Source organism: Streptomyces sp. AMJ-169 (genome assembly GCF_055597585.1).
The window spans coordinates 113,611-227,607 of record NZ_JBVLTJ010000004.1; the positions used below are offsets into that span (position 1 = coordinate 113,611).

Here is a 113,997-nt window from a genome sequence, read left to right on the forward strand (position 1 = left end):
GTGGAGCCGGCCGGACCGCCGCCGGTCAGGACGTACACCTCGGTGAAGACGCGCAGGCCGCGGATGGCGGCGAGGGTGAGGACGATGCCGATGGCGGGGCGGATCGCGGGGAGCGTGATGTGCCGCAGCCGCTGCGTCAGGGAGACGCCGTCCATGGCGGCGGCCTCGTACAGGGAGCGGTCGACGCCCGCGAGGCCGGCGAGGATGATCACCATGTTGTAGGGGGCGCTCATCCAGACGGCCATGGCCATCGTGGACCACAGGGCGGTGCCGGGGTTGTCGAGGAACTGGGTGGGGCCGATGCCGAGGAAGCCGAGGGCGTTGTTGATGAGGCCGCCGGAGGTCGGGTAGTACATCAGCCGCCACAGCTCACCGACGACGGCGGTCGCGGTGACGACCGGCAGGAAGACGGCCGTGCGGATGACCTTCAGCGAGCGGGTCTGGCCTTCGAGGAGCAGGGCGAGGACGAAGCCGACGAGGATGCCGCCGAGGGACTGGCCTATGCCGAGGAGGAGGGTGTGGCCCACGGCGTCCTGGAAGCGGTGGTCGCCCAGGACGCGGGTGTAGTTGTCGACGCCGGCCCACTGGTCCCCGAGGAACGGGCGGACCTTGAAGAAGCTGAGCCAGATGCCCTTGGCCATGGGCCAGAACTTGAAGAGGAGGGCGAGGAGCAGTCCGGGCGCGAGAAACAGCCAGGGCAGGGCGCTTCTCTTGATCGACATCCGGGCGCGGTGCGCGGGGGCCGGCGTGGTCGCGGTCATTTCAGCAGGTCCTGGTCCTTGAGGTCACCGGCGAGGGTGTCGTTGAGTTCCTTCAGCGCGGAGCGCACGTCACTGCCGCAGTAGGTGAAGACCGAGTTCAGCGCGTCGGCGGTGTCCTGCCGGAACGGCGCCCAGTCCAGCGCGTTCGGAAACTGCACCGAGGCGGTCCGATAAGCCTTCTGCACAACGTCCCAGCGCGGGTCGCTGCGCACTTTCGCGGCGTCGAGGGTGCTGTTGACGGGGATGCGTACGACGGGCTGGTGGTCGCCGGTCATGGCGAGCGTCTGGCCCTGCGGGGAGATCAGGAACGCGGCGAGGGCCTGTTCCTGCTTGTCCTTGCCGGTCTTGGCGCCGAAGTAGACGTTCTCGCCGTCGGCTAGGACGTCGCTGTTTCCGGCGGGGCCCGCCGGGGCCTGGACGACCTCGTACTTGTCCTTGCCGAGCGCCTTGTCGAAGGTGGCGATGTTGTAGGGGCCGGTGAGGTACATGCCGGCGTTGCCGTCCTGGAAGTTGGAGGCGTTGCCGGTGATCGCGGTGATCGCGCCGGGCTGGACGACGTTCTTGTCCTTGCCGCAGAACAGGTTCTTCTTCAGCCAGGTGACGGCGTCGACGGCGGCGTCGGAGTCCATGACCGGCTGGTAGCCGCCGCCCTTGGTCGGCTCGATGATCCGGGCGCCGGCCTGCCAGAGGAAGCTCGCGCTCCACCAGGCGACGTACCCGCGCTGGGCGCTGGCGGGGACGACCATCCCGTACGTGTCCTTCTTGCCGTTCCCGTCGGGGTCGCGGCTCGCGAACGCCTTCGCGAGGGTCAGCAGGTCGGACCAGGTCTTCGGCTGGGGGAGGCCGAGTTTCTCGCGCCAGTCCTTGCGGATGAAGAGGGTGAAGGCCTGGCGGGAGTAGGGGATGCCGTAGTGCTTGCCGTCGAGGCCGACGGTGGTGGCCCAGGTCTTCGCGTCGATCTGGTCCGCCCCCGCGATCGTCGCCGGGTCGATCCGCTTCAGCAGGCCCTGGCTCTGGTAACTGCCCATCAGCGCCGTGTCGTTGATCATCACGTCCGGGAGGTCCTTGGTGGACGCGCGGGCCTGGAGCTGCTGGTCGAAGGTGACGACCGGCTGGTGGTCGACCTTGATGCCGGTCTTCTTCGTGAACGCGGCGAAGACCCTGTTGTAGGTGAGCGCCGATTCGGGGTCGCTGCGGGTCCAGACCTCCAGGGTGTTCGGGTCCCCGCCGCGCGCGCTGCCGGAGTCGCCGCCGCAGGCGGCCACGCCGAACAGCAGTGCCGCTGAGCCGAGGCCGGCGACCAGGCGTCGACTTCGTCGGCGATCCACCATGGACACTCTCCGTTCACATCCATGAACTTGCTTCACGAATCTAAATTGAGGGCTCAAGTTACGGAGGGTTTCGGGGGCATGTCAAGACATTGCAGGGGGGTTCCAGGGGGCCGGGCGGCGGAGCCGCACATCGATACAGCCCCGCGCCCCTGACTCAGCTCCGGCTCCCTCGGAAAACCTGTGCGCGGCATCCGGCCTCGCCGCCAAAATGAACCCCGTGCCCTATATCGCCTGTGACGAGTCCGGTGCCGACGGGGAGAATCTCGTCGGCGGGAACACCCTTTTCTTCGCGCACGCCGGCGTTCGGCTTCCCTTCGAGATCGCCGGCGCGCATCTCCACGAGATCAGGCACCGCATCCGCTCCCCCGCCGAGGAATACAAAGCGACCCACCTCCTCCGCGAAAAGCACCGGCCGGTCCTGGAATGGTTCCTCGCACCGGGCGGCCCCCTCCACGGCCACGCCCACGTGCACCTCGTCGAGAAGTCCCGCTTCCTCCTGGACCACCTCTGCGACCTGCTGCTCGACGACCGGGAAGCGGCCGGCGTGCTGTACGGCGAAGGGCCACGGACATTCACCGCACCGGAATGGCGTGCATTCCTGGTCTCCGCGAACAGGGTCATACGCGTACGTCCGGACGACGGCCCCCAGAATTCCGTCGACGCCTTCTTCCACCTCACCGAAACTCTCCGCAGGACGTATCCCGGAACACCCCCCGCCGCATTTCTCGCGCGCCTCAGCCGGGAAAGAGCCGTCGCCCACCGCACCCGGACTCCCCCACCCCTCATCCCCCTCCTCGACCCCCTCTTCCCGGCCGTCCTCCACACCGCCGCCCACTGGCACACCCCCGGCGAACCCCTGCACCTCATCCACGACCGCCAGAACGCCCTCACCCCGGACCGCGTCGAGTGGCTGCGGGCGACGGCGGCGGACCGGGACATCGGCCTCACGGAACTGACCCTCGCACCGGCCCGCCACGACCCCCGCGTCCAGCTCGCGGACTTCCTCGCCGGGATCGCGCGGAAGATCGCCGATGCCGGGGTGGAAGGCGACGGCGACCCGACGCTGCTGGAGCTGCTGCGCCCTTACACCGACCCGGTGCTGCTGGAATCGCTGCGCCCTTGCACCGACCCGGCGCTCCCGGAGCCGTCGCGCCCCCGCACCGACCCGGCGCTCCAAGAGCCGCCACCCCCGTACACCGCCCCAACCCCCCGAACACCCCAGCCCAGTTGAACACCCCCGCTCCCCCGCCCGTATGAACAGTGGGCGCTCCACGACCGGCGCCTCGCGGCGCGGCTGGCGTCGTGCGCGTTCGGGGTTCGGGAGCCATGGATGAGGCATGTACGACGACGGACCGTCCGGCGAGTGACGCGGCTGGCGGCCGTCGGCGGACTCCTCCTGGGAGGCGGCATGGTCGCACAGGCGGCCATGGCGAGCGAGACGCCCAACTCGTCCTCGCTGGTGCGCAGTTCGGCGGAAGAGGCGGGACAGACGGGGACCACGCTGACGCAGCGGCTGGGGTCGGCGCGGACGGCGGGCAGCTGGATCGGGGCCGACGGGAGGCCGGTGGTCGCGGTGACCGACGACGAGGCCGCCGAGACCGTCCGCGAGGCGGGCGCCCAGCCGAAGATGGTCGGGCACAATCTGAACGAACTCAAGGCGGCCACCGCGACGTTGAAGGCGGCACCGACGGTGCCGGGGACCGCGTGGTCGGTGGACTACCGCACCAACCAGGTGGTCGTACAGGCCGATTCGACGGTCTCGAAGGACGACTGGTCGAAGCTCACCCAAGTCGCCTCCGGCATCGGCGGGTTCGTGAAGATGGAGCGGACGAAGGGGGAGTTCACCACCCGGATCAACGGCGCGCTGCCCATCTTGTCGACGACGGGCCGCTGTTCGGCCGGTTTCAATGTCACCGACGGACAGAAGGACTACATCCTGACGGCCGGTCACTGCGGTCCCGTCGGTTCGATCTGGTTCTCCGACAACCAAGCGAGACAGCAGATCGGGGACACGGTCAACTCCTCGTTCCCGGGCGCCGATTACTCGCTGGTGGCGTACGCGAGCGGGGACGCCGGCGAGGGCGCGGACGTCGTCGCGATCGGCAACGGCAACGGGGTGCGGATCACCGGCGCGGCCGATCCGGTCGTAGGGCAGCGGGTGTTCCGCAGCGGGAGCACCAGCGGGCTGCGGGACGGGCAGGTCACGGGGCTGAACTCGACGGTCAACTACCCGGAGGGCACGGTCACGGGGCTGATCGAGACGAACGTGTGCGCCGAACCCGGGGACAGCGGCGGGTCGATGTTCTCCGAGGGCATCGCGCTCGGGATCACCTCGGGGGGCAGCGGGGACTGCACGTCGGGCGGGACGACGTTCTTCCAGCCGGTGACGCGGGCGTTGCAGGCGACGAACATGAAGCTGATCGTGGCCGCACAGACGGGGGCCGCGCAGCAGCCGGCGCCGGGTGCCTCGCCGACGCAGGCCGCGATCGCGCCGGGTGCGGCCTCGCCGGGGTCCACCAGCCCGGTGGGCGGCGGGACTTCGCTCGCGGCGCGGCTGTCCGATCCGAAGACGATCGGGCCCGGGCTGCTGATCCTCGCGGGGAGCATGGGGGCGCTGCTGGCGACGCGGTACCTCCGCGAGGAGCGGGACCGGCGGGCGTATCAGGACTATTACTCGGCGACTTGGGGCTGAGCGGTGGCCCCTCGGAAGGACGCGGGCATGAGGAAGGGCACCCACGTCGGTGGGTGCCCTGTGGCAGTGCGGCGGGCGGGAGTTCAGGCCGCGTGGGCCGCCGCGCGCTGAGTCGCTTCGGCCCACTCCGAGACCAGGCGCTGGTACTCCTCGCGCTGGGCTCCGGTCAATGTCCCGCCCGACCGGAACCACAGGGCCCGGATCTCCGCGTTGACCTCCGCGGCCGATCGCTCGGTAAGGGGTTCAACAGTGATGGACATGGTGTGAATCTTACGGGCTCCGGCGTGAAGACCACGTGAGTTAATAGGTTATATACCGGGCATTCCGGGCCGTGTTGTCGATCACGTGCTACCGGTCACATGCCGTGCGTCACGTCCCGGGCTTGCGCCCGTACACGAAGACGTCGTCCCCGTTCTTCAGCAGCGACCAGTACTTCTTCGCCGCCGTGGACGTCATGTTGACGCAGCCGTGCGAGCCCGGCGGGTTCCACATGCTGACGCCCACCGAGTGGAACGCCTGGCCGCCGTCGAAGAACTGGCTGTAGGGCATGGGGACGTGATAGATCGTCGACACGTGGTCGATGTGCCGCCAGTAGATCTTCTTCAGCCCGGTCCGGGTCGTGAACCCCGCCCGTCCGGTGCGCACCGGCACCGGCCCGTACACCAGCTTCTTGCCGTCCTGGATCCAGCTGAGCTGGAGCGTCAGGTTCACGCAGGCGATCCGGCCCTTGTTCGTGGGGCACTTGCCGTCCTTGTCGGGGTTGTTCCCCACGGCCTTCTGCTTGTTGATCAGATCCATCACGCCCCAGGTGACGGACCCCGCGTACCCGATGCTGGGCGTTATCCCGTGCGTGTTCTGGAACGCGCGTATGGCGTTGCAGTCGGCGGTGGACTGCTTCCCGTCCACCGGCCGCCCCAGGAACCTCTCCACCTGCCGCTGATACGGCCCTGTGGTGCTCGTACAACTCGCCGCCGCCTGCGCGCTTCCGGCGCCCAGCGCGAGGGTGAGCGGTGCCACAAGACCGCTCACCCCCAGCACCACGGCCGCGCGTCTGCGTATGTCCCCCATGCCGAACCTCCCTGTGGAACGTCTCACGCCTGCCTAGACCCGCCCTCGGACACGTCGGTTCTACCCCATGCCGGGCTGTGACAGAACGGTGAAGTTCCTCTCAGGTCAACTCAGGTCGACTCAGGTCGGCTCAGGTCAGCGATATCCGGTCACATCCGCCGGCCTTCCCTTGTCCTGGACCTCGACGAGGTAGCGGAAGGCGTCCGGGCGGCTGCCGTCGGTGTCGGTGAAGCCGTACTCCTGGGCCAGGGCGCCGCTGGAGAGCGAAGTGCCGTTGAAGCGGGCCACGTCGGGGTCGGTGGCCAGGGCCGCCACCGCGCGGCCGATGTAGCGGGGGGTCTCGGAGATCGCGAAGTGCGGCTCCTTCTCCAGCGCGTCGCGCCAGGTGGCCTCCGTCACGCCGAACAGCTCCAGCATCAGCTCCGAGCGCAGCCAGCCCGGGGTCAGGGCGACGGCCGTGGCGCCCCGGGGGGCCAGTTCGTGGCCCAGGGCGAACGCCATGCGCAGCACGGACGCCTTGGCGAGGTCGTAGAAGAAGTTCACGCGGTAGGTGTCCTGGTTGTACTCCGCCGTGCCGTCGGTGACCTCGATCACCAGGCCGCCGGGGTTGCGCAGGAGGAGCGGGAGGGCGTAGTGGCTGGTCACGGCGTGGGTCTCCACCGCCAGCCGCAGCAGCCGCAGCCCCTTGTCGAGGTCGTGCTCCCACAGCGGGGTGTCCCACTCGAAGAGGTTCTCGGCGCCCCAGATGTCGTTGACCAGCACGTCCAGGCGGCCCTGCGCGGCCTCGACGCGGTCGATCAGGCTCTTGACCTGGGCCGGTTCCAGGTGGTCGGCGGGTACGGCGATCCCGGTGCCGCCCGCCGCCGTGACCAGGTCGGCGGTGTCCTCGATGGTCTCGGGGCGGTCGTACTCGGAGCGGCGGGCGCGGGTGGTGCGGCCGGTGACGTAGACGGTGGCGCCGGCCGCGCCCAGCTCCACGGCGATCCCCCGGCCGGCGCCGCGCGTGGCTCCGGCGACGAGGGCTACTTTGCCGTGCAGGGCGGGGGGTGCGGGAGAGGTGTCCGGCTTCGTGTTTTCCATGGCTTCATGCTCACGAAGAAGCCGGACACCTTCTGTCGCCTTTTACAGCGAGTCTTCAGCGAGTCCTCGACTTTTACAGCGAACCTTCAGCGGACTCTCAGTGCCCCCGCTTGATCCACTCCCCCAGCTGCGGCGCCTCCGCCCCGATCGTCGTCTCGTCCCCGTGCCCCGTCAGCACCCGCGTCTGCGCCGGCAGCGTCAGCAGCCGGTCCCGGATCGAGTCGATGATCGTCGGGAAGTGCGAGTACGACCGTCCCGTGGCCCCCGGCCCGCCGTTGAACAGGGTGTCGCCGGTGAAGACGACGCCGAGCGCGGGGTCGTACAGGCAGACCGCGCCGGGCGCGTGCCCCGGGGTGTGCAGGACCCGCAGGTCCGCGCCGGCCGCCTCGATGACCTGGCCGTCGGTGAGGTGTTCGTCGGGGTCGCGGTCGGGGTGGGTGAGCTTCCACAGCGGAAGGTCGTCCGGGTGCAGCCAGATCCGCGCGCCGGTGCGGTCGGCGAGTTCGGCCGCCGCGTTGACGTGGTCGTTGTGGGCGTGGGTGCAGACGATCGCCTTCAGCCGCCGCTCCCCGACCGCGCGGGCGATGGCGTCGGCGTCGTGGGCGGCGTCGATGACGACGGCCTCATGGTCGTCGCCGACGATCCACACGTTGTTGTCGACGTCCCAGGTGCCCCCGTCGAGGGTGAACTGCCCCGAGGTGACGAGGTGTTCGATGCGCGCGGCCATCAGAAGACCACCACCGAGCGCAGCACGTCCCCGTGGTGCATCCGCTCGAACGCCTTCTCCACCTCGTCGAGTCGGATGGTCTCGGTGACGAACGCGTCGAGCGGCAGGCGCCCTTGGAGGTGCAGGTCGATCAGGAGCGGGAAGTCACGCGAGGGCAGGCAGTCCCCGTACCAGGACGCCTTCAGCGCCCCACCGCGCCCGAAGACGTCCCCGAGCGGGATCTCCAGCTTCATCTCGGGGGTGGGCACGCCGACGAGTACGACCGTCCCGGCCAAGTCCCGTGCGTAGAAAGCCTGCTTGTACGTCTCGGGGCGGCCGACGGCGTCGATGACGACGTCCGCGCCGAAGCCGCCGGTCAGCTCGCGGATCGCCTCGACGGCGTCCGTCTCCTTGGAGTTGACGCCGTGGGTGGCGCCGAGCTTCTTCGCGGTCGCCAGCTTGCGGTCGTCGATGTCGACGGCGATGATCCGCGCCGCGCCCGCGAGGTGGGCGCCGGCGATGGCCGCGTCACCGACGCCGCCACAGCCGATGACGGCGACGGTGTCACCGCGGCCGACGTTGCCGGTGTTGAGGGCGGCGCCGAGGCCGGCCATGACACCGCAGCCGAGGAGGCCCGCGACGGCCGGGGAGACCGCGGGGTCGACCTTGGTGCACTGTCCGGCGGCGACCAGCGTCTTCTCCGCGAACGCGCCGATGCCGAGCGCGGGCGAGAGCTCCTGCCCCGTCGAGGCGAGCGTCATCTTCTGCTTGGCGTTGTGGGTGTTGAAGCAGTACCACGGGCGCCCGCGCAGACAGGCCCGGCAATTCCCGCACACGGCACGCCAGTTGAGGATCACGAAGTCGCCGGGCGCGACGTCGGTGACGCCCTCGCCGACGGACTCGACGACACCGGCCGCCTCATGTCCGAGGAGGAAGGGGAACTCGTCGTTGATGCCGCCCTGCTTGTAGTGCAGGTCGGTGTGGCAGACGCCGCACGCCTGGATCTGGACGACGGCCTCGCCGGGCCCCGGGTCGGGGATGACGATCGTCTCCACGCGGACCGGCTCGTCCTTGCCCGGCGCGATGACACCGCGCACTTCCTGTGCCATGGGGCTGCCCCTTTCGTCGGCTGCTGCTGTCCGTCCCACCGCCGACCCTACGCGGAACTGATCATCGACTGCATGGCGAACACGTCTTCCGGCCACATAGCCTGGCCGGCGGACCGACCCTGAGGAGCCCCTGTGCAGCCCACCCCCGCCGCCGTCCCGCCCCCTTGGCGGCTGCTGGCCGGCTATGTCCGCCCGCACCGCTGGACACTGCTCGGCGGCGCGCTGCTGTCGCTGCTGACGGGGGTGACGGGACTGCTGCTGCCGCTGGTCGCGCGCGAGCTGATAGCCGACCTGTCCGCGGACCGCTCGATCGGCGGCGCGCTGCTGCTGATGTCGGTGCTGGTGCTCGCCAACGCCGTGCTGGGCGGGGTGGGTTCGTACGTGCTGCGGCGGACGGCGGAGTCGGTGGTGCTGCGGGCGCGGCGGGCGCTGTCGTCGTATCTGCTGCGGCTGCGGGTGGCGGCGGTGGACCGGACCGAGCCGGGGGATCTGATGGCGCGGATCACCTCCGACACGACGCTGCTGCGGGAGGTGACGACGGATTCGCTGGTGGGGTTCGGGACGGGCGGGCTGACGCTGGTGGCGACGGTGGCGCTGATGGCGTTCGTCGATCCGGTGCTGCTGGGGGTGACGCTGGCGGTGATCGCGGGGGCGGCGGTGGTGCTGGGGCTGATCGTGCCGCACATCAACCGGGCCGGCCGCAGGGCGCAGGACGCGGTCGGGGTGATGGGGGCGTCGCTGGAGCGGGTGCTGGGCGGGCTGCGGACGGTGAAGGCGGCGGGGGCGGAGCACCGGGAGGAACGGACGCTGCACGAGGCGGCCGAGGAGTCGTGGCGGCAGAGCGTGCACGCCGCCAAGTGGTCGGCGGCGGCCGGGAACACGGCCGGGCTCGCGATGCAGGTGGCGTTCATCACGGTGCTCGCGGCGGGCGGGGCGCGGGTGGCGACGGGAGCGATCAGTGTCGGGACGCTGGTGGCGTTCCTGCTGTACGTGTTCTATCTCATGTCGCCGATCCAGCAGTTGGTGGGCGCGATCACGCAGTACCAGACGGGCGCGGCGGCGCTGACCCGGATCCAGGAGGCCATGGCGCTGCCGGCCGAACCGGCCGCCGCCCCGGCCCCGTTGCCGTCGCCGGACGCCGAACCGGCCGCGCTCTCCTTCACCGACGTCCGCTTCCGGTACGCCGACGACCTGCCGTTCATCCATCACGGGGTGACGTTCGAGGTGCCGGCGCGCGGGATGACGGCGTTCGTGGGCCCGTCGGGCGCGGGCAAGACCACCGTCTTCTCGCTGATCGAGCGGTTCTACGACCCGTCGGCCGGCGTGATCACCCTGGACGGACTCCCGCTGGCGGACTGGGAGTTGACGAAGCTGCGGGCGGCGATCGGGTACGTCGAGCAGGACGCGCCGGTGCTGTCGGGCTCGCTGCTCGCGAACCTGCTGCTGGGGAATCCGGAGGCGGACGAGGACGCGGTGCGGCGAGTGGTGAAGACGACCCGGCTGGACGGGCTGGTCGAGCGGCTGCCGCAGGGACTTGAGACGCTGGTGGGGCACCGGGGGACGAAGCTGTCGGGCGGTGAGCGGCAACGGGTCGCCATCGCGCGGGCGTTGCTGCGCCGGCCCCGGCTGCTGCTGCTCGACGAGGCGACGTCGCAGCTGGACGCGGTGAACGAGGCGGCGCTGCGGGACACGGTCGCGGACGTGGCGCGGTCGACGACGGTCCTGGTGGTCGCGCACCGGCTGTCGACGGTGACGATGGCGGACCGGATCGTGGTGATGGACGCGGGGCGGGTGCGGGCGGTGGGTACGCACCGTGAACTCGCCGTGGGGGACGCGTTGTACGCGGAGCTGGCGGCGACGCAGTTCCTGCTCGCGGAACAGGCCGGGGGTTCGCTGGAGCACAGCAGTGAACCGAAGGTGAACTAGCCGATCCTGCGCAGCCGTTCGGCGTCCGAGGTGCGCGGGCAGGTGGAGCAGGCCTCGGCCGGGCGGACGGCGTAGAACATGCAGCAGCCGGTGCGGGTCCGGGTGGGGTGGCAAGTGCCGTCCGCCGCGCGGAACGTCGCGGAGCTGCTGGTGGCCCTCGCCGACCTGCACCCGTCCCTGGAGCCGGAGTTGTGGGCGCGGGTGCGGGCGGCGATCCAGAGCTACGCCGACCGCTCGGGCTGCCCGCCGAGGCTGGCGGCGCTGCTCGCCGGGGTGCCGCTGCCGGCGAAGGCGAACCTGCTGACCCGCTGGGAGCGCAAGGCGGACCGCGAGGCGGGCTACGTACGGCTGGCCTCGCCGCTGGCCGAGGAGATCCTGGCGGGTGTGCGATGAGCGGCGGAGACCTCGGCGCGCAGCCGATGAACGACCGGGTGCGCCGTACCGCACTGGAACTGACCGAACTCCCCACCTATGTCTATGACTTGGCCGCCCTGTGCAGCCACGCCGCTGCCGTACGCGCCGCGTTGCCGCAGCGGGCCGAGCTGTACTACGCGGCGAAGGCCAACCCGGAGGCGGAGATCCTGGCCGCGCTGGAGCCGTACGTCGACGGCTACGAGGTGTCGTCGGGCGGTGAACTCGCCCATGTCGCAAGGGCGGTGCCCGGCAGGCCGCTGGCGTTCGGCGGTCCCGGGAAGACGCCGGACGAGATCAGGGCCGCGCTCGATGCGGGGGTCGAGCGGTTCCATGTGGAGAGCGAGCACGAGCTGGGCATGCTGGCGGAGCTGGCGCGCGGGCGGCGGGTCGCGGTGCTGGTGCGGGTCAACCTGGCCGTGCCCGACGGCTCGTTGACGGGCAGTCAGCTCGCGATGGGCGGGCGGCCGACGCCGTTCGGTATGGACCCGGAGCGCGCGGCGGCCGTCGTACGCGGACTTGCCTCGGGGAGGCACGGGAGCCTTGAACTCCGGGGTGTGCACGCGCACTTGGCGAGTGGGCTGGAGGCCGACGCGCAGGTGGCGGTGGCCCGGGCCGTGGTGGAGTGGGCCGCCGGGCTCGGGGTGGCGCTCGCCGAGGTGAATGTGGGGGCGGGATGGGCGTCGACTACGCGGTGCCGGAGCGGCTGTTCGACTGGGCCGCTTACGGCGAGGGGCTCGCCGAACTCCTCGACGCGCACCCGGGGTTGACGTTGCGGATCGAGCCGGGGCGGGCGCTGACCGCGTACTGCGGCTGGTACGTCACCGAGGTGCTGGACGTGAAGCGCAGTCACGGCGAGGACTTCGCGGTCGTGCGCGGCGGGACCCATCACTTGCGGACACCGGCGACGAAGGGGCACGACCAGCCGTGTGCGGTGCTGCCCGTGGAGCGGTGGGAGCAGCCGTGGCCGCGTGCCGTCGCCGAGGGTGAACTCGTCACGCTGGCCGGGCAGTTGTGCACGCCGAAGGATGTACTCACGCGGCGGGTGCCGACGGCGGGGCTGCGGGCCGGGGACCGGGTGGCGTTCGCGATGGCGGGGGCGTACGCGTGGAACATCTCGCACCATGAGTTCCTGATGCATCCGCGGCCGGGGTTCAGGTTCCTGGGCTGAGCGGCGCGGATCTCGGGCCGGGCCGGGCCCGGCGGTTTCCCGGAGCCGAGCGGCACGGCAAGGCTCCCCGGCGCGGTCCCCGCAGGGAAAGGGGCCTCCCGGATGTTCTCCGGGAGGCCCCGTGCCCGTCCCCCTCGCGGCAGCCGCCGCTCAGGCCTCGACAGCCGGCAGCAGCCCCGTCACGGGCGCCGCGAGGTCGGTGAGCTGGTGCAGCTCGCTCAGCTGCTCCAGCTGGCTGACGTTCTTCACCTCACGCACCTGCTCGGTGATCTTCGGGTAGGCCGCCCGGTGCTCCGCCGGGATGTCGCTGAGGGCGAGGGTGTCCAGGGTGGCGATCGGGTTGAGCTTGCCGGCGTCCGGGTCGGTCGCGGGGGCGGCGCTCGCCAGCGGGGCGGCGAGGCCGGTGATACCGACGGCGAGGGTGACGGCGGCGAGCATACGTCGAGTGGAGATCATGCTTTCAGGAACGCGCCGGGAGGGGGTGCGGTCACGGGGGCTCACCCGATCGGTCAGTGCGGCGGGCGCTTTACGGCTCGCGCCGGTCAGCCCGAGCGGAGGTTCGCGACGCGCGCGGGTCAGTGCGGCGGTGCTCTGTGGCGCACGCCAGTCAGCGCGGCGGCGCTCGGTAGCCCACGCCGATCAGTGCAGCGGCACTCTGTAGCCCACGCCGATCAGCCGAACAACGCTCTGTGGCCCACGCCGATCAGCGCGGCGGCGCTCTGTAGCCCACGCCGGTCGGCCGAGCAACGCTCTGTAGCCCACGCCGGTCGGCCGAGCAACGCTCTGTAGCCCACGCCGATCAGTACAGCGGCGCTCGGTAGCCCACACCGGCCAGCCGAACAGCGCTCGCCGGTCAGCTCGGCGGCGCCGAAACCCTCGCCGTAGCCGTCGCATCGGCCGTCAGCGAAGGGACCGCGCACGGATTCCCCCCGGCGCAGAACCCGGCCCACCCCTCCAGCCGCAACCCCCGGCCGGAGACGGTCGCCGTCAACCGCACCCCCTCCTCGCCCACCTCGAATCCGCACGCGCCGGGGACGAGCACCGCGCAGACCGGCAGCCCATGGTCGGGCGTGACCGTCGCCGTCCGTCCGGGCCCGCCCGCCACCACGACCGTGAGGCGGACGTACGCCGACCCGCTCAGCCCCGCCGAGGCGGTGTGCCGTCCGGACACGACGGTCAAGTCACCCTCGGCGGCGCCGATCCGCGTCGGCCGGAAGCCGACGGAGACGGTGCACGCGGACCGGGCCGCCAACTCCGCCCCGCACGTCCCGCGCACGTATCTGAAACCGTCCCCGCCGACCCGCACACCGTCGATGCCGATCGCCCGGCCGTTGGGGTTGGTGACCGTGAAGTCCGCTTCCCGATAAGGGGGTTGGCCGGAGAGGCGGACGCGGCCGAAGGCCTCCCGGGCAGGCTCGACCAGGGGCGCCGCGAGGACGGCCGCGGAAGGCGAACTCTCAGCAGAGGATGAACTCCCGCCTCCCGCAGAGGGTGAACCCGCAGAAGGTGAACTCCCGCCCCGCGCAGCAGCCAGCCCCGCCCCGCCCCCACCCGTCAACTCCCCCACAGCCACCCCTATGACAACCACCGCGGCCACCGCGGCCCCAACCGCCACCCCCACCCGCCGCACACCGTCCCGCCGCCCCACCACCGGCACAGCCACCGCCCCGAGCAACGCCAAGTTGCCCCGAGCCACAGCCGCCCCCGCCAAATCCCCCTCCCCCAACCGAAGTTCAACCGCCCGCTCCAGGAACCGCCGCGCATGCTCCCCCCGGTCATGCAGAAAATGCACCACCCCTTGCTGATGCGCGAAGTACCCCTCGGCCGCCCGGTCCCCCACCTCCCGCGCCCCGGTGATCCCCTGCGCGAGCGCCCGCTGCCACGCCTGCCAGTGCCCTTGGACGAACAACACCCGCTCAACTGCGCTCACCAGCAGCACGACGGCCCGCCACTCCCGCCGCTCGGCGGCCACCCCCAGCAGACCGACGGCGGCCTCGACGGCCCCCCGCGCGTCGGCCCCGCCCGGATCGCAGGAGGCCAGCCACGCGGCGAGCGACCGCACGGCGGAGGCGAGCCCGGTCCACCGGTGCAGCAGCAGCCGCCGGTACAGCTCGGCCTTGCCCACCGGCAGCCCGAACCGGCCGTACCGCTCCTCGACGAGCCCGCGCGCGGCCAGCGTCTCGAACTGCCCGGCCACGTAAGCCACATCGGCCATCCGCGCCACCAACTCCCCCGGCAGCCAGGCACCGCCGAGGAGAGTGAGCACGCCCAGCACCTGCTTGAGCTCCAAGTCCAGCGCGGAGACGCACAGTTCGTCGAGCCGCCCCGAAGCCGCCGCGACCTCGTCGAACCCGTACCCGTCGAACCGCACGAGCGCGGCGGCCTGCCGCAGCTTCGACGGCTGCCCGCCGACAGCCGCCACCACCCGCTGGACGGCCCCCTCCTCACTGGCGAACAGCCGCCGCCCGAGGGCCCGTTCGACGACGGCGAAGGCGTCCGGAACGTCGAGCCCGGACAGTTCGTACCCCGCCCCCGACACCCCGCCCCCGGAGCCGATCACGAGCCCACAACCCCGCAACACCCGCCGCAGATAAGTGAGTTCGGCCGGAGTGCAGGTGACGTCGTCGAGGGCGACGACCCCTCTGACGTACCCGAGGGCCCGCGCGCACTCGTCGGTGCTGAAGCGGACTCCGCCGGGGCCCGGGCAGACGTAGAAGTGGCGCATCAACTCCTGGAGCAGATCCTCCAGTTCGAGGGAGCCGACGCGTACGTAGGCATCGGCCGTGTGGCGAAGGAGAGTTGTCTTTCCTGAGCCGCACTCGCCGGTGAACTCGACGGTTCCGCGCAGGCGTGCGGCCTCCCGTATCAGGTCCAACTCCCGTTGCCTGCCCGTGATCCAGGGCGGTGGTGGGGTCGGTCTGCCGTAGGGCAGGCGGATGGGGGGTGCGGCCGGGGTGCGGTGCGGGAGGCGGGTGAGGCGGGCGCCGTGGTGGTCCGGCAGGGTGACGCTGAGGGTTCCGAAGGTGACGCTGTTCATTCCACCCCTCGGCTCCGGAATGAACGGGCGCCTGGCGGACGCCGGTTCGTCCACCATGGGGAGCCGCTCGCGGGGGTGTCAAGGAAAGGGGCGCGCGGTCGGTCGTACGCGTGGCGGGTGGGGGCGGTGGGGGCCGCCGGGCGTCGGATGCCCGGCGGACCCAGTCAAGTCGCCGTGAGTCTCGCTCAGTCGGCTAGTTGCGGCTCCACTTCTGGTTGGCCTGGCCGTTGCAGGTCCACAGGACCAGCTGGGTGCCGTTCGCCGTCGCGGCGCCGTTCGCGTCGAGGCAGAGGCCGGCGTTGACGTTGGTGAGGGTGCCGTCGGTGTTGACGTTCCACTTCTGGTTGTTCTGGCCGTTGCAGTCCCAGATGACGACCTTGGTGCCGTTGGTGGTGCCGAGGTTGTAGGCGTCGAGGCACTTGTTGCCGTAAACGACCAGTTCCTTGCGGGAGTTGTAGGTCCAGGTCTGGTTCTGGCCGCCGTTGCAGTCCCAGAGCTGGGCCTGGGTGCCGTTGGTGATGGTGCTGTCGTCGAGGTCGAGGCAGCGGCCGGACTGGGTGCCGATGAGCTGGGTGCCGTCGGTGCCGGGCAGCGGTCGTACGGTGATGTCGGCCAGGGTGGGGGCGCCGGTGAAGGTGAGGGAGTTGGCGGTGCCCTTGGCGAGGGAGACCTGGACGCTGACCGTGCCCTGGGAGGCGCCGGTCGGCGGGAACGAAACGGCCGTGGTGTGCTGGCCGTTGACCTGGAGGGTGGCCGTGCGGGCGGCGGAGGTGTTGTTGGTGTAGGCGACGTCGACGGTCTTGACGCCACTCGACGCGGCGGCGACGTTCGTGAAGGAGGACGTGCCGGTGTACGTGCTCGACGCGGCCTCCGTGCCGCCGGTGACGGTCAGCATGACCGAGCCGCCCGCCGGGACGCTCGCGGTGTAACTGCCGCTGTAGGAACCGACATTGGCGCGGGTCCACAGGTCGCGGACGGTCGCGGAGGCGTCGGTGAGGCCGAGGTCGGCGAACCGGGCGGTGATGTTCGCGGCGGCGGAGGTGCGGTTGAGCAGGACGACCGCGCGGTTGCCGGTGCCGGCGAGGACCTTGCCGTAGACCTGGAGTCCGCTGGTGTCCTCGGCGACCTTTACGCCCTGGAGGCCGCGCGGGTCCTGGTCGACGGCGATGACCTCGGGGTTCTTGAGGATGGCGGCGGACTCGGCCGTCATCGTCGCGAGGTTGTTGCCGGCGAGGAGGGGGGCGCCGGAGACCGCCCAGAGGTTCATGTGGGTGCGGTTCTGGTCGGCGGTGAAGCCGTCCATGCCGACCATCAGCATGTCCGCGTCGTTGTAGTAGCCGGTGTGCTGCGCGGTGGGGTGCAGGTTGCGGTCGAAGTTGGTGAGCAGGTTCGGCATCGACGGCTTGTTGCCGTAGATGATGATGTCGTCGTTGGTGCGCCACATCGCGCCCTGTCCCGGCGCCCAGTTCCAGGGGTTCTTGCGGCCCCAGTTGCACAGCGACAGCGTCATCGGGCGACCGGTGGCGGCCGTCGCGCGGGCGATCGCGTCGCTGATGGACCGGTACGTCGTCGCCGGGTCGAGCCCTTCGGCGTCGCCGCCGCACCAGTCGACCTTCACGAAGTCGAAGCCCCACTTGGAGAACTGGAGCATGTCCTGGTCGTAGTGGCCCTCGCTGCCGGACCCGGGGGCGGCGGGGCGGCCGGTCGGGTAGTAGTACCCGCAGCCGTCCTTGCCGGCGTCGGTGTAGATGCCGGCCTTGAGCCCCTTGCTGTGGATGTAGTCGGCGATGGCGGCCATCCCGCCGGGCCATTCGCTCTCGTCCACGGTGATGTTGCCCGCGGTGTCGCGGGTGCCCTGCCACCAGCCCTCGTCGATGTTGACGTACTGGTATCCGGCCGCGGGCAGTCCGGCCGCGACGAACGCGTCGACCTGCTGCTTGATGACGCTGTAGTCGATCTTCGCGGCGAAGCTGTTCCAGGACGCCCAGCCCATCGGCGCGCTCGGCACCGCGATCTGCCGCGAGGTCGCCGCCTCGGCGGTGCCCGGCTGGACGAACAGGAGACCGGCCGCCGCGGTGGCGGTGACGGTCAGGGCACAGAGGCTGCGTCTGAGTCGGGAGAACATGCGGCTCCTTCGGCCGGCGGAGGCACCGGCTTGTACGGGATGTCGAACAACAGTCGATGAACCGAACACATCGCGCGCCGAAACTAGAACCGGCCGGTAGGTAAGTCAACGGCTGCGACAGGAGTGCTCCGGCCGGATCCGCGAAGTGGCCGTTTCCGTACGGTCCCTGGGCGCCCGCGCGCCGCCATACTGTGCCTCGTGCGAGTGGCGATCATGACGGCGGGTTCGCGAGGTGACGTGGCTCCCTTCACCGGGGTCGGGCAGGCGCTGGTGCGGGCGGGGCACGAGGTCACCCTCGTCACCCACGCCCGGTTCGCGCCGCTGGTCGCCGGCTCCGGGGTGGCCTTCCATCCCCTCCCGGTGGATCCGCTCGCCGAACTGGAGTCCGCGCGCGGCCGGGGGCTGCACCTCAGCGGCAGCGGCCCCGGCAAGCTGTTCCGCGTCGTCGCCCTCGCCCGCTCGCTCGTCGGCGAGCTCGCGGACGGGGTGATCGAGGCGGCCCGTACGAGTGACGCGCTCCTGCTGTCGGCGTCCCTCGCCCCGCTCGGCCACACGGTCGCCGAGGGCCTGCGCCTCCCCGCCCTGGACCTCCCCCTCCAACCCATCGCCCCCACAAGGGCGTTCGCCCCGCCCCTCCTCGGCAACGGCGATTTCGGCGCCCTCCCCAACCTCCTCACCGGCCACCTGGTCGACCGCTCCGTCCACCACGTCTACGCCCCCGCGCTCCCCCAAGTCCGAGCCCAGCTGGGCCTACGCCCGTCCCGCCGCCGCCCCCGCCGACGCTCCCAGCTCCACCTCCACGGCTTCAGCCCCTCAGTGGTCCCCCGCCCACCGGACTGGCGCCCGGAGCTGAGGGTCACGGGTTACTGGTGGCCGTACGACACCGCGTCCCAACTCCCTTCGGAGCTAAGGGACTTCTTGACGGCGGGCCCTCCCCCGGTGTTCGTGGGGCTGGGCAGCGCGACGGTCCCTGATCCGCAGGGGCTGAGCGCGGAGGTGGTGGGGGCGCTGCGGAGGGCGGGGTTGCGGGGGGTGATCCAGAGGGGGTGGGCTGGGTTGTCGTCGGAGGCGGGGGGTTCGGGGGTGGGGGGATTGGCGGCGGGGGGATTGGCGGCGGGGGCGGGAGGTTCGAGGGCGGACGCAGGAGGTTCGGCGGCGGGGGCGGGAGGTCCGGCGGCGAGGGCGGGAGGTCCGGCGGCGAGGGCGGGAGGTGCGGCGGCGGACGCGGAGGGCTCGCGGGCGGGCGCGGGAAGCTCGGCGGCGGACGCAGAAGGCTTGCTGGCGGGCGCGGGAAGCTCGGCGGCGAGGGCAGGAGGTCCGGCGGCGGACGCGGAAGGCTCGCGGGCGGGCGCGGAGGATTTGGCGGCAGGCGCGGAAAGCTCGACAGCCGGCGCCGACGACATCCTGACCATCGGCGAGGTCCCGCACTCCCTCCTCTTCCCGCACATGGCGGCGATCGTCCACCACTGCGGCGCCGGCACGACAGCGGCGGCCATCCGGGCGGGGGTTCCGTCAGTACCGGTACCGATCCAGTTCGACGAGGGCTTCTGGGCGGGGCGGTTGGTGGCGCTGGGGGTGGCGCCCGGGGTGCTGCCGCTGCGCAGACTGACGGCGGAGACGCTGGCGGAGGGGTTGAGGAGGGCGACGGGGACGGGCCGATTCGGGGAGCGGGCACGGGAGTTGGGGGAGAGGGTGCGGGGGGAGGATGGGATGAGGGAGGTGGTGGAGGAGGTGGGGAGGATGGGGGATTGACCGGCGGATCTGCGACTCCGCCGCGCGAGCGCAACCGCTGACCGGCTGCACAGCGCCGTCTCCAAGGACGCGTCGCCGCCGGATCGGCGCACAGCGCCGTCCTAGGGGCGCGGAGCTGTATCGATCTGCAACTCCGCCCCGCAAGCACAACCGCCGACCGGCGCGCAGCGCCGTCTACAGGGACACTGGGCGGTATCGATCTGCGACTCCGCCGCGCGGACGCGACCACCGACCGGCCGCGCAGCGCCGTTCCAAGGACGCGTGGCCGCCGGATCGGCGCGCAGCGCCGTCTACAGGGACGCGGAGCTGTATCGATCTACAACTCCACCGCGCAGACCCGACCACCGACCGGCTGCACAGCGCCGTCTCCAAGGACGCGTCGCCGCCGGATCGGCGCGCAGCGCCGTCCTAGGGGCGCGGGGAACTGCGCGACCAGCCACAGCTCACCCGCACCCGCCCCACATCAGAACCCCCCACCCCCTCTAGCTGAACTTCTGCCCCACCCAAGCCCCCAACTCAGCCCGAGCCGCCGCCAGCACCGAACTAGACGGCGAAGAAGCCCCATTGGTGACCAGCGCGTAGTGCAGAACCCCCGAATCCCCCGCGCTCAACAGCAACCGCCGGCTCCCACTCCCCCCAGGCTCGACAGCCGCCCCGATCTTCGTGGAGCCGCTGTACGCGGCAGGCCCGTACACCACCCCCAGGTCGGACACGACAGTCGTAGCAGCCGTCGGGAAAGATGCCGGAAGATGCAACTCGGTAGGCGCGGACCCCCCGTTGGACCGCCACACCAGCACCCCGTACTGCCCCGCCCCCACCAGCGAGGACACATTGGGCAGCGAACTCGGCACCGGGTTCCAGGTCAGGACGGTGGACCCGTCCCGGGACCGGTCCTCGTAGGTGAACGCCAGCGTCGTACCCGCCGTCGCGCTGGGATAGATCCGGTCGAGAAGCCGGGCATCCTGCCGGAGTACAGCGGTACCGGAGTCATCGAGCCGCACAGAAGAAAGATCCTCGTCGTTCCAGGCGTCCCCGGAGGTGAGCAGCTTGCTGGAGTTGCCGTTCATGTACTCGTGATGACGCCCGTTGTAGATGTCCCACTGCCATTGCTGACCGGACAGAACGGGCCCCGAACTCGCGGGAGCGGACCACCAGTTGGCGCCCTTGAGGCGGGAGTCGAGAGCTTGGTACATGGCTTTGACGACGGTCGGGGCCTTGCCGGCGACCATACCGGAGAGAGGATGCCCGAACTCACCGACGACGGCGGCGGTGCCGAGCGCGGCGGCCCGGTCACGGACGTTCCCGAAGTCCGTGGAGTACTGCCCGTCGGAGGCGTTGCCCCACATGAGGATGCCGGAGATGGCCTTCTGATCGTAGAAATGGGTGTTGAAGACGTACCGGCCGCCGAGGACACCGGCGTCGAGCAGCCCGCCCGTCTGATTGCTGACGTTGCCGTTCCAGAAGGGGTTCGGTTCGACGAGGGCGGGCTTGTCCTGCCAGCCGGCGGCGTCCATCCGGGCGCGGAACTTGACGTAGAACGGCAGCAGGACGTTCTGCTCCCAAGTGCGGCTGTTCTCACCGGAGTCGTAGCTTCCGGCGTACGGCTCGTTGAAGGGGTCGAAGCCGACGACGCCCGCGAACTGATCGGCGGACAGGTTCTGCTTGAGGTACGCCATCACCTTCTGCGAGGTGTCGAGGAAACTGTCCTGAAGGCCGTACCTGTTGTGCCAGAAGTCGTACTGGGCGGCCGTGACCGCGTTGTTCTGGGTGATGTTCTGGCCCCACATGAAGCAGATGCCGCACGACTCCTGCGGATAGTTCCCGAGGTCCACGGCCCATTTGGGGGCGCCGTCGCCGGTGTACCAGCTGCCGGTGTTGAAGAGGTACCGGGAGTAGAGGTCCTGGTGGAAGTCGGGGTAGACGCGGATGCCGGCGTCGAGGAAGGCGCCGATCTGGGCGGTCGCGGCGGAGAGGTACGCGGCGTCGAGCTGCCCGCGCACCGGTTCGGCGTACGCCCAGGACAGCAGGAACCGGACGGAGTTCCCGCCGCCGAGGGCGCGCAGCGCGGCGGCGGACTTCCTGGCGTCGGCGACGGAGGCGAAGGGCAGCCCCTTGTTCTCGTCGAGTTTGGTCTCGCCGGAGACGTTGTAGCCGCGCAGCACGACCTCGCGGCCTGTGCCGTCGACGAAGCGGCCGTTCGACACCGTGAGGGCGGTGCCGTCGAACGGCAGGGAGCCGGGGACGGAGGCGGCGGCGCCGGCGGGGGAGCCCAGCACCGTCAGGAATCCGCAGAGGACGACCAGCACGGCGAGCAGACGTGCCCGGAGTTTCGACATGTCCACTACAGTCAGACCCTTTCCGGACAGCGTCAATACTTCTGACTCACCGGTAAGTTCCTTCCCGGTATCCCCATTTGGCATGCGAAGATCCTTGACCTTTCCATGACGAACACGCATGGCACTTCCTCCGTCTCTTTGCCCAGCAGTGGCAGAGTTGTCCGGAAGGTTTCAGGAGGTGGTCATGGCGCTGACCGGTACGGCGTTCTTCGTCGCCCTCGTGGTGGCGACCGCGGTCGCGGTGGTGGGCACCATCGCCCTGTGGGCACGGGTGCGCGGACCCGGAGCGGTCCGCTGGGTCGTCCACGCGGTCATGATCGGTGTGTGCCAGCTCACGGCGATCTCCGTGGTGGCCGTGTGGATCAACAACAGTTACGGGCTGTACGCGTCCTGGGACGATCTGCTGGGGACGACCAACCCCAACGCGGTCGCGATGCCCGGGCCGCCGGTCGGCCGGGCCAAGTTCAACCACGGCACGCAGAACGACATCCTCGACACCTACTTCCGCGGCAAGTCCTCGATGCTGTCCGGCCAGGTCCTGGTCTGGACCCCGCCGCAGTACGACGAGGCCGCCTACCGCACCAAGAAGTTCCCGGTGCTGATGCTCCTGCACGGCGTGCCGGGCTCACCGCAGTCCTGGCTGGAGCACGGCAAGATGCCAGGCGCCTTCTCCGACCTGCTCGCGCAGGGCAAGACGCACCCGTTCATCCTGGTCATGCCGGTGGTGAACCCGGGCAGCGTCGACACCGATTGCAGCGACGTACCCGGCCACAAGGTCGCCACCTGGCTCGCGGACGACGTCCCGGCCCTGGTCCGCGCCAAGTTCCGCACCCTGCCGGGGCCCAGCGCGTGGGGCGTGTTCGGCTACTCGACCGGCGGTTTCTGCGCGGCCAAGCTGCCGCTCCAGTTCCCGAAGGTCTTCGGCGCCGGCGCCGCGCTCGACCCCGATCCGCTGACCGGCGACACCTCCGTCCTCACCGACCCGGCCGTACGCCGCCGCAACTCCCCGACCCACATGGTCCGCGGCAGCAAGGCCCACGTGAAGCTCTTCCTGGCCACCTCGCGCCAGGACCGGCTCAGCCCCGTCTCCTCCATCGAGCAGTTCCAGGCGGCGGCCTCCGGCACTCCGGTCGAGATCCGCTCCCTGCTGCTGGAGAGCGGCGGCCACAACTACAACACGTGGTCGGCGGAGTACCCGATGGCGTTCGGCCTGATGAGCCAGTGGCTGGAGGGGCCGCGCTGAACCGACGGGCGGGGTACGAGGGGGCGCGCGACGAACCCGTGCGCCCTCACCCCACCCCCACCTCGCACCACACCTGCTTCCCCCCGCTCACCGGCACCGTCCCCCACGCCTCCGAGACCGCCTCGACCAGCATGATCCCCCGGCCGCCGGTCGCCTCCCAGCCCAGGCCGGTCGGCTTGACCGGGGTGCGCGGGGAGTTGTCGGTCACCGCGAACCGCAGCCGGCCCGGCAGCAGCGTCAGGTCCAGGCGCACCGGGCCGTCCGTGTGGACGAGCGCGTTGGTGATCAGCTCGGTGACGACGAGCAGCGAGGTGTCCAGGGCCTCGCCGCCCACCCCCCAGCCGCGCAGCGTGCGCCGGGTGAAGCGGCGGGCGTGCCCCGCGGCCTCCGGTACCCGCCACACCGTCCACCCCTCCCGCAGCGGCCGTACGGCCATCCCGTCATAGCGCATGAGCAGCAGGGCCACGTCGTCGCCGCGGTGGGCGCCGGCCAGGAGGGCGTCGGCGACCTGGCCGAGGTGGGCGGGGTCGGCGGCGGCCAGGCCCGCGCAGAGGCGGGCGAAACCCTCGTCCATGGTGGAGTCGGCGGACTCGACGAGGCCGTCGGTGGTGAGGGCGAGGACCGTGCCGGGGGCGAGGCGCAGCGGGGTCAGCGGGAACTCGGCGCGTTCCATGACGCCGAGCGGGGGGCCGCCGTCGTCCTGGACGACCTCGGTGCCGCCGTCCGGGTGACGCAGCACGGCCGGCGGGTGGCCCGCGCGCACGCACCAGGCGGCGCCGGACTCCATGTCGACGTCGACATAGACGCAGGTCGCGAAGAGGTCGGTCTCCAGTTCCATGAGGAGGCGGTTGGCGTGGGCGACGACGACGTCGGGCGGGTGGCCCTCGGTGGAGTAGGCGCGCAGGGCGGTGCGCATCTGGCCCATGAGGGTGGCGGCGGCGGTGCTGTGGCCCTGGACGTCGCCGATGACGAGGGCGACGTGGTGGTCGGGCAGCGGGATCACGTCGTACCAGTCGCCGCCGACCTCAAGTCCGGCCGTCGCGGGCAGGTAGCGGGCGACGGCGACGCCGCCGGGCAGCCGGGGCAGGCGGCGGGGCAGGAGCTGGCGCTGGAGCATGCCGACGAGTTCGTGTTCGGCGTCGAAGGCGTGGGCGCGGGTGAGGGCCTGCCCGGCGAGGCCGGCTGAGGCGGTCAGCAGGGCGCGTTCGTCGGTGCCGAAGTCGTGCGGGGCGTCCCAGCCGATGAGGCAGACGCCGACCGCGCGTCCGGCGGCGGTCAGCGGCAGGACGGCGAGGCCGCCGGGGCCGACCTCGGCGAGGGTGGGTTCGAGGCCCGTGCCGGCCGACCAGGTGCGGGCGCGGCCCTCGCGCAGGGCGGCGGCGAGGGTGGGCATGGCGCGCAGCGGGGCGTCGGGCCACTCGCTGCGCCACTCGTCGCGCCACAGCTCGGGCCAGGCCTTGGGGGCGGGCGGGTCGAGGACGGTGACGACGAGCCGTTCGCCCTCCAGCTCGGCGACGGCGATCCGGTCGGCGCGCAGCGGCCCGCGCAGCGCGGTGACGACGGCCTGGCCGACCTCGCGTACGGTCCCGGCGGTGGACAGGGCGGCGGCGAGCCGCTGGACGCGGGCGACGTCGGCGACCTCGGGGCGCAGCGCGGCGGTGTCGGCGACGGTACCGACCAGGCGCGCGGGCTCGCCCTCGGCGACGGCCTCGACGCGGGCGCGCAGCCGCAGCCAGCGGGGCGGCCCGGCGGTGCGGACGCGGAACTCCAGCTCGCGCTCGCCGAACGACATGTGCCCGGCCTCGACGACCGACATCAGCGCGGGCAGGTCCTCGGGGACGGCCCGTCCGAGGAGGGTCTCGACGCGGCCGTCGAAGCGGTCGCGGGCCAGTCCGAACAGTTCCAGGAGCCGGTCCCCGGCCTCCAGGCGGCCGCTGCCGAGGGCGAGCGTGAACCCGTCGCCGGGCACCTCGTCGCGCGCCGTGGCGGCGCCGGGGCGCACCGCGAGGCTCTCGGCGACGAGGGTGAGGCAGGCGCGCGCCCCGTCGTCGAAGCCGTCCTCGCCGACGGCGAGGAGACAGCCGCCGGGCACGGGCAGCGCGCCCAGGGCGACGCCCTCGCGCAGGGTCGTCCACACGGGCTCGCCCGCGCGGTGCGCGAGGGCCGCGGGGGAGCCGCCGCCGGCCGGGTAGGCGTCGTCGAGGCCGTACCGGGTCCGGGGCACGCCGACCTCTTCGACCAGGCACAGCGCGTCCGGGCCCGCCACGTACGCGGCGGCGTGGAAGGCCGCTCCGAAGACCAGGGCCAGCTCCAGGATCCGCCGGGTGCGCTCGGGGGTGCCGGGGCCGTCCGTGATCTCCGTGATCGCCTTGCCCAGCGCCGTCCCGGCGCGCGACGGGCCCGCTCCGCGTCGACCGGCGCCCTCTCTGACCACGTCCGTCATTACAGCGCTTATATGACCGCACCGCAGCCCCTGTGCCGTCTCTGTGCCGCTGCTCGAACCCGCTCGAACAGGACTTTACGCGTGCGTTCCGCATGTCGATCTCATGACAGCCGTGACTGTCGGCGCCCCCGGCGCCCTGGAAGTCTCGTGGTCAGGCCACCGAGGGGGACGACGGGCATGGACAAGCGGTACGAGGTGTACGCCCTGGCGGACGCGCACTTCTACGAGACGCCGGACCGGCTGGGCGCCGGTGCGGACGCCTCGGCGGCGCTGTTCGCGACGGCGCGCAGGCCCGTGCCGCACGGGTGGGAGTCGGCGCGCACCGGCGACTGGCTGGCGCTGACCCCGGCGGGGGCGGAGGGTCCGAAGCAGGGCTGGAAGATCCACGCGTCGGCCACGCGGGCGAACGCGGACGAGATCGCCGGGATCGTCTGGGACTACTGCGTGCCGCGCGGCATCCCGTTCAAGTTCGTGCCGGGCCCGCATCTGCTGCACCTGCGCAACACCAAGTACGCGGGGCGCGACGGCAGCGGCAAGTTCGTCACCGTCTACCCGGCGGACGAGGATCAGCTGCACGAGGTGCTGCGGGAGCTGGGCGCCCTCCTGGAGGGCTTCGAGGGGCCGTACATCCTGACCGACCTGCGCTGGGGCGAGGGGCCGCTGTACGTGCGGTACGGGGCGTTCGCGCGGCGGTTCGTCGTCGACGAGCGGGGTTCGCTGGTGCCGGCGGTCGAGGACGGCTCGGGCACGCTGGTGCCGGACCGGCGGGCGCCGTCGTTCCAGGTCCCGGAGTGGGTGACGCTCCCGGAGTTCCTGCGGCCCGCGCTGGACGCCCGCAACACGACCACGGTCGGTGACCTGCCGTACAAGATCGAGAAGGCGTTGCACTTCTCCAACGGCGGCGGGGTCTACTCGGGGACGGACACGCGGACCGGCGAGAAGGTCGTGCTGAAGGAGGGCCGGCCGCACGCCGGGCTCGCCTCGGACGGGGCGGACGCGGTGACGCGGCTGGTGCGGGAGAAGGAGGCGCTGGAGGCGGTCGCGGGGACCGGGGTGGTGCCGGAGGTGCGGGACTGGTTCACGCTCGGCGGGCACCAGTTCCTCGTCATGGACTTCCTGGAGGGCCGGCCCCTCAACTCGTTCTTCGCGGAACGGCATCCGCTGCTGCTGCCCGACCCCGACCCGGAGGCGGTCGCCTCGTACACGGCGTGGGCGGTACGTATCCACGGCCTGGTGGAGCGGGCGGTCGGCGCGCTGCACGAGCGCGGGATCGTCTTCAACGACCTGCACGTCTTCAACATCATGGTCGCGCCCGACGAACTGTCCGTCTCCCTCCTGGACTTCGAGGCGGCGGCGCCCGCGAGCGAGAACGGCCGGCAGGTCGTCGCCCACCCGGGCTTCTTCGCCCCGCCGGACCGCAGGGGCGCGGACGTCGACCGGTACGCGCTGGCCTGTCTGCGGCTCGCCCTGTTCCTCCCGGTGACCTCGCTGTTCGTGGTCGACCGGGCGAAGGCGGCGCATCTCGCCGAGGTGATCCAGGGTCAATTCCCGGACGTGCCACCGCAGTTCCTGGCGGAGGCGGTCGCGGAGATCACCAAGGGGACGGTGCCCAAGGCGTCTTGGCCCGCCCCCAAGGACTGGCCGCACAGCCGCGACTCGATGGTCAAGGCGATCCTCGCCTCGGCGACCCCGGACCGCGCCGACCGGCTCTTCCCGGGCGACGTCGCCCAGTTCTCCGACGGCGGCGGCCTCGGCCTCGCGCACGGCGCGGCAGGTGTCCTGTACGCCCTGCGCGCGGCGGGCGCCGACCGCTACGAGGAGGGCGAACGCTGGCTGCTGGACCACACGGCCCCGCCCCCGCAGGGCACCCCGCTCGGCCTGTACGACGGACTCGCGGGCGTCGCCCACGTGCTGGCGCTGCTGGGCCACGAGGAACGGGCCCTCGAACTGGTCACCGGCATCCTCGGCGAACGCTGGCAGAACCTCTCCTCCGACCTCCAGGGCGGCCTGGCCGGACTCGGCCTGGTCCTGGGGGACTTGGCGGACCGGACGGGCGAACGGGAGCTGGCGGACCGGGCAGTCGAGGCGGCGGAGATCGTCGTGGCCCGGCTGACCGAGGCCGCCCCGGCCAAACGGCGGGCCGGACTCCTGCGGGGCGCCACCGGACCCGCGCTCTTCCTGCTGAGGCAGTACGAACGCACCGGCGAGGAACGGCTGTTGAAGGCCGCCGGGGTCGCGCTGCTGCGGGACCTGGAGAGCTGCACGGTCCGGGAGGGCGGCTCGCTGGAGGTCGACGAGGGCTGGCGGACGCTGCCGTACGCGGGTGACGGCAGCGCCGGGATCGGCCTCGTCCTGGACGACTACCTCGCCCACGGAGCCGACCCCGGCGGGGTGTTCGAGCAGGCCAGGGCGGGCGTGCTGGTGGCGGCGACGTGCCGCTTCTACGCCCAGCCGGGCCTCTTCCAGGGCCGCGCGGGGATGGTCCTGCACCTGGCCCGTACGACCGCGCCCGGCTTCACGCCCGCGCAACTGGACTCCCAAGTCGAGGCACTGGACTGGCTGGCGATGCCCTATCAGGGCCAACTCGCCTTCCCCGGCCATCAGATGATGCGCCTGTCCATGGACCTCGCGACCGGAACGGCCGGCTGTCTGCTGGCGCTCGCCGCGGCCCTCGACGAGGACGCCGCCGACGCCGCGACCCTGCCCTTCCTCGCGCCGCCGAAGAGGCGGCCCCACTGACGCGGTTCCCGTACTCGCGGAAGCCGTGAACCAACCCCCGTCCCCACGGGAACGACGGGCACTACGAAAGGAAACACCATGGCCCTTCTCGACCTTCAGACGCTGGAGTCCGAAGAGCACACGGACGGCGGCGGCGCGAGCACCGTCAGCCTCCTGTCCTGCATCAGCGCCGCGAGCATCCTGCTCTGTCTCTGAGCCGGACGAACCTCGCCCGCCGGCTCGGTGTCACCGATACCGCTTGTCGGTGACACCGGGTCCGCGCCGAGGAGCACCGCGCCGCCCGCGCGTCTGTGACGCGGGGCGCGCGCACCGCACCGCATGAAGCCCCGGGTGGCCGCCTTCCACGCAGGAGCGGCCCCCGGGGTGTGCGCGTGTGCGGCGTGCGGTCCTGGTACGTCTTGAGCTTGGTGTGTCTTGAGGAGAGACCCCGTATGCGAGAAGCGCCGGCCGATCAAGTGGCCCCGGCCGCGCGGCAGTTGCTGCGGGAGGCCGCGCGGCACAGCCGGCTGCGTACGGGGGCGCTGGTCGCCGTGAGTGTCGCCGGGACCGGGGTCGGGCTCGCGCTGCCCGCCGGGATGGGGCGGGCGCTGGATCTGCTGCTGGCGCGGGAGCCAGCCGGGCGGTGGGTGCTGTGGTGCGGTGTCCTGGTGCTGGTCGCGGTGGTGCTCGACGGGGTGCAGACCGTCCTGAGCGGCACCCTCGACGCCCGGACCGCCGCGTATCTGCGCCGTGGCAGCATCCGGCACGTCCTGTCGCTCGGCCCGCGGGCCGAAGACCGGTTCGGATCAGGTGACTTGGTGGCCCGGCTGGTCGGGAACGCCGCGCAGGCCGGTACGGCGCCCGGGGCGCGGGCGGCGCTGGTCGCGGCGCTCGCGGGGCCGGTCGGGGGGGTGGTGGCGCTGGGGCTGATCAACCCCTGGCTCGCGGTGGTCTTCCTCGCCGGAGCTCCGATTCTCGTACTGTTCCTGCGCGTTCTGGCCCGGGACACCTCGGCCTGTGTGACGCGCTACCAGGAGGTCCAGGGGAGGATCGCGGCGGCGCTGGCCGAGGCGGTCGAGGGGTTCCGGACGATCCGCGCGGGCGGGACGGCGGACCGGGACGCGGACCGGATCCTGCGGCCGTTGCCCGAACTCTCCGATGCCGGGCGGGAGATGTGGCGGGTGCAGGGGCGGGCCGCCGCGCAGGCCGTGGCCGTGGCGCCGCTGCTGCAACTGGGGGTGATCGCGGTGGCGGGACTGCTGCTGGCTGGGCGGCACGTGTCCGCTGGGGACTTGCTGGCGGCGTCGCGTTACGCGGTGCTGGCGACGGGGGTGGGTGTCCTGTCCGGCCAGCTGGCGGGCCTGGTCCGGGCCCGTACGGCGGCCCGGCGTCTCGGCGAGATCCGTGCTGAGGAACTCCCGGTGTACGGCACGGACCGCCTGCCCCAACAGGGTTTAGGGCGGCTGGAGTTGCGCGGGGTGACGGTCCGGCGGGACGGCCGTGCGGTGCTGGAGGACGTCGACCTGCTGGTGCCCGGTGGTACGACGCTGGCGGTGGTGGGGAGTTCCGGTGCGGGCAAGTCGCTGCTGGCGGCGCTGGCGGCGCGGCTCACGGACCCGGACGAGGGGGCGGTCCTGCTGGACGGGGTGCCGCTGACTTCCTTGTCCCGCAAGGAACTTCGGGGCGCGGTGGCGTGCGCGTTCGCACGTCCGGCGCTGCTGGGGGAGACCATCGAGGACACGATCGCGCTGGGCCTGCCCGGGAAGGAGGGGGTGCGGGCGGCGGCACGGACGGCCCACGCGGACACGTACATCGACCGCCTCCCGCAGACCTACGCGACCCCCTGCGCACAGGCCCCCCACTCAGGAGGCGAGGCCCAACGCCTGGGCCTGGCCCGCGCCTTCGCCCGCCCGAGCCGCCTCCTCGTCCTGGACGACGCCCTCTCCAGCCTCGACACGATCACCGAACACCACATCACCGAGGCCCTGTTGACCTCCCCGCACACCAACACCCGCCTCCTGATGGCCCATCGGGCGACGACAGCGGCCCGCGCGGACAGGGTCGCGTGGCTGGAGGGGGGACGGGTACGGGCGGTGGGGCGGCATGAGGAGCTGTGGGGGGCGGCGGGGTATCGGGAGCTGTTCGGGGAGGGGGGCGAGGGGAGCCGGGAGACCGGGACAGCTGAGCCGGCCGGCGCGCGGGGGGCGGGCGGCGGAGCGCGCCGGAGCGGCAGCACCGGCAGCGCCCCGGCCCAGCTCTCCGATCCCGCTGACCCGGTCCGGCTCTCCGATCACGCCACCCCGGCCCGGCTCCCCGATCACGCCACCCCGGCCCGGCTCCCCGATCGCGCCGACCCGCCCGGCGGCTCCGAGCCGCCCGGCGCCTTCACTTCCCGCGAGACCCCCGCATGACCCCTGACCTCGCCCTCGCCCCCTCCGAGGAAGCCCCCGTGCCCCCCACCCTCCCCCGCCAAGGCCTCCGCTTCCTCCTCTCCCGCCCCCGCGTCCTCCTCCGGCTCGCCCTCTGGTCCCTCCTCGAAGGCGGGCAGACCTTTCTGCTCGGGTATGCGCTCGCGCAAGCGCTCGACAAGGGGTTTCTCGCCGGGCGGGCCGGGGTCGGGGGGGCCTGGCTCGGGGTCGCCGCCGGTGGGGTCGTCGTGGGGGCCTATGGGACCGGGCGCGTCTATTACGCCGTCGCCGATCTCGTCGAACCCTTGCGGGACCGGCTCGTCGAGCGGGTCGTACGGCGAGGGGTGCGCGGCGGTGACCGCGGCGCGCTCTCCGGGCTGACCCAGCAGGTCGAGATCGCCCGCGACACCTTCGCCGGCCTCGTCATGGTCTCCCGTTCCTTCGTCGTCACCGCCGCCGGCGCCCTCGTCGGACTCTTCTCGCTCGCCCCGGCCCTCCTCCTGGTCGTCGTACCGCCGCTGCTCGCCGGAGTCGGCCTGTTCGCGGTCTCGCTGCGGCCCCTCAGCAGGCGGCAGGAGGCCTATCTCGCCGCCGACGAGGACCTCGCCGCCCAACTCGGCGCCGTCTGCCCGGGGTTGCGGGACATCACGGCGGCCGGGGCCGAGGAGCAGATCTACGCCGGCAGCGGGCGCCTCGTCGACGCCGAGCTGGACGCCGCCCGTTCGCTGGCCCGCTGGAGCGTCGTACGCGTCGCCGCGCTCGCCGTCGGGGGGCAGCTCCCTGTCGTGCTGCTGCTGGTGGGGGCGCCCTGGCTGCTCGGGCGCGGGGTCACGCCGGGGGGGCTGGTCGGGGCGTTCGCCTATCTCACACAGTCACTGCTGCCGGCGCTGCGCGCGCTCGTCCATGGGCTCGGGACCAGCGGGGCGCGGCTGACGGTCGTGCTGCGCAGGCTCACGGCGGAACAAGGCCGGCCCCAGCCCCGACCCCAGCCCCAGCCCCAGCCCCAGCCCCAGCCCCAGCTGAACGCCGGGAACGCCCAGCAGACACCGACGCTCCCGAGCCCCGCGGGCACCCCAAGTCCCCCGAGCCCCCCAAGACTCTCCAACCCCACCGACACCCCCCTCCCCAAAACACCCCCCGCCCTCTCCCTCACCTCCCTCACCTTCGCCTACGGCCCCGCCTCCACCCCCGTCCTCGACGACCTCTCCCTCTCCCTCGCCCCCGGCGCCCACCTGGCCGTCGTAGGCCCCAGCGGGATCGGTAAGTCGACGCTCACCGCGCTCGCCGCCGGGCTGCTCGCGCCGGGCAAGGGGCGCGTGCTCATCGACGGGCACCCCGTGCCCAGCGCCGAAGCCGCCCGCCGGCGGGTGCTCATCCCGCAGGAGGCGTACGTCTACAGCGGCACCCTCGCCGAGAATCTGAGCCATCTGCGGCCGGACCCCGTCCCCGAGGGCGAACTGCTCGCCGCCGCCGCGGAGATCGGCCTGCTGCCCTTGCTGGAGCGGCTCGGCGGACCGCGCGCGCTCCTCGTGCCCGGCGCGCTCTCCGCCGGTGAGCGGCAGCTGATCGCGCTCACCCGGGCCTACCTCTCCCCCGCCCCGCTCGCGCTGCTGGACGAGGCGAGCTGTCATCTCGACGCGGCGGCGGAGGAGCGGGCGGAGCGGGCGTTCGCCGCGCGGCCGGGCGGCACGCTGGTCGTCGTCGCGCACCGCATCGACTCCGCCCGCCGCGCAGGCCGCGTCCTGGTCATGGACGGGCCGCGGACCGCGTACGGCACGCACGAGGAGCTGCTGGAGCGCTCGGCCCTTTACCGCGACTTGGTGGGGCGCTGGGCACCGAACGGGGAAACTCCGCGAAAAAGTCCGGAAATCGCGCCGCATTCCCCCGATGCCACCGATACCCCGGAAATCCTGGAAACCCGGCCCGCGTAGGAATCCCTCATAACCACCCCTGCCCCTGGGAAATCCGGATCGCGTCGATCCGATTCCGCGCCCCCGTCTTCCGCGTGATCGCGGCCATGTAATTCCGTACCGTCCCGTGCGACAAGTGCAGCCGCCCGGCGATCTCCGCGACGGAGGCGCCCTCGGCGGCGAGTGTCAGCACACTCAGTTCACGGCGGGTGAGCGGCATCTCGGCGGCTTTGAGGAATCCGAAGCCGAGGGAGTCATTGATGAAACGTTCCCCCGCGGCCACCCGCCGGATGCCGTCGAGTAACTGCTCGGGCGGGCCCGCCTTGTCGACGTAGCCGAGCGCCCCGGCCTCCAGGGCCCGCTTGAGCAGGCCGGGGCGGTGCGCGCTGGCGAGGACGAGCAGCCGGGGGGCGACCCGGCCCGCGCCCGGTGCGCACAGTTCGCCCAGTGGCGGGATGCCGTAGCTGTCGTCGCAGTCGAGGTCGGCCGCGCAGACGAGGGGCTGGACAGAGCGGACGCGGGCTGGTGCGGCCCGCCATGACGTGTCGTGCACCCGCAGGTCGCTCTCCCGCCCCAGCCATCTCGCCAGAACCGTCCGCACCAGACCCTCGTCGTGCACCAGCAGTACCCGGATCACTCCCGCCCCTTCGGTTCTCTTCCGCGCTCTTGGTGATGTTCGTGCGTGGCCCATTCTTGGTGTCCTGGGCCGATTCGGGGCGCGGATAACCGGCCACAGCGATGCGCGGGGGCGCACGCGCGGCGCCCGGCCGCTGCCGCGCGCTCCGATCTACGCTCCGATTCGCGGCATTTCGGGGGTCTGCGCACCCTCGGACCGGGTATAAGCGCGCCCGCTCGCCGTGCGGCCGGCCCTGACTCGGGGGAGATTTGTTCCCGGGGTCGCGAGGAGGTGGTCGTGTGGGCGACGGGCGGGCTCCGGCCGGCGCGCCGCTGCTGTCGCTGGGGCTGACCTCGATGATGGAGGGCGTGGGGGCGCACTCCGGCGCGCTCTATCTGCTGGCCGCCGACGAGCCGGTGCTGGAGATGACCGTCACGGCGGGGCTGCCGCGCGCGTTCGCCGCGCCCTGGGAGCGGGTCGGGCTGAGCGCGCCGGTCCCGGTCGCCGAGGCGGTGCGCGAGCGGCGTCTGGTGTGGGTCGGGGGCGAGGAGGAGATGGCCCGCCGCTTCCCCCGGATCGCGGTCGTCCTGCCGTACCCCTTCGCGCTGGCCGCGCTGCCGGTGGCGACGCCGTCGACCGTGTACGGCGCGGTCTACGTGACCTGGCCCGGCGGGCACGCGCCGCAGCTGTCGGAGAAGGACCGGCGGCTGCTGACCGGGGCGTGCCGGCGGCTGGCGCTGCAACTGGAGCGGGCGGCGCGGGAGCACCGTACGGTCGCGGCGGAGCCGGACGCGGCGGAGGGCCGGCCGCCGGGCGAGGCGGAGGCGGCGCGGCTTGTGGCGCGGCTGCCGTACGGGCTGTGCTCGCTGGATCTGCACGGGCGGGTCGGTTTCGTGAACCAGGCGGCGGCCGGGCTGCTGGGGGTGCCGGTGCCCCGGCTGCTGGGGGCGCGGCTGTGGTCGTCGGTGGCGTGGCTGGACGATCCGATGTACGAGGAGCGGTACCGGGCGGCGCTGATCGCGCAGCGGCCGACGTCGTTCGTGGCGCTGCGCCCGCCGTCGGACTGGCTGTCGTTCCGGCTGTACCCGAGCATGAACGGGCTGAGCGTGCGGATCGGCCGGGCGCGGGCGGTCACCGAGGGGCGTTCGCCGCGGAGCGCGCCGGAGCAGCCGCAGCTGGTGACGCTCTCGCAGGCGCTGAGCATGTCGGGGGCGCTGACGGAGACGGTGTCGGTCGCGGACGTCGTCCGGCTGGTCGCGGAGGAGATCGCCCCGGCCGTGGGCAGCCAGGCGCTGGCGCTGCTGGGCTCGGAGGCGGGGCGGCTGCATGTGCTGGGGCAGCACGGCTATCCCGACCCGCACACCGTGGAGCGCTGGGACGGGCTGCCGCTGACCGACCGCACGCCAGGCACCCACGCGCTGGCCACGGGCGTGCCGGCGTTCTTCGGCTCACGGCGCCAGCTGGAGCACCTCTACCCGGCCCGGCACGCTACCCCCGACGGCTTCGCGGCCTGGGCCTACCTCCCCCTGATCGCCTCCGGCCGCCCGATCGGCACCTGCGTCCTCGCCTACGCCGAGCCGCACGCCTTCCCCACCCACGAACGCGCGGTCCTGACCAGCCTCGCGGGCCTGATCGCCCAGGCCCTGGACCGCGCGCTGCTGTACGACGCCAAGAACCGCCTCGCCCACGGCCTCCAGGCCGCCCTCCTCCCCCACTCGCTGCCCGAGCTGCCGGGCCTGCGCGCGACCGCCCGCTATCTGCCGGCGACCCGGGGCATGGACATCGGCGGCGACTTCTACGACCTCGTCCCCTCGCAGCCGCTCGCGGCGGCCGTGATCGGGGACGTGCAGGGGCACAACGTGACGGCGGCCGGCCTGATGGGCCAGCTGCGCACGGCGGTACGGGCGTACACGGCCGTCGGGCAGGAGCCGGCGGAGGTCATGCGCAGCACCAACCGGCTGCTGCTCGACCTCGGGGCCGAGCTGTTCGCGAGCTGTCTGTATCTGCGGCTCGACCCGGCGCGGGGGCGCGCGGTGATGGCGCGGGCCGGGCATCCGCCGCCGTTGCTGCGGCGGCCGGACGGGAAGGTGCGGGTGCTGGATCTCGCCGGGGGGCCGCTGCTCGGGATCGACGCGGGGGCGGTGTATCCGACGACCGAGGTGGAGCTGGCGCCGGGGTCGGTGCTGGCGCTGTACACGGACGGGCTGGTGGAGACGCCGGGGGCGGACATCGAGGAGGCGATCGCGGGGTTGGCGCGGCGGCTGGCGGAGAACGGGGGGAGGCCGCTGGAGGAGGTGGCCGACGCGTTGGTGCGGGAGCATGCGGGGGCGGTGGATCGGCTGGACGATGTGGCGTTGTTGCTGTTGGGGGCGGAGGGGTGAGGGCTCTTGAGGGCTCTTTTGGGGCGGGGCTTGCTGGAGGGCGTTCGCTGAAGGGAGGCCGGCTGAGGGGGGGCGGCTGAGGGGGTCGGCTTTGTGCAACGCGACGGTCCGGCCCTCTTTCTGAGAGAGCCGGACCGTGGTGCTGCTGCTGTCGGTCAGTGCTTGGAGCTGGAGGCACCGGAGGAGTTGGAGGAGCTGGAGCCCGAGCCGCTGGAGTTCATGCCGGAGCCGCCCTCCATCCCGTTGCCCGTGCCGTTGTTGTTGCCGTTGCCGGTCTGGTCGTCGGCCGCGCCGGAGCCGTTGTTCCCGGCGCCGTTACCGGCTTCCTGACCGTTGCCGTTCTGCTGGTCCTGGCCGTTGCCGGCCTCCTGGCCCTGCTGGTCCTGGCCATTGCCGTTCTGGTCCTGGCCCTGCTGGTCCTGGCCGTTGCCCGCCTGGTCGCCCGCGCCTGCGCCCGCGCCGTTGCCGGCGCCGAGGGTCGCGCCCGTGGCCTCGAGGGCGGTGGTGACGGGCTGGAAGAAGGTCTCGCCGCCGACCTTGCAGTCACCGCTGCCGCCGGAGGTCAGGCCGATCGCGCTGCCGTCCCGGGTGAACGCCGAGCCGCCGCTGTCGCCGGGCTCGGCGCAGACGCTGGTCTGGATGAGACCGGTGACGGTGCCCTCGGGGTAGTTGACGGTGGCGTCGAGGCCGGTGATCTGGCCGTCGTTGAGGCCCGTGGTGGAGCCCATGCGGAACAGCTCGGTGCCCACGGTCGCGTCGGCGGCCTGGAGGATCTGGACGGTCTGGCCGCCGCCGATGTTGACGTCGCTGGGCGCCTGCGTGGTCGCGTCGTCGTACTTGACCAGCGCGAAGTCACCGGCGCCGGGGAAGGTGGCCTGGTCGACGGTGGCGATGGGCTGGCCGTTCGCCGAGTCGGACCACTGCTGCTCCGCGACACCGCAGTGCCCGGCGGTCAGGAAGGCGGGGGAGCCGTCGCTCGCGGTGACGTTGAAGCCGAGGGAGCAGCGGGCGTTGCCGCCGAAGATGGCGTCGCCGCCGGAGACGAAGGTCTTGAAGGTGCCGGCCGACTTCTTCACGGTCGCCACGTTCGCGCCGAGGGAGTTGACGGTCGTCTCCAGCTTGTCCCACTTGGTGCCGGTGACCGTCGCGTCGGCGGTGACGATGACCTTGTTCGTTCTGGGGTCGACGGCCCACGCGGTGCCGGCGATGGTCGCGTCCGCCTTCAGCGTCTGCGCGGCCTGCTTCAGCTTCGCGGCGCTGTTGGCGACCTCGCGGATCTTCGCGCCGGCCTTCTTCGCCTGGACGAGGACGTTGTTCTTGTCGCCCGAGACGTTCACGACGTTGACGACGAGCTGCTTGGCGTCGGTGTCGTAGTAGGAGCCCGCGTAGGTGTCACCGAGCAGGTTGGACAGCTGGGTGGCGAGGCTGGAGACGTCCGAGGACTTCAGCGCCTTGGGCGCGGCGGCCTCCGTGTTGCCGTCCTGCGAGGCGTTGGCGTTGGGGAGCAGGAGGGCCGCCGCTCCGAGCGCAGCCACACCGCCTACTGCTATAGCGGCCTTGCGCTTCGGAATTCGCTTGTGACTCAACTTCTCGACCTCCTGAGGGAACGGGGTCTCGCTGCCGTGTGGCAGCTCCGTACAGCGGCGCCTGGTTGGCCTTGAGTACGCGGCGGTCGGCGGGTGTGTTCAATTCCGTTTTCGCGACGGTGAGTTGTGGCGGGGAATCGGCAGCCGCTGTCCAGTTCCCGACGTTCCCTGAGGTAACCCGTCCTGAATTGACCTGTTCCGGCCGCGATATGGCCGCACCATAGCCGCTGAGCAGTCAACCGGTCACGCTCCGTGGAGAATTCGCCCGCGGATCTTCGCTGCGAGGAATCTGCACATCGATTGCCCATCGGGGTCACCGCAGTCCCCTCTCCTGCACAACTCGGCAATAGGGCGGCAGCGTTTGGCGGCGGTGTGCCGGATTTCGCCGTGAGCGCGCCGCGCGCTCATCGGAGCGGTCAAGTGGGCTGCTGTGGAGAAGTCGGCGGCGCGATGTGCGCACGCCTGCACGGTTCGGTGCCGATGGGGCCCAAGTCGGCCTCGGTGACAGCTCGTTGATTGGAAGCGGCTGCTCGGGAACTGCTTTGATCCAGTCGTCCCCCCGAGGGGGCCCGCTCCCCCGGACTCGGGCGGATCAACCACGTCCCCTCAAGTACAGCCAGAGGAAGGGAAGTTCATCATGGACTCCATCCAGACCGTTGAGATCTCCGACGCCGAGCTCGACAACGTCTCCGGCGGCCTGTCCCTCAACGCCCTCAACACCGTGACCGGCGCTGTCAACGGCATCGTCCCGGTCAGCGGCCTGGTCGGCACCGTCGTCGGCACCGTCGAGGGTGTCACCGGCCTGAACGTCGCCCCCATCACGGGCCTGGTCGCCGGTCTCTGATCGCCGATCCTCTGAAGTCCCGGAGCCGCGACCCGGCTCCGGGGCTTTCGGCTGCCCAAGCACCCCGTCCACCCGAGTACCCCGTCTGCCCAAGTACCCCTTCTGTCCAGGGACATCGAATGCAGTTCCGCCAACAGGCCCTGAGCAAGCTCCAGTCGCCGGAGGATCTCGCGCTGCCGGTGCGGCTGGCGCGGCCGCAGGGCTGGCTGGTACTGGCCGTGACGGTGGCCGCGCTGGCGGCGGCGTCCGTGTGGGCGGTGACCGGTTCGGTCGCGTCCACGGTGAGCGCCCCGGCCGTCCTCACCCACGGCGAGGGCAGCTACATCCTCCAGAGCCCGGCGGCCGGCCAGGTCACCGCCGTCCTCGCCCAGGAGGGCCAGCAACTCCCGGCGGACTCCCCCCTGTTGAAGGTGCGTACGGCCGAGGGTGACGCCGTGGTGCGTACGGTCGCCGCCGGCCGGGTCACCGCGCTGGCCGCGACGATCGGGCAGATCATCGCGACCGGCGCGAACGTGGCGGCCGTGGAGAAGGTCGCGAGCGCGGCCGACCCCTTGTACGCGACCGTGTACGTCCCCGCCGAGAGCGCGGCCACGATTCCCCCGAACGCCTCCGTCGACCTGACCGTCCAGACGGTCCCGGCCCAGCGGTACGGCGTGCTGCGCGGCCACGTGAAGTCGGTGGACCGCGCGGCCCAGTCGGCGCAGGCGATCTCCGCGTTCCTCGGCGACAGCCAGCTCGGCGAGCAGTTCACCCGCAAGGGGCGGCCGGTCGCGGTGCTGGTGAGGCTGGACAAGTCGGCGGCCACGAAGAGCGGTTACCGCTGGTCGTCCGCCGACGGACCGCCGTACGGGCTGAGTTCGATGACTCTCGCGACCGGTGCGATCAAGCTGACCGACCAGCGGCCCGTCGACTGGCTGCTGCCGTGAGCAGGCGGCGGCAGGAAGCCGCGACCAAGCCCAGGCCCAAGGCGGTTGGCCGTGCCGTGCGCACGCCGACCACGCTCCAGATGGAGGCCGTCGAGTGCGGCGCCGCCTCGCTGTCGATGGTGCTCGGGCACTACGGCCGCCATGTCCCCCTGGAGGAGCTGCGCATCGCGTGCGGCGTCTCCCGGGACGGCTCCCGCGCGAGCAACCTCCTCAAGGCGGCCCGGAGTTACGGTCTGACGGCCAAGGGCATGCAGATGGACCTGGCGGCCCTCGCGGGGGTGAAGGCACCGGCGATCCTGTTCTGGGAGTTCAACCATTACGTCGTCTACGACGGCCTCGGCCGCCGGTTCGGGCGGCGCGGCGTGTTCGTCAACGACCCCGCCAAGGGGCGCCGGTTCGTGCCGATGGAGGACTTCGACGGCAGCTTCACCGGGGTCGTCCTGGTCCTGGAGCCCGGCGCGGACTTCGAGCGCGGCGGACGCAAACCCGGTGTCCTGGGGGCGATGCCGGCGCGGCTGCGGGGTACGGCGGGCACGCTCCCGGCGGCCGTCCTCGCGAGCATGCTGCTCGTCCTGGTCGGCGCGGCGGTCCCCGCGCTGAGCCGGACCTACATCGACCTCTTCCTCATCGGCGGCCAGACCTCTTTGCTGGGCGTGCTGTTCACGTCGATGGCGGCCTGCATCGCGCTGACGGTCGCGCTGACCTGGCTCCAGCAGGCCAACCTGCACCACGGCCGGATCATCTCCTCGACCCTGTCCAGCGCCCGCTTCCTGCGCCATCTGCTGCGGCTGCCGGTGCCGTTCTTCTCCCAGCGCAGCCCGGCCGACCTGGTGCAGCGCCTCCAGTCGAACGACGCCGTCGCCGAGACCCTCGCGCGCGACCTGGCGTCGGCGGGCGTGGACGCGGTGGTCGTCGTCCTGTACGCGGTGCTCCTCTACACCTACGACCCCCAACTCACCTTCGTAGGCATCGGCGTTGCCCTCCTGAACATCGTCGCGATGCGGGTCGTGATCCGGCTGCGCGCGACGCGGACGGCCAAACTCCGCGCGGACACCGCCCGGTTGACGAACACCTCTTATACGGGGCTTCAGTTGATCGAGACGATGAAGGCGACCGGCGGGGAGGACGGCTACTTCCGCAAGTGGGCGGGGCAGCACGCGACGACGCTGGAGGAGCAGCAGCGGCTCGGGGTGCCGAGCGCCTGGCTGGGCGTGGTCGCCCCGACGCTGGCGACTCTGAACAGCGCGCTGATCCTGTGGATCGGCGGTATGCGGGCGGTCGAGGGCCACATCTCGGTGGGCCTGCTGGTGGCCTTCCAGGCGCTGGTGGCCCGCTTCACGGCCCCGCTGACCCGCCTGAACGGCGTCGCGGGCCGCATCCAGGACTTCGCGGCGGACGTGGCGCGCCTGAAGGACGTGGAGAACTTCCGCGCCGACCCGCTGTACGACCGCCCGGGCGGCGGGGACACGCGGCGGCTGCACGGGCACATCGCGCTGGAGGACGTCACGTTCGGCTACAGCCCCCTGGACAAGCCCCTGTTGACGGGGTTCGACCTGACGGTCGGCCCGGGTCAGCAGGTCGCGCTGGTCGGCGGTTCGGGCAGCGGCAAGTCGACGGTGTCCCGGCTGATCTCGGGCCTCTACTCCCCCTGGGAGGGCGTGATCCGCATCGACGGGCAGCGCCTGGAGGACATCCCGCGCGGGGCGCTCGCGGCGTCGGTGTCGTTCGTCGACCAGGAGGTGTTCCTGTTCGAGGGCTCGGTGCGGGACAACATCGCGCTGTGGGACCCGTCGGTCCCAGACGACGCGGTCGTCGAGGCGCTGAAGGACGCGGCCCTGTACGACGTCGTCCTGCGCCGGCCGGGCGGTATCCACAGCAAGGTCGAGCAGGACGGGCGCAACTTCTCCGGCGGGCAGCGGCAACGGCTGGAGATCGCGCGGGCGTTGGTGCGGCGGCCGAGCGTTCTGGTGCTCGACGAGGTGACGAGCGCGCTGGACGCGGAGACCGAGCTGGTCGTGATGGACAACCTGCGGCGGCGCGGCTGCGCCTGTGTGGTGATCGCGCACCGGCTGAGCACGGTCCGCGACAGCGACGAGATCGTCGTACTGCACCACGGCGCGATCGTGGAGCGCGGGCGGCACGCGGAGCTGGTGGGGCGCGGGGGCGCGTACGCGGCGCTGGTGAGGGAGCGATGACGGCGGTGGAGGAGGGCGACCTGGTCCTGGGCGCGCTCGGGCGGTCGGGGGCGCGGCTGGACTGTGCGGGGCTCGCGCGGCTGGACCTGGAGGGTCCGCAGGTGCTGTGGCTGGTGGCGGCGGGCGCGCTGGACCTGTTCGCGGTGGACGCCGGTCAGCAGGGCCACTGGCATCACCTGGGCCGCCTGGAGCCGGGCTCACTGCTGCTGGGCCCGGTGGCGGGCGCTCAGCACACGTTGGTGGCGCGCCCGGTGCGCGACTGCGTGGTGCACCGGATCGGCCTGCGCGAGCTGTACCAGCCGGCCCCGACGGAGACCTGGTCGTACGACGCGTACGGCAACCCCCAGTACGTGCCCCCGCAGACGAGCCCCCTGGAGTACGCCCTCGCCCTGGGCGTCGGCCGCAGCCTGACGCTCCTCTTCCAGGCGCCCATGGGGGCGGCCGAGGTCGCGGACGACGACGTGTTCTGGATGCAGGTCCCGCCCGGGAGCGTGCGGTACGGCGTGCTGTACGGGCAGGAGGCGGCGGCCGACCTGCTGATGGACCCGGCGGTGTGGCAGAGCATGGTCGACCAGCAGTTCCGGCTGCTGACCACGCTGGACCGCTGGATCGAGCAGCTGGAGCGGACCCACGAGACGCGCGCGGCGGCCGGTATCCGCGCGGGCGAGGCGGTGCGCGCGCAGGCCGACCGGACGCTGCTCGCGTCGATCGGCAAGCCGTCCGCGCGCAGGGCGACCCCGGCGGACGCGGACGCCACGTTCGCCGCGTGCCGGATGGTCGCGCGGGCCGCCGGGATCGCCCTGGTGGAGCCGGCCCGGACGGGCGCCGCGAGCGACCGCCTCGACCCGGTCGAACAGGTCGCCCTGGCCTCCCGGGTACGGGTGCGGGCCGTACGGCTGGACGGGCGCTGGTGGCGGGAGGACGTCGGCCCGATGGTCGGGCACCGGGCGCTGTCGGGGGCGCCGGTCGCGCTGCTGTGGCGGCGGGGCGGGTATGTCGCCGTGCACCCCGGGACCGGGCGGGAGACGCCGGTCGAGAAGGCGAACGCGGGGGAGTTCGAGGCGCGCGCGGTGATGTTCTACCGGCCGCTGCCGGATAGGCCGTTGGGCCCGCTCGGGCTGCTGCGGTTCAGTATGCGCGGCACCCGGGGCGATCTGGCGGGGCTGCTGCTGAGCGGTCTGGTGACGGTCGCGATCGGCGCGCTGGTGCCGGTCGCGACGGGCAAGGTGCTCGGCGAGTTCGTGCCGCGCGCGCAGGAGGGGCTGATCGTCCAGGTGTGCCTGGCGGTGATGCTCTCCAGCGTCGTCGCGGCGGCCTTCCTGCTGCTCCAGAACATGACGATCCTGCGGCTTGAGGGCCGGATCGAGGCGACGCTCCAGCCGGCCGTCTGGGACCGGCTGCTGCGGCTGCCGACGAAGTTCTTCACGTCCCGCTCGACCGGTGAGCTGGCCAGTGCCGCGATGGGTGTCAGCGCGATCCGGAGGCTGCTGGCGGGCATCGGGCCGTCGGTGGCGCAGTCGGTGACCGTCGGGGCGATGAACCTGGGGCTGCTGCTCTGGTACAGCGTGCCGATGGCCCTGGCCGCGATCGGGATGCTCGTCGTCATCGCGTCGGTGTTCCTCGGGCTCGGCCTGTGGCAGGTGCGCTGGCAGCGGCGCCTGGTGACGCTCTCCAACAAGCTGAACAACCAGGCCTTCCAGACCCTGCGCGGGCTGCCCAAGCTGCGGGTGGCGGCGGCCGAGAACTACGCGTACGCGGCCTGGGCGGCGGAGTTCGCCCGCAGCCGGCAGCTCCAGCAGCGGCTCGGCCGGATCAAGAACCTCAACGCGGTGCTGGGTTCGGTGTATCTGCCGCTGTGCACCCTGCTGATGTTCATGCTGCTGGCCGGTCCCGCGCGCGGGACGCTGTCGGCGGCGGACTTCCTCACCTTCAACACGTCGGTGACGATGCTGCTGACCTCGGTGACGTCCCTGACCGGCGCGTTCGTGTCGGCGGTCGCGGCGCTGCCCTTGTTCGAGGAGATCCGCCCGGTCCTGGAGGCCGCCCCCGAGGTGCGCTCCGCCGCGGCCCGCCCCGGCCCGCTGACCGGCGCCCTGGAGGCCCGCCGGCTCTCCTTCCGCTACTCCGAGGACGGCCCGCTGGTCCTGGACGACGTCAGCTTCGACGTCCGCGCGGGCGAGTTCGTGGCGATCGTGGGCCCGTCGGGCTGCGGCAAGTCCACCTTGCTGCGCCTCCTGATCGGCTTCGACCCCCCGGCCTCCGGCAGCGTCCTGTACGACGGCCAGGACCTCGCCGCCCTGGATCAGTCGGCGGTGCGCCGCCAGTGCGGAGTCGTCCTCCAGCACGCCCAGCCGTTCACCGGCTCCCTCATGGACGTCATCTGCGGCACCGAGGCGTACTCCCCCGAGGAGGCGATGGCGGCGGCCGAACTCGCGGGGCTGGCCGAGGACATCAAGCGGATGCCGATGGGCCTGCACACCATCGTCGCGGGCAGCGGCGCCATCTCCGGCGGCCAGCGCCAGCGCCTGATGATCGCCCAGGCCCTGATCCGCCGCCCGCGCATCCTGTTCTTCGACGAGGCGACGAGCGCCCTCGACAACGAGACCCAGCGCGTCGTCATCGACTCCACCCGCAAACTCGACGCGACCCGCATAGTGATCGCCCACCGCCTGTCGACGGTCATGGACGCGGACCGGGTGATCGTCATGGAGAACGGGAAGGTGGCGGAGGTCGGCGCACCGGCGGAGCTGCTGGCGAACACGTCCGGCCGCCTGCACGAACTGGTACGCCGCCAGCTGACCTGACCCTCACGCACCGCCCACGACCGGAATGGGTGTCGTCCCCCATGGCCTCCCGTACCGCCACCGGGTGATCATGCGCGCATGCGTGGCTTCTGCCTGAGGGTTCTTTGCTGGACCTTGTTGTCCTGCGGCATCGGTGTCGCGCTGCTGTTGCTTCTGATCGGGGCGGGTGTTGTTCCGGAGGACTTCGGATACAAGGGGGCCGTCGTCTTCGTCTGTGCTCTCGCGGGCGCGATGATCAGCGCGCGGAGGCGCCGGGAGTAAGTCAATGAGCCAGGAAGGAATTCACCAGGTCGAGTGAACCAGATCTTGTGGCCCGCCATGCAGGGATGGTCCCGGCCGTGCCGGGGTAGCTACCGGAACCGAACGAGCACCCTGCCGAGGTGGAACGACCGATGAAGCCACCGGCCAACGCCCATGCCCGCACCCGGAGCCGAGGCCCGTTCACCGTGATCGAGGTGACCGGGGAGATCGACCTGGCGACGGCGGACTCCCTGGCCGAGCACCTGGACGCGGCGACCGCCGTGACCGCCCCGGACATCCTGGTGGACCTGCGCCGCGTGGAGTTCTTCGACTGCTCCGGCCTGCGCGTGCTGTGCAGGGCGGAGGCGCGGGCCCGCGAACGCGGCGGCCGGCTGCGGGTGGTGGCCGACGGGACGGCCGTACGCCGGCTGCTGCGCGCCGCCCGGCTGTGGGACCGCTTCCCGCCGTTGCCCGCCGTCCCCGGCGAACCGGGGTGAGCCGCAGCGAGCCGCGGCGAGCCGCATGAAAATGCCCGGGGACCGGACGGCGGCCCCACTCCGCCTGTCCGGTCCCCGGGTCAGGGACCGCGGACCTTCCGTGTCCAGGACTCGCACTCCCCAGTAACGAGCCTCTCGTGGCGTCCACAGGGGACCCGCGATCCCAGCTTTTAAAGCGCTTTAAGCCGACCGGCGGCCCCTAGGGCCTGCCCCGGCAGCCCTAGAAGGCGAAGACGCTGGAGCGGTCGGCGGCCCGTACGCAGTCGTTGGCGAAAACGCGCTCATAGGAGACGCGCTGCCCCTGCCACACACCGTCGACGGTGATGAGGACCGGGTCGTACTGCCGGGTGCAGGCCCTGCCGTCCGGCGCCCCGAGGGCGGCGAAGTCCCCGCCGGCGGCCCGCAGTTCGGCGCAGGCGAGGGCGGCGGCCGGATGGCTTCCGGAGGCCGTGGGGGCGCAGGTCAGAGTGACGGCGCGGGCCGGGGTGACGGCTGCCGCGACGTCCCCCTTGCCCACCGTCAGCACCAGGGCCGACGGGGCGTAGAGGCCGGTCTGACCTGCGGACGGGGCGGCGAGCGCGGACCCGGTGAGGGGTCCGCAGAGGGTGGCGGCCATGAGGCCGACGGTCGCTGCCCAGCGCGCGGTGTTCCGCATCGTGTGCTTCCTTCCGCTCGGATGAGGGTGCCGCCCCGCACGCCGGTGGGCGTCGGACGGCGGACGTCACTCTGCCGAGTCCGGCGCCGGAACTCACATCGACCCCACAGGTTTCAGTAACCTTGCGTGTTCAATCAGTGGCGTGAAGCGACAGGATTCGCCTCCCATAACGCCGCAAGCAAGCGCTTCATGATCCGCTCGCCCGCCCGGATGGCCTGATTCCGTACGCCGGTTAATCGACCTGAAACATTCCACGGACTGTTGATGGGCGAAGCGTCCAGTCAGGGCGGCCGGGATGGACGAATCACCCTCTGTCGGTGACCGCGCGCGGCGCCGTACCGTCGGCGCACCTCCCGAGAGCGAGCCCGCGCCGCACACCCCGGCCACGCGGGCGGCCGTTCCCCGTCCCGCGCGCCACCCCGCGCTCCCGCCGCCGCCCGTTGGAGCCCTCCGTGTCCCCACTGTCCCCGCAGCCGCCCGCCGCCCCGCCGTCCGTCACCGAGGTAGAGCCGTACGGCGTGGAGCGCATCCCCGACGCCGACCGCAGCGCGCGCCCCCTGGATCTCTTCCGGCTCGCGTTCGGCGGCGCCAACACCTTCTCCACCTGCGTCCTGGGCGCGTTCCCGATCCTGTTCGGCCTGTCGTTCTGGCAGGGCCTGGCCGCGACGCTCCTAGGGGTCGTCGCCGGCGCGCTGATCCTGTGCCCGATGGCCGTGTTCGGCCCGGTCAACGGCACCAACAACGCGGTGTCGTCGTCCGCGCACCTGGGGGTGCACGGCAGGGTCGTCGGCTCCTTCCTCTCGCTGCTGACGGCGGTCGCGTTCTTCTCCCTGTCGGTGTGGAGCAGCGGTGACGCCCTGGTGGGCGGCGCGCACCGGCTGTTCGGCCTCCCGCGCGCGGGAGCGTCGTACGCCCTCGCGTACGCGCTGTTCGCGGCGCTGGTGCTCGCGGTGTGCGTGTACGGGTTCCGGTTCATGCTGCTCGTCAACAAGGTGGCCGTGCCGACCGCGACGGCGCTGTTCCTGGTGGGCGCGTTCGCGTTCGCCGGGGACTTCGACCCGTCGTACGCGGGCTCCTTCTCCGGTACGGGGGACAGCGCGTTCTGGCCGGCGTTCATCGGGGCGGCGCTGATCGTGCTGTCCAACCCGGTGTCCTTCGGGGCGTTCCTCGGTGACTGGGCGCGGTACATCCCGGCGGACACCCCGCGCGTGCGCGTGGTCGGCGCCGCGTTCCTGTCGCAGCTCGCGACCCTGCTGCCGTTCCTGTTCGGCCTGGCGACGGCGAGCGTCATCGCCGCGAAAGCCCCCCAGTACGTCGACCCGGCCGCCCCGGACTACGTCGGCGGCCTGCTGGCGATCTCCCCGGGCTGGTTCTTCCTCCCGGTCTGCCTGCTCGCCCTGATCGGCGGCATGGCGACGGGCACGACCGCCCTGTACGGCACCGGCCTCGACTTCTCCTCGGTGTTCCCGAAGCTCAGCCGCGTCCAGGCGACGCTGCTGGTGGGGGCGCTGTCGATCGCGTTCATCTTCGTCGGCCGGTTCGCGCTGGACGTGGTGCAGTCGATCTCGACGTTCGCGACGATGATCATCACCTGTACGACGCCCTGGATGGTCGTGATGATGCTGGGCTTCTGGACCCGGCGCGGCTGGTACGACCCCGACGCGCTCCAGGTCTTCAACCGCCGTCAGCGCGGCGGGCGTTACTGGTTCGCGCACGGCTGGAACTGGCGCGGGATGACCGCGTGGTGGGTAGCGGCGGTGGTCGGGGTGCTGTTCACGAACATCCCCGGGCAGTTCGTCGGGCCGCTGGGCGGTCTGGCGAACGGCGTCGACATCAGCCTGCCGCTGTCGCTGGCGGTGGCGGCCGTGCTGTTCCTGTCGCTGCTGCGGCTGTTCCCCGAGCCGAGGGCGGTGTACGGGCCTGCGGGGGCGCGGCTGGCGCGGACCGTGGAGGTGGCGGTGCCGCCGATCGTCGGGGCGGGGGCCGAGGAGGGGGCTGGGCGGGATGCCGAACCCGTCGCCGGGAGGGGTGCCTGACGGTCGTCGGGAGGGGTGTCTGACCGGCCGCCGGGCCGGGTCGGGCGGGTGTCATGCCTGGTCAGGACGGATTGTCAGACCCGTCCGCTAGCTTTCGGGCATGACGGATTTCGTGCTGGTGGCGGGGGCTTGGCTCGGGGCGTGGGCGTGGGACGAGGTGGCGGCCGAGCTGCCCGGGGCCCGTCCACTGACGCTGTCGGGGCTCGCCGGGAGACGGGGGGTCCCGGCGGACCTGGAGACGCATGTGCGGGACGTGGTGGAGGAGGTCGAGCGGCTGGACCTGCGGGACGTGGTGCTGGTGGGGCACAGCTACTCGGGCATCCCGGTCGGCCAGGCGGCCCTGCGGATCGGGGACCGGCTGCGGCGGCTGGTCCTGGTCGACGCGGGCGTGCCGGTGGACGGGCTGTCGTTCCTCGACGGCTGGGACAGCGACGGGGTGCGCCGGGAGATCGAGGCGAACGGCGGGTCCTGGCCGCCGCCGCCCGCCGGGGAGTTCGCGGGCCAGGGGCTGACGGACGAGCAGATCGCGCGGATCCTCGCGGACGCCACCGCGCACCCGGGCGCGACGCTCACCGGACCGGCCGCCCTGCCCGGTTCCCTCGCCGCCCTCCCGACGACGTACGTCAAGTGCCTGCTGGACGGCGCGGACCCGCCGCCTCCGGTCGCCGAACTCCTGAAGAGCCCGGAATGGGAGCTGGTACGGATGGACACGGGGCACTGGCCGATGTTCTCTCGACCCCGTGAACTGGCCGCGCTCCTGAGGGAGACGGCCGACCACGGCTGAGAGAGGGTGAGCGTATGACGCGGCGCTGGGCGGACTTCCAGTACGAGATCTACCTCAACGGCATGAAGAGGGTGGTGCCCCGGCTGCCCACCGATCTGACCCGCCTCGAGGAGATGGCCGAACGGCGGCTCGGGGCGGGCCCCGTCGGCTATGTCGCGGGCAGCGCCGGTGACGGCAGCACCGCGCGGGCCAACCGGGCGGCGCTGGCGCGGCGCCGGATCGTGCCGCGCATGCTGCGGGACGTCGCCGAGCGGGAGCTGTCCGTCGAGGTGCTGGGGCGGACGCTGCCCGCGCCGGTCGCGCTCGCGCCCATCGGGGTGCTGTCGATCATGCACCCCGATGCCGAACCGGCGGCGGCCCGCGCGGCTGCCGCCCAGGGCGTGCCCTACATCCTGTCCTCCGCGTCGAGCACACCCATGGAGCAGGTCGCGCAGGCGATGGGGGACGCCGAGCGCTGGTTCCAGCTGTACTGGTCGAAGGACCGCGAGGTCACCCGCAGTTTCCTGGGCCGGGCGGAGGCGGCCGGGTTCTCCGTCCTCGTCGTCACGCTCGACACGCCTCTGCTGGCCTGGCGCCCGCGCGATCTCGACCAGGCGTATCTGCCGTTCCTGCACGGCGTGGGCACCGCCAACCACTTCTCCGACCCGGCGTTCCGCGCGGGCCTCGCGAAGCCGCCGGAGGAGGACATGGACGCGGCGGTGCTGCACTTCGTGGACATCTTCGCCGACGCCTCCAAGACCTGGCCGGACCTGGCGTTCCTGCGGGAGCACTGGGACGGGCCGATCGTCCTCAAGGGCATCCTCCACCCCGACGACGCCCGGCTCGCCGCCGACGCCGGTATGGACGGGGTCGTGGTCTCCAACCACGGCGGCCGTCAGGTCGCGGGCTCGATCGGCGCCGCCGACGCCCTCCCGGAGGTCGCGGCGGCCGTGGGCGACCGCTTGACGGTCCTCTTCGACAGCGGCGTCCGCACCGGCGACGACGTCTTCAAGGCCCTGGCCCTGGGCGCCGACGCGGTCCTCCTGGGCCGCCCGTACGCCTACGGCCTCGGCCTCGACGGGCAGTCAGGCGTCGAACACGTCATCCGCTGCCTGCTGGCCGAGTTCGACCTGACGCTGGCGCTGTCGGGGCATACGCGGCCGGGGGAGATCGGGGGCGGGGATCTGGTGGAGGGGGTGGTGTAGGGGGCTGATCAGCCGGCAGGGGGAGCCGCGCGTCGGCAGGTGGGAGCCGCATATCGGCCGGCGCGCCCAGGGGTCACGCCGACCGGCAGAAGCAGTCGCCCGCCGAACTCCGGTACGACAACAGCAACGCCTCCCCCGGCCCCCGTCCCCCTCACCCCGTAGCGGCCCCGCCGCCCCCGGTCGACAGCGCCCCCGGGGAGGTGGTCGTGCGGTCGGTCAGCCAGCGCTGGCCCGCGGAGCCGTCGCGGGTTCTGAGCACGACCTCGGCGCCGGGTTCGCGCCCCGCCGCGGCCAGCGGGAGGCGCTGGTTCCAGCGGGGCAGCAACTCGCCCTGGACGGTGAGGTCGTAGCGGACGTCGTCGGCGCGCAGGGTGTCCTTCCCGGCGCACGGGTTGGCGATCACCACCCCCGCGTCGGAGCGCGAGTCGGCGCACAGCGCGGGTTCGGCCACGCTGCGCAGCTGCCCGTCGTCCTCGTACGACCACTGCTGGCTCCAGTCCGAGGAGCAGACGTTCAGCACGAGGGAGGTGCCCGCGCGGGCGCCGGCCGGGATGTCCAGGCAGAGGTCGGCGCCGGCGTTGCGCAGCCGGGTCTGCCGGGGTCCTGTGGGCAGGCCCGTGCTGCCCTGTGTGGCGGTGGACGGCGTCGGACCGGCCGGGTCGGCTCCGGGGAGCGCGCCCCGGCTGCCGGTGGACGCGGCCGGATCGGCGCCGTCGCCCGACCACATCCCGGCCGCGAGGAACGTCGTCAGCAGCCCGGCGGAGACGAGTCCGACCCCGGTGACCAGCCCCTTGGCCGGCAGCCCTCCCCCACCCTTGCGCAGCGCCCGGCTCCCCTGCCCGCCCCGCAACAGCCGGGCCCGCCCGACGGCACGCCGCATCCGGGACTTCCCCACGGCCCGCCGGGCCCGGGACTTCCCGGCCCGCCGGGAGCCGCCGGCTTCCGTGTCCCCGCCGGACGTGCCGTACTCCCACTCCCGACGAAAGCCGTCCGTCCCGGCAGAACTCCTCGCACCGGCCACCGCATCCGACTCCCCCGCCCCACGAACGGCACGCGCCCCCACCGCCCCGCCGGCCCCGGCCCCCCTCCGCTGCCCCGGTATCCGGTCCAGCAGCCGCCGCCCCGAACCCCCGCCCGTGCCACGGGACTTGCCGCGCAGTTTCCCGGTCGGGAGGCCGGCGCTCCCCGGGCGGGTCTCCAGGTAGCGGCGTGCGCCCCAGCCCAGTACCGCCTCGGCGATCAGCAGGCCGGGGGCGTTGTCGAAGAGGCCCAGTTGGGCGGCGGCGGAGCGGCAGTAGCGGCAGTCGTCCATGTGGCGCCGGACGTCCGCGAGCAGATCGGCGCCCCGGCGCAGGGGGACGTCGAGGAGCCGGTTGTAGTACCGGCACTCCTTGTCCGGCGCGAGTTCCCGGTGCGCGCGGACCATGCCCTCGCGGAAGCGGTCGCGGGCGCCTTCGAGGATGGACCCGGCGGTGGCGGTGTCCATGCCGAGCAACGCGGCGGGGACGGCGACGGGTTCGGCCTCGACCTGGGTGTGCCAGATGAGGCAGCGTTCGACGGCGGGCAGCCCGTGGTAGGCGTGCTCGGCGAGGACCCGGCTGTCGGAGGCCGTCCCCTTCGCCGCCCGCATCCCGCGCGCCCCGGCCGGCTTGCGCAGCTCGGGCAGCACGTCCGCGATGCGGTCGGTGGCGGCCCACAGCCGGATCGTCTCGCGGACGGCGAGCAGCAGCCGGGGCCGCAGATCACCGCCGGGCTCACCGAGCCCCAGCCGGTCGAGGACGAGGTGGAAGGCGTTGCTGGTGGCCATCGCCGGCAGCTGCCCGGAGGCGGCCAGGCAGATCACCGCGTACTCGTACACCGGCCGCCAGTGCCGGGCGGTCAGCAGCGCGGTGGCCTCGGCGACCTCCCCGTCCGTGCCGCCGCGCACCCCGAGGGCGAGCGCCTCGTCGGACTCGGCGGGGCTCCCGCCGGCCGGCGGGTAGGGAGGGCGCGGAGGACGGGCGTGGGGCACTGAGGGAGTTCCTTCGGTACGGAAACCTGCGCGGGCGGCCTGGTCTGCGAACCGCACGTTTGTTCACCATTGCACAACTGAGTCGCGCACAACAAGGCGGACGACGCGGCCGTCCGCAGTCCGGAACGCCGGCCCAACTCACGCACGCCGCAAGGGGTTTCCGCACGTCACGGACGCTTCATCGACAAAGCGACCGAGACCGACGACGACCGGCGACCGTGCCGCCGCACCCCGTTCCGCACCCCGTGTGAACCCCACGCACACACCACCCCGCCACGCACGCTCCCCCGAACCCCCCACTAGCGGTCCACTGAGAACGGCCCTCCTCGGGGCCTCGTGCGGAACGGCGGCCCTCCCGCACGAGAACGGCCGCCGGCCCGAGCTCCTCCCGCCCACGGCCGGCGGCCCACAATCCTTCAGTAACCCCCTATATCTGCCAGGACCGCAACCGATCCGCGGCCTTGTACACATCCGCCTTCTCGGACAGCAGATCCCGCGCGAGATCGACCAGCGCGCCGTAGGGCGGATCGATGCCCGCCCCGCTCACGAACATGTAGGACACGGCGGTCGCGCAGGCGAACCGCGCGTTGGCCGAGGGCAGTGGCTTGAGCATGACCAGGGTGTGCAGGAGGGCGGCGGCCCGCCAGGCGGGGTCGGAGTCGACGCCGAGCCGGGGCGGATCGACGCGGTGCCGCGCGACGGCGGCGACCAGGGCGGAGAAGTCGTCGACGGTGGGCTGGTCCGGCAGCACTTCCTCGTGGCGCTGGAGCAGCCAGGGCACATCGATATGGATGACGTTCGTCATCGGTCAGGCGACCCGCCCCTCGCTCCGGGCGGGTGTCTCGTCGTCGGGGAAGGCCGCCGCGAACTCGTCGGCGTGGGCGGCGAAGAAGGTGCGGAACGCCTCCGCGCCTTCCTGTAGGGCGCGATGTCGCTTGATGTCGGCCGCGGCGGCCTCCCGGACGAGCGCTTTCATCGACGTCCCGCGCTCCTTCGCGATCTGCCGCAGGTCCTCCAGCTCGCGTTCGCTGAATTCCACATTGAGGGCTGGCATGCCTTCACGGTACCGCCCGGGTACTTGACCGTAAATATCCCCAGGTCACGCAAGTGTGCGAGCGGTACCGCGCACGGGGGCACGCTAGGACTGGTCGGCGATGAAAGCGGCGAGGCGGGTGAGGGCCGCGTTCCAGTTGACGGCTGTCTCGTTCGTCGACCACGACTGGATGTCGTCGACATAGCAGAACTGCCCGACACAGCCCTGGAGCACGCTCTGCGCGTACGGGTCCTGGATCGAGGAGTTCGGCCCGCCCGCGAGCGTCCCGGCGGGCGGCGACGGCAGACTCGGGTCGAGCTGCCGGGCGTACCAACGGCTGTGCTGGTGCTGGGAGTTGACCTCACCATAGCCGGTGACGTACGAGATGTTCAGCGCGTTGCGCCCGAGCACGTAGTCCATGCTCTGCACGGCCCCGTCCCGGTACTTCGCGGCCCCGGTGAGGTCATAGGCACTGGCCAGCACCACCCCGTTGTTGAGCACCTGATGCGCGGACCCCCAGTCGTACACGTTGCCGGGCGGCGCGTAGGGCATGCCGTACGGCTGGCCCGTCAGTGTCGCGAGATAGGTGTCGGCGCCGCGTACGACCGACTCGCGCACCTTGTCGCGGCCGGGCAGCCTGTTCGGGACCAGCGCGAGGTCGAGGCGGCCGGCGGCGGCGGTGTGGCCCCAGTCGAAGCCGTAGGGGCCGAAGAGGTCGGCGGTGTGCAGCGGGGAGTCGAGGACGTGGTCCGCGAACTGCCGTTCGCCGGTGGTGAGATACAGCTCCGCCGCCGCCCAGTAGAACTCGTCGGTCACGTCGTCGTCGTTGTAGGCGCCGCCGCCGACGCCGTCGTCGGCGCTCGCGTACATCGCCGGGTGGGCGAGCGCGGCGGTCCACGCCGTGCGGGCGGCCTTCAGGGCTTTCGCGGCGAACCGCGCGTCGTACGGCTTGTAGAGGCGGGCCGCCTGGGCGGCGGTCGCGGCCAGGTTGAGGGTCGCGGCGGTGGACGGGCGGTGCAGTTCGCGGGGCTGGGGGTCGTCGGAGGGGAGCAGCGGGAGGCCGGTCCACTGGGCGTCGTGGATCTTGTGATGGGCCATCCCGGCGAGCGGCCGGCCGGCCGGGACCTGCATCTTCAGCAGGAACTCCAGCTCCCAGCGGGCCTCGTCGAGAACGTCCGGCACGCCGTTGCCGCTCTCGGGCAGCGCCAGCGTGCCGTCGCCGAGCCGGGCGGGGGTGCCGGTGCGGGCGTGCAGGGAGCGTTCGTACGTCGACAGCACCTCCCAGACCGCGATGCCGCCGTTGACGACGTACTTGCCGTGGTCGCCGGCGTCGTACCAGCCGCCGCTGACGTCCGACGCGTAGTCGCAGCCGCCGGGTTGGCACGGCACGGACCGGTCTCCGAGGTTGGGCGCGACCCCGGTGTGCCCGGCCGGCCTGCCGTAGCCGGGCCGCAGGTCGTCGCGGATCTCGATGCCGCTGCGCTGGGTGTAGTAGTACTTCACGGCGTCCCGGCTCAACCGCTCATAGCCGGCGGCCCCGATGGCGAACGGCCGGCTTCTCTCGCCGTCGGCGGTGAGCGTGTAGCCCGCGCCGGGCTTGCGGTACGACCCGAAGTCCACGGTGTGCACGCGCTGCCCGGAGGAGGCGTCGAGCCCGCGCGGTACGGTCCAGCCGCGCGCGACGGTCGTACCGGCCGCGTTCCTCAGCGTCCACGGCAGCCGGGCGCCCGCGTCGGTCACCACCGTCGCGTTCTTCGGCCCGGCGGGGAGGTAGCCGACCTGGTTGACCCGCACCCGGGGTCCGGTGTCGGGCGCGTACGCCTTCGGGGCCGCCCCGGCCGGCCCGGCGGGCAGTCCGGTGAGCGCGGCGCCCAGCAGCGCGGCCAGGGTCAGCAGGCTCGTCCTGCGTCGTCGTTTCACGTCATGCCTCCTCGGGCGGAGCCACCCCAACTGATGGGAGCGCTCCCAAAGTTGACGGACGAGCCGCCCATGCTTCTTGGAGGCATGACACCCCGTCAACGGTCCGGACGGGCAACATCCTTAAGGGCAGCGGAAGTTGGCGCGAAGCCGCGCCCGCCCGGACCGCCGGTCACACGTCGAGCCTGCTGACCCGCACGGCCCCGCGCGCCTGCCCCGGATAGCCGCTGACGAACGTCAACCTCACCCGGGAGCCCCGCAGTTGACCGAAGGTGACGACCGAGGGCGCGTCGGAGGCGGCCGCCCAGGAGACGGAGACACCCTTCGCCGCCACGTACTTGGCGCCGTCCCACACCGCGACCTCGACCGCCTCGGGCAGGCTGTGCGCCGCGTCGACGGTGAAGGAGACCGCGGCCCGCCCGACGGTCTTGGCGCGCCCGAAGTCGACGGTGACCCAGTCCTTGGCGCGGGCCCCGCTGAACGCGGGCAGGAGTGCGGTGGCCGCCTTGCTGAAGCCGTTGGACCAGCCGGTGGCCGGGTCGCCGTCCAGCATGGCGGCCGGGAGGGTGTCGGGGCGGCCGGAGTAACTGGCGTCAGCGTGCGGGTAGTTGGGGGCGGCCTGGGTCTCAGGCTTGAACTTCGGCGCCGGGGTGGTCGCGCGGGCGGCGGCCCGGGTGGTCCCTACCGTGACGGTCCCCGCGCTGAGCCCCGCCGCCCTCGCCGTCACCTTCAGCGGACCGGCCGCCGTACCCGACCGGATCATGGCAATTGCCTTGCCATGGAAGGCCGTTCGGGTCGTCGCCTGGTACCGCTCGGCGCTCTCCTGCCGCCCGTTGTCGAGCCCGGCGACCGAGCCGCCCTGGACGGCGAAGGTCAGCAGGTGCTCGGCGTCGGGCACGACGACCCCTTGCGCGTCGACGACCTCGGCGGTGACGAAGACCAGTGAACGCCCGTCGGCGGCAAGGGACTTGCGGTCGGCGGTGAGGCGGACGGCGTGCGGGGCGCCGGCGGTGCGCAGGACGTCGGTCGCGACGGTCTTGCCGCCGCGCCGGGCCACCGCCTTCAACTCCCCGGGCTGGTAAGGGACTTTCCACGTCAGATGGAGTTTGCCCGCGCTGCCGTTGGGGCTGGTGTAGCTGCCGGGGTAAGGGCCGTCGGTGAACGTCTTGTCGTCACCGGTCGCCTCGGTGGTCTCCAGATAGCTCCGGCCGTCCACGGTCTGCTTCACATCGAACGTCCGGGTCCCCAACGACTTGCCGTTCAGCAGGAGTTCGACGCTCTCGACGTTGGAGTACGCCCACACCTCGACGGTGTCCCCGGCCTCGTGGTTCCAGCTCATCGGCAGCAGATGGACCATCGGCTCGCTGGTCCACTGGCTCTGGAAGAGGTAGTACATGTCCTTGGGGAACCCGGCGGTGTCGACGGCCCCGAAGAAGGACGCCTTGACGGGGAAGACGCCGTACGGGGTCGGTTCGCCGATGTAGTCGATGCCGGACCACAGGAACTGGCCCGCGAACCATGTGCGGTCCCGGTCCTTCTTGTGCCCGTACTCGCCGCTCATCGTCCAGGAGGCGAGGTTGTTGTCGTACGAGGAGGTGGCCCGCTTGCCCGGGGTGTGGTTCTCGCCGGTGTTGAGGTGTTCGGGCTCCTGGTAGGCGCCGCGGGTCGAGGTCTCCGAGGAGGACTCGGACTCGAAGAGGAACAAGTGCGGGTAGGCGGCGTGGAGTTCGTCGACCGACTTGGCGGTGTTGTAGTTGAGGCCGAGGCCGTCGAGCTTGGCCAGCATCAGGTCGGCGGCCGAGCCCTTGGCGGGGGCGCGGTGGTATTTGTCGGAGCCGATGACGAGGGGGCGGGTGCCGTCGGCGGCACGGATGGCGGTGATGATGCGGTCGGCCATGCCGAGTCCGGCCGTCGAGGTGGAGTCGGGGATCTCGTTGCCGATGGACCACATCACGACCGCCGGGGAGTTGCGGGCGGCGAGCACCATCTCGGTGGCGTCCTTCTCGACCCAGGTGTCGAAGAAGCGGCCGTAGTCGTAGCGGGTCTTGCCGGTGTGCCAGCAGTCGAAGGCCTCGACCAGCATGACGATGCCCAACTCCTCGCAGAGCGCGATGATTTCGGGCGAGGGCGGGTTGTGGGAGGTGCGGAAGGCGTTGACGCCCATGGACTTCATGATGGTGAGCTGGCGGCGGATGGCGTCGGTGCTGACGGCGGTGCCGAGCGCGCCCTGGTCGTGGTGGAGGTCGACGCCCTTCAACTTGGCGTGCGCGCCGTTGAGATGGAAGCCCTCGTCGGGGTCGATACGGACCGTGCGGATGCCGAAGACCGTGCGGTAGGTGTCGACCGCCTTGCCCGCGACGCGGAGTTCGGTGACGAGGGTGTAGCGGTTCGGGGTGGTGAAGTCCCACAACTGGGGTTCGGGGACGGCGAGTTGGTGGGTCTCGGTGGCGGTGGCGGCGACGTGGGCCATGGTCGTCGCCTGGGCGACCGTGCGGCCTCCGGGGGCGACGGCCCGGGAGGTGATCTCGACGTCGGCGGGGGCGCCGGTGTTGCGGATCGTGGTGCGGACCTCGACGGTGGCGCGGGCGGCGGTGACGTCGGGGGTGGTGACGTAGGTGCCCCAGCGGTCGACGTGGACGGGGGCGGTGAGGACGAGGCGGGCCTCGCGGTAGATGCCGCTGCCGGAGTACCAACGGCTGCTGGGGAGCTGGTTGCGGACGCGGACGGCGAGGACGTTCTGGGTGGCGCCGTCGGTGTGCACCAGGCCGGTGAGGTCGTAGGCGAAGCCGGTGTAGCCGTAGGGGTGGGTGCCGAGTTCGGTGCCGTTGCAGTAGACGGTGGAGTCCATGTAGACGCCGTCGAACTCGACGGAGATCCGCTGTCCGGTGTGGGCGGCGGGCAGGGTGAAGGCGAGGCGGTACCAGCCGAGGCCGCCGGGGAGGAAGCCGGTGCCGCCGTTGGTGCCGTGGTCGGTGGTGGGGGTCTGCTCGATGGACCAGTCGTGCGGGACGGCGACCGCGCGCCAGCCGGAGTCGTCGTAGCCGGGCTCGGCCGCGCGGTCGTAGGCTCCGGTGGGGTCGGTGATGCCGCCGGGGTTGACCAGGGCGAAGCGCCAGCCGTCGCGCAGCGGGAGGATCTCGCGGCCGGTGGCCGGGGCGGCGGCGTGGGCGGCCGAGCCGGAGAGGAGGGCGCCCGCGGCGGGGGCGGCGGCGGAGGCGAGCAGGACCGATCTGCGCGTGACTGTCATCGTGGGCGGCTCTCCCTAGCAGAAGTCAGGAACCAGAACTAATCACAGCTGATCGCCGAACAACAGAATGTGACGTCCAGGTGTTCGGTCCCGTCAAGAGTGGGGGGCATGCACACGCCACTCGGGCCGTGGGAGGCTCACGGAAGGCTCCGGGGGGACGCCTGCCCGGATGTCGGTGGGTGGGTCTACGCTGGGACAGAAGTGGCTGCACTGTTCACTGTGAGTGTCCGCGATGGGTGGTGAGGATGAGCCCGGTCTATCCGTTCGACGACGCCGACACGGCCCGGGTGGTGGTCGGCGACGACGGCCTCCTCGTCGAGTGGAACGCCGGTGCCCGTGAGCTGCTGGGCTGGGCGGCGGCCGAGGTCGTGGGCCGTCCGGCGGCGGAGCTGACCGCCCAAGGCGCGCTGCCGGAGGCGACGGCGGCCCGCTGGGACGGCGTGGTGGGCCTGCGGCACCGGGACGGCCGTACGGTCGAGGTGTGGCTGCTGGCGCACCACCGGCGGGCGACCGAGGAGCGGGCCGGGTACTGGCTGGTGGTGACCCCGCTGGGCGGCGGCGGGCCGCGCGACCCGGAGGACCCGCTGGTGCAGGCGGCGCTCGATCACTCCCCGTGCGCGCTGGCCGTCTATGACGACCGGCTGCGGCTGTGCCTGGTGAACGCGGCGATGGGCGCGGCCATAGGGCTGCCCGAGGAGCGGATGCGGGGCCTCAGGCTCGCGGAGATCGGCGGCCGGCAGCAGAGCGAGTTCCTGGAGGGGCACATGGCCGGGGTGCTCGCCGAGGGCCGCCCCAGGGACGTCCAGACGTACACCCGCACCGGCGGCGAGACCTACGCGCACGCGTGGCTGGCCCGGATGTCCCCGGTCCTCGCCGCCGACGGCAAGGTCCTCGGCGTCTGCCTCGCGGCCCACGACTTCACGGAGAACTACCTCGCGCGCGAGCGGCTGCAACTCCTCAACGAGGCGAGCGTCCGCATCGGTACGACCCTCGACGTCACCCGTACGGCGCAGGAGCTGGCCGATGTGTGCGTGCCCGCGCTGGCCGACTTCGTCAGCGTCGACCTGCTGGACCCGCAGGAGGGCGCCGAGCCCCCGGCCAGGTTCGTCACCCCGGTGCCGCTGCGCCGGGCCGCCCATCAGTCGGTGGCCCCGGGCAGCCCCGAGGCCGTGACGCAGCCCGGGGAGGTGCAGCGCTACCCGGACGGCTCGCCGCACGCCGACTCGCTGGCGGCGGGCCGCGCGATCGTCGCCACGGTGCCGGGCGGGGCGCTGGACCAGTGGCTGGCCTGGGACGCCGCGCGCGGGGAGCGGGTCCGGGAGATCGGCATCCACTCGATCATGTCGGTGCCGCTCCGCGCGCGCGGGGTGACGCTGGGGGTCGCGGTGCTGACCCGCTACCGCCGGCCCGACCCGTTCACGGCGGACGACGTGCTGCTCGCCGAGGAGGTCTCCGCGCGGGCCGCCGTCTGCGTCGACAACGCCCGCCGCTACTCCCGCGAGCGCGACACCGCCCTCGCCCTCCAGCGCAGCCTCCTCCCGCAGACCCTGCCGCGCACGGCCGCCGTCCACGCCGCCTCCCGCTATCTCCCGGCCGCCCGCGCGGGCGTCGGCGGCGACTGGTTCGACGTGATCCCGCTGTCGGGCCTGCGCATCGCGATGGTCGTCGGCGACGTCGTCGGACACGGCATCCAGGCCTCGGCGACCATGGGCCGGCTGCGGACGGCCGTGCGCACGCTCGCCGACATCGACCTCACCCCGGACGAGCTCCTCACCCACCTCGACGACCTCGTCGTCCGCCTCTCCGAGGAGGCCGGGGAACGCGGCAGTCCCGGGGAGGTGGGGGCGACGTGTCTGTACGCGGTGTACGACCCGGTGTCGCGGCGGTGCAGCATGGCGCGGGCCGGGCATCCGCCGCCCGTGCTGGTCCCGCCGGGCGGCCGGCCCCGCCGGGTCGACCTGCCGGCCGGGCCGCCGCTGGGGCTCGGCGGGCTGCCGTTCGAGTCGGCGGAGATCCAGCTCGCCGAGGGCAGCGTGCTCGCGCTGTACACGGACGGTCTGATCGAGTCCCGCGAGCGGGACGTGGACGCCGGTTTCCGGGCGCTGTGCGCGGCCCTGGCGCCGGCCACGGGTTCGCTGGACGAGACGTGCGACCGGGTCCTGCGCGCGCTGCTCCCGCCCGGCGGCGCCTCCGACGACGTGGCCCTCCTCCTCGCCCGCACCCGCGCGCTGCCCGCCGACCGGATCGCGACCTGGGACGTCCCCGGCGATCCCGCCCTGGTCGCGCCGATCCGCAAGGAGGTCTGCGAGCAGCTGGACGCCTGGCAGCTGAGCGCGGTCTGCTTCACGGCGGAGCTGGTCGTCAGCGAACTGGTCACCAACGCCATCCGCTACGGCGCCCACCCCATCCGGCTGCGCCTCATCCATGACACGGCCACGCTGATCTGCGAGGTCTCCGACACCAGCCACACCGCCCCGCACCTGCGCCGCGCCAAGACCTGGGACGAGGGCGGACGCGGCCTCCTCCTGGTCGCCCAGCTCACCCAGCGCTGGGGCAGCCGGCACACGGCCGAGGGGAAGACGATCTGGGCGGAGATGGCGGTGGTGGAGGAGGAGTGAGGGGATCCCTTCCGCAGTGCCCGCGCCGCTGAAGGAGCCGCGCCGCGCCGCCGAGGCCCCCCTGCCCTCACCTCTCTTACCCCCGGCTGTTTGGATGGGCCGCGCTCTCCGCCCGTACGCCCGCCCCGAAGGAACCGCCCTGAACACCCCGCTCGCCGCCGCCCTGTCCGTCGCCCTGCTGGTCGCCTCGCTCGTGTGGGCGGTGGTACGGCCCGCCGGGCGGGCGGAGGTGCTGGTCGCGGGCCCCGCCGCGCTGATCGTGATGGCGACCGGGGCGCTCTCCCTGGACCACGCGCGCGAGGAGGCCGAACGGCTCGGACCGGTCGTCGGATTCCTGGCCGCCGTGCTGGTGCTGGCGCACTTCTGCGCCGTCGAGGGCCTGTTCAAGGCGTGCGGGGCGTGGCTCGCGCGGCGCGCGGCGGGCCGCCCGAGACGGCTACTGACCTCGGTGTTCGCGCTGGCGTCGGTGATCACGGCGGTGCTGAGCCTGGACGCGACGGTGGTGCTGCTGACGCCGGTCGTGTTCGCGACGGCGACCCGGCTGAAGGCGCCCGCGAAACCGCACGTCTACGCGTGCGCGCACCTGTCGAACACGGCGTCCCTGCTGCTGCCGGTGTCGAACCTGACGAACCTCCTGGCGTTCGAGGCGAGCGGCCTGTCGTTCACCCGGTTCGCGGCGCTGATGACGCTGCCGTGGCTGGTCGCGATCGGCGTCGAGTACCTGGTCTTCCGCCGGTTCTTCGCGGCCGAACTCCCGCTCAGCGAGCCCATGGTGGACACCGGCCCCGCCCCGAGGCTGCCGCTGTTCGCGCTGGTGACGGTCGCGGCGACGCTCGCGGGGTTCGTGGTGGCGTCGGCGGCCGGCTTCGAACCGGCGTGGGCGGCGGCGGCCGGCGCGCTGGTCATGGCCGCGCGGGCGGTCGTACGCGGCAAGGCGGGCGTCGGTGAGGTGGTGCGCTCGGCCTCGCCGGGGTTCCTGGTGTTCGTGCTGGCGCTCGGGCTCGTCGTCCGCGCGGTCGTCGACAACGGGCTCGCCGACGCGCTGGGGCATGTGCTGCCGGGCGGTTCGGGGCTGCTCGCGCTGCTGGGGCTGGCCGCGCTGGCCGCCGTGCTGGCCAATCTGATCAACAACCTGCCGGCGGTGCTGGCGCTGGCGCCGCTGGCCGCCCCGGCGGGTCCCGGGGCGGTGCTCGCGGTGCTGCTCGGGGTGAACATCGGCCCGAACCTGACGTACGCCGGATCGCTGGCGACGCTGCTGTGGCGGCGGGTGGTGCACGGGCACGAGGAGCGGGTCGACGTCGGTGAGTTCACCCGGCTGGGCGCGCTGACCGTGCCGGTGTCGCTGGGGGCGGCGGTGGTGGCGCTGTGGGGAGCGCTCCAGGTGGTGTGAGTCAGCGGGTGGTCTGACCGTAGGAGCCGTACGCGCCGTAGTATCCGGCGCCGTACCCGTAGCCGCCGTATCCGGAGCCGTAACCCCCGCTCCCGTAGCCCCCGTTGCCGTACCAGTCGCAGGCGTACGGGTTGTAGTACGAGCAGGTGCCCTTGCCCGGTGTGGACGGGGACGGGGTGGGTGTCGGGGTCGGGGGCTTCGGGGCGGTGGGGGGCTTCGCGGCCGGGGGCTTCGGGGCCGGTGCGGGAGCCGGGGGCGCCGCCTTCTTCGGGGTCGCCGGTTCGGGTGAGTTCGCCTTGTCCCAGTTGACGATCTGCATCTGGAGGTCGGGCTTGGAGGTGTCGATGACCCAGCGCTGGGCGGTGCCGTCGGCGCGGTCCTTCAGGACGAGCGCGCCGGAGCCGTCGGTGGCGGCGGGGGCCAGCGCGAGGTCCTGGCTCCAGCGCGGGACCAGGGTGCCCTGGAGGGTGAAGTCGTAGCGGATGTCGCGGGCGTCGCCGCCGGTGCAGGCGTCGAGGCGGACCGAGTAGCCGAGCCGGGAGTCGAGGCAGAGCGCGGGGGCCGCGACGTTGCGCAGCAGGCCGTCCGGCTCGTAGGACCACTGCTGGACGGGTGAGGCCGAGCAGGTGGCGAGTTCGGCCTCGGCGTCCTGGACGGCCTTGCCGCCGGCGATGCCGAGGCAGAGCCCGGAGAAGACGTTGTGGAGCCGGCCGCGCAGGGCGCCCTGGGCGGTGTCGCCCGCGCTGACCCAGGAGGGCCCTTCGGCGGCGGGACCGGGCGCCGGGGTCGCCCCCGCGTCGCCCGCCTGCGCGCCACTGTCGCCGTGCCCGACGGCCGTCCACAGGACGAGGGGGAGGACGACGAGGCTGCTGACGGTGAGGACGGCGGCGGTGAGATTGCGGCGCCGCCGGCGGGCGGCCTTGCGCAGGGCGCGGGCGGAGGCGGGGGCGTAGGGGACGGGGACGAGGGCGGTGCCCGGGGCTGCTTCAGGATGCGTGGCCGCGAGAACGCCCGGCGCCTCGAAAGCGTCCGGCGACCCGGAAGCCCCTGTCGCCCCAGAGGCCCCCGGAGCCCCAGAAGACCCCGGCGCCCCGAAGCCCCCCGCCGCCCCGAAGTCCTCCCCCGGCAGCCCCCCTTGCTGCTCCGCCTCCTGCGCACCACCCCCCGCGCGGGCCTCCCGATAGGCATGTGCCGAGCGCCCCAGAATGCTCTCGGCCAGCGCCGCCCCCAGTGCCTGCCGCTCCTGGAAGCAGGCGAGTTGGTCGGCGGTGTGCGCGCAGTGGCGGCAGCGGCTCAGGTGGGCCTGGAGGTCGGGGTCGACGTCGCGGCCGTGCCGGGTGGTGACGTCGAGGAGGCGGTCGTAGCGGTGGCACTCCTCGTCGACGCAGAGTTCGCGGTGCGACTGGAGGAGTTCTTCGCGCAGCCGCTCGCGGGAGCGGCGCAGTTCGGCCAGGACCGTCTCGTCGTCGAGGCCGAGCAGCGCGCCGGGGACGTGCAGCGGCTCCGACTCGGCCTCGGCGTGCCACAGCACGCAGCGGGAGGCCTGGGGCAGCCGCTGGAAGGAGCGGGCGAGCAGCCGTCTGCCGACCGGGGGGAGTAACCGGGCCGCCGCGTCGGTGTGCAGCGCGGGGTGCACGAGTTCGCGGCGGCCGTCGGCTGCCCATTCGACGGCGATCCGGCGGACGGTGACCAGGAGATGCGGGCGCCAGGCGGCATCCGGCGCCTCCTGGCCGGCGTGCGCGCCGAACAGGCGGGTGAAGGCGGCGGTGGTGAGCATCCCGGCGGCGCGTTCGTCCGCCGTGCACAGCCGGGCGTAGGCGAAGGCGGCTTCCCAGTGCCGGTCGAGGAGTTCGCCGACGGGGTGGAGGGGCTGTTCCACCTGTTCCACCAGGGGAAAAGGCTGGGAATTCGACATGCCTGCGGCTGTCACGGCTGGATTCCTCCCGGGGGAGATATGGGACCGGCCACGGACAATCCATTCTCCGCGCCTCGACGGGCCCAACTTTTGCACAATCCAGCAAGCCCGAACAAGAGATCTCCCGTAACCTCCGACGTTTTAGGAGACGCCTCCTGAACTGCGGCTACGGCAATCCGTGGGCAAGGCCACCGCACATCCCGCGCACACCGGACAAAACCGGGACCCGAAATGCATTCTCACCCGCTGACGGCTTTTTGCCCGGATTCCTGGGCGACGGTCCGGTCCGCGCCCGTGTGGTTGAACAGCAGGTTGAGTACGAACGCGGCGAGCGTCGCGCTGGTGATGGCGCTGCCGCCGATGATCTGCACCCAGGTCGGAAAGGCGTGGTAGAAGGTCGGCGCGACGACGGGCAGCATGCCGACCCCTATGGCGACGGCCACGATCAGCAGGTTGCTGGTCCCCTCGAACTCCACTTTCCGCAGCGTGCCGATGCCGACGGAGGTGACGGTCGCGAACATGACCAGCCCGGCGCCGCCGATCACCGGCCCCGGCAGGGAGGCGACGACCTCGCCGAGCTTGGGGATCAGCGCGAGGACGACGAGGATCCCGCCGGCGACGGCGGCGACGTACCGGCTGCGTACCTTCGTCATCCCGACCAGCCCGACGTTCTGCGCGAACACCGTGTCCAGGAACCCGTTCATGACCCCGCCGAAGATCCCGGAGACCCCGTCGGCGGCGAGCCCGCGCGCGAGGTCCTTCCGCGTCAGCGGACGTCCGGTCATCTCCCCGACGGCGAGCATGTCGGCGGTCGACTCGGTGAACGTCACCAGCATCACCACGCACATCGAGATGACGGCGGCGACCGGGAAGTGCGGCGCCCCGAAGTGGAAGGGCGCGGCGAGCCCGAACCAGTCGGCGCCCCCGACCGAGGAGAAGTCGGTGAGCCCCATGGGCACGGCCACGAGCGTCCCCGCCAGCAGCCCGATCAGCACGCCGAGTTGCGAGAAGAACCCCTTGGTGAACCGGCTGACGAGGACGATCAGTACGACGATCCCGCCGGCCAGCGCGAGGTGCGAGGGCGCCGCGTACCCCTTCGCCGTGGGGTCGTTGCCGGCGATGAGCCCGGCGGCCACCCCGATCAGCGACAGCCCGATGACGGTGATGACGGACCCGCTGACCAGCGGCGGGAAGAACCGCACGGCCCGCGCGAACGGCACCGCGACCAGCACCCCGAACACCCCGGCCGCGATCATCGACCCGTACACGGCCTGCATGCCGTACTCGCCCGCGATGAGGATCATGGGCGTGACGGCGGTGAAGGTGGCGCCCGCGACGACCGGCAGCCGTACGCCGAGCACCTTGCCGACGCCGAGGGCCTGGAGCAGCGTGATGAATCCGGCGACCAGCAGATCGGCGTTGATCAGCAGCCCGATGGTGGAGGTGTCGAGCTTGGCCGCGGCCCCGAAGACCAGCGGGACGGTGACGCAGCCGGTGTACATCACCAGCACATGCTGGACGCCGAGCAGCCCGAGCCGCGCGGGCGGCAGGACTTCGTCGACGGGATGCCGGACGGATACGGGGGACGAGGACATCGCGGGGCCTCCGGAGCGGAACGAAGAATGCTCAACTTTTTGTTGAAACTGTTTCGCGGACATTGCCGCGACCGAACACCGAAGTTGCTTTTCGCAGACCCCGTTCCCGGCCTAGCGTGACCGTCCATGACGACCACAGGCATTCTGGAGCACTTCGAGAAGGACGGGTACGCCGTCGTCCCCGGACTCTTCTCCCCCGCTGAAGTCGACCGCGTCCGCGCGGAGTTCGCGGCGCTGCACGCGGCGGGGCGGGCCGTGCCGGGGCACTTCGAGCCGCGCGTCGGCGACGATCCGCTGCACACCTTCCCACGTGTCATGCAGCCGCATGAAATCAGCGCGGTGGCACGGGAGTTGCTGCTGGACGCGCGACTGAACGGCATCCTTGAGGTCCTGCTCGGGGAGCAGGTCCTGGCCGCGCAGAGCATGTTCTACTTCAAGCCGCCGGGGGCCCGGGGGCAGGCGCTGCACCAGGACAACTTCTATCTGCGGGTGGAGCCGGGGACGTGCGTGGCCGCGTGGGTGGCCTGCGACGGGATCGACCGGGAGAACGGCGGCCTCGAAGTCGTCCCCGGCACCCATCGATCGGAGGTGTTCTGCCCCGAACTCGCCGACGAGAGCGTGTCGTTCGCCCGCGAGTACGTGCCCCCGCCGCCGGGGCTCGCCGCCGTCCCCGTCGACATGGCCCCGGGTGACGTGCTGTTCTTCAACGGCTCCCTGGTCCACGGCTCCCGGCCCAACCGCAGCGCCGGCCGGTTCCGGCGCTCGTTCATCGGCCACTACGTCGGCCGGTCCGCCGAGCGGATCGGGGCGTACTACCGGACCCTGGAGATGACCGGCGAACGGGTCGCCCTCCCCGAGAGCGAGGGCGCGGGCCCCTGCGGCACGGAGTTCGCGGCGCAGGGACCGCACTAGAGCGCCGCGGGGACCCGGCCCGCGTACGAGCCTCAGTGCCCGGCGACCGGATGCGGCGCGTACGGCTGTTCCAGCTCCGTCAACTCCTTGTCGCTGAGCCGGAGTTCGACCGCCGCCACGGCGTCCTCCAGATGCCGGGGCTTGGTCGCGCCGACGATCGGGGCGGTCACCGCGTCCTGGTGGAGCAGCCAGGCGAGGGCGACCTGGGCGCGCGGGACGCCCCGGGACTCGGCGATGCGGCCGAGGGCGTCGGCGATCGCGCGGTCGCCGTCCTGGTAGAGGGTGCTGCCGAACTTGTCGGTGGTGCTGCGCTCGGTGACCGCGTCCCACTCCCGGGCGAGCCGGCCCCGGGCCAGCGGGCTCCAGGGGATGACGCCGACGCCCTGGTCGGCGCAGAGGGGGAGCATCTCGCGCTCCTCCTCGCGGTAGACCAGGTTGTAGTGGTTCTGCATGCTCACGAACCGCGTCCAGCCGTTGCGCTCGGCCACGTGCTGCATCTTCGCGAACTGCCAGGCGTACATGGACGAGGCGCCGATGTAGCGCGCCTTGCCCGCCTTGACGACGTCGTGCAGCGCCTCCATCGTCTCCTCGACCGGGGTGTGCGGGTCGAAGCGGTGGATCTGGTAGAGGTCGACGTAGTCGGTGCCGAGCCGGGCCAGGCTGCGGTCGATCTCGGTCATGACGACCTTGCGGGAGAGGCCGCCGCCGTTGGGGCCCTGGCGCATCGGCAGGTACACCTTGGTGGCGAGCACGATCTCGTCGCGGCGCGCGGACTCGCGCAGCACCCGGCCGGTGATCTCCTCGCTGGTGCCGTCGGAGTAGACGTTCGCGGTGTCGAAGAAGTTGATGCCGGCGTCCAGCGCCCGCAGGATCAGCGGGCGGGACGCCTCCTCGTCCAGCGTCCACTCGTGCGCGCCGCGGTCGGGAAGGCCGTAGGACATGCAGCCCAGGCAGATCCGGGAGACGTCCAGGCCCGTCGAACCGAGCTTCACATACTGCATAGTTGGCTGCTCCTGCGCTTTCGTGGCTGCGGTGTCGGTTGTCCTGGCCGAGCGTACGTGCCGGTCACCGGGGCGCGCCCGGGGATTCCTGCCCCCAGGTGACCGCCCGGCGTGGGAGCGGCCCGGTCCGGCGCGGCCCCCCGCATCCTCGGTGCGGACGACCGGCACCGGACCGGTCGCCGGGCTTCGCGGGAGGTCGCGGTGAAGGTACGTCGAGTGGTGGTGGCCGTGGGTGCGGTGCTGGTGGCGTGGGCGGGGGTGGCGCCGGCGGCGGACGGGGTGCCCGCGCTCGGAACCCCAGCGCAGACAGCGCCCGAAGCACAGGCCAAAGACGCGGCGCATTCTCAAGCCGGACCCGCGCCCGCAGCGACAACAGCGGCCACAGCCCAGGCCAAAGCCGCCCCCGAACCCCCCGCCACCCTGTGCGCCCCGGCCGGCGTCCTGCGTGGCCCCGACGGACAGTTCGCCCGGGTCAGCCTCTGTGCCGGTACCGGCACCCCCCTCCTCGCCGTCTCCGCCCCCGCCACCTGCCGCCGGCCGGGCACCGCCCCGGCCTGTCTGACCTCGGGCAGCTGGACCGCGACGCGGGACGGGGTGCGGGTCGCGGCGGGTGCGCTGCCGGGTTCGGCACCGTATCCGGGGCCCGGGACGTACGAGGTGACGGCGGACGTGCGGGTGCGTTCGGTGCCGGCCGGGGTGGAGCTGGCGGGGACGGTCCGCGCGCGGCTCACGCTGAGCGCGCCGAAGGCGGCTCCCTCGCACCGGATCGAGGTGGACCGCGAGGCGGTGGCGCCGGACTCCGTGACGACGCTGACGTACACGGTCGCGCGGGACGCCGACGCGGGGGACGGGAGCGGGCGGTTCGGGCTGATCGGGGAGGAGGCGTCCGGCGTAGAGCTGAGCACGGACGATCCCCGGTGCGTGAATCCGCTGGTGGGCCGGTACCCAGCGAAGAGGCGCAGCCCGCACGCCCTGGACTGCGCGCTCACCGAGCTCCAGCCGGGCCGGCCCGACACGGTCGTCGTACGGGTCGCGCTGAAGGGGACCTGTTCGACGGTCGTGTCGAAGCTCGGCTACTGGGTGCCGCGCGGGCAGGCGCTGTACACGGGCGGGATGCTGGAGGGGCCGACCGTGACGTGCGCCAGGTGAGCCTTTCAGCCGACGGTGATCGCTGACACCGGGCAGGCCCGGGCGGCCTCGCGGACCAGGGGGTCGTCCAGGTGCTCGGCGTAGTCGGACTGGAGGGTGGAGAAGCCGTCGTCGTCCTGGGTGAAGACCTTGGGTGCGGTCAGGGCGCACTGTCCGGCGCCGATGCAGACGTCCGTGTCGATGTCGATGTGCATGAGCGGAGCCTCTTACCAGGTCACGGGGAGTTCCAGCATCCCCTGGATCGTGTCGGCGGGCTTGAACGGGATCTCCTCGGGCGGCGCGGCCAGTCGCAGTCCGGGGAGCCGCTTGAGGAGGGTGCCGAGGGCGATCTCCAGTTCGGCGCGGGCCAGGTTCTGGCCGAGGCACTGGTGGATGCCGTAGCCGAAGGCGATGTGGTGGCGGGTGGGGCGGTGGAAGTCGAGGGCGTCGGGGTCGTCGTACCTGCTGGTGTCGCGGTTGGCGACGGCCGAGCCGATGAGGACTCCCTCGCCCGCCTTGATGGTGGTGCCGCCGGCGTCGATGTCCTCCAGGGCGACGCGCTGGAGGGACTCGACGATGGACAGCATCCGCATGAGCTCTTCGACGACCTCGGGCAACAGGCCCGGGTCCGCGCGGAGTTCGGCGAGGCGGTCGGGGTGCTGGAGGAGGGTGAAGGTGCCCAGGGAGATCATGTTGGCGGTGGTCTCGTGGCCCGCGACGAGCAGGATCAGGCCCATGTCGATCGCGGTCTCGCGGTCGACCTCGCCGCCTTCCATCCGGCGGTGGACGAGCAGGTCGAGGACGCCTTCGCCGGGCGGCTGCTCGCGCTTGCGGTCGATCAAGTCGCCGAGGTAGGCGCGGAGTCGGTCGCGGGCGTCGCGGACCTCGTCGTTGTCCCGGCCGCGCAGCAGCCGGCGGGACTGGAGCTCGAAGAACTCGTGGTCGGCGTAGGGGACGCCGAGCAGGGCGCAGATGACCATGGAGGGGACGGGCAGCGCGAAGGTGCTCACCAGGTCGGCGGGCGGCCCCTGTTGAAGCAGCGCGTCGAGGCGGCCGTCGACGATGCGCTGGATGTCGGGGCGCATCTCCTGGGCCCGGCGCAGGGTGAAGTCGGCCACCAGCATGCGGCGTTGGACGCGGTGCTCGGGGTCGTCGAGGGCGATCATGGAGAGTTTCCGGTCACGCAGGGCGACGATCCGGGACGCGACGGCCGGGAAGCCGGGGTGGGTGCGGTCGGAGGAGAGCCGGGGGTCGGCGAGCAGGGTGCGGGCGAGTTCGTGTCCGGTGACGATCCACGCGGTGCGGCCGTCGTAGAGGGTGACGCGGCTCAGCGGGCGTTCGGCCCGCAGGGGGTCGTAGCTGCTGGAGGGGTGATAGGGGCAGGTGCGGTCCTGCGGGTAGGCGACGGGGGTTTCGGTCAGTTCCGTCATGGCTGCCTCACAGAGGGTGTGTGCCGTCGTACCGCACGCCATTAGATGCCCAGGGCATCTATAAGAGTACGTCGCGTTCCGGCCAGATGGACCCGGTTCACCCATCTGGCCAGAACTCTCCGTCCCGGGCGGGGACGGCGGTGATCAAGTCGGTGAGGATGGGGCCGTGCGGGCCCGGATGATTTCGCGGGGTCCGCGCGTTGTCGAGTACCGCAGCTGTACGACGTGACGAAGAGGATGGACACCATGCCGCTCGAAGGCGAGTACGAGCCCAGCCCGACGCAGTGGGTGCGGGAGCAGGTGGAGCTGTACGAGAAGTCCGGGGGGACCGAGGGGACGACGCTGCTGGACACCGGGATGCCGGTGATCCTGCTGACGTCCCGGGGCGTGAAGAGCGGCAAGCTGCGCAAGACGCCGCTCATGCGGGTCGAGCACGACGGCCGGTACGCGGCGGTCGCCTCCCAGGGCGGCGCGCCGACGCACCCGGTCTGGTACCACAACCTGAAGGCCGATCCGCATGTCGAGCTCCAGGACGGGCCGCGGAAATGGGACTTGACGGCCCGTGAGGTGACCGGCGCGGAGCGGGCCGAGTGGTGGGAGCGGGCGGTCGCCGCGTTCCCGAACTACGCCGAGTACCAGACGAAGACGGAGCGGGAGATTCCGGTGTTCGTGCTGGAGCCGTAGCCCCACAGGACCCCGTCGCGCCTCTCTGTCGCGGCGGGGTTTCTTTCCGCGTGCTTCCTGGACACCTGTCCAGCTATAGTGGACACCTGTCCAAGAAATCGACCCGAAAGAGGCCGCAACGTCATGGAGACGGTCGCGAACGTGCTCGTGGGGCTCATCGCCGCCCTGCACGTCTACATCCTGGTGCTGGAGATGTTCCTGTGGCAGAAGCCGCCGGGCCGCCGCTTCCACGGCTTCGACCCGGAGTTCGCGCGGGCCACCGCCAAGCTCGCCGCCAACCAGGGCCTCTACAACGGCTTCCTCGCCGCCGGCCTGGTCTGGGGCCTGATCGCCGCCGGCCCGACCGGCTTCCGCGCCCAGGTCTTCTTCCTGTCCTGCGTGATCGTCGCCGGTGTGTACGGCGCGGTCACGGCGAACCGGCGCATCCTCTTCGCCCAGGCGCTGCCCGGCGCGCTCGCCCTCGCCGCCGTCCTGGCCGCCCATTGATCCGCCGGGCGGCCGAGGACCCGCGCGCCGCGCGCACCCGGGCGGACCTGCGCGCGGCGCTCCTCGCGGAGTGCGCCGAGCGCCCGCTGGAGGAGGTCAGCGTGGCCGCGCTGGTGCGGCGCGCGGGGGTGGGCCGGGCCACCTTCTACGTCCACTACACCGACCTGGAGGACCTCGCGGTCGACGCCTGCGCCGACGTCGTGCGCGAGGCCGTCGAGGCGCTGCACGCCTGGCAGGGCCGCCCGGACCCGGTGCGCGCGCCGGCCGCGCTGCCGGAGTTCTTCGCCTCCCTGACCCCGCACGCCGGCCTGTACCGGGCCCTGCTCACCCCCGGCGGGGGCGGCCCGCTCGGCCGGGTCCTGCACCGGGACCTGCGCGCGTACAGCCTGCGCGAGCGGGAGCGGGCGGGCGCGGCGGACGCCCCGCTGGTGGCGTCGGCGGTGGCGGCGACGTTCGCGGGGGTGCTGGCCGACTGGCTGCACGGGCTGCTGGAGGGGACGGCGGGCGAAATAGCGGACCAGGTATGGCAGTTGCTGGTGGCGCTGCACGCGAGCCGGTGAGGGCGGGGCGGCGGGAGAGGCTCGCCGCCCCGGCACCCCTGGTCAGAACACCAGCACCGGCTTGATCGTCTTGCCCGACTCCATGTCCCGCACGGCCTGTCCGATGTCGCCGAAGGGATACGTCCCGATCAGCCGCTCGACGGGGAACCGCCCGGACTTGACCAGCTCGACCAGCGCCGGGACGGACGTACGCGTCTCGGTGTCCCCGAGGGTGAGGCCGACGATCCGCTTGCCGGGGATCAACCCGTTGACGTCCAGGGCGACTTCGGTGCCGAAAGGCGGTGCGCCCACGACGACCAGGGTGCCGCGCGCCGCCAGCGCGTCCACGCCCGCGCGCAGGACTTTGGTGTTGCCGGTGGTCTCGACGACCCCGTCCGCGCCCTGCCCGCCGGTCAGTTCGGCGATCGCCTCCCCCACGTCGGCCGTTGCCGCGTCGATGGTGTGGGTGGCCCCCAACTCCCGTGCCAGTTCGAGGCGTTCGGCGACGCGGTCGACGGCCACGATCGCCGCCGCCGGGGTCTGCCGGGCGGCGATGACGGCGGAGAGCCCGACGGCCCCGGCGCCGAGCACCACCACCACGCTGCCCGCCTCGGGTTTCAGGACGTTCCAGACGGCGCCGACCCCGGTCTGGACCCCGCAGCCCAGCGGCGCGAGCGAGGTGAGCGGTACGTCGGGGTCGACCTTGACGAGACTGCGCTCGTCGACCAACGCCCGTTCGGCGAAGGAGGATTGGCCGAAGAAGTGCCCGCCTATGGGCTCCCCGTCCCGGGTGACGGTGGCGCTCCCGTCGGCGCGGCTGCCGCCGATGAGGTTGAGCGCCAGCCATTCGCCGCAGTAGGCGGGGTGCCCGCCCCGGCAGTTGCGGCACTCCCCGCAGGACGTGAACGACAGCACCACATGGTCCCCGGGCGCCACCCCGCGCACATCGGCCCCGACCGCCTCGACGACCCCCGCCCCCTCGTGCCCGAGCACCCCGGGCAGCGGGAACGGCATCCCGCCGCCCGCCACGCTGAGATCGGTGTGACAGAGCCCGGCCGCGACCAGCCGTACGACGGCCTCGCGCGGGCCGGGGTCGTCGAGGACGACGTCGGCGAAGGTGAAGGGGGCGCCGCCGGACTCGACGACGGCGGCTCGGGTGGTGATGGGCATGGCTGGACTCCCTTGAGGATGAGGTCAGTTGATTTCTGATGAACCGTCAGTCGAGGGACACCACCACGGACTTGACCTTCATGTACCCCTCCAGCGCCTCGGGCCCGTACTCCCGCCCGTAGCCGGACTCCTTGACCCCGCCGAAGGGCACCGCCGAGTCCAGCAGCGCCCAGTCGTTGATCCAGACGATGCCCGCCTGGAGCCGGTCGGCGACCCGGTGGGCGCGGGCCAGGTTGCGGGTCTGGACGCCCGAAGCCAGGCCGTACGGCGTGGAGTTGGCGAGGGCTATCGCCTCGTCCTCGGAGTCGAAGGGCTGGACGGTGAGGACGGGGCCGAAGACCTCCTCCTGGACGACGCGCGAGTCGTTGGGGAGGTCGGCGATGACGGTGGGCCGGTAGTAGTAGCCGCCGTCGAGTTCCAGCCGTTCCCCGCCGCAGACGATCCGGCCGCCCTCCTTGCGGGCGAGGTCGACGTACTCCTCGACCTTGCGCAGGTGCCGCTCCCCCGCCATCGGGCCGACGACGGTCCCGGGGTCGCGCGGGTCGCCGACGGGGACGGCGGGGACGGCGTCGGCGAGGATCCCCAGCAGGGTGGGCAGGACCGCGCGGGCGACCAGCAGCCGGGGGCCGCCCATGCAGAACTGGCCGCTGTTGAAGACGAACCCCTTGATGACGGCGGCGACGGCCTTCTCCAGGTCGGCGTCCTCGAAGACGAGGTGGGCCGCGTTGCCGCCGAGCTCCAGCGTGACCGGTTTGAGCGCCTGCCCGGCGATCCCGGCGGCGTGCCGGCCGACGGCGGTGGAGCCGGTGAAGGCGACCTTGTCGATGCCGGGGTGGCGCAGCAGGGCCTCTCCGGCGACCGGTCCGGTACCGGTGACGACGTTGAGGACGCCGTCGGGCAGGCCCGCGCGCTGGAGCAGCTCGGCCATGTAGAGGGCGCTGAGCGGGGTTTCGTCAGCGGGTTTGTGAACGACCGTGTTCCCGGCGGCGAGTGCGGGCGCGATCTTCGTACCGGCCAGGATCAGCGGGAAGTTGAAGGGGGTGATCGCGGCGACGACGCCCAGCGGGCCGCGCCGGGTGTAGGCGAGGGCGCCGGACTGGGTCTCGCGGGCGGCGCCGTCGAGGCGGAGGGCGAGGGAGGCGAAGTACTCGTAGTCGTTGGCGGAGTTGGTGACGTCGACGGCGTGCGCGAGGGTGATCGGCTTGCCGGCGTCCAGGCTCTCCAGTGCGGCGAGCTCGTCCTCGTTCTCACGCATCAACTGGGCGGCGCGGTGCAGGATCCGGCCCCGCTCGCGCCCGGTCATCTTCGCCCAGGGGCCGTTCTCGTAGGCCTCGCGGGCGGCGCGTACGGCGGCGTCGACGTCGGCGGGGCCCGCTTCGGCGACGGTGGTGAAGACCGTGCCCCGGGAGGGGTCGATCACCTCGGTGCGGGCCCCGTCGGCGGCTTCGCGCCACTGACCGTCGATGAACAGCTGCCCGGGGTCGGTCTGGAAGGCGGTCATCGCCCACTCCTCAGGTGTACGGCGCCCTCGGCCTCGTCGCCAAAGGTTCAACCATCAGGTTTCCTGATGGTCCGCAGTTTCATCACAGACAGGTTTCCTGTCAATGCTTTACGCTCCTCCCTATGGCCGGAAGTGATGCAGCCAAAACACCCCCCTCCCTGCTGTACATGGTCAAGCAGGTGGAGCTGGTCGTCCGCTCGCACCTGGACGAGCTGGTCAAGCCGTCCGGGATCACGGCTTTGCAGTACACGGCGCTGACGGTGCTGGAGCGCCATGACGGGCTGTCCGCCGCCCAGTTGGCCCGGGACTCCTTCGTCACCGCGCAGTCGATCGCCGACCTCGTCCGCTCGCTGGAGAACCGGGGGCTGGTGCTCCGCGAGCGCAATCCGGCCAGCCGGCGCGAGCTGCTGATCCGGCTCACGGCGGAGGGGCGCGCGCTGCTCGCCCGGCACGCGGGGCCGGTGCGGGAGCTGGAGGAGCGGATGAGCGGGGAGTTGACGGAGCGTCAGCGGGAGCAGTTCCGGCAGGCGTTGACGAAGGCGTGGCAGGCGTTGTCGTAGGGCGCGCGCGGGGTCGGTGTACCGGTCCGTCGTGAACACAGGCAGTCACGGCCGGATATGAGCCGTTCATTTTCGAAGACATATGTCAATCGAACATGCTGGAATTCATTCCATCGGGGGTAACTTGCTGGGGCAGGCTCCGCCGAGCGCTCCCCAGTGTCCGAAGAATCCGACCGCCGGCCCGTGCTGGAGGCAATGCCATGGTGCCTCAGGAACCCCTTGTCGACACCCCTCACCTGCGCGTCCGCGGTGAACAGGGGTATGTCGTGCTGGAGTTCCGCGGTGAGATCGACATCGTCGCGGCGCTGGAGATCCAGCCACATCTGGACGAGACGGTCACGGGCCCAGCCCCGCACGTCCTGATCGACCTCACGCCCGTCGAGTTCTTCGACTGCTCCGGGCTGCGGCTGCTGTACCGGGCCCGCACCCGGGTCCTGGAGCGCGGCGGGCAGCTGCGGCTGGTGTGCGTCCATCCGCTGACCCTGCGGGTGCTGCGGGCGACGGGCCTGTCCAAGCTGCTGCCGCCCGCCCCGACCGTCGAGGCGGCCCTGGCGGGGGCGGGGCCCGCCTAGCTGTCACAGGTCGTCAACAAGGCGGTGCGGAAACGCAGTTGGCGGGAACCCTACTGTGGAAGGAGGACCGCCATGACGACTCCCACCAAGCCCGCCGCGGCCCCCGAGGCACGCCCCGCCCGCCGCTTCCCCGGCTGGGCGAAAGTGCTCACCGGGATCGTGCTCGTGCTCGTCGTGATGTTCGCCGGGATCCGGCTGAGCCTGCTGCCGGGCCTGCGCGACTTCTTCGGCACCGAGAGCCACGACCGCACGGGCCCCGCCCTGCTGGAGTCCATCCAGGACATGAGCCGCTACGACGCGGCTTCCGGCAACTTCCAGGTCGTCGTCGATCTGGAGAAGGACGCCAAGTACCTCCCCAGCGCGATCCGCGGCACCCGCACCCTGTACGTCGGGGCGGGCACGGTGGACGCCTACGTCGACCTCGGCAAGGTCGCAGGCCAGGACGTGCAGGTCAACGGCGACCGTACGACGGCCGTGCTGAACCTCCCGCACGCCCAGCTCGCCGCCCCCGCCCTCGACCCCGACCGCTCCTACGCCGTCTCCAAGCAGCGCGGGCTGCTCGACCGCCTCGGCGACCTGTTCTCCGGCAACCCCAACAGCGAGCAGGCGGTGCAGAAACTGGCCGTGCAGCACATCGGGGACGCGGCGAAGCAGAGCGGGTTGACCGCCCGCGCGGAGACCAACACCACGGACATGCTCAAGGGGTTGCTGCGGTCCCTGGGGTTCAAGGAGGTGACCGTCTCGTACGGGACGTGAGCGGGCCCGCCCGGGGAACCGGCTCCGGCATCCTCGGGCGGCTTCGGGGTAACAGGGGTATGACGTACGGCAGTTGAAGCCTGGAGGACCGCAGATGTCCCGCGCAGCCTCACGTATACGTACGACGTTGACGAAAAGACCTCCGGTCGCCCCTCCTGAGAAACCCCGTAAAGTACCCCGCCCCCTCCCCCTCGTCCTGCGGCTCCCGATCATGCTCGTGGCGTTCGCCGTCATGGTCGGGTTCGCGGTGTTCCTCGCGCGGATGACGCTGGAGCCGTCGCCCGCCTCGGTGCCGTTCGTGCACTCCAACCTGCGGCCGGGGCACTCTCTGCGGGCCTATCTGGAGCAGCCCGCCGCGCGGGACGCGGTGAAGCAGATCGGCGGGAACCTGCTGCTGGGTGTGCCGTTCGGGGTGCTCGTGCCGGTGCTGGCGCCCAGGGCGCGCGGGGTGCTGAAGGTGCTGCTTCTCACCGGCATCGTGATGCTGCTGGTCGAGCTGGCCCAGGGCGCGCTGATCACCGGGCGGGCGTTCGACATCGACGACGTCATCCTCAACACGTCCGGCGCGCTGGTGGGTTACCTGCTCCTGGGCCGCCGGCTCGGCCGGGGCGTGCACGCCCGCACGTAGGCGGTCAGCGCGGCTTCCAGGTGTAGCGGTCGCCGCCGACCCAGCGGATCAGGTCGGGGTCGTCGAGGTCGTCGATCGGGGCGCCGAACGTGGCGGCGGTCTCCAGGACGTCGGCCATGGTGCGGGCCGCCCCGACGACCTGACCGTCGATTTCCACGATGCGGAAGGGAGGGGTGCCGGGCTGCACACCCAGCACCATGACCCGCGGATGGGAGATGTGGGGGCTCGCGATTTCGGTCATGCCATCGAGCGTAGAGCGCGTACGGCCGACCGCGACCTGACGGCGTCGGGCAGGCTCTGACCTGCGGTGACGACGGCCCCGCCGGACTCGGCGGGCGCCCGCGCCGCCCCCGCGCGACCCTGGTGGGGTGACCCCGGACCCCGTGGCGGCGCTGGAGCGGATCGCCTTCCTGCTGGAGCGGTCCCTGGCGCCGCCGTACCGGGTGAAGGCCTTCCGTACGGCGGCCCGGCTGCTCGCGGGGCTGCCGGCGGCGGAGGTCGCGCAGCGGGCCGGCGCCGGGACGCTGGAGTCGCTGAAGGGGATCGGCCCGAAGACGGCGCAGGTCGTACGGGAGACGCTGGCCGGGCGCACCCCCGGCTACCTGGCGAAACTGGAGACCGAGCCCTGGCCGCCGCCGGGCGGCGAGACCTTGCGCGCCCTGCTGCGCGGCGACTGCCATCTGCACTCGGACTGGTCCGACGGCGGCAGCCCGATCGAGGAGATGGGCCGTACGGCGATCGCGCTGGGCCATGAGTGGGCGGTGCTGACCGACCACTCGCCCCGGCTGACGGTCGCCCGGGGCCTGAGCCCCGACCGGCTGCGCCGCCAGCTGGAGGCCGTCGCGGAGCTGAACGCGGCCTGGGCGCCGTTCCGGCTGCTGACCGGCATCGAGTGCGACATCCTCGACGACGGCGGCCTGGACCAGGAGCCCGAGCTGCTGGCGCGGCTCGACCTGGTCGTCGTGTCGGTGCACTCCAAGCTGCGCATGGACGCCCGCGCGATGACCCGGCGGATGGTGGCCGCCGTGCGCAGCCCGTACGCGGACGTGCTGGGGCACTGCACGGGGCGGCTGATCTCGGGGCGGGAGCGGCCGGAGTCGGTGTTCGACGCGGCGGAGGTGTTCGCGGCGTGCGCGGAGGCGGGCACGGCGGTGGAGATCAACAGCCGGCCCGAGCGCCTCGACCCGCCCCGGCGGCTGCTGCGGCAGGCGGTGGCGGCGGGGACGCTGTTCTCGGTCGACACCGACGCGCACGCCCCGGGGCAGCTGGACTGGCAGGTGCTGGGGTGCGCGCGGGCGCAGGAGTGCGGGGTGCCGGCGGAGCGGGTGGTGAACACATGGCCGTACGACAAGCTGCTGGACTGGGCCCACGGGGCGTAGTGCGCGGCGCGCCATGAATGCGCTTGACTTCGAGAGCGCTCCAATTCGTAGCGTTTCCGGCATGACCAACGGCATCACCCCTCAGCACAAGATCGGTTCCGGTTTCGGCGCGCACAGCACCGCCGACGACGTCCTCGCGGGCCTCGACCTCACGGGCAGGCTGGCCCTCGTGACCGGCGGCTACTCGGGCCTCGGCCTGGAGACGACGCGGGCGCTGGCCAAGGCGGGCGCGCGGGTCGTCGTACCGGCCCGGCGGGTCGAGGCGGCGCGCGAGGCCGTCCAGGGCCTGCCCGGCGTCGAGGTGGACGAGCTGGACCTGGGCGATCTGGAGAGCGTGCGCGCCTTCGCCGACCGGTTCCTTAGCACCGGGCGCTCCCTCGACTTCGTCATCAACAGCGCGGGCGTCATGGCCTGCCCCGAGACCCGGGTCGGACCGGGCTGGGAGGCCCAGTTCGCCACCAACCACCTCGGGCACTTCGCCCTGGTCAACCGCCTCTGGCCGGCCCTCACGCCCGGCGGCGCCCGCGTCGTGTCCGTCTCCTCTCGCGGCCACCACTTCTCCCCCGTCCGCTGGGACGACATCGACTGGCGGCAGGGCTACGACAAGTGGGAGGCGTACGGTCAGGCGAAGACCGCGAATGTCCTCTTCACGGTCCAACTCGACGCGCTGGGCCAGGAGTTCGGCGTCCGCTCGTTCGCCCTGCACCCCGGCGGCATCCTCACCCCGCTCCAGCGGCACCTCGCCAAGGAGGAGATGGTCGAGCGGGGCTGGATCGACGAGAACGGCGTCCCGCTCAACCCGCAGGGCTTCAAGAGCCCGGAGGAGGGGGCGGCCACCCAGGTCTGGGCGGCGACCTCGCCGCAGCTGGACGGGATGGGCGGGGTCTATCTGGAGGACTGCGACATCGCCGAGGGCGCTGTGCAGGGCACTTCCGGGGTCAAGGACTGGGCGGTGGACCGGGAGCAGGCGGCGCGGCTGTGGGAGCTGTCGGCGGAGCGGACGGGTGTGGACGCGTTCGCCAAGTAGCCGTTTCGGCAACTGAGTTCGGGGCGCCGGCTGTACTGGGTCCGGGGCTTCGGCTGTACCGGGTCCGGGGCGTCGGCCGCTTCGGAGGGCTCTCTGTTCGGAGGGCTCCTACGGGGTCAGCGCCCCGATCTCGGCCAGCGCCGCGAGCAGTTCGGGCGCGACCGTCTCCTGGACCCACCGGACCTGCCCGGCGTCGGCCTTCCTCGGGACCGTCTCCGTCAGCATGATCAGGTAGAGGTAGGCGCGGTAGAGGGCGAGCCGGAGCCGGGCCGGGACGTCGAACTCCCCTTGCCCGTAGGCCTCCAGGAACACCTCGTCCTCGCGGATGTCGGAGAGCAGCGCGAGGGAGACGAGGTCGGCGAGCGGGTCGCCCCAGAACATCCGCTCGCCGTCGATGAGTCCGCCGACGCGGGGGCCTTCGGGGGTGCGTTCGACGAGGATGTTGCCGGGCCAGAGGTCGAAGTGGACCAGCCGGGGGACGGTGACCTCGTCGAGGGCGTCGTACGCGCGCGCCAGGGTCGCGGCGATCTCGCCTGCGGGGAGCGGGAGTTGGGGGCGGTAGCGTTCGGTGTCGCGCAGGACGGCGGCGAGCATTCCGGTGAACGCCGTGCGCCAGTCGGCGGCGAGCGGTCCGAGGGCGCCGGAGGGGTAGCCGTGGGCGGGTCCGGTGATCCGGTGCAGTGCGGCCACGTGGCGGCCCAACTCGGCGCGCAGGGTGGCGTGTTCGGCGGGGGTGAGGTCCGCTTCGGGCCAGGGGGTGCCGGGGACGGCGGTCATCAGGAGGCGGGGTGTGCCGCTGTCGTCGTCCAGGGTGAGGGTGCGCGGGGCGGGGACCGCGGCGCGGGCGGCGCCGTCGTAGAACTCCGCCTCGGCGACGAGCAGATCGCGTTCGTGGCTCAGGCCCTCGGTGGTGGGGGCCGTTTTGAGGACGTAGCGGGTGCCGTCGGTGAGGCGGAGTTCTTCGACCGTGTTGTAGGTGCCGCCGGTGAGGGGGGTCAGGGCCGCGAGGCGGTCCGGGGGCAGGCCCGCCGACTTCAGTGCCGTGCGGGCCTGTTCCCAGGCGTCGTTCATGTGTCTGCCCCCGTCGGGTGCGGTCAGCCAGCGTAGACGTCCTCGACGTACCTGCCGGTCAGGAAAAGTTCGCTGAGCCATTCTTCCGCTGCCGCCCCGTCCGCACCACTGTGTTCGCGGTACAGCTCGCGGAATGCCTCGCGGACGCCGGGGGCCATGCGGGAGCCGTCGCCGCAGACGTGGACGCGGGCGCCCTGGTTCAGCAGTGCCCAGATCTCGGCGCTGTCCTCGGCGATGCGGTGCTGGACGAACCGGGGGTTGTCGCCGGCGCTGAAGGCGGGCCGCAGGGAGACGGCGCCGGCCGCGTCGGCGGCCTGGAGCTCTTCGACGTGCAGGAAGTCGGCGTCGGGCGCGTCGCAGCCGAAGTAGCAGAGGGCGGGCGGGAGTTGGGTGGTCGCGGCGGCCGCGGTGCGGTCGGCTATGGCGCCGCGGAAGGGGGCGAGTCCGGTGCCGGCCGCGATCATGATGACCGGGGTATCGGGGGCGACGCGGAAGGCTTCGCGGCAGGGCTGGAGGCGGGCGTGGAGCGTGTCGCCGGGGGCGAGTCCGGCGAGGTGGTGCGAACCGGTGCCCTGGTAGCGGCCGTTGCCCGAGCGGGCGGGGGCGTCGAGGAGGGAGACCATCAGGTCGACGTGGGCGGGGTCGACGGCCGGCGCGGAGGAGACGGAGTAGTGGCGGGTGCGCAACGGCGGGAGCAGGCCGAGGAGTTGGGGCAGTTCCAGGGCTTCGCGCAGCGCCGGGTTGGCCTCGGTGAGTTCGACGAGGGTGCGCGGGTCGTCGTCGGCGAGGGCGAGGAGGGCGGCGCGCTCGGGCGGGCAGGGGTTGGCGGCGGCGAGTTCGGCGCGCTGGGCGGCGGTCGGGCGGTCCTGCAACTCGACGTAATGGGTGAGGAGTTGACGTACCGTCACCGGCCGGTCGACGGCGATGCCGCGGCGCGGGGCGCGGATGTCGAGGACGGCGTCGAGGTCCAGCCCGAAGGCGGCTGCGGCGCGTTCGACGAGCTGGGGCGCGTTGGCGGGGAGGACCGCGAGGTGGTCGGCGGTGCGGTAGGTGACGCCTTCGGGGAGGGCCACGCGCAAGAACCGCTTGCGGCGCGGGTAGTTGGGAGCGGTCAGGTCGCGGGCCTCGGTGACCGTCATCGGCAGCAGGTCGTGGCGGGCGGCGAGGGCTTCGACGGCGCCGCCGGTCAGGACGCGGACGGTGTAGCCGTCCTGGGGCGCCTGCGGGGCCTGCGCGGCGGCGTCGGGGTCGCCGTGCTCGGCGAGCAGGGCGGTGCGCAGCCTGGCCTTGAACTCCCCTACGGCGCCCAGGAGATCGCCGGAGGCGTCGGCGGCGGTGCGCTCGACGAGGCGGGTGGCGCCGAGTTCGGCGAGGCGGCTGTCGATGCGGGTGGGGACGTGCTGGTAGGTGGCGGCCCAGTTGCGGTCGCCGACACCGAGGACGGCGTAGGTGACGCCGGTGAGGTCGTGGTCGCCGTCCAGCCAGGCGGCGAAGGCGGTGGCGTCGTCGGTGGGGCGGCCGTTGTAGGAGGCGGCGGTGATGACGACGGGGCGGTCGGTGGGCAGGCCCTCGGCGAAGTCGTCGAGGGGGGCCGTCCGCGTCGTGCAGCCGAAGTCCTCGGCCTCTTCGGCGAGTTGGGCGGCGAATTCGCGGCAGGTGCCGTAGTTGCTGCCGTGCAGGAAGAGGGCGGCGGTGCCGGGGCGGACGCGGGCGGCGGAGGCGGGGCTGTCCGCGCGGGCGGCGACCTGCTGGGCGCGCTGGGGAGTCGGGGTGCGCCGGGCCAGGGTCAGGGTGAAGCCGACGGGCTTGAGGGTGAGGGTCTCCTTGACGCTGAGCCGGTAGTCGGCGTGGTCCTGGAGGCGGTAGCGGTGGACCAGCATGGCCAGCAGCATCGTCGCCTCGTGCAGCGCGAACTGCCGTCCGATACAGGCGCGTTCACCAGTGCCGAACGGCTTGAAGGCGTGCGGGGAGCGGGCCTGCTCGGCCTCGGCGGTGAAGCGGTCGGGGTCGAACAGCTCAAGGTTGTCGCCCCAGACCGGCTGCCGGTGCAGCATCGGCGTGACGACGGTCGCGAAGTCCCCGGCCCGCAACTGCACCCGGCCGCCGATGACGGTGTCCTCCAGGGCCTGGCGGCTGAACGCGGCGGCCGTGGGCCACAACCGCAGGGCCTCGTTGAGGACTTGGCGCGTGTAGGTGAGCCGGCCGACCTCGTCGTACGTCGGCTCGGGGTCCTTCTGGTCGCCCCACATCGCGTCCGCCTCCTGCTGCACCAGGCGCAGGGCGGTGGGGTTCTTGGCGAGGTAGTGCAGGGCGAAGGACATGGCGCCGGAGGTGGTCTCGTGACCGGCGATGAGGAAAGTGATGACCTGGTTGCGGATGTTGGCGTGGTCGAGGGTGGTGCCGTCGGCCGGGTGCGGGGCGCTCAGCATCAGGCCGAGGAGGTCGGTCGCGGCGGACTGGTCGGCGCCGGTGCGGGAAGCGATGACGTCGTCGACGACCTTGGCGAGATAGGTGGAGTTGTCCTGGAACGCGGCGTCGGCGGCCGAGTAGTCGCCGCCCGGGACGCGGGCCAGGCGGGTCATGCTCCACTCCAGGCAGCGCACCATCGCGTCGACAAAGGGATGCGGCTCGGCGCGCCCGAAGGAGCCGAAGTCGTAGCCGAATCCGGCGAGTCCGATGGTGTCGAGGGTCATCCGCGTCATGTCGTCGGAGATGTCGACCGGCGTTCCGGCGCGTTCGGCGCGGTCCCAGCTGTCAATAAGGCGACGTGCGACTTTCAGCATGACCGGGTGGTACGTCCGCATCGAGCCGAGCGCGAACGCGGGCATCAGGATGTCGTGCGCCTTGGCCCAGTTGGGCTCGTCGTTGTACGCGGTGAACAGGCCGTCGGCGGTGAACTCGCGGACGAACCTGAGACCGGGGTTGACGAACTTCGCGAACCGGGTCTCGTCCGCGAGGTCCTCCACCATGGCGAGGTCCGCGACGAGCAGCGCGTCGTGCCCGTGCAACCGTCGCACCAGCACCGGCCCGTGTTCCCGCATGAGCCCCATCACCCGCTGCATCGGGGAGTTGTCCAACCCGTCGCCGCTGACGTCGACGACGGGGATGTCGGTGGTGAGCGGTCGCAGTGCTGTGGCAGACATGACGCGCCAACTGCCTTTCCGGGAACGAGTGGACGTGCGGTAACGGTGCAGCCGTTCCAGCGTGATCCACTCCCGTGGGGGAGGAGGGCGGCGGGACTACACGATCCTGTAGTCAAAAGTTCGCCAAGGGGTTTGCGCGGGGCCGCGGGTAGGGTCGTTGCGAACGGGAAGCCGAGGGGAGAGGTGTGGCGGAGCGGGAGGCCGGGCGGGGCGATGGCGTGGCCTGGGAGACGGAGGCGGGGCGGCGCGATGCGGAGGCCGGGCGGCGTGATGCTGCCGCGCGGGAGGCGGTCATATGGCGCAACCGGGCGTTTCAGTTGTTCGACCGGGTGGCGATGCCGATCGCGGTGTGTGACGTGTACGGGGCGGTGCTGCTGGCGAATCCGGCGATGGCGGCGGAGTGCGGGGTGCCGCCGGGGCGGCTGCGGGGGCTGGCCGTCCTGGAGCTGTTCCAGCCGGTGAACGCGGTCCAGGTGGAGCGGATCGCCCAGGCGCTGCGGCTGCGGCACCGCTCGCGCTACCAGATCGCGGTGCGCTGGCGGCGGCCCGACGGGTCGACGCGGCACGGCGATCTGATGGCCGACCCGATCAGTGACAGCGTCGACATGACACCGGCCCTGCTGATCATGCTCCACATCGCGCACGAGGAGCCCGTCCCGGCGCCCCCCGCGGAATCGGTCACCCCGGCCGAGGCCCGCGTCCTCACCCTCCTCGCCGCCGGCGCCACCACCGCCCGGGCGGCCCGGGAGACCGGGCTCACGGTGGACGGCGTGAACTACCACCTGCGGCGCCTGTCGGCTCGCTGGGGGGCGGCGAACCGTACGGAGCTGGTGGCGCGGGCTTATGCGGTGGGGGTGCTGGCGGCGGGGGTGTGGCCGCCGGTGGCGGTGGGGGTGGGGGATGTCTGAGCGGGGGGTTGTGTCGGTGCCGGGGGTGTTTGGGCGGGGGGTGTCTGGACGGGGGCTCGCGTCGGCGTCGGGGGTGCCTGCGTCGGCGCCGAAGGCGTCTGAGAGCCCCGTGAAGGGGTCTGTGCGGCCGTTCCGGCGTCTTTCGGGGCTCCGTGGCGGGCGAGGGTGTGCCAGACCATTTTGAGGTCCTGGAGGGCGTACCGGCCGCTTCGGGCCGCGTCGCCGATGACGCGCGGGGTGATGATCCGGCCGGCCCCGGCGATCTCGGCGCCCAGGTCGGCGAACTCCCGGCCCCGGTAGTCGGCGTGGTCGTACAGGGCGTCGACGGTGATGCGGTAGCCGGGGTGCCAGTCGACCGGGCAGGGCAGCAGGCGGGCGTCGGCCTCCACCGCCGTGCCCCGGTAGCAGCTGTCCAGGACGAGGGCCTCGGCATCGCGCGCGAGGTCGACACCGCCGTGCACCTGGGTCTCGATGTAGTCGTCGAGGGCGTCACGGTCGTCGGCCTGTGCGAGGGCGATCAGCGAGGAGGCGGCGGCGACACCGAAGTCCGTGGGTCCGGCGGCGCTGTCGGGGTAGCAGAAGGTGGCGCGGTCGAGCACGCCCGGGTTCAGGCGGAAGTGGCAGGACCCGAAGCGGGGTGCCGCGCCGACGCTCTGGCGGCGGAAGTCGAGGGCGCCGTACACGGGCCGCTCGGCGGGCTCGGCGTCGTCGTAGCAGCCTCCGAAGATCCGGCTCTCCCAGTGCCAACGGTCCCCGCCGGGGTGGGCGGTGAGGCCGCCGTTGCTGGTGCCGGTGACGAACTGGGAGTGGTAGACGCCGTCCCGCGCGAGCGCGCGCAGGACGGGTACGCCGGCCGCGGTGCGGTCGGGGTGGAGGTTGAGGGTGATGCGGAGGTCCGGGGGGACGGGTGGGCCGGAGGCGTGGGAGGTGACGTGGGCGATCGCTCTGCGCGCGCGTGGGGAGTCCGGTGACATGACGTCCCGCGCGCGTGCTGGTGCCGTGGTCTCGAAATCCATTGGCTGCCCCCGTTGTCCGCTGCCTAACTTAGAGGCGAACCTAGAGCCCCTAGGTTTGAGAACTCCAATCCTTTTACCGGAGGTTAGCCATGCGCCCGTTGAGTGAGCAGGAGATCCGCGGGTCCTTCATCAACTGTTCAAAAGGCGAGGCCAAGCGGCTGGCTGTGCCGCGTGATCTGGATGAACGGCCTTGGGATGAGCTGGACTTCCTCGGGTGGCGTGATCCGGGGGCGCCCGACCGCAGCTATCTGGTGGCCGAACGGGACGGCCGGCCGGTCGGGGTGACGCTGCGCTTCCCGTCCACGCAGCGCGGCGCCCTGCACCGCAGCATGTGCTCGCTGTGCCTGACGACGCACCGGGGCGGCGGGGTCTGCCTGATGACCGCGCGCAAAGCGGGCGCGGCGGGCCGCGAGGGGAACTCGGTGGGCCTGTACATGTGCGCCGACCTTGCCTGTTCGCTCTACGTGCGCGGGCGCAAGGTGCCCGACGCGGGGAGCCGGATGGAGGAGAGCCTGACCGTGGAGGAGCAGATCGCGCGGACGACGGGCCATCTGTCGGCGTTCCTGGACAAGCTCTCCTCGTGACCCGGGGCTGTTGACCCCGGGGAGTCACTGATCGCGCAGCTGAGCCGCCGTCACCTGGTGGAGGTGGACCAGGACGTCGTGGGCGGCGGCGAGGGCGACCTCGTCGGGGCCGTCGTCCGGGTAGGCGGTGCCGATGCTGCGCGTGGGCCGCGCGGTGTGCAGCCACGCGCGCGCGGGTGCGCCGACGGTGCGCAGGTCCAGGAGGTAGTCCTGGTACCGCACGCGCCCCAGGGTCGCTTCGTTGCTCCCGCGCGCGGGCGGGCCCACCGTCCAGCGGCGGATCGTCCCGTCGGGCCCGGTGGCGTTGAACGATCCCTGCCCGAAGGTGACGCCGACGCTGAGATACCCGGCGCCGAGCCGGTCCCTGAGGAACGCGCCCTGCATCTTGGGGTAGTTGACGGTGTCCACGGGGACGTAGCCCACGTGCGCGTCGTGCGCCGACAGCAGCACCTTGGTGCCGGTGTGTCCGGCCCACCAGGCGACGTTGGCGGCCATGGCCTCGTCCCGGTATCCCATGGCGGCGACGACCCCTTGGGGGCGGTCGTAGTCGAAGGCGTACTGCCCCGCCGTACGGTCGATCGCGGTGGCGTTCTGCACCACCCGCGCGTGGTCCGGCCCGGCCGGCTGCTTCTCGAGCAGCCTGAGCGCCTCCGCGGTGCGCTCGGCGCGCTCCTTGCGGACGCCGTACGGCGTGTCCAGGTAGGCCTGGATGTAGGCGCCCGGGCGCTGGGTGGGCCGCAGTCCGTCGTACAGCTCGGCGAACCGCGCGCGCAGCCGCGGGTGGTGGCGGGCGACGTACGCCTCGACGTCGTCGTAGACCTCGGGTCCGGTCCAGGCGATGTCGTCGCCGAGGAAGCGGACGGGGTCGTCGGGGTGGGCGATGTTGTAGGCGCGCATCCATTGCACGAGGGCCAGGTAGTCGGTGTTGTTCCACCACAGGTAGTCCCGCTGGAACTCCTCCCGGAAGATCGCCTCGGGGTCGCCCTGGCCGTGCACGACGTACGCGTCGAGGCGCAGGCCGGTGCTCCAGGGGGCCTCCAGCGCGAAGGTGCGGAAGCCCTTCGCCTCCACGAGGTGGCGGAAGACGCGTGCCTTGAGGGCGAAGAACTCGTGGGAGCTGTGGGTGGCCTCGCCGAACCCGACGACCCTGGCTGCGCCGATCATGCGGTCCAGGGGGAGCAGCGTGGGTTCGGGGGTGCCCAGGGGGTGTGCGGCGCGGTCCAGGGCCGTGACGACCGTGTCCGTGCGGTCCGCCGCCAGGGCGGCCGGCGGGGTCGCGGCGGCGGTGAGGGCGAGGAGGGTCAGGGCGGCTGCCAGGCGGGCGCGTTTCATGATCCAAGGGTTCCTGGCGGGGTGGGCGTGAACCATCCGGTGGGCCTCCGTCGTGGGGGTGCGGTCAGCCGGAGCCGGGGGCGGGGGTTTGCCCCAGGGGGTGCTCGGAGGGCGGGGGTTGCCTTTGACGTGCGGGTCAGGGGTTAGCGTCTGCGCGCCTCGGGGTGCCCGGGGTGCGCACGCGCGCGGGGGTGTCGGTGGTCGGCTGCCTACGCGCGCGGGTGTTGTCGTCCGTCGCGCTGCGCTCGTACGCGCGCGGGGCAAGCCGTCCGCCTACGCGCGCGGGTTTCCCCGTTCGTCTCGTCCACGCGCGCGGGCTCATCGTCCGCGACTTCCCTGGAGGCCACCCATGACCGTCCCTCTGCCCCGCGCCGGCCGAGAGGTGCAGTTGACCGCCGTTCCCAAGGGGCTGCCCAAGGCTGCGGACTTCGCGGTCGTCGAGGCCGCCGTGCCCGCTCCCGCGCGGGGTCAAGTCCTGGTCCGCAACCGGCAGTCCCAGGTCTTCGGCGGGCTGCGCACCCTGCTCGGCGGGGCCGTGAAGGGCGCCCCGATGCCGGGGCTGCGGCCGGGCGACACGCTGCTCGGACCGGCGCTCGGCGAAGTGCTGCACGCCCCGGACGACAGCCCGTTGCGCCCCGGTGACCTGGTCACGCACATGCTCGGCTGGCGGGAGTACGCCCTGGTCCCCGCCGCGGAGTGCGTCCCGGTCGACCCGGCGCTGCCCGACCCGGCCGCCGCACTGTCCTCCGGGGCCGCCGCCTATGGCGCGCTGACCCGGCTGACCGGCGTCCGCGCGGGCGACACCGTCCTGGTCACCGGGGCGGCCGGCGGGGTCGGCACCCTGGCCGGCCAGATCGCGCGCCTCCTGGGCGCCGCCAGGGTCGTGGGCACCACAGGTTCCCCGCACAAGGCCGACCGCCTCGTGGCGGAGCTGGGGTACGACGCCGTCGTGACCGCCGGTTCCTGGCGCACCCCGGGCTCCGGCGGGGAGTTCGCGGCGCAGCTCGCCGAGGCGGCGCCGGACGGGATCGACGTCCTGGTCGACAACGTGGGCGGCGCCCAGCTGCGCGCGGCGGTGGACGCGGCCCGGCCCGGCGCCCGGTTCGCCCTGGTGGGCGCGTTGTCCGGACAGCTGAGGGCGGACGGCACGGGCGATGACGCGCCCGTGGAGTTCGACGCCTTCCCCCTGATCCTCAAGGGGGTGTCTCTCCAGGGATACGCCGGTACCGGTCACCCCGACGTGGCGGCCGAGTGGACCGCGCGGTTCGCCGGCTGGCTGCGGTCCGGCGAGATCCGCTTCCCCCTCACGCGCGTACCGGGCATCGAACGGGCTCCCCAAGCGTTGCAGGAACTGTTCGAGGGACAGCATTTCGGCACGGTCGTCGTCGAGTCGACAGGCACCCATGGCTGACGACCGCCGCCGGAACGGGCGGAAGGGTTCCACCATGCGGATCGGCGACGCGGCGGCGGCCGTGGGTACGACACCCAGGGCGCTGCGCTTCTACGAACAGCGCGGCCTCCTCCCGCCGCCGCCCCGCAGCGGCACCGGCCAGCGCGACTACGGCCCCGACGAACTCGCCCTCCTGCGCACCATCCGGCAACTGCTCGCCCTAGGGCTCACGGTCGAGGATCTGCACGCCCTCGCGGACCGGCTGCCGCTGCTCGTGACGGACCCGCCGCCCGGCGGATCGCCGGATCTCCAGCGGCAGGCGGGTGCGGGGACGGTGGTCGTGGAGCGGCGGATCGCCGCGCTGGACGCGGACATCGAGCGGCTCACGCGGTTGCGGGACGCTTTGCGGGAGCGGCTGGTCAGTTGCCGGGAGGAGGCGGGGGTGGACGCGGGGGTGGTGCACGCCGGGGTGAGGGGGCGCTGACGAGGGGGGCTCTCGTACCGACTTGTCTCTTTCGGTTCCCCCGCCGGAGGGTTTCACTCGAACGAGCGGTCGAGTGGAGGTGGGGAACTGGCCGGCGAGGACGGGGCGTTCTCGAAGCAGTGGCGGACGGCGCGGGCAGACGGGAAGAGGGGAGCGGGTCATGGCGGACAGCGGAGTGCGGATCGACGGGAACACGGTGAGGCTGCCGGGCGGGGCGGCCGTTCGTTTCGTGCGGACACTGCGGCTGCCGGAGAAGGGGACGCATCCGCTGCCGCCAGGGCTCGGTGAGTTCCCGGTCCGGCGGATCGCGGACTATCCGGACACCGCGCCCGGGCAGTGGCTGGCGCGGGGCGGGATCATGCTCCCGGTGTATCTGCGGGAGGCGATGTGGCTGAGCTTCGCCGGGACCCATGAGCCCGTCGCGCTCCAGGTCGGCGTCGGCAAGGTCTGCGCGGTCTCCGGCACACCTTGGAGCGACCGCCTCTCCCAGACCCCGCAGAACTACCTGCCCCTCCCCCGCCAGCCCTGGCTGGACGGCATCAACTCCGGCAAGGGCACGGTCCGCCAGTTCGTCGCCGTCCCCCTAGGCCTGGGCGCGACCGTAGAGGGCCAGCTCACCGGCGAGGAGATCTGGGGCGGCGTCCAGCTCCAGTCCTTCGCCCTGACCGAACAGAAGCAGGCCCTCTGGAGGGAGGCCCAGCGCAGGCTGAGGCGGGGGCCACGATTCGGCGGCGCGGGGCTGTCCGGGGCGGGGGCCGGGGTGCACGGCGGCTCCGGGGAGCACGGCGCATCCGAGGACTACGGCATGTCCGAGGGCTACGGCGGATCCGGGAGCCACAGCACGTCCGGAGGCCACAGCGGATACAGCGCCTCAGCAGCTCTGCCCGCCATGTCCACCCCCGCCGCCCCCGCCATGGGCCTGGGCGTAGGCGGCTCGATGCATCAGGAGGTCTACCAGGACGAGCGCTCTCTGGAGGACTGGTCCCCCACTCCAGCGGGCCGGGTCTTCGTCCACCTCGTCACCCCGCCCGACTGGCAGCGCATCACGGGCGAGTTGCCGCCCCCGTCCCCGGTCGACCGCGCCGCCTACACCCGCGCGGGCCTTCCGTGGTTCGACTACTACGACGAGGAGGCCCAGGACCTGCCCCCCACGGACGCCCTGCACGGGGTCCGCCCCGTGGGCGACTGGATCGGCGACGACCACGAACCCTGGGAACCCCCGACACCGGACCAGGTGACACCGCTGAAGGACGCGAAGGGGAGGGCAGTGGAGGACGGGGAGTGGTGAGGGGCGAGGGACGGACGAGGGGGATGCCGGAAGCGCAGACCGCACCCACCAGCTCCGGGCTCCGGGCTCCGGGCTCCGGGCTCCGGGCTCCGGGCTCCGGGCTCCGGGCTCCGGGCTCCGGGGACGGGTACCGACACGGACACCGGCCCCCAAACTCCACACTCAGCCTCCGCCCCCGCCCCGCCCCCGACACCCGGCACCCCTGCTCCCCCCACCCTGTGTCCCATCTCACGGACCAACCCGACCCTTCCCCCCGGAGCCCCCAGATCCCTCCCCCCAAACCCGCACAGCGCCGGGATTTGTCATGACAGGCCGGTGCCAGAAGGACACGGTCCCGCCGGAGGAAGCCGAAGGACAGGAGCCGGAGACTTTGCGTTCGGGCGGGGCCGCAAGCCATGGTGGCGAGGACGTCAGAGCCGGTCGAGGAAGGTGAGGTGGGTGCGCATGGCCAAGTCGATGAGCCGCCGCCGATTCGTCGGAGTGCTCGGCAGCGGTGTCGCCGGCGCCGTAGGCATCGCCGCAACCGGATGCTCCGCCCAGACCTCGGCACCCACCGCCCAGAACGAGGACTTCGCCCTCTCACCCAGCACCGGCACCGGCACCTCCCCCTCAGCCACCCCCACCCCCCAAACCCCCCGCCCCCTCTACATCGGCACCTACACCACCCCCACCGACGGCGGCCAGGGCATCCGCATCGCGACCTACTACCCGTCGACGGGCCGGATCACCCCCGTAGGCACCATCACCGGCGTCCCCGACCCCTCCTTCCTCGCCCCCCACCCCGACGGCCGCACCCTCTACGCGGTGAACGAACAGGAACAGGGCGCCGTGACCGCCGTACGCCTCGCGGACCGGGCCGTCCTGGGCAGCCGCAGGACCGGCGGGGCCCACCCCTGTCACCTCTCGGTGCATCCCAGCGGTCGCTGGCTGCTGAGCGCGGACTACGGTTCGGGGAGCATCGCCGTGCACCCCATCGACGCCTCGGGCGCCCTCGGCGAGCGGACCGACTCCGTCGTGCACTCCTCCCCCGCGCCGGGCCCGGGTCAACAGGGGCCGCACGCGCACCAGTTCGTGAGCGCGCCGGACGGGCGGCACGTGCTCGCCGTCGATCTCGGCACGGACTGTGTGTACAGCTACCGGCTCGACGACACCGCCGGCACCCTCACCGAGGTCTCCCGGGCGCAGACCCGCCCGGGCGCGGGGCCGCGGCAGCTGACGTTCCATCCGGGCGGGCGGTACGCGTATCTCGCGAACGAGGTGGACGACACGGTCGCCGTCTGCGTGTACGACGCGGAGTCCGGCCGGCTGACCATCGGCGAGCCCCAGTCCACGGGCTCGCGGAAGACCCCCAACTACCCGGCCCAGCTGGCCGTCACGCCCGACGGGGCCCACGCGTTCCTCGCCAACCGGGGTGACGACACGATCGCCCGGTACGCGATCGAGAACGCGGGCGCGAGGCTGCGGCTGCTGGACACCGTGTCCGTGGACGGCGCCTTCCCCCGTCACCTCGCCCTGTCCCCGGACGGCCGGCTCCTGTTCGCGTCCAACCAGCGGTCCGGTTCGGTCAGCGTGTTCCACGTGGCCGCGGCGAGCGGCGAACTCCGTTCGGCGGCCGAGCCGTTCACCTCACCGATGGCGGTCTGCACGGTACCGACGTAGGCATGGACAGCCCACACCGAAGCCCGAAGCCGAAGCCCCCGACCCCCAGCCCCGGCCCGACCCAGCCCGACCCAGCCCAGCCCGGCCCGGCCCGGCCCGCCCCCCAGCCTCCCCTACCCCTCCTCCCGCTGCCGCTGCAACGCCCGCGGGCAAGACGCCGCGCTCGCCTGGGTCAGCAGCACATGCATCCGCTCGGTGAGTTGAGCGACATCGTCCGCCGGAGTGTGGAAGAGCAGCCGCACGTCGCCCTGCGTACGCGCCCGCTCGATGCGCAGCGTCAGCCCGTGACGGTCGACGGCGAGCGGGTGGACGCGGACGGCGCCGTGGAGGCTGTCGCGGGCGACGAGGCGGGTGAGGCGTTCGACGGCGTCGGGGTGGGCGTCGGCGAGGTGGGTGAGGAGCTGGGCCTCGGCGCCGGCCAGCGGATCGGGCGCGGCGGTGGCATAGTCGTCGCGGTCGACGACGACCGCGCCGGTGGGCAGTTTCAGTACGATGCGCGTGGCGTGGAAGCCGAGGCCGCCGTCCTCGGGGGCGAACCAGCCGGCCAGCCAGAGCCGGGCGCGGATGCGGCCCCGGACGGCGACGGGCGCGACGTCGGCGAACTCCAGCACCGCGGAGGGCTCCCCGCGCGGCGCGCAGATCGCGGCCGTGAGCAGGGCACTGTCCTCGGGCACGCGCAGGACCACCCTGCCGTCGTCGGTGACGGTGTGGGCGCCGACGAACTCCTCGCGGCCGCCGTCCGCGGTGACCCCGCAGGACCACGCGGTGGCGAGGACCGACCGGGCGCGCTGCGCCGCCGTGGGGGCGGCCGTCCAGCTTTGGCCGTCGCCGACGCTGTCACCCATGCTGTCACCCATCAAAGACCTCCTTAGGTAAGCCTTGCCTAACCTACCGAAGATCGGGGTGCACGCCAACCACGCCCCTCCTCGAAGAGGCACGGCTCACACCGGACCCGCGCCCCCACTCACACCAGCACCCCCAACAACGCCCGCACACACAGCTCCCGCACCTGCTCCCGCCCCAACTCACCCCCGCGCAGCCACTCCAGGCACACGGCGGTCACGAACGCCAGCCACCCCCGCACCGCGAGCCGCACGTCCGCCCGCTCGCCGAAGAGCGGCCCGAACTCGGGATCGGCGGCGAGCGCGGCCAGTATCTGCCGCTCCTGCGCGGCGAGCGCCCGCTGATAGACGCGGCGCACCCCCTGGTCGCCGGCGGCGTCGGCGCGGTGGAAGGCCCGGAACCCATGGGCGTGCCGCTCGACGTACTCCAGGAACGCGTCGAGCCCGGCGGAGAGCTGGGAGCGCGCGGGCACGCCCGGGACCGCCGCCGTCAGCTGGAGCATGTGCGCGCTCTCGTACTCGACGACGGCCGCGAAGAACTCCCGTTTCGTCGGGAAGTAGTGGTACAGCAGCCCCCGCGAGACCCCGGCGATCTCCGCGACCCGCTCGATGCGGACCTCGTCGTAGGGGCGCTCGGAGAACAGCCGCGAGCCGACCGCGAGCAACTGCTCACGGCGCTCTTCGGGCCCCAGCCTGCGCCGGACCCGCTCCCCCTCCTCGGCGGCCATGCGGGCACCTTACTTGACTCGGGTTCAACGGCGGGACCAGACTGAAATCACGTTGTTGAACGCACGTACAACACGGCAGCGGCGGCGCGGGTCCGACGCCCCGGAGGGCAGCGGACCGACGGCCGAACGCACCGCGGGATCAAGGGAGATCGCGTCATGACGGGGACGACGGGAACCGGTCCGCCGAAGGGGTTCCGGGACGCCAGGGAAGGCTGGCCGGAGCTGGAGCGCATCCCGCATCCACCGCACCGGGTGCCGTTCCTCGGGGACGTCCTGGGCGTGAACCGGGAGACGCCGCTCCAGGACTCGCTGCGGTACGCCGGGGCGCTCGGGCCGATCTTCCGGCGCAAGGGGTTCGGCAAGGAGATCGTCTTCACCTGGGGCGCGAAGCTCGCGGTGGACCTCGCGGACGAGTCGAGGTTCGCCAAGCACGTGGGGCTCGGCATCGCCAACCTGCGGCCGATCGCCGGGGACGCGCTGTTCACGGCGTACAACCACGAGCCCAACTGGCAGCTCGCGCACGACGTGCTGGCGCCGGGGTTCAGCAAGGACGCGATGGCGGCGTACCACCCGATGATGCTGGACGTGGCGGCCCGGCTGACCGACCACTGGGACCGTACGACGGCGGCCGGCGGAAGCGTCGACGTGCCCGGCGACATGACCAAGCTGACGCTGGAGACGATCTCCCGCACCGGTTTCGGCCATGACTTCGGCTCCTTCGAGCGCCCCCGGCTGCACCCCTTCGTGACGGCGATGGTCGGCACCCTGACCTACGCCCAGCGCCTCAACTCCGTTCCCGCGCCCCTGATCCCGCTCCTCCTGCGCCGCGAGACCCGGCGCAACGAGTCCGACATGGCGTATCTGAACCGCACGGTCGACGCGCTGGTCCAGGAGCGGCGTGCGCAGGGGGGCGGCGAGGGCGACCTCCTCGACCGGATGCTGGACACGGCCCACCCGGAGACCGGTGAGCGCCTCTCCGTGGAGAACGTCCGCCGCCAGGTGATCACTTTCCTGGTCGCCGGCCACGAGACGACCTCCGGCGCCCTCTCCTTCGCCCTGCACTACCTCTCCCTGCACCCCGAGGTCGCGGCCCGCGCCCGCGCCGAGGTGGACCGCGTCTGGGGTCCGACGGACACCCCCGGTTACGACCAGATAGCCAAACTCCGTTACGTCCGCAGGGTGTTGGACGAGACCCTGCGCCTGTGGCCGACCGCCCCCGCCTTCGCCCGCGAGGCCCGCGAGGACACCGTCCTCGCCGGAGAGCACCCGATGCGCAAGGGCGCCTGGACCCTCGTCCTCTCGGCGATGCTCCATCGCGACCCCGAGGCCTGGGGCGAGAACGTGGACGCGTTCGACCCCGACCGCTTCGACCCGTCGGCGATCCGCACCCGCCCCGCCCACACCTACAAGCCCTTCGGCACCGGCGCCCGCGCCTGCATAGGCCGCCAATTCGCCCTGCACGAGTCCCTGTTGGTCCTGGGCCTCCTCCTGCGCCGCTACGACTTCCACCCCGACCCGGCCTACCAGCTGCGCGTGACGGAACGCCTGACCCTCATGCCGGCGGGCCTGCGCCTGAACCTGGAACGCCGCACACCGACACCAACGGCCGCCCAGCAGCCGCCCGTCGAGCCGGCCGATACCGACTCACCCCGCTGCCCAGTGCACCGGCCGGCCGGCTGACCCCGGCAGCCGCGTCCCCAAACTCCCCCGCGCGGAGCTGACTTGAGCCTGCGTCAGGAACAGCGCGTCCCGGAGGTCGGCGTCCGCGAGATCGGCGCCCCGCAGGTCCGCCCCGAGCAGATCCGCACCCCGCAGATCAGCGCCCTTGAGATCGGCCCCGATCAGAAAGGCCCCACGGAAGTCGGCCCCTCTCAGGTCGGCGCCCGCCATCCGAGCCCCCGTCAGATCCGCCCGCCGGTACGCCTTCCCGCGCCCCGGCCGCGCCAACTCGCTGACCTGTGAGAGGAGTTCACCGACCCGCCCGCGCAGCGCGCCGACGTCGAACACGACCAGTTCGTCGGCCGGCCGCCGGGTGACAGCCTCCACCTCGGCCGACATCCGCCGCACCACCCCGTGCACCGCCCGTGCCGCCCGCACCGAAAGAGCCTCGCCGAGACACCACGACAGCTCCTGCAACTGCCGCACCACGGAGAAGACTTCAGCCGTACGACGCCACTGCGGCGACCCCGGCGCGGGTATCTCGCCGCTAAGCACGGCCCGGGTCACCTTCTGTCCGGCGCCGAAACAGTCGTACACGGTACAGCCGTTGAAGCCCTTCTCCCTCAACTGGGCGTGGACACCGCAGCGGTGGTCCGCGCGCAGCTCGCGGCAAGGGGTGCCCGCCGGTTTGTCGACGGGGAAGTCCGCCGAGCGGGAGAAGGGCAGGAGCACGCAGCACAGGCCCAGGCAGTTCGCGCAGTCTCCCCGTAGGCCGTCCATGCTCACACCCCGTCCCGGGCGAGCGCCAGCAGCCGGTCCAGCACGCGCGGCCCGCTCGCCCGTACCCCGTCGTGCTCGAACTCGTCGGTCACCCACGTCCGCAGGCCCCGGATCGAGCGGGCCGTCTCCAGGGAGTGGGCCGTGTCGACGTACAGGTCGTCGTGGTAGATCGCGGCGGCGACCGGGACCTCGTTCGCCGCCAGGCGGGAGGGGTCGTACAGCGGGGTCCAGGAGGTCTCGGCGGCCAGGAGGTCGGCTGTCTCGCGGAGGGGGCGCAGGGACGGGTCGCAGTCGAACATCCAGGGGTGGATCGTTTCGCCCGTGAACAGCAGCGGTGTGTCGCCCGCCAGGGTCTTCGCCGCGTCGAACTGGGGGAACTCCGTGCGGACGCGGTCCGCGGACCAGGACGTGGGGCGGGTGTCCTGGGCGTAGATCGACTCGTGGACCAGGGCGTAGAGCGGGTTGCTCGCGTAGGAGAGGTGGCTTTGAAGGTTCTCCATGAAGGCGTCCGCCAGGGCCTCGCCGCGCGGGGTGGGGACGAAGGCGTCCTCCAGGAAGTGGTGGAGCCGGTGGCTGCCGTCGCCCCGGCCCAGCAGGATGCCCAGCGTCTGGAACGCCTCGACCGTCACCCGATAGCCGTTGGGAAGCGTCTGCGGATGGTCCGCGAGGTACTCGGCGACACGGCGGGCGCGCTCGGCGTCCTGCAGGTAACGGGCGTAGTGCGCGGCCACCTTGCGCTCCATGCGGGGATAGGCTGCGCGGTAGACGTCGTCGGCGTGCGCGTCGAGGGACGGCAGACCGCCGGTGATCAGCGCCCCCGCGAGCCCTTCCGGCGCCAGCGAGAGGTAACTGACCGTGCAGAAGCCGCCGTAGCTCTGGCCGAGGACCGTCCAGGGCGCGCCGCCGGTCAGTTCGCGGCGGATCAGTTCGCAGTCGCGGACGATCGAGTCGGCGCGGAAGTGCCTCAAGTACCGTGCCTGCGCCGCCGGTCCGCCGCGCAGCGGGAGCGTCTGGCGGTTCGCCGGCGTCGAGTGGCCGGTGCCGCGCTGGTCGAGGAGGAGGACGCGGAACTCCTGGAGCGCCCGCCCCAGCCAGCCGCCCCGCCCGACCGTGCGGTCCGCGCCGAACCCCGGCCCGCCCTGGAGGTACACCAGCCACGGCAGCCCCTGCCCGGCCTTCTCGCTCGCGACCACCTCCCGGGCGTACAGCCCGATCGTCTCCCCTCCAGGGTCGGAGTGATCCAGCGGCACGGTGAAGCGGTGGTCGGTCAGGACGACGCCGGGCTGGCGGTAGCGGACGACGGTCAAGGGTGCTCCAGGAACGGTCGATGCGGGCTCGCGTCCCAGTTCAGCACATGGACGACGGTCCTCGCGCCGCATATTCGATCATGCAAACCCTCAGCGCGCCGACAGACTCGACCTCCGCACCACCAGCTCCGGTTGCAGCACCACCCTCCGGTGCTCGTGCCCCCGCTTCCCCCCGCCCTCCTCGTCCGTCTCCTCCAGCAGCAGATCCGCCGCGAGCGCCCCCAGCGTCACCGCCGGCTGGCGCACCGACGTCAGCGGGACGGCAGCGGCGGCGGCGAACTCGATGTCGTCGTACCCGACGATCGCGAGGTCGTCGGGGACGTTCACGCCCGCCGAGTACATCGCCTGGAGCACCCCCAGCGCGAGGAGGTCGTTCGCGCAGAACACGGCCGTCGGCCGGTCCGCGAGCCCCAGCAGGCGCGCGCCCGCGTCCCGCCCGGCGGCCACGTCGAGCCGTTCCGTCGGCAGCTCCCGCAGGCTGTCCGGCGCGAGCCCCGCCTCGGCGAGCGCCTGGAGCGCGCCGGTGCGGCGGTCGCGGACCTGGGTGAAGCCGGGCGGTCCGCTGACGTAGGCGAGGGAGCGGTGGCCCGCGTCGATGAGGTGGCGCACGGCGAGGGCGCCGCCGGCGACGTCGTCGACGGAGACCGAGCACTCGGACGTGCCGTCGGCGACCCGGTCGACCAGCACGAACGGGATGCCGTGGCGGCGGAAGGAGTCGATGTTGCGGCCGGTCGCGTCGGCCGGGGTGAGCAGGACGCCGCGCACCCGCTGCTCGGCGAAGAGGGACAGGTACTCGGCCTCCTCGTCGGCGCTCTCGGCGCTGTTGCAGACCATCACGCCGAGCCCGGCGCCCCGGGCGGCCCGCTCGGCGCCCCGGGCGACGTCCACGAAGAAGGGGTTGCCCATGTCGAGGACGAGCAGCCCCATGATCCGGCTGCGGCCCGCGCGCAGCTGCCGCGCCGACTCGCTGCGGACGTAGCCGAGCCGGTCGATCGCGGACAGCACCCGCGCCCGGGTCTCGGCCGCGACCGTGTCCGGGCGGTTGATGACGTTGGAGACCGTGCCGACGGAGACTCCGGCGGCACGGGCCACGTCCTTGATCCCCACCGACTGGGCCATCGGACGGAAACCTCCAGGTGAGCGGTAGGACCTTCACATTACCGGCACGGAAAGACGCCGCTCAGCCGGGCAGCGCGAAGTCGACGACGCGCAGCGCCGAGGGCGTCGTACCGCTGGACTTCTCCTGGTACAGGAACGACAGGACGGCGTCGGCGGCGACGCGTGTCTCGTCGACGACGACCTCCCCGAACGCGTTGAGCCCCGAGCCGTCGAAGAGCAGCGCCCAGTCGGTGTACCCGGAGGCCTTGGAGGCGGCGGCGATGCGACCGAAGGGGAGGATCGCGTAGGCGTTGTCGTACCGGTCGAGGACGAGTTTCGTGCGCTGGCTGGAGTTCAGCGGGACCGGGATCTCGGTCTTCTGCCAGCTCCCGGAGGCGTTCTTGCGCAGGTGGAAGGCGCGGCCATGGGCGGTGCGGTCGCTGACGTAGTTGGTCGTGCACTGCCCGAAGCGGCCCGGGACGTAGGAGATGATCCCGTGCGGACGCCCGGCCGAGTCGGTGGTCTGGCTCTCCTGGTTCATCAGCGAGTGATCGGGGTTGAGCGCGTCCACGACCAGCCCGCTGTCGGTGACGGCCACCTTGTCCGTACCGCCGGCCGTCCCTACGACCGTCCCCGCGTCGTTGCGCCAGGTCCGGCCCCGGTCGTCGGAGTACACGTAACCAGTGTCGTGATTGCTGATGCCCCCGCCGGAGCACATCACCGCCGCGTTCTGCTCCCGCCACGTGAACAGCGCGTGCAGCCGCCCGTTGCGGTCGTAGTCGAGGCCGTGCAGATACATGTTCCGCAGCGTCGAGGTCCCGTGCTCGCTGCTGTACGACCCCGTCGCGCTGGTCCACTCCCCCAGCGCCGTCCACCCCGAACCGTCGTACTCCGCAAGGGCGTTGCGCCCGTTGCCGGAGACCGCGACCCGGTAGCTCAGCTGGAGCCTGCCTTCGGGGGTGGAGAGGAACTGGGGGTAGGTGAACTGGGTGGTGAGGGCGAGGCCGTCCATGCTGGTCTGGACGGCGCCGAAGACGGCCGAAGTCCACGCCGTCGAACCGGGGTTGTCCATCAGGCCCGCGACCGACTTGACGTAGAAGTAGCCGTCGCTGTGCGAGTCCATGTTGAGGTGGAGGCGGCCGTCCAGCTGGGAGACGCCCATGGAGATGACGTTGTGGGAGTCGCTGGCTTTCAGCTGGTGGGAGAGGGTGACCGTGGACCAGGCCGGGGCGCCCAACACCCGTCTCGCGACTACCGCGTTGCGGGTGACCGTGTACCAAGTGGCGTACTGGTAGCCCTTGTAGGTCAACAGGCCGTTCTTCTGGAAGGAGTTGTTGTTGACCAGGCCGTCGTAGGAGACGAAGTAGACCGCCTGGGCGTCGAGTTGGGCGTTCCCCTTGAGGGTGACGGAAGGGGTGGGGTCGGCTGCGCGGGCGGTTCCTGGGGTGGTCACGGCGGCAAGTATCGCTGTGCCGAGGACCGTTCGTCGTTTCATAGCGGCTCCCTGAAGAAGTGCTCAGGCGAGGTGGAAGACCTCGGTGAGCGGTGTCATCGCCTCGTCCGGGCGGGCGCCGTCCGGTGACTCGAAGAACGGCGCCATCTCGGCCTGCCAGCGGGCGTTGACGTCGGTGGCCGCCATCCCGGCCTGGGCGGCGGCGAAGTCGTCGGTCTCCAAGTAGCCGACGAGGAGGCCGTCTTCGCGCAGGAACAGGGAGTAGTTGTGCCAGCCGGTCGCGCTGAGCGCATCCAGCATCTCGGGCCACACCTTCTCGTGCCGCTCCCGGTACTCGTCAAGACGGTCCGCGCGGACCTTCAGGAGAAAGCAGACGCGCTGCATCAACGCCCCCCAAAACCCTAGAAGTTGAACTGGTCGATGTTCTTGGCGTCGAACACGGTCGGCTTGCCGAGGGTGATGACCCCGTTCGCGCCGATCGTGTAGGCGTTCGTACCGGCCTTGAAGGTCTCGCCCTCCTTGCCGGTGATCTGGCCCGAGGCGAGGGCGACGGCCGTCTGGGCGGCGAGGGCGCCGAGCTTGGCCGGGTCCCACAGCTCGAAGGCCTCGACGGTGCCGTTCTTGACGTACTTGCGCATGTCGTTGGGGGTGCCGAGGCCGGTGAGCTTGACGTTGCCCTTGTACTTGGAGCCGGAGAGGTACTGGGCGGCGGCCTTGATGCCGACGGTGGTCGGGGAGATGATCCCCTTGAGGTTCGGGTACTCCTGGAGGAGGCCCTGGGTCTGCTGGAAGGACGTCTGCGCGTCGTCGTTGCCGTACGCGATCTTGACGAGCTTCATGTCTTTGTACTTGGGGTCCTTGAGTTCCTGTTTCATGAACTCGATCCACGCGTTCTGGTTGGTCGCGGTCTGCGCGGCCGACAGGATCGCGATCTCGCCCTTGTAGCCGATCTGCTGGCCCAGCAGCTGGACTTCGGTGCGGCCCAGGTCCTCGCCGCTGGCCTGCGAGATGAACGCGTCGCGGCAGTCGGGGTTGGTGTCGGAGTCGTAGGTGACGACCTTGATGCCGTTGCTCATGGCCTGCTTCAGCGCGGTGCACAGCGCGCCGGGGTCCTGCGCGGACACGGCCATCGCGCTGACCTGCTGCTGGGTGAGCGTGTTGACGTAACTGACCTGCCCGGCGGTGTCGGTGGCGCTGGAGGGGCCGACTTCCTTGTAGCTGGAGCCGAGTTCCTTCAGCGCGGCCTCGCCGCCCTTGTCGGCGGAGGTGAAGTACGGGTTGTTGACCTGCTTGGGCAGGAAGCCGACGGTCAGGCCCTTCTTGGTGGGCGCGTTCGGGTCGGCCTTGCCGCCGGTGGAGGCGGCGGCGCTGCTCTCGTTCTTGACGTCGGACTTGGTGGTGCCGCCGCAGGCGGTGGCGGCTAGGGCGAGCGAGGAGACGGCGGCGAGGGCGGCGCAGGCCCGGCGCAGGGAGGTGGAGCGCATGAGGGGTCCTTTTTTTCCTGAGGTTGACGGCGGGCTGTCCTTTTCCGGCCTATCCAGCGGGACTTGGTGTCGAGGCGGCGCGTCGGCCCGCCCTCGCGGTCGCGATCTGACGGGCCACACGCGGTCCGAGGACCGAGATCACCAGCAGGACGCCGGTGACGACGATCTGGGACTGCGCGGAGACGTCCTTGAGGCTCATGACGTTCTGGGCGGTGCCGAGGAGGAAGACGCCGGCGACGGCGCCGCCGAGGGTCCCTCTGCCGCCGTCGAAGTCGATGCCGCCGAGCAGGACGGCCGCGATGACGGAGAGTTCGAGTCCGGTGGCGTTGTCGTAGCGGGCGCTGGCGTAGTGCAGGGCCCAGAAGACGCCGGTCAGGGAGGCCATGAGGCCGGTGAGGACGAACAGGATCAGCTTGTCGCGCTTGACCCGGACACCGGAGAACCGCGCGGCCTCCTCGGCGGCGCCGATCGCGAAGAGCGAGCGCCCGAAGGGGGTGGCGTGCAGGGTGACGACGGCGATGGCGAGCAGGACGACGAACGGCAGGAAGGCCTGCGGCAGGAAGCTGTTTCCGACGCGTCCGGCGGCGAAGTCGAGGTACTGCGAAGGGAAGTCGGTGACGGCGTTCGAGCCGAGGACGATCTGCGCGATGCCCCGGTAGGCGGCGAGGGTGCCGATGGTGACGGCCAGCGAGGGCAGTCCGAGCCGGGTGACGAGCAGCCCGTTGACGAGTCCGCAGGCCACGCCGAGCAGCAGACAGAGCGGGATGATCGTCTCGATCGCCATCCCCTCGTTCCACAGCCGGCCCATGACGGCCCCGGAGAGCCCGGCGGTGGAGGCGACGGACAGGTCGATCTCGCCGGAGACGACCAGGAGGGTCATCGGCAGCGCGATCAGGGCGATCGGCAGGGTGTTGCCGATGAGGAAGGACAGGTTCAGGGCGTTGCCGAAGCCGTCCACGAAGGTGAACGAGAACAGCAGCAACAGGATGAGGACGGCGCCGACGACGGTGTCCCAGCGGACGGCCCTGGTGAGCGACTCAGGCACGGGAGGCCCCCTTCGGCGGAACCTTCTTGAGCGCGGCCCCCACCCGCAGGGCGACGATCCGGTCGACCGCGATCGCCAGCAGCAGGAGGACGCCGTTGATGGCGAGGACCCACACCGAGCTGACGCCGAGCGCGGGCAGGACACTGTTGATGGACGTCAGCAGCAGCGCGCCGAGGGCCGCGCCGTAGACGCTGCCGGAGCCGCCGGTGAAGACGACACCGCCGACGACGACCGCGCTGACGACGGTCAGTTCGTAGCCGGTGCCGGTCCCGGAGTCGACGTTGCCGAACCGGGCGAGGTAGAGGGCGCCGGCGAGTCCGGCGAGGGCGCCGCAGAACGTGTACGCGGCGAGGATGCGCTTGCGCACGGGGATGCCGGCCAGCCGCGCGGCCTCGGGGTCGGAGCCGAGCGCGTACAGCTCACGCCCGGTGCGGAAGTGCTTGAGGTAGTAGGCGGTCGCGACCAGCACCACGAGGGCGATCAGCGCGAGGTACGGCACCGCCGTGATCCCGCCGGAGCCGAAGTCGACGAATCCGCCGGGCAGATCGGCGGCCGTGATCTGCCGGGAGCCGACCCAGATCGAGTCGACACCCCGGATGATGTAGAGGGTGCCGAGGGTGACGACGAGCGCGGGGACCTGGCCGAGGCTGACGAGCAGCCCGTTGAGCAGCCCGAAGCCGACGCCCACCAGGACCGCCAGCACGAGCGCGACGACGGTGCCGCCACCGCCGTGCAGATAGGTACCGGCGGCGAAGGCGCTGATACCGAGCGTGGAGCCGACGGACAGGTCGACGTTGCGGGTGATGACGACCAGGGACTGGCCGGTCGCGACCAGCACCAGGATCGTCGCGTTCAGCAGCAGGTCCTTGATGCCCTGCTCGGACAGGAACTCGCTGTTGCCGGCCTGCGTGACGGCGATCATCACCAGGAAGACGGCCAGGATGGCGAGTTCACGCATCTTGAAGACCCGGTCGACGAGCCGGGTCCCGCTGGAGGCGGGGGCGTCGGCGACGGGCCCGGGAGCCGTGACGGTCATCAGACGACCCTCCCGGCAAGGGAGTTGAGGCGGCTCACACGGCGCGCCTCTTTAAAAAGGCGGCTCATGCGGCGGCCCTCCCAGTAGCTGCGGCCATCACGCTCTCCTCGGTGGCTTCGGAGCGGGGGATCTCGGCGGCGAGCCGGCCCTCGTGCATGACGAGGACGCGGTCGGCCATGCCGAGGATCTCGGGCAGATCGGAGGAGATCATCAGGACGGCGACCCCGTCGGCGGCCAACTCGCCGAGCAGCCGGTGCACTTCGGCCTTGGTCCCGACGTCGATCCCGCGCGTCGGCTCGTCGACGATGAGCACCTGCGGCCCCGTCGCGAGCCACTTGGCGAGGACGACCTTCTGCTGGTTGCCGCCGGACAGGGTCCCCACGGCGTCGGCGAGCCGCGCGTACTTCACCTGGAGCCTGACGGCCCAGTCCAGCGCCCGGCTGCGCTCGGCCCCCCGGTCCATCAGCCCGGCCCTGACGGTCGTACGCAGCCCGGTCAGGCCGATGTTGCGTTCGATGGACATGTCCATCACCAGCCCCTGGGCCCGCCGGTCCTCGGGGACGAGGGCGAGGCCTGCGGCCATGGCGAGGGAGGGGGCGCCGCTGGTGAGTTTCCTGCCGACGACGGTGACCTCGCCGGCGTCCCAGCGGTCGATGCCGAAGACGGCGCGGGCGACCTCGGTGCGGCCGGCGCCGACGAGTCCCGCGAGGCCGACGATCTCACCCCGGCGGACCTCGAAGGAGACGTCGGTGAAGACGCCCTCCCGGGTCAACCGGCGTACGCTGAGCGCGACTTCGCCGGGGGTGAGCTGCTGCTTGGGGTAGAGGTCGGCGAGGTCGCGGCCGACCATGCGGCGGACCAGGTCGTCCTCGGTCATCCCGGCCAGCGGCTCGCTGGCGATCCAGGCGCCGTCGCGCAGGGTCGTCACCTTCTCGCAGATCTCGAAGATCTCCTCCAGCCGGTGCGAGATGAACAGGACGGCGGCGCCCTGGTCGCGCAGGGTGCGCACCACACCGAAGAGGCGGGCGACCTCGCTGCCGGTGAGGGCGGCGGTCGGCTCGTCCATGATCAGGACGCGGGCGTCGAAGGAGAGCGCCTTCGCGATCTCGACGATCTGCTGGTCCGCGATCGAAAGTCCGCGCGCGGGCCGGTCGGGGTCGAGGGCGACGCCGAGGCGGGCCATGAGCGCGGCGGTCCGGGCGCGGGTCGCCTTGTGGTCGATACGGCCGAGGGAGCGGCGCGGCTGGCGGCCCATGAAGATGTTCTCGGCGATCGACAGGTCGGGGAAGAGCGTGGGCTCCTGGTAGATCACGGCGATACCGGCGGCGCGGGCGTCGCCGGGGCCGTGGAAGACGACCGGTGCGCCGTCCAGCAGGACCTGTCCCGCGTCCGGCCGGTACACCCCGGCGAGGGTCTTGATCAGCGTCGACTTGCCCGCGCCGTTCTCCCCGGCGAGCGCGTGCACCTCGCCGGGAAGCAGCTCCAGGCGCACTCCGCGCAGGGCACGGACGGCGCCGAACGACTTGGCGACGTCCCGCAGCGCCAGCACCGGGGGCGGTCCCGCGTCGGACGGGTGGGTCATGGGGGCTCCTCGCCGGCGTCGCGAGGAGGTCGGGCCGCACTGGCCGGTTCCGCTCACGACGTCGTGAAAGGTTTCAACTGGATTGCCGGGACCGTAGGCATCAGCGGCTTGTCACGTCAATGGGTCCGTCTCGAAAAAATTTCGATAGCCGGAGGTCACACGACGATAACGGGAAAGGACCCGCACCGCAGGGGTTGACACTCCCCCGGCATGCTCATAGCTTCCCATTCTGAATCGTTTCATCGATGTCTGTGTCAGGAGCTCTAAGTGACCGACCTCGCCGCGGTGAAGGCCGCGCTGAAGACCCAGGCCGTCGAGACGCCGTCATGGGCGTACGGGAACTCGGGGACCCGGTTCAAGGTGTTCGCCCAGCCGGGCGTACCGCGTTCGCCGCAGGAGAAGCTGGACGACGCCGCGCAGGTCCACGCGGTCACCGGCGTGGCCCCGACCGTCGCGCTCCACATCCCCTGGGACAAGGTGGACGACTACGCGGCGCTCGCCAAGCACGCCGAGGAGCGGGGCGTGAAGCTCGGCACCGTCAACTCCAACACCTTCCAGGACGACGACTACAAGCTCGGCAGCGTCTGTCACCCCGACGCCGCCGTCCGCCGCAAAGCCGTCCGGCATCTCCTCGACTGCGTCGACATCATGGACGCGACCGGGTCCCGGGATCTGAAGCTCTGGTTCGCCGACGGGACGAACTATCCCGGGCAGGACGACGTGCGCTCGCGGCAGGAGCGGCTTTCCGAGGCGCTGGCCGAGGTGTACGAGCGGCTGGGTGAGGGGCAGCGGATGCTGCTGGAGTACAAGCTGTTCGAGCCCGCCTTTTATACGACCGACGTGCCCGACTGGGGGACCGCTTACGCGCACTGCCTGAAGCTCGGGCCCAAGGCGCAGGTCGTCGTCGACACCGGGCATCACGCGCCGGGTACCAACATCGAGTTCATCGTCGCGGTGCTGTTGCGGGAGGGGAAGCTCGGGGGGTTCGACTTCAACTCGCGGTTCTATGCCGACGACGACCTCATGGTGGGGGCCGCCGATCCGTTCCAGTTGTTCCGGATCATGTGTGAGGTGGTCCGGGGTGGGGGGTTCGGGGGTGAGGTGGCGTTCATGCTGGATCAGTGTCACAACATCGAGGCGAAGATTCCGGCGATCGTGCGGTCGGTGATGAATGTCCAGGAGGCCACGGCCAAGGCGTTGCTGGTGGATCGGGGGGCGTTGGGGGTGGCACAGGCTTCGGGGGATGTGCTGGAGGCGAACGCCGTGCTGATGGACGCGTACAACACGGATGTGCGGCCGTTGTTGCGGGAGGTGCGGGAGGAGATGGGGTTGGACGGGGATCCTGTGGGGGCGTATCGGAGGTCGGGGTGGGGTTCGAGGATCGCCGCTGAGCGGGTCGGAGGACAACAAGCAGGGTGGGGCGCCTGACCGTACGAGCGACTTCCCGCTGACGACCTCACCTACAAGGACACAGACATGCCTCCCCACCCCTCCGCCTCCTCCCTCCTCTCCCGTTCCCATCGGCTCGGTGCCGATGCCCGTAACACCAACTACGCCGGTGGCAACGCCTCCGCCAAAGGCAACGATGTCGACCCTGTGACCGGCGGGGCCGTCGAGCTGATGTGGGTCAAGGGGTCCGGTGGTGATCTCGGGACCCTCACCGAAGCCGGGCTCGCCGTGTTGCGGCTCGATCGGCTGCGGGCGCTCGTGGGGGTGTACCCGGGCGTCGAGCGCGAGGACGAGATGGTCGCCGCCTTCGACTACTGCCTGCACGGCAAGGGCGGCGCCGCCCCCTCCATCGACACCGCCATGCACGGCCTCGTCGACGCCGCGCACGTCGATCATCTGCACCCCGACTCCGGCATCGCCCTCGCCTGCGCGGCCGACGGCGAGAAGCTGACCGCCGAGTGCTTCGGGGACTCGGTCGCGTGGGTGCCGTGGCGGCGGCCGGGGTTCCAGCTCGGTCTGGACATCGCCGCCATCAAGGAGGCCAACCCGCAGGCGATCGGCGTGATCCTGGGCGGCCACGGGATCACGGCATGGGGCGACACCGCCGAGGAGTGCGAACGCAACTCGCTGCACATCATCCGCACCGCCGAGGAGTTCCTGACGGCACGCGGCAGGGCGGAGCCGTTCGGTCCGGTCCTCGCGGGGTACGACGCCCTGGGCCCGGCCGAGCGCCGGGAGCGGGCCGCCGCGCTCGCGCCGTACGTCCGCGCGCTCACCTCCGCCGACAAGCCGCAGGTGGGACACTTCGACGACTCCGACGTCGTCCTGGAGTTCCTGGCCCGCGCCGAGCATCCCCGGCTCGCGGCGCTGGGGACCTCCTGTCCGGATCACTTCCTGCGGACGAAGGTACGGCCGCTCGTGCTCGATCTGCCGGCCTCGGTGCCGGTGGAGGAAGCCGTGGCGCGGCTCAAGGAGTTGCATATCGCCTACCGGGAGGAGTACGCCGCCTATTACCAGCGGCACGCGCTGCCCGACTCGCCCGCGATGCGGGGGGCCGATCCGGCGATCGTGCTGATCCCTGGGGTGGGCATGTTCTCGTTCGGCAAGGACAAGCAGACCGCGCGGGTCGCCGGGGAGTTCTACGTCAACGCCATCAATGTGATGCGCGGGGCCGAGGCGGTGTCGTCGTACGCGCCGATCGAGGAGTCGGAGAAGTTCCGGATCGAGTACTGGGCGCTGGAGGAGGCCAAGCTCCAGCGGATGCCGAGGCCTAAGGCGCTGGCCACTCGGGTGGCGCTGGTCACCGGGGCGGGCAGCGGGATCGGGAAGGCCATCGCGCGGCGGCTGGCCGACGAGGGCGCCTGTGTCGTCGTCGCGGATCTGAACGGGGAGAACGCCGCCGCCGTCGCCAAGGAACTGGGCGGGTCCGACAAGGCGGTTGCCGTCACCGTCGACGTCACCTCCGAGGAGCAGATCGCGGCGGCGTTCAAGGCTGCCGTGCTCGCGTTCGGCGGGGTCGATCTGGTCGTGAACAACGCGGGGATCTCCATCTCCAAGCCGCTGCTGGAGACTTCGGCGAAGGACTGGGACCTCCAGCACGACATCATGGCGCGCGGGTCGTTCCTGGTGTCGCGGGAGGCGGCGCGGGTGATGATCGCGCAGGGGATCGGCGGGGACGTCGTCTACATCGCGTCCAAGAACTCCGTGTTCGCCGGGCCCAACAACATCGCGTACTCGGCGACGAAGGCCGATCAGGCGCATCAAGTGCGGCTGCTGGCGGCCGAGTTGGGTGAGCACGGGATCCGGGTCAACGGGGTCAATCCGGACGGGGTCGTGCGCGGGTCGGGGATCTTCGCCGGGGGGTGGGGGGCGCAGCGGGCGGCCACCTATGGGATCGAGGAGGAGAAGCTGGGCGAGTTCTACGCGCAGCGGACGATCCTGAAGCGGGAGGTGCTGCCCGAGCATGTCGCCAATGCCGTGTTCGCGCTGACGGGTGGGGAGTTGACGCACACCACCGGGCTGCATGTGCCGGTCGACGCGGGTGTGGCAGCCGCGTTCCTGCGATGAGCGGGCGTTCCATGAGCGGACGCTCTTTGAACGGGCGTTCTTTGAGTGGGCGTCAGAAAGCTTATGCCGCCGTCGACTTGGGTGCTTCCAGTGGCCGGGTCATGGCCGGGCTGGTCAGTCCGGAGTCGCTGGAGCTGACGGAGGCGCACCGGTTCGCGAACCGGCCGGTGCGGCTGCCCGAGGGGCTGCGGTGGGACGTACTCGCCCTGTACGCGGGGGTGTTGGACGGGCTGCGGGCCGTGGGGCAGGTCGACTCGGTCGGGATCGACAGCTGGGCCGTGGACTACGGGCTGCTGGACGCGGACGGGGCGCTGCTCGGCAATCCGGTGCACTATCGCGACGCCCGTACCGAGGGGGTCGCGGAGGCGGTCTGGGCGCGGGTGCCGGCGGCCGGGCTGTACGCGGCGACCGGGTTGCAGTACGCGCCGTTCAACACCGTCTATCAGCTGGCGGCGGCCCGGGGTTCCGCCCAACTGGCCGCCGCCCGGCGGCTGTTGCTGATCCCCGATCTGCTGTCGTACTGGCTGACGGGGGTGCAGGGCACCGAGCTGACCAACGCCTCGACGACTCAGCTGATCGATCCCCGGACGCGGGACTGGGCGTACGGGGTCGCCGAACGGGTGGGCGTCGACCTGGAGTTGTTCGCTCCGCTGCGGCAACCCGGCGATCCGGCCGGGGAGTTGCTGCCTTCGGTGCTGGAGGAGACGGGGCTGGCCGGTCCGGTGCCGGTGACGGCCGTCGGGTCGCACGACACCGCCTCGGCCGTGGCCGCCGTACCCGCAGTCGGGGAGCGGTTCGCGTACATCTGCACCGGGACCTGGTCGCTGGCCGGGCTCGAACTGGACGCGCCGGTGCTGACCGAGGAGAGCCGGGCCGCCAACTTCACCAATGAGCTGGGGCTCGACGGGACCGTCCGCTATCTGCGCAACATCATGGGGCTCTGGCTGCTCCAGGAGTGCGTACGGGCCTGGGGCGAGCCGGACTTGGGGGCGCTGCTGCGGGAGGCCGCCGCGTCGCCCGCGCTGCGGTCGGTCGTGGACGCCGGGGACGCCGCGTTTCTCGCGCCGGGCCGGATGCCGGAGCGGATCGCGCAGGCGTGCCGGGCGTCGGGGCAGCCGGTGCCGGGGACGCCGGGCGAGGTCACGCGCTGCATCCTGGACTCGCTGGCGCTGGCCCATCGCCGTGCGGTCGAGGACGCCCAGCGGCTGGCCGGGCATCCGGTGGACGTGGTGCATGTGGTCGGGGGCGGCACGCGCAACGCGCTGCTGTGCCAACTGACGGCCGACGCCTGCGGGTTGCCGGTGGTGGCGGGTCCGACGGAGGCGGCGGCGCTGGGGAACGTGCTGGTGCAGGCGCGGGCGCACGGTCTGGTCGGGGACCGGGCGGACATGCGGCGGCTGCTGGTGCAGAGCCAGCCGCTGACGCGGTACGAGCCGCAGGGGGGGACCGCGCGGTGGCGGGAGGCGCAGGGGAGGCTGGCCGGGGCGTGATCGGGTAGGCCTCCCTATACCCCGCCCTTCCGACTACCCTTCACTCATCCGATGACTGACCCCGAGGAGCCGCGATGCGTGTCGCACTGTTCCTGACCTGTGTCAACGACACGCTCTATCCGGACACCGGGCGGGCGGTGGTCAAGTTGCTGTCCAGACTGGGCGTCGACGTCGATTTCCCGCTGGCGCAGACATGCTGCGGGCAGGCGCACTACAACACCGGCTACCGGCATCAGGCGGAGCCGCTGGCCCGGCATTTCTCCGATGTCTTCGGGGGGTACGACGCGATCGTGACGCCGTCGGGGTCGTGCGGGGCGATGGTGCGGGAGCTGTATCCGCGGATGGGTGAGCGGGCGCGGGCGGAGGGGCGGGGTGACTCGCTCGCCGCGGTGCTGGCTCCCGTCGTACCGAAGACCTATGAGCTGACGGAGTTCCTGGTGGATGTGCTGGGGGTGACGGATGTGGGGGCTTATTACCCGCATACGGTCACCTATCATCCGACCTGTCACGGGCTGCGCGGGCTGGGGCTCGGGGAGCGGCCGTATCGGCTGCTCAAGGCGGTCAAGGGGCTTGAGCTGGTGGAGCTGCCGGGGGCGGAGGAGTGCTGTGGGTTCGGGGGGACCTTCGCGGTGAAGAACTCCGATGTCTCGGCGGCGATGGGGGCGGACAAGGTCCGTAACGCGGAGTCGACCGGCGCGGAGGTGCTGTGCGCGGCGGACAACTCGTGTCTGATGCATCTGGGGGGCACGATGACGCGGCTGCGGACGGGGCTGCGGCCCGTGCACATCGCGGAGATCCTGGCGAGCACGGAGGAGGGGGCCGCCGTATGAGCGGAACGTATCTGGGGATGCCGGCGTTCCCGGCCGCCGCGCGGGAGGCCGTGGCGAATCCGACGCTGCGCGGGAATCTGCGGCACGCCACGCACACGATCCGCGCGAAACGGGCGAAGGCCGTGGCGGAGGTGTCCGACTGGGCCGAGCTGCGGGAGGCGGGCAAGCGGATCAAGGATCGTACGCTGCTCCGACTCGACGAGTATCTCGTGCAGTTGGAGGAGTCGGTGACGGCGGCCGGCGGGGTCGTCCACTGGGCGGCCGACGCCGACGAGGCCAACGCGATCGTCACCCGACTCGTGCGGGAGACGGGCGAGTCGGAGGTCGTCAAGGTCAAGTCGATGGCCACGCAGGAGATCGGGCTGAACGAGGCGCTGGAGGCGGCCGGCATCCGCGCCTACGAGACCGATCTCGCCGAGCTGATCGTGCAGTTGGGCAAGGACCGGCCCTCGCACATCCTGGTCCCGGCGATCCACCGCAACCGGGGTGAGATCCGGGACATCTTCCGCGCCGAGATGGGCGAGTGGGGCCGCCCGGCCCCCGAAGGGCTCACGGACACGCCCGCCGAACTCGCCGAGGCCGCCCGGCTCCACCTGCGCGAGAAGTTCCTGCGCGCCAAGGTCGGCGTGTCCGGCGCCAACTTCATGGTCGCCGAGACCGGCACCCTGGTCGTCGTCGAGTCGGAGGGCAACGGCCGGATGTGCCTGACCCTGCCGGAGACGCTGATCTCGGTCGTCGGCATCGAGAAGATCGTCCCGACCTGGCAGGACCTGGAGGTCTTCCTCCAGACCCTGCCGCGCTCGTCGACGGCCGAGCGGATGAACCCGTACACGTCGACCTGGACGGGGACGACGGACGGCGACGGGCCGCGCGTCTTCCATCTGGTGCTGCTGGACAACGGCCGCACCGACACCCTCGCCGACGAGGTCGGCCGCCAGGCGCTGCGCTGCATCCGCTGCTCGGCGTGTCTGAACGTGTGCCCGGTGTACGAGCGGGCGGGCGGGCACGCGTACGGGTCGGTGTACCCGGGGCCGATCGGCGCGATCCTCAGCCCTCAACTGCGGGGCACGGGAAGCGAGATCGACGCCTCGCTGCCGTACGCGTCGTCGCTGTGCGGGGCGTGTTACGAGGTGTGTCCGGTGGCGATCGACATCCCGGAGGTGCTGGTGCATCTGCGGGAGCGGGTCGTCGAGGGCGGGCCCGTGGTGCGGGAGGGCAACCGGGTGGTGCTCAAGCCGGCCAAGGGGCACGCGGCCGAGCGGGCGGCGATGCGGGCGGCGGGCTGGGCCTTCGGGCGGCCGGTCGCCCTGCGGACGGGGCAGCGGCTCGCGTCCCGGACCCGGCGCTGGCATCCCCGGGCGCTGCCCGGACCCGGCAAGGCGTGGAGCGGGACGCGGGATCTTCCGGCGGTGCCGGCGGAGCCGTTCCGCGACTGGTGGCAGCGGACCGGCGGGGCGAAGGGCGGGACGAAGTGAGCAGCAGGGAACGGGTGTTGGGGCGGGTGCGGCGGGCGCTCGAGGGGGTGGCGCGCGAGGACGGGCCCGTCGAGCGGGGGTATCTGCGCGAGCACGGGGCGCTGAGCGGCGCGGAGCGGGTGGAGTTGCTGGCGGAGAATCTGGTGGACTACCGGGCGGTCGTGCATCGGTGTGCGGCGGCCGAACTCCCTTCGGTGATCGGGCGGTTGCTCGCCGAGCGGGGGGCCAAGTCGGTGGTGGTGCCGCCGGGGCTCGCGCCGGAGTGGCTGGCGGCGGCGGACGCGGAGCGGGTCGCGGACGTACCCGAGACCACGCCGCAGGCTCTCGACCAGGTCGACAGCGTCGTCACCGGCTGTGCGCTGGCCGTCGCCGAGACCGGCACGATCGTCCTGGACGGCGGCCCCGATCAGGGGCGGCGCCGGATCACGTTGATCCCCGATCACCACATCTGTGTCGTCCGCGTCCCCGATCAGGTGGTGTCGTCGGTGCCGCAGGCGCTCGAACGGCTGGACCCGGCACGGCCGTTGACGTGGATCTCGGGGCCTTCGGCGACGAGTGACATCGAGCTGGACCGGGTGGAGGGGGTGCACGGGCCCCGGACACTGGAGGTGATCCTCGTGAGTGACGGCGGGGGTGGCAACGGGGGTGACGGCAGGGGGTGACAGCGGGGGTGCCATCGGGGGGTGACAGCAGGGTGAGCAAGCGCTTAGATGGGCGGGTACGTCCCCGGCCGGACAGGTACGTCCGCAGCGCGCTCCCTCGGAGGCCCCGTTGTTCACTTCCGTCGACGATGTCTCCGCCCGCCTCGCCGGGGCCGGCTATCTCGCGTCCCCGGCGATCGCGACGACCGTCTTCCTCGCGGCCAGGCTCGGCAAGCCGCTGCTGGTGGAGGGGCCCGCCGGGGTCGGGAAGACCGAACTCGCCAAGGCCGTCGCCTCGGTGACGGACGCCGAGCTGATCCGGCTCCAGTGCTACGAGGGCGTCGACGAGTCCCGGGCGCTGTACGAGTGGAACCACGCCAAGCAGCTGCTGCGGATCAGCGCCGGCCGCGACGAGACGTGGGACGAGACCCGCACCGACATCTTCAGCGAGGAGTTCCTGCTCCCGAGGCCCCTGCTGACGGCGCTGCGCGGGGACACCCCGAAAGTGCTGCTGATCGACGAGACCGACAAGGCGGACGTCGAGGTCGAGGGGCTGCTCCTGGAGGTGCTGAGCGATTTCCAGGTGACCGTCCCGGAGCTGGGTACGATCACCGCCGCCCGGCGCCCCTTCGTCGTCCTCACCTCCAACGCCAGCCGCGAGCTGTCGGAGGCGCTGCGCCGGCGCTGTCTGTTCCTCCATATCGGGTTCCCGGAGGAGGAGCTGGAACGGCGGATCGTCCGGCTGAAGGTGCCGGACCTGGACGCGGCGCTGGCCGCGTCCGTCGTCCGGGTCGTGGGGGCGCTGCGGGCGATGGACCTGCGCAAAGCGCCGTCGGTCGCGGAGAGCGTCGACTGGGCGCGCACGCTGCTGGCGCTCGGCGCGGACACCCTCGGCGAGAGCGTCGTGCGCGAGACCTTGGGCGTCGTGCTCAAGCATCAGGACGACATCCTCAAGGCCGCCGCCAAGCTGGACCTGGACGCCGTATGAGCGATGTCGCCGCGCGGCTGGCCGGGTTCGTGGGGGTGCTGCGGGCGCACGGGGTGTCCGTCGGCACCGGCGAGAGCGTGGACGCGGCGCGCGCCGCGTCGGTCCTGGGCTTCGCCGACCGGGAGGTGCTGCGCGAGGGGCTCGCCGCGACGCTGCTGCACACGACGGGACAGCGGGCGGTGTTCGACGCCGTCTTCGACCTGTACTTCCCCCGCTCGGTCGGCGCGCCCGATGCCGCGCCGCAGGACCGGGAGTCGCTGCGGGAGCGGCTGGCGCGGGCGCTCGCCGACGACGACCGGGCGCTGATGGGGCAGCTGGCCGGGGAAGCGGTGGACTCCCTTGGGGCGTACGGGAGTTCGGGCGGCGGGGCGGACGGGTGGTCGTCGTACCAGACTCTCGAACGGCTGCGGCCCCAGACCTTGCTGGCGCGGGTGCGGGACGAGGTGCGGGCGCGGCAGGGGGGCGGTGCCGGGTTCGGTGACCGGCTGCTGGAGGACGAGATCCGGGCGCGGATCGCCCGGTTCCGGGCGCTGGTGGCGGCGGAGGCGCGGCGGCGGGTGGCCGAGCGGCGGGGGCGGGAGGAGATCGCGCGGCGGGCGGTGGCGCCGACCGCGGACCGGGTGGACTTCCTGTCCGCGGGGCGTGACCGGCTGGCCGAACTGCGGCGGACGGTACGGCCGTTGGCCCGTAAGCT

The 113,997-nt window shown here is 72.2% G+C and carries 90 protein-coding genes and 3 pseudogenes (2 of these 93 cut by a window edge); 49 read left to right on the forward strand and 44 right to left on the reverse strand.

Translation table 11 applies throughout. The annotated features are described in order from the left end of the window. Together ACYUD3_RS11540 and ACYUD3_RS11545 are read right to left on the reverse strand one after the other, a co-directional pair. Positions 1–761 carry the 5' portion of a carbohydrate ABC transporter permease gene (locus ACYUD3_RS11540; RefSeq protein WP_470967650.1) on the reverse strand. 148 nt of this gene lie to the left of the window's left edge, so 761 of the gene's 909 nt are visible here — the first part of the coding sequence; it begins with the start codon at positions 759–761; the stop codon falls past the left edge of the window. Further along, positions 758–2,092 (reverse strand): sugar ABC transporter substrate-binding protein, encoded by a 1,335-nt coding sequence (locus ACYUD3_RS11545; protein ID WP_470967652.1) that lies wholly within the window; start codon positions 2,090–2,092, stop codon positions 758–760. The genes ACYUD3_RS11540 and ACYUD3_RS11545 overlap by 4 nt, the downstream gene beginning before the upstream one ends. 217 nt (positions 2,093–2,309) lie before the next feature. Here ACYUD3_RS11545 and ACYUD3_RS11550 point away from each other — a divergent pair, with 217 nt between their 5' ends. Both ACYUD3_RS11550 and ACYUD3_RS11555 read left to right on the forward strand, forming a co-directional pair. Then, entirely contained in the window at positions 2,310–3,323 is a 1,014-nt protein-coding gene (locus ACYUD3_RS11550) for a hypothetical protein (protein WP_470967655.1), read from the forward strand. Between the two features lie 132 nt (positions 3,324–3,455). Beyond that, positions 3,456–4,784 carry a S1 family peptidase gene (locus ACYUD3_RS11555; protein ID WP_470967657.1) on the forward strand — a complete coding sequence of 443 codons (1,329 nt, stop codon included), beginning with the start codon at positions 3,456–3,458 and terminating at the stop codon, positions 4,782–4,784. 83 nt (positions 4,785–4,867) lie between these two features. Here ACYUD3_RS11555 and ACYUD3_RS11560 read toward each other — a convergent pair whose 3' ends face one another. The 5 genes from ACYUD3_RS11560 to ACYUD3_RS11580 all read right to left on the reverse strand — a co-directional run bounded on the left by ACYUD3_RS11560 (position 4,868) and on the right by ACYUD3_RS11580 (position 8,747). Continuing rightward, positions 4,868–5,044 (reverse strand): hypothetical protein, encoded by a 177-nt coding sequence (locus tag ACYUD3_RS11560; protein ID WP_470967659.1) that lies wholly within the window; start codon positions 5,042–5,044, stop codon positions 4,868–4,870. A gap of 109 nt (positions 5,045–5,153) precedes the next feature. After that, positions 5,154–5,852, reverse strand: coding sequence for a L,D-transpeptidase family protein (locus ACYUD3_RS11565; protein WP_470967661.1), 699 nt, complete (start codon positions 5,850–5,852; stop codon positions 5,154–5,156). A gap of 135 nt (positions 5,853–5,987) precedes the next feature. Next, a complete protein-coding gene (locus tag ACYUD3_RS11570) occupies positions 5,988–6,932 on the reverse strand; it encodes an SDR family oxidoreductase (protein ID WP_470967663.1) in 945 nt (314 codons plus the stop codon). A gap of 97 nt (positions 6,933–7,029) precedes the next feature. Next, the gene (locus ACYUD3_RS11575; protein ID WP_470967666.1) at positions 7,030–7,659 is read right to left on the reverse strand and encodes an MBL fold metallo-hydrolase; all 630 of its coding nucleotides are present in this window, start codon (positions 7,657–7,659) and stop codon (positions 7,030–7,032) included. Continuing rightward, positions 7,659–8,747, reverse strand: coding sequence for an S-(hydroxymethyl)mycothiol dehydrogenase (locus tag ACYUD3_RS11580; protein WP_470967668.1), 1,089 nt, complete (start codon positions 8,745–8,747; stop codon positions 7,659–7,661). The genes ACYUD3_RS11575 and ACYUD3_RS11580 overlap by 1 nt, the downstream gene beginning before the upstream one ends. Positions 8,748–8,879: 132 nt before the next feature. On the opposite strand from ACYUD3_RS11580, the gene ACYUD3_RS11585 reads away from it, so the two are divergent. Next, positions 8,880–10,673, forward strand: coding sequence for an ABC transporter ATP-binding protein (locus tag ACYUD3_RS11585; protein ID WP_470967670.1), 1,794 nt, complete (start codon positions 8,880–8,882; stop codon positions 10,671–10,673). Here ACYUD3_RS11585 and ACYUD3_RS11590 read toward each other — a convergent pair. Then, positions 10,670–10,795, reverse strand: a pseudogene (locus ACYUD3_RS11590) ((2Fe-2S)-binding protein); the annotation flags it as partial. The gene ACYUD3_RS11585 and the pseudogene ACYUD3_RS11590 overlap by 4 nt on opposite strands. A 10-nt stretch (positions 10,796–10,805) precedes the next feature. Here ACYUD3_RS11590 and ACYUD3_RS11595 point away from each other — a divergent pair. Both ACYUD3_RS11595 and ACYUD3_RS11600 read left to right on the forward strand, forming a co-directional pair. Beyond that, a pseudogene (locus tag ACYUD3_RS11595) lies at positions 10,806–11,066 on the forward strand (IucA/IucC family C-terminal-domain containing protein); the annotation flags it as partial. A 26-nt stretch (positions 11,067–11,092) separates the two neighbouring features. Next, a pseudogene (locus ACYUD3_RS11600) lies at positions 11,093–12,255 on the forward strand (type III PLP-dependent enzyme). Positions 12,256–12,405: 150 nt separating this feature from the next. On the opposite strand, the gene ACYUD3_RS11605 reads toward ACYUD3_RS11600, so the two are convergent. The 3 genes from ACYUD3_RS11605 to ACYUD3_RS11615 all read right to left on the reverse strand — a co-directional run bounded on the left by ACYUD3_RS11605 (position 12,406) and on the right by ACYUD3_RS11615 (position 17,417). After that, the gene (locus ACYUD3_RS11605) at positions 12,406–12,711 is read right to left on the reverse strand and encodes a hypothetical protein (protein ID WP_470967673.1); all 306 of its coding nucleotides are present in this window, start codon (positions 12,709–12,711) and stop codon (positions 12,406–12,408) included. A 397-nt stretch (positions 12,712–13,108) separates the two neighbouring features. After that, on the reverse strand, positions 13,109–15,292 hold the full coding sequence (locus ACYUD3_RS11610) for a hypothetical protein (protein WP_470967675.1): 2,184 nt from the start codon (positions 15,290–15,292) through the stop codon (positions 13,109–13,111). A gap of 193 nt (positions 15,293–15,485) precedes the next feature. Continuing rightward, entirely contained in the window at positions 15,486–17,417 is a 1,932-nt protein-coding gene (locus ACYUD3_RS11615) for a ricin-type beta-trefoil lectin domain protein (RefSeq protein ID WP_470967678.1), read from the reverse strand. Between the two features lie 198 nt (positions 17,418–17,615). Between ACYUD3_RS11615 and ACYUD3_RS11620 the strand changes: the two genes are divergently transcribed. After that, complete coding sequence (locus tag ACYUD3_RS11620) at positions 17,616–19,169, forward strand: glycosyltransferase (RefSeq protein WP_470967680.1); 1,554 nt, start codon at positions 17,616–17,618, stop codon at positions 19,167–19,169. A gap of 482 nt (positions 19,170–19,651) precedes the next feature. Here the strand turns inward: ACYUD3_RS11620 and ACYUD3_RS11625 are convergent, their stop codons facing one another. After that, positions 19,652–21,505, reverse strand: a complete 1,854-nt coding sequence (locus ACYUD3_RS11625; RefSeq protein WP_470967682.1) for a cellulase family glycosylhydrolase — start codon at positions 21,503–21,505, stop codon at positions 19,652–19,654. 184 nt (positions 21,506–21,689) lie between these two features. Between ACYUD3_RS11625 and ACYUD3_RS11630 the strand changes: the two genes are divergently transcribed. Next, entirely contained in the window at positions 21,690–22,748 is a 1,059-nt protein-coding gene (locus tag ACYUD3_RS11630; protein ID WP_470967685.1) for an alpha/beta hydrolase, read from the forward strand. Positions 22,749–22,794: 46 nt separating this feature from the next. Here ACYUD3_RS11630 and ACYUD3_RS11635 read toward each other — a convergent pair whose 3' ends face one another. Beyond that, positions 22,795–25,191 carry a SpoIIE family protein phosphatase gene (locus ACYUD3_RS11635; protein WP_470967687.1) on the reverse strand — a complete coding sequence of 799 codons (2,397 nt, stop codon included), beginning with the start codon at positions 25,189–25,191 and terminating at the stop codon, positions 22,795–22,797. Between the two features lie 177 nt (positions 25,192–25,368). Between ACYUD3_RS11635 and lanKC the strand changes: the two genes are divergently transcribed. The 4 genes from lanKC to ACYUD3_RS11655 all read left to right on the forward strand — a co-directional run bounded on the left by lanKC (position 25,369) and on the right by ACYUD3_RS11655 (position 32,248). Continuing rightward, positions 25,369–27,930, forward strand: coding sequence for a class III lanthionine synthetase LanKC (gene lanKC / locus ACYUD3_RS11640; protein WP_470967689.1), 2,562 nt, complete (start codon positions 25,369–25,371; stop codon positions 27,928–27,930). Between the two features lie 78 nt (positions 27,931–28,008). After that, positions 28,009–28,125, forward strand: a complete 117-nt coding sequence (locus ACYUD3_RS11645; protein WP_470967692.1) for a SapB/AmfS family lanthipeptide — start codon at positions 28,009–28,011, stop codon at positions 28,123–28,125. Between the two features lie 236 nt (positions 28,126–28,361). Then, positions 28,362–30,320, forward strand: a complete 1,959-nt coding sequence (locus ACYUD3_RS11650; protein ID WP_470967694.1) for an ABC transporter ATP-binding protein — start codon at positions 28,362–28,364, stop codon at positions 30,318–30,320. Then, complete coding sequence (locus ACYUD3_RS11655; RefSeq protein WP_470967697.1) at positions 30,317–32,248, forward strand: ATP-binding cassette domain-containing protein; 1,932 nt, start codon at positions 30,317–30,319, stop codon at positions 32,246–32,248. The genes ACYUD3_RS11650 and ACYUD3_RS11655 overlap by 4 nt, the downstream gene beginning before the upstream one ends. Positions 32,249–32,255: 7 nt before the next feature. On the opposite strand, the gene ACYUD3_RS11660 is transcribed toward ACYUD3_RS11655, so the two are convergent. After that, complete coding sequence (locus ACYUD3_RS11660; protein WP_470967699.1) at positions 32,256–32,864, reverse strand: LuxR C-terminal-related transcriptional regulator; 609 nt, start codon at positions 32,862–32,864, stop codon at positions 32,256–32,258. Between the two features lie 335 nt (positions 32,865–33,199). On the opposite strand from ACYUD3_RS11660, the gene ACYUD3_RS11665 reads away from it, so the two are divergent. Continuing rightward, complete coding sequence (locus ACYUD3_RS11665; RefSeq protein ID WP_470968490.1) at positions 33,200–35,224, forward strand: SpoIIE family protein phosphatase; 2,025 nt, start codon at positions 33,200–33,202, stop codon at positions 35,222–35,224. A gap of 155 nt (positions 35,225–35,379) precedes the next feature. Here ACYUD3_RS11665 and ACYUD3_RS11670 read toward each other — a convergent pair whose 3' ends face one another. Then, entirely contained in the window at positions 35,380–36,810 is a 1,431-nt protein-coding gene (locus tag ACYUD3_RS11670) for a S1 family peptidase (protein WP_470967701.1), read from the reverse strand. 637 nt (positions 36,811–37,447) lie between these two features. On the opposite strand from ACYUD3_RS11670, the gene ACYUD3_RS11675 reads away from it, so the two are divergent. The 6 genes from ACYUD3_RS11675 (at position 37,448) to ACYUD3_RS11700 (ending at position 44,316) form a co-directional block, all read left to right on the forward strand. After that, on the forward strand, positions 37,448–37,654 hold the full coding sequence (locus ACYUD3_RS11675) for a type A2 lantipeptide (protein ID WP_470967702.1): 207 nt from the start codon (positions 37,448–37,450) through the stop codon (positions 37,652–37,654). Positions 37,655–37,773: 119 nt separating this feature from the next. After that, positions 37,774–38,580: a hypothetical protein gene (locus ACYUD3_RS11680; protein ID WP_470967704.1), complete on the forward strand. Its 807-nt coding sequence runs from the start codon at positions 37,774–37,776 to the stop codon at positions 38,578–38,580. After that, positions 38,577–40,775, forward strand: a complete 2,199-nt coding sequence (locus ACYUD3_RS11685; RefSeq protein WP_470967706.1) for an NHLP family bacteriocin export ABC transporter peptidase/permease/ATPase subunit — start codon at positions 38,577–38,579, stop codon at positions 40,773–40,775. Before ACYUD3_RS11680 ends, ACYUD3_RS11685 begins: the two co-directional genes overlap by 4 nt. After that, positions 40,772–43,579 carry an NHLP bacteriocin export ABC transporter permease/ATPase subunit gene (locus tag ACYUD3_RS11690; RefSeq protein WP_470967707.1) on the forward strand — a complete coding sequence of 936 codons (2,808 nt, stop codon included), beginning with the start codon at positions 40,772–40,774 and terminating at the stop codon, positions 43,577–43,579. Before ACYUD3_RS11685 ends, ACYUD3_RS11690 begins: the two co-directional genes overlap by 4 nt. Positions 43,580–43,657: 78 nt before the next feature. Continuing rightward, positions 43,658–43,840, forward strand: coding sequence for a hypothetical protein (locus ACYUD3_RS11695; RefSeq protein ID WP_470967709.1), 183 nt, complete (start codon positions 43,658–43,660; stop codon positions 43,838–43,840). 131 nt (positions 43,841–43,971) lie between these two features. After that, positions 43,972–44,316, forward strand: a complete 345-nt coding sequence (locus tag ACYUD3_RS11700) for an STAS domain-containing protein (RefSeq protein ID WP_470967711.1) — start codon at positions 43,972–43,974, stop codon at positions 44,314–44,316. Positions 44,317–44,536: 220 nt separating this feature from the next. Here ACYUD3_RS11700 and ACYUD3_RS11705 read toward each other — a convergent pair whose 3' ends face one another. Continuing rightward, complete coding sequence (locus ACYUD3_RS11705; RefSeq protein ID WP_470967713.1) at positions 44,537–44,971, reverse strand: subtilase-type protease inhibitor; 435 nt, start codon at positions 44,969–44,971, stop codon at positions 44,537–44,539. Positions 44,972–45,423: 452 nt separating this feature from the next. On the opposite strand from ACYUD3_RS11705, the gene ACYUD3_RS11710 reads away from it, so the two are divergent. The 3 genes from ACYUD3_RS11710 (at position 45,424) to ACYUD3_RS11720 (ending at position 48,975) form a co-directional block, all read left to right on the forward strand. Further along, positions 45,424–47,007, forward strand: coding sequence for a purine-cytosine permease family protein (locus ACYUD3_RS11710; protein WP_470967716.1), 1,584 nt, complete (start codon positions 45,424–45,426; stop codon positions 47,005–47,007). A 100-nt stretch (positions 47,008–47,107) separates the two neighbouring features. Then, complete coding sequence (locus tag ACYUD3_RS11715; protein WP_470967718.1) at positions 47,108–47,791, forward strand: alpha/beta fold hydrolase; 684 nt, start codon at positions 47,108–47,110, stop codon at positions 47,789–47,791. A gap of 14 nt (positions 47,792–47,805) precedes the next feature. Next, on the forward strand, positions 47,806–48,975 hold the full coding sequence (locus ACYUD3_RS11720) for a lactate 2-monooxygenase (protein WP_470967720.1): 1,170 nt from the start codon (positions 47,806–47,808) through the stop codon (positions 48,973–48,975). A gap of 151 nt (positions 48,976–49,126) precedes the next feature. On the opposite strand, the gene ACYUD3_RS11725 is transcribed toward ACYUD3_RS11720, so the two are convergent. The 5 genes from ACYUD3_RS11725 to ACYUD3_RS11745 all read right to left on the reverse strand — a co-directional run bounded on the left by ACYUD3_RS11725 (position 49,127) and on the right by ACYUD3_RS11745 (position 57,183). Continuing rightward, the gene (locus ACYUD3_RS11725; protein WP_470967723.1) at positions 49,127–50,986 is read right to left on the reverse strand and encodes an RICIN domain-containing protein; all 1,860 of its coding nucleotides are present in this window, start codon (positions 50,984–50,986) and stop codon (positions 49,127–49,129) included. A 427-nt stretch (positions 50,987–51,413) separates the two neighbouring features. Beyond that, the gene (locus tag ACYUD3_RS11730; protein WP_470967725.1) at positions 51,414–51,791 is read right to left on the reverse strand and encodes a toxin Doc; all 378 of its coding nucleotides are present in this window, start codon (positions 51,789–51,791) and stop codon (positions 51,414–51,416) included. A gap of 3 nt (positions 51,792–51,794) precedes the next feature. Continuing rightward, positions 51,795–52,040, reverse strand: a complete 246-nt coding sequence (locus ACYUD3_RS11735; protein WP_470967727.1) for a hypothetical protein — start codon at positions 52,038–52,040, stop codon at positions 51,795–51,797. An 84-nt stretch (positions 52,041–52,124) separates the two neighbouring features. Beyond that, positions 52,125–53,939: a glycoside hydrolase family 9 protein gene (locus tag ACYUD3_RS11740; RefSeq protein ID WP_470967730.1), complete on the reverse strand. Its 1,815-nt coding sequence runs from the start codon at positions 53,937–53,939 to the stop codon at positions 52,125–52,127. 169 nt (positions 53,940–54,108) lie between these two features. Then, the gene (locus ACYUD3_RS11745) at positions 54,109–57,183 is read right to left on the reverse strand and encodes a glycoside hydrolase family 2 TIM barrel-domain containing protein (RefSeq protein ID WP_470967733.1); all 3,075 of its coding nucleotides are present in this window, start codon (positions 57,181–57,183) and stop codon (positions 54,109–54,111) included. A 245-nt stretch (positions 57,184–57,428) separates the two neighbouring features. Here ACYUD3_RS11745 and ACYUD3_RS11750 point away from each other — a divergent pair, with 245 nt between their 5' ends. Next, the gene (locus ACYUD3_RS11750) at positions 57,429–59,801 is read left to right on the forward strand and encodes a SpoIIE family protein phosphatase (RefSeq protein ID WP_470967735.1); all 2,373 of its coding nucleotides are present in this window, start codon (positions 57,429–57,431) and stop codon (positions 59,799–59,801) included. A 94-nt stretch (positions 59,802–59,895) separates the two neighbouring features. Continuing rightward, positions 59,896–61,191, forward strand: a complete 1,296-nt coding sequence (locus ACYUD3_RS11755; protein WP_470967738.1) for an SLC13 family permease — start codon at positions 59,896–59,898, stop codon at positions 61,189–61,191. A 1-nt stretch (position 61,192) separates the two neighbouring features. On the opposite strand, the gene ACYUD3_RS11760 is transcribed toward ACYUD3_RS11755, so the two are convergent. Together ACYUD3_RS11760 and ACYUD3_RS11765 are read right to left on the reverse strand one after the other, a co-directional pair. Further along, positions 61,193–63,106 carry an RICIN domain-containing protein gene (locus ACYUD3_RS11760; protein WP_470967739.1) on the reverse strand — a complete coding sequence of 638 codons (1,914 nt, stop codon included), beginning with the start codon at positions 63,104–63,106 and terminating at the stop codon, positions 61,193–61,195. A gap of 239 nt (positions 63,107–63,345) precedes the next feature. Next, positions 63,346–64,701 (reverse strand): nucleobase:cation symporter-2 family protein, encoded by a 1,356-nt coding sequence (locus ACYUD3_RS11765; protein WP_470967742.1) that lies wholly within the window; start codon positions 64,699–64,701, stop codon positions 63,346–63,348. Positions 64,702–64,827: 126 nt separating this feature from the next. On the opposite strand from ACYUD3_RS11765, the gene ACYUD3_RS11770 reads away from it, so the two are divergent. Continuing rightward, positions 64,828–65,613 (forward strand): phytanoyl-CoA dioxygenase family protein, encoded by a 786-nt coding sequence (locus ACYUD3_RS11770; RefSeq protein ID WP_470967744.1) that lies wholly within the window; start codon positions 64,828–64,830, stop codon positions 65,611–65,613. A gap of 32 nt (positions 65,614–65,645) precedes the next feature. Here ACYUD3_RS11770 and ACYUD3_RS11775 read toward each other — a convergent pair whose 3' ends face one another. Beyond that, positions 65,646–66,614 (reverse strand): aldo/keto reductase, encoded by a 969-nt coding sequence (locus tag ACYUD3_RS11775; protein WP_470967746.1) that lies wholly within the window; start codon positions 66,612–66,614, stop codon positions 65,646–65,648. A 201-nt stretch (positions 66,615–66,815) separates the two neighbouring features. On the opposite strand from ACYUD3_RS11775, the gene ACYUD3_RS11780 reads away from it, so the two are divergent. Next, the gene (locus ACYUD3_RS11780; protein WP_470967749.1) at positions 66,816–67,763 is read left to right on the forward strand and encodes a hypothetical protein; all 948 of its coding nucleotides are present in this window, start codon (positions 66,816–66,818) and stop codon (positions 67,761–67,763) included. 5 nt (positions 67,764–67,768) lie between these two features. Here the strand turns inward: ACYUD3_RS11780 and ACYUD3_RS11785 are convergent, their stop codons facing one another. Beyond that, positions 67,769–67,957 (reverse strand): ferredoxin, encoded by a 189-nt coding sequence (locus ACYUD3_RS11785; protein WP_470967751.1) that lies wholly within the window; start codon positions 67,955–67,957, stop codon positions 67,769–67,771. 12 nt (positions 67,958–67,969) lie between these two features. Next, a complete protein-coding gene (locus ACYUD3_RS11790; RefSeq protein WP_470967754.1) occupies positions 67,970–69,172 on the reverse strand; it encodes a cytochrome P450 in 1,203 nt (400 codons plus the stop codon). A gap of 246 nt (positions 69,173–69,418) precedes the next feature. Between ACYUD3_RS11790 and ACYUD3_RS11795 the strand changes: the two genes are divergently transcribed. The 3 genes from ACYUD3_RS11795 (at position 69,419) to ACYUD3_RS11805 (ending at position 70,902) form a co-directional block, all read left to right on the forward strand. Next, a complete protein-coding gene (locus ACYUD3_RS11795) occupies positions 69,419–69,856 on the forward strand; it encodes a nitroreductase family deazaflavin-dependent oxidoreductase (protein ID WP_470967756.1) in 438 nt (145 codons plus the stop codon). A gap of 123 nt (positions 69,857–69,979) precedes the next feature. Beyond that, positions 69,980–70,342 carry a DUF1304 domain-containing protein gene (locus ACYUD3_RS11800; RefSeq protein ID WP_470967758.1) on the forward strand — a complete coding sequence of 121 codons (363 nt, stop codon included), beginning with the start codon at positions 69,980–69,982 and terminating at the stop codon, positions 70,340–70,342. Further along, positions 70,339–70,902, forward strand: a complete 564-nt coding sequence (locus ACYUD3_RS11805) for a TetR/AcrR family transcriptional regulator (protein WP_470967760.1) — start codon at positions 70,339–70,341, stop codon at positions 70,900–70,902. The genes ACYUD3_RS11800 and ACYUD3_RS11805 overlap by 4 nt, the downstream gene beginning before the upstream one ends. Before the next feature lie 42 nt (positions 70,903–70,944). Here ACYUD3_RS11805 and ACYUD3_RS11810 read toward each other — a convergent pair whose 3' ends face one another. Next, positions 70,945–72,051: an NAD(P)-dependent alcohol dehydrogenase gene (locus ACYUD3_RS11810; RefSeq protein ID WP_470967763.1), complete on the reverse strand. Its 1,107-nt coding sequence runs from the start codon at positions 72,049–72,051 to the stop codon at positions 70,945–70,947. Positions 72,052–72,097: 46 nt separating this feature from the next. Beyond that, the gene (locus tag ACYUD3_RS11815; protein WP_470967765.1) at positions 72,098–73,552 is read right to left on the reverse strand and encodes an aldehyde dehydrogenase family protein; all 1,455 of its coding nucleotides are present in this window, start codon (positions 73,550–73,552) and stop codon (positions 72,098–72,100) included. A 122-nt stretch (positions 73,553–73,674) separates the two neighbouring features. Here ACYUD3_RS11815 and ACYUD3_RS11820 point away from each other — a divergent pair, with 122 nt between their 5' ends. The 4 genes from ACYUD3_RS11820 (at position 73,675) to ACYUD3_RS11835 (ending at position 76,068) form a co-directional block, all read left to right on the forward strand. Beyond that, complete coding sequence (locus ACYUD3_RS11820; RefSeq protein WP_470967767.1) at positions 73,675–74,112, forward strand: MarR family winged helix-turn-helix transcriptional regulator; 438 nt, start codon at positions 73,675–73,677, stop codon at positions 74,110–74,112. Positions 74,113–74,312: 200 nt separating this feature from the next. Further along, positions 74,313–74,684, forward strand: coding sequence for an anti-sigma factor antagonist (locus ACYUD3_RS11825; protein WP_470967769.1), 372 nt, complete (start codon positions 74,313–74,315; stop codon positions 74,682–74,684). A gap of 72 nt (positions 74,685–74,756) precedes the next feature. Beyond that, positions 74,757–75,440, forward strand: a complete 684-nt coding sequence (locus tag ACYUD3_RS11830; protein WP_470967771.1) for a DUF4230 domain-containing protein — start codon at positions 74,757–74,759, stop codon at positions 75,438–75,440. A gap of 94 nt (positions 75,441–75,534) precedes the next feature. Next, positions 75,535–76,068, forward strand: coding sequence for a VanZ family protein (locus ACYUD3_RS11835; protein ID WP_470967774.1), 534 nt, complete (start codon positions 75,535–75,537; stop codon positions 76,066–76,068). A 4-nt stretch (positions 76,069–76,072) separates the two neighbouring features. On the opposite strand, the gene ACYUD3_RS11840 is transcribed toward ACYUD3_RS11835, so the two are convergent. Continuing rightward, positions 76,073–76,309 (reverse strand): hypothetical protein, encoded by a 237-nt coding sequence (locus ACYUD3_RS11840; protein WP_470967776.1) that lies wholly within the window; start codon positions 76,307–76,309, stop codon positions 76,073–76,075. A 127-nt stretch (positions 76,310–76,436) separates the two neighbouring features. Between ACYUD3_RS11840 and ACYUD3_RS11845 the strand changes: the two genes are divergently transcribed. Then, complete coding sequence (locus ACYUD3_RS11845; RefSeq protein WP_470967779.1) at positions 76,437–77,447, forward strand: PHP domain-containing protein; 1,011 nt, start codon at positions 76,437–76,439, stop codon at positions 77,445–77,447. A 61-nt stretch (positions 77,448–77,508) separates the two neighbouring features. Next, entirely contained in the window at positions 77,509–78,474 is a 966-nt protein-coding gene (locus tag ACYUD3_RS11850) for an SDR family NAD(P)-dependent oxidoreductase (protein WP_470967781.1), read from the forward strand. A 108-nt stretch (positions 78,475–78,582) separates the two neighbouring features. Here the strand turns inward: ACYUD3_RS11850 and ACYUD3_RS11855 are convergent, their stop codons facing one another. Then, positions 78,583–79,545 carry a phosphotransferase family protein gene (locus tag ACYUD3_RS11855; protein ID WP_470967783.1) on the reverse strand — a complete coding sequence of 321 codons (963 nt, stop codon included), beginning with the start codon at positions 79,543–79,545 and terminating at the stop codon, positions 78,583–78,585. A 23-nt stretch (positions 79,546–79,568) separates the two neighbouring features. Next, a complete protein-coding gene (locus ACYUD3_RS11860) occupies positions 79,569–82,688 on the reverse strand; it encodes a cytochrome P450 (protein ID WP_470967785.1) in 3,120 nt (1,039 codons plus the stop codon). A gap of 293 nt (positions 82,689–82,981) precedes the next feature. On the opposite strand from ACYUD3_RS11860, the gene ACYUD3_RS11865 reads away from it, so the two are divergent. Beyond that, positions 82,982–83,596, forward strand: coding sequence for a PAS domain S-box protein (locus ACYUD3_RS11865; RefSeq protein WP_470968492.1), 615 nt, complete (start codon positions 82,982–82,984; stop codon positions 83,594–83,596). Here ACYUD3_RS11865 and ACYUD3_RS11870 read toward each other — a convergent pair. Then, positions 83,530–84,612 carry a DUF3626 domain-containing protein gene (locus tag ACYUD3_RS11870; RefSeq protein ID WP_470967788.1) on the reverse strand — a complete coding sequence of 361 codons (1,083 nt, stop codon included), beginning with the start codon at positions 84,610–84,612 and terminating at the stop codon, positions 83,530–83,532. The two genes, ACYUD3_RS11865 and ACYUD3_RS11870, sit on opposite strands and share 67 nt — an antisense overlap. Before the next feature lie 89 nt (positions 84,613–84,701). On the opposite strand from ACYUD3_RS11870, the gene ACYUD3_RS11875 reads away from it, so the two are divergent. Further along, entirely contained in the window at positions 84,702–85,196 is a 495-nt protein-coding gene (locus ACYUD3_RS11875) for an FBP domain-containing protein (RefSeq protein WP_470967790.1), read from the forward strand. Between the two features lie 24 nt (positions 85,197–85,220). On the opposite strand, the gene ACYUD3_RS11880 is transcribed toward ACYUD3_RS11875, so the two are convergent. Beyond that, positions 85,221–86,528 (reverse strand): erythromycin esterase family protein, encoded by a 1,308-nt coding sequence (locus ACYUD3_RS11880; protein ID WP_470967792.1) that lies wholly within the window; start codon positions 86,526–86,528, stop codon positions 85,221–85,223. A 349-nt stretch (positions 86,529–86,877) separates the two neighbouring features. Here ACYUD3_RS11880 and ACYUD3_RS11885 point away from each other — a divergent pair, with 349 nt between their 5' ends. The 4 genes from ACYUD3_RS11885 (at position 86,878) to ACYUD3_RS11900 (ending at position 91,349) form a co-directional block, all read left to right on the forward strand. Next, a complete protein-coding gene (locus tag ACYUD3_RS11885) occupies positions 86,878–87,939 on the forward strand; it encodes a zinc-binding dehydrogenase (RefSeq protein WP_470967795.1) in 1,062 nt (353 codons plus the stop codon). A gap of 34 nt (positions 87,940–87,973) precedes the next feature. Further along, positions 87,974–88,402 carry a MerR family transcriptional regulator gene (locus ACYUD3_RS11890; RefSeq protein ID WP_470968495.1) on the forward strand — a complete coding sequence of 143 codons (429 nt, stop codon included), beginning with the start codon at positions 87,974–87,976 and terminating at the stop codon, positions 88,400–88,402. A gap of 160 nt (positions 88,403–88,562) precedes the next feature. Next, positions 88,563–89,690: a hypothetical protein gene (locus ACYUD3_RS11895; RefSeq protein ID WP_470967797.1), complete on the forward strand. Its 1,128-nt coding sequence runs from the start codon at positions 88,563–88,565 to the stop codon at positions 89,688–89,690. Between the two features lie 444 nt (positions 89,691–90,134). After that, positions 90,135–91,349: a lactonase family protein gene (locus tag ACYUD3_RS11900; protein ID WP_470967800.1), complete on the forward strand. Its 1,215-nt coding sequence runs from the start codon at positions 90,135–90,137 to the stop codon at positions 91,347–91,349. Between the two features lie 113 nt (positions 91,350–91,462). Here ACYUD3_RS11900 and ACYUD3_RS11905 read toward each other — a convergent pair whose 3' ends face one another. Beyond that, positions 91,463–92,206, reverse strand: a complete 744-nt coding sequence (locus ACYUD3_RS11905; RefSeq protein WP_470967802.1) for a DUF2470 domain-containing protein — start codon at positions 92,204–92,206, stop codon at positions 91,463–91,465. Between the two features lie 107 nt (positions 92,207–92,313). Continuing rightward, positions 92,314–92,919: a TetR/AcrR family transcriptional regulator gene (locus ACYUD3_RS11910; RefSeq protein ID WP_470967805.1), complete on the reverse strand. Its 606-nt coding sequence runs from the start codon at positions 92,917–92,919 to the stop codon at positions 92,314–92,316. Positions 92,920–93,075: 156 nt separating this feature from the next. Here ACYUD3_RS11910 and ACYUD3_RS11915 point away from each other — a divergent pair, with 156 nt between their 5' ends. Continuing rightward, the gene (locus ACYUD3_RS11915; RefSeq protein WP_470967807.1) at positions 93,076–94,599 is read left to right on the forward strand and encodes a cytochrome P450; all 1,524 of its coding nucleotides are present in this window, start codon (positions 93,076–93,078) and stop codon (positions 94,597–94,599) included. Here ACYUD3_RS11915 and ACYUD3_RS11920 read toward each other — a convergent pair. The 9 genes from ACYUD3_RS11920 to ACYUD3_RS11960 form a co-directional block, all read right to left on the reverse strand. Further along, the gene (locus ACYUD3_RS11920) at positions 94,564–95,358 is read right to left on the reverse strand and encodes a pentapeptide repeat-containing protein (RefSeq protein WP_470967810.1); all 795 of its coding nucleotides are present in this window, start codon (positions 95,356–95,358) and stop codon (positions 94,564–94,566) included. The genes ACYUD3_RS11915 and ACYUD3_RS11920 overlap by 36 nt on opposite strands. Positions 95,359–95,360: 2 nt before the next feature. Continuing rightward, positions 95,361–96,665 carry an alpha/beta fold hydrolase gene (locus tag ACYUD3_RS11925; RefSeq protein ID WP_470967812.1) on the reverse strand — a complete coding sequence of 435 codons (1,305 nt, stop codon included), beginning with the start codon at positions 96,663–96,665 and terminating at the stop codon, positions 95,361–95,363. A gap of 90 nt (positions 96,666–96,755) precedes the next feature. Then, positions 96,756–97,784 carry a LacI family DNA-binding transcriptional regulator gene (locus ACYUD3_RS11930; protein ID WP_470967814.1) on the reverse strand — a complete coding sequence of 343 codons (1,029 nt, stop codon included), beginning with the start codon at positions 97,782–97,784 and terminating at the stop codon, positions 96,756–96,758. A 61-nt stretch (positions 97,785–97,845) separates the two neighbouring features. Continuing rightward, positions 97,846–99,258, reverse strand: a complete 1,413-nt coding sequence (locus ACYUD3_RS11935) for a BNR repeat-containing protein (protein WP_470967817.1) — start codon at positions 99,256–99,258, stop codon at positions 97,846–97,848. A gap of 21 nt (positions 99,259–99,279) precedes the next feature. Next, positions 99,280–99,600, reverse strand: a complete 321-nt coding sequence (locus ACYUD3_RS11940; protein ID WP_470967819.1) for an L-rhamnose mutarotase — start codon at positions 99,598–99,600, stop codon at positions 99,280–99,282. Between the two features lie 17 nt (positions 99,601–99,617). Beyond that, complete coding sequence (rhaS, locus tag ACYUD3_RS11945; RefSeq protein WP_470967821.1) at positions 99,618–100,700, reverse strand: rhamnose ABC transporter substrate-binding protein; 1,083 nt, start codon at positions 100,698–100,700, stop codon at positions 99,618–99,620. Between the two features lie 49 nt (positions 100,701–100,749). Beyond that, on the reverse strand, positions 100,750–101,745 hold the full coding sequence (locus ACYUD3_RS11950; RefSeq protein WP_470967824.1) for an ABC transporter permease: 996 nt from the start codon (positions 101,743–101,745) through the stop codon (positions 100,750–100,752). Next, positions 101,738–102,781, reverse strand: a complete 1,044-nt coding sequence (locus tag ACYUD3_RS11955) for an ABC transporter permease (protein WP_470967826.1) — start codon at positions 102,779–102,781, stop codon at positions 101,738–101,740. Before ACYUD3_RS11955 ends, ACYUD3_RS11950 begins: the two co-directional genes overlap by 8 nt. A gap of 64 nt (positions 102,782–102,845) precedes the next feature. Then, entirely contained in the window at positions 102,846–104,363 is a 1,518-nt protein-coding gene (locus tag ACYUD3_RS11960; protein WP_470967828.1) for a sugar ABC transporter ATP-binding protein, read from the reverse strand. 267 nt (positions 104,364–104,630) lie between these two features. Here ACYUD3_RS11960 and rhaI point away from each other — a divergent pair, with 267 nt between their 5' ends. The 8 genes from rhaI to ACYUD3_RS12000 all read left to right on the forward strand — a co-directional run. Further along, positions 104,631–105,791, forward strand: coding sequence for an L-rhamnose isomerase (gene rhaI, locus ACYUD3_RS11965; protein ID WP_470967831.1), 1,161 nt, complete (start codon positions 104,631–104,633; stop codon positions 105,789–105,791). A gap of 48 nt (positions 105,792–105,839) precedes the next feature. Continuing rightward, the gene (locus ACYUD3_RS11970) at positions 105,840–107,879 is read left to right on the forward strand and encodes a bifunctional aldolase/short-chain dehydrogenase (protein ID WP_470967834.1); all 2,040 of its coding nucleotides are present in this window, start codon (positions 105,840–105,842) and stop codon (positions 107,877–107,879) included. Positions 107,880–107,980: 101 nt separating this feature from the next. Further along, positions 107,981–109,369: a rhamnulokinase gene (locus tag ACYUD3_RS11975; RefSeq protein ID WP_470967837.1), complete on the forward strand. Its 1,389-nt coding sequence runs from the start codon at positions 107,981–107,983 to the stop codon at positions 109,367–109,369. A gap of 74 nt (positions 109,370–109,443) precedes the next feature. Further along, complete coding sequence (locus ACYUD3_RS11980) at positions 109,444–110,199, forward strand: (Fe-S)-binding protein (RefSeq protein WP_470967839.1); 756 nt, start codon at positions 109,444–109,446, stop codon at positions 110,197–110,199. Further along, the gene (locus ACYUD3_RS11985) at positions 110,196–111,674 is read left to right on the forward strand and encodes a LutB/LldF family L-lactate oxidation iron-sulfur protein (RefSeq protein WP_470967842.1); all 1,479 of its coding nucleotides are present in this window, start codon (positions 110,196–110,198) and stop codon (positions 111,672–111,674) included. The genes ACYUD3_RS11980 and ACYUD3_RS11985 overlap by 4 nt, the downstream gene beginning before the upstream one ends. Beyond that, the gene (locus tag ACYUD3_RS11990) at positions 111,671–112,336 is read left to right on the forward strand and encodes a LutC/YkgG family protein (RefSeq protein WP_470967845.1); all 666 of its coding nucleotides are present in this window, start codon (positions 111,671–111,673) and stop codon (positions 112,334–112,336) included. Before ACYUD3_RS11985 ends, ACYUD3_RS11990 begins: the two co-directional genes overlap by 4 nt. 109 nt (positions 112,337–112,445) lie before the next feature. After that, entirely contained in the window at positions 112,446–113,303 is an 858-nt protein-coding gene (locus ACYUD3_RS11995; protein WP_470967847.1) for an AAA family ATPase, read from the forward strand. Next, a protein-coding gene (locus ACYUD3_RS12000) for a vWA domain-containing protein (RefSeq protein WP_470967850.1) crosses the window boundary here: on the forward strand, positions 113,300–113,997 show its 5' portion. The gene runs 661 nt beyond the window's last position; 698 of the gene's 1,359 nt are visible here — the first part of the coding sequence; it begins with the start codon at positions 113,300–113,302; the stop codon falls past the right edge of the window. The genes ACYUD3_RS11995 and ACYUD3_RS12000 overlap by 4 nt, the downstream gene beginning before the upstream one ends.

What these genes read in the sequence shown, in the direction of transcription:
- ACYUD3_RS11605 (WP_470967673.1), bottom strand. Translation starts at nt 12,711, where the DNA reads ATGATCTCCACTCGACGTATGCTCGCCGCCGTCACCCTCGCCGTCGGT.
- ACYUD3_RS11820 (WP_470967767.1), top strand. Translation starts at nt 73,675, where the DNA reads ATGGCCGGAAGTGATGCAGCCAAAACACCCCCCTCCCTGCTGTACATG.
- ACYUD3_RS11665 (WP_470968490.1), top strand. Translation starts at nt 33,200, where the DNA reads ATGATGGAGGGCGTGGGGGCGCACTCCGGCGCGCTCTATCTGCTGGCC.
- ACYUD3_RS11615 (WP_470967678.1), bottom strand. Translation starts at nt 17,417, where the DNA reads ATGTTCTCCCGACTCAGACGCAGCCTCTGTGCCCTGACCGTCACCGCC.
- ACYUD3_RS11690 (WP_470967707.1), top strand. Translation starts at nt 40,772, where the DNA reads ATGACGGCGGTGGAGGAGGGCGACCTGGTCCTGGGCGCGCTCGGGCGG.
- ACYUD3_RS11835 (WP_470967774.1), top strand. Translation starts at nt 75,535, where the DNA reads ATGTCCCGCGCAGCCTCACGTATACGTACGACGTTGACGAAAAGACCT.
- ACYUD3_RS11545 (WP_470967652.1), bottom strand. Translation starts at nt 2,092, where the DNA reads ATGGTGGATCGCCGACGAAGTCGACGCCTGGTCGCCGGCCTCGGCTCA.
- ACYUD3_RS11920 (WP_470967810.1), bottom strand. Translation starts at nt 95,358, where the DNA reads ATGGACGGCCTACGGGGAGACTGCGCGAACTGCCTGGGCCTGTGCTGC.
- ACYUD3_RS11635 (WP_470967687.1), bottom strand. Translation starts at nt 25,191, where the DNA reads ATGACGGACGTGGTCAGAGAGGGCGCCGGTCGACGCGGAGCGGGCCCG.
- ACYUD3_RS11695 (WP_470967709.1), top strand. Translation starts at nt 43,658, where the DNA reads ATGCGTGGCTTCTGCCTGAGGGTTCTTTGCTGGACCTTGTTGTCCTGC.
- ACYUD3_RS11720 (WP_470967720.1), top strand. Translation starts at nt 47,806, where the DNA reads ATGACGCGGCGCTGGGCGGACTTCCAGTACGAGATCTACCTCAACGGC.
- ACYUD3_RS11870 (WP_470967788.1), bottom strand. Translation starts at nt 84,612, where the DNA reads ATGGATTTCGAGACCACGGCACCAGCACGCGCGCGGGACGTCATGTCA.
- ACYUD3_RS11560 (WP_470967659.1), bottom strand. Translation starts at nt 5,044, where the DNA reads ATGTCCATCACTGTTGAACCCCTTACCGAGCGATCGGCCGCGGAGGTC.
- ACYUD3_RS11985 (WP_470967842.1), top strand. Translation starts at nt 110,196, where the DNA reads ATGAGCGGAACGTATCTGGGGATGCCGGCGTTCCCGGCCGCCGCGCGG.
- ACYUD3_RS11940 (WP_470967819.1), bottom strand. Translation starts at nt 99,600, where the DNA reads ATGCAGCGCGTCTGCTTTCTCCTGAAGGTCCGCGCGGACCGTCTTGAC.
- ACYUD3_RS11885 (WP_470967795.1), top strand. Translation starts at nt 86,878, where the DNA reads ATGACCGTCCCTCTGCCCCGCGCCGGCCGAGAGGTGCAGTTGACCGCC.
- ACYUD3_RS11955 (WP_470967826.1), bottom strand. Translation starts at nt 102,781, where the DNA reads ATGACCGTCACGGCTCCCGGGCCCGTCGCCGACGCCCCCGCCTCCAGC.
- ACYUD3_RS11855 (WP_470967783.1), bottom strand. Translation starts at nt 79,545, where the DNA reads ATGAACGACGCCTGGGAACAGGCCCGCACGGCACTGAAGTCGGCGGGC.
- lanKC (WP_470967689.1), top strand. Translation starts at nt 25,369, where the DNA reads ATGGACAAGCGGTACGAGGTGTACGCCCTGGCGGACGCGCACTTCTAC.
- ACYUD3_RS11900 (WP_470967800.1), top strand. Translation starts at nt 90,135, where the DNA reads ATGGCCAAGTCGATGAGCCGCCGCCGATTCGTCGGAGTGCTCGGCAGC.
- ACYUD3_RS11645 (WP_470967692.1), top strand. Translation starts at nt 28,009, where the DNA reads ATGGCCCTTCTCGACCTTCAGACGCTGGAGTCCGAAGAGCACACGGAC.
- ACYUD3_RS11795 (WP_470967756.1), top strand. Translation starts at nt 69,419, where the DNA reads ATGCCGCTCGAAGGCGAGTACGAGCCCAGCCCGACGCAGTGGGTGCGG.
- ACYUD3_RS11875 (WP_470967790.1), top strand. Translation starts at nt 84,702, where the DNA reads ATGCGCCCGTTGAGTGAGCAGGAGATCCGCGGGTCCTTCATCAACTGT.
- ACYUD3_RS11610 (WP_470967675.1), bottom strand. Translation starts at nt 15,292, where the DNA reads ATGAACAGCGTCACCTTCGGAACCCTCAGCGTCACCCTGCCGGACCAC.
- ACYUD3_RS11785 (WP_470967751.1), bottom strand. Translation starts at nt 67,957, where the DNA reads ATGCACATCGACATCGACACGGACGTCTGCATCGGCGCCGGACAGTGC.
- ACYUD3_RS11575 (WP_470967666.1), bottom strand. Translation starts at nt 7,659, where the DNA reads ATGGCCGCGCGCATCGAACACCTCGTCACCTCGGGGCAGTTCACCCTC.
- ACYUD3_RS11630 (WP_470967685.1), top strand. Translation starts at nt 21,690, where the DNA reads ATGGCGCTGACCGGTACGGCGTTCTTCGTCGCCCTCGTGGTGGCGACC.
- ACYUD3_RS11680 (WP_470967704.1), top strand. Translation starts at nt 37,774, where the DNA reads ATGCAGTTCCGCCAACAGGCCCTGAGCAAGCTCCAGTCGCCGGAGGAT.
- ACYUD3_RS11765 (WP_470967742.1), bottom strand. Translation starts at nt 64,701, where the DNA reads ATGTCCTCGTCCCCCGTATCCGTCCGGCATCCCGTCGACGAAGTCCTG.
- ACYUD3_RS11770 (WP_470967744.1), top strand. Translation starts at nt 64,828, where the DNA reads ATGACGACCACAGGCATTCTGGAGCACTTCGAGAAGGACGGGTACGCC.
- ACYUD3_RS11730 (WP_470967725.1), bottom strand. Translation starts at nt 51,791, where the DNA reads ATGACGAACGTCATCCATATCGATGTGCCCTGGCTGCTCCAGCGCCAC.
- ACYUD3_RS11935 (WP_470967817.1), bottom strand. Translation starts at nt 99,258, where the DNA reads ATGAAACGACGAACGGTCCTCGGCACAGCGATACTTGCCGCCGTGACC.
- ACYUD3_RS11755 (WP_470967738.1), top strand. Translation starts at nt 59,896, where the DNA reads ATGGGCCGCGCTCTCCGCCCGTACGCCCGCCCCGAAGGAACCGCCCTG.
- ACYUD3_RS11930 (WP_470967814.1), bottom strand. Translation starts at nt 97,784, where the DNA reads ATGGCCCAGTCGGTGGGGATCAAGGACGTGGCCCGTGCCGCCGGAGTC.
- ACYUD3_RS11580 (WP_470967668.1), bottom strand. Translation starts at nt 8,747, where the DNA reads ATGGCACAGGAAGTGCGCGGTGTCATCGCGCCGGGCAAGGACGAGCCG.
- ACYUD3_RS11800 (WP_470967758.1), top strand. Translation starts at nt 69,980, where the DNA reads ATGGAGACGGTCGCGAACGTGCTCGTGGGGCTCATCGCCGCCCTGCAC.
- ACYUD3_RS11840 (WP_470967776.1), bottom strand. Translation starts at nt 76,309, where the DNA reads ATGACCGAAATCGCGAGCCCCCACATCTCCCATCCGCGGGTCATGGTG.
- ACYUD3_RS11825 (WP_470967769.1), top strand. Translation starts at nt 74,313, where the DNA reads ATGGTGCCTCAGGAACCCCTTGTCGACACCCCTCACCTGCGCGTCCGC.
- ACYUD3_RS11750 (WP_470967735.1), top strand. Translation starts at nt 57,429, where the DNA reads ATGAGCCCGGTCTATCCGTTCGACGACGCCGACACGGCCCGGGTGGTG.
- ACYUD3_RS11880 (WP_470967792.1), bottom strand. Translation starts at nt 86,528, where the DNA reads ATGAAACGCGCCCGCCTGGCAGCCGCCCTGACCCTCCTCGCCCTCACC.
- ACYUD3_RS11650 (WP_470967694.1), top strand. Translation starts at nt 28,362, where the DNA reads ATGCGAGAAGCGCCGGCCGATCAAGTGGCCCCGGCCGCGCGGCAGTTG.
- ACYUD3_RS11890 (WP_470968495.1), top strand. Translation starts at nt 87,974, where the DNA reads ATGCGGATCGGCGACGCGGCGGCGGCCGTGGGTACGACACCCAGGGCG.
- ACYUD3_RS11775 (WP_470967746.1), bottom strand. Translation starts at nt 66,614, where the DNA reads ATGCAGTATGTGAAGCTCGGTTCGACGGGCCTGGACGTCTCCCGGATC.
- ACYUD3_RS11565 (WP_470967661.1), bottom strand. Translation starts at nt 5,852, where the DNA reads ATGGGGGACATACGCAGACGCGCGGCCGTGGTGCTGGGGGTGAGCGGT.
- ACYUD3_RS11655 (WP_470967697.1), top strand. Translation starts at nt 30,317, where the DNA reads ATGACCCCTGACCTCGCCCTCGCCCCCTCCGAGGAAGCCCCCGTGCCC.
- ACYUD3_RS11905 (WP_470967802.1), bottom strand. Translation starts at nt 92,206, where the DNA reads ATGGGTGACAGCATGGGTGACAGCGTCGGCGACGGCCAAAGCTGGACG.
- ACYUD3_RS11860 (WP_470967785.1), bottom strand. Translation starts at nt 82,688, where the DNA reads ATGTCTGCCACAGCACTGCGACCGCTCACCACCGACATCCCCGTCGTC.
- ACYUD3_RS11970 (WP_470967834.1), top strand. Translation starts at nt 105,840, where the DNA reads ATGCCTCCCCACCCCTCCGCCTCCTCCCTCCTCTCCCGTTCCCATCGG.
- ACYUD3_RS11625 (WP_470967682.1), bottom strand. Translation starts at nt 21,505, where the DNA reads ATGTCGAAACTCCGGGCACGTCTGCTCGCCGTGCTGGTCGTCCTCTGC.
- ACYUD3_RS11790 (WP_470967754.1), bottom strand. Translation starts at nt 69,172, where the DNA reads ATGACGGAACTGACCGAAACCCCCGTCGCCTACCCGCAGGACCGCACC.
- ACYUD3_RS11715 (WP_470967718.1), top strand. Translation starts at nt 47,108, where the DNA reads ATGACGGATTTCGTGCTGGTGGCGGGGGCTTGGCTCGGGGCGTGGGCG.
- ACYUD3_RS11700 (WP_470967711.1), top strand. Translation starts at nt 43,972, where the DNA reads ATGAAGCCACCGGCCAACGCCCATGCCCGCACCCGGAGCCGAGGCCCG.
- ACYUD3_RS11570 (WP_470967663.1), bottom strand. Translation starts at nt 6,932, where the DNA reads ATGGAAAACACGAAGCCGGACACCTCTCCCGCACCCCCCGCCCTGCAC.
- ACYUD3_RS11895 (WP_470967797.1), top strand. Translation starts at nt 88,563, where the DNA reads ATGGCGGACAGCGGAGTGCGGATCGACGGGAACACGGTGAGGCTGCCG.
- ACYUD3_RS11760 (WP_470967739.1), bottom strand. Translation starts at nt 63,106, where the DNA reads ATGTCGAATTCCCAGCCTTTTCCCCTGGTGGAACAGGTGGAACAGCCC.
- ACYUD3_RS11915 (WP_470967807.1), top strand. Translation starts at nt 93,076, where the DNA reads ATGACGGGGACGACGGGAACCGGTCCGCCGAAGGGGTTCCGGGACGCC.
- ACYUD3_RS11675 (WP_470967702.1), top strand. Translation starts at nt 37,448, where the DNA reads ATGGACTCCATCCAGACCGTTGAGATCTCCGACGCCGAGCTCGACAAC.
- ACYUD3_RS11745 (WP_470967733.1), bottom strand. Translation starts at nt 57,183, where the DNA reads ATGACAGTCACGCGCAGATCGGTCCTGCTCGCCTCCGCCGCCGCCCCC.
- ACYUD3_RS11850 (WP_470967781.1), top strand. Translation starts at nt 77,509, where the DNA reads ATGACCAACGGCATCACCCCTCAGCACAAGATCGGTTCCGGTTTCGGC.
- ACYUD3_RS11910 (WP_470967805.1), bottom strand. Translation starts at nt 92,919, where the DNA reads ATGGCCGCCGAGGAGGGGGAGCGGGTCCGGCGCAGGCTGGGGCCCGAA.
- ACYUD3_RS11980 (WP_470967839.1), top strand. Translation starts at nt 109,444, where the DNA reads ATGCGTGTCGCACTGTTCCTGACCTGTGTCAACGACACGCTCTATCCG.
- ACYUD3_RS11975 (WP_470967837.1), top strand. Translation starts at nt 107,981, where the DNA reads ATGGCCGGGCTGGTCAGTCCGGAGTCGCTGGAGCTGACGGAGGCGCAC.
- ACYUD3_RS11830 (WP_470967771.1), top strand. Translation starts at nt 74,757, where the DNA reads ATGACGACTCCCACCAAGCCCGCCGCGGCCCCCGAGGCACGCCCCGCC.
- ACYUD3_RS11705 (WP_470967713.1), bottom strand. Translation starts at nt 44,971, where the DNA reads ATGCGGAACACCGCGCGCTGGGCAGCGACCGTCGGCCTCATGGCCGCC.
- ACYUD3_RS11735 (WP_470967727.1), bottom strand. Translation starts at nt 52,040, where the DNA reads ATGCCAGCCCTCAATGTGGAATTCAGCGAACGCGAGCTGGAGGACCTG.
- rhaS (WP_470967821.1), bottom strand. Translation starts at nt 100,700, where the DNA reads ATGCGCTCCACCTCCCTGCGCCGGGCCTGCGCCGCCCTCGCCGCCGTC.
- ACYUD3_RS11810 (WP_470967763.1), bottom strand. Translation starts at nt 72,051, where the DNA reads ATGCCCATCACCACCCGAGCCGCCGTCGTCGAGTCCGGCGGCGCCCCC.
- ACYUD3_RS11960 (WP_470967828.1), bottom strand. Translation starts at nt 104,363, where the DNA reads ATGACCCACCCGTCCGACGCGGGACCGCCCCCGGTGCTGGCGCTGCGG.
- ACYUD3_RS11815 (WP_470967765.1), bottom strand. Translation starts at nt 73,552, where the DNA reads ATGACCGCCTTCCAGACCGACCCCGGGCAGCTGTTCATCGACGGTCAG.